Genomic DNA, 115343 nt, shown 5'->3' on the forward strand with positions numbered 1-115343 from the left:
CGGACAGGTCGATGAGGAGGAAGGTGAGGATGGAGGCCGCGAGCAGCAGCGGGATGGTGCCGAGCAGGCGGCGGACGGTGTAGGCGAGCATGGGGGTCCTCGGGGTGCGGCGCGGTCCTGGGCGAAGGGGTGATCCCCTCCGCCCAGGCTCGGGGGTCACTATTGGGCGACCAGGCCCCACTCGTGGTGCTGGTAGAGGGCGCGCAGGCTGGATGAGGGGTTGTCGCGGACGTTGACGTAGTCGTCGGTCACGAGGATGTAGACGGGCATGTTGAACAGCGGCAGGACGTAGGCGTCCTGGGCGACGATGCGGGCCGCTTCGTTGGCGTATTCGGCGGCTTCGTCGAGGGAGGAGGCGTTGCGGGCGCGTTCGACGAGTTCGTCGACTTCCTCGTTGTGGTAGCGGCCGAAGTTGCTGTCGCTAGTGCTGCTCCAGTACTGGCTGGGCGCGGTGGCGAAGGACGGGGTGCTGCTCCAGCCGTACTGCATGATGTCGTAGTCCTGAGCGGCGAGGGTGCCGCCGAGGTCGTCGGTGGGTTCGATGGTGACCTCGATGCCGATCTCCGCCAGGTAGGACTGGATGAGTTCTGTCGAGGTGTCGCGCACCGTGTTGCTGGTGGAGCGCAGCCGGAACGGGCCGACTTTCTCCCCGTCGCGGGTCAGGGTGTCGCCTTCGTAGGTGTATCCGGCGTCGAGGAGGATCTGGCGGGCGGCGTCGATGTCTCCGCTGCCTTGACCGGTCTCGGTGATGACGTCGGTGTGGTAGGGGCTGTCGTTGGAGAAGACGTGGTTGGTGCGGGGTTCTGCCTCGGGGTAGAGCTGGGCGATGGTGCGCTGCGTGATGTCTTCGACGTCGATGGCGGTGAAGATGGCGCGGCGGAGCTCAACGTCTTTGAGCCACTCGTTGTCGAGGTTGAAGTCGATGTGCTCCCAACTGGGCCCTTCGGTGATGCTCACGTTGAGGTTGGGGCGCTGCCGGGCTTGTTCCACGGTGTCTTGGCCGAAGGCGACGGGTGAGGTGCCGTGGGCTTCACCATTGTCGAGGGCGCTGATCCAGGTGCCTTCGTCGGTGAGGAAGCGGATGACGACGGTGTCGAGCGTGGGCTGGACTTCGCCGTACCACTGTGGGTTGGGTTCTTTGATGACCTGGGTTTTGAGGTCGCCTTCGACGAGGCGGTAGGGGCCGCCGGAGAAGGTGGGCATGGTGGTGTGCAGCCATTGGAAGTATTCGCCCACACCTTCGGGGGTGGTGATGTCGAATCCTTGCTCTTCGGCGATGTGGGCGGGGTAGATGCCTCCGGCGATGTTGTCTGCGCTGAACCGGTCCCGCCATTCGGGGTCGGCGACACCGTCGACGAGGGTCACGGTGACGGTGGAGCCGCCGTCGCTTCCTTCAACGCTGGCGATCTGGTTGTAGGTGTCGGAGCGCGGCTGGCATCCCTTGCAGTGGCCGGCTTCTTCGGTAGTGCTGAGTTTCCAGGTGATTTCGAAGTCGGCGGCGGTGATGGGGGTGCCGTCGTCCCAGACGGCTTCGGGGCGGATCTTGAACTGGTAGGTGAAGGGGTCTTCGTCGATGAGTTGGGGTTCCTCGGCAAGGAGGTCCAGGTTGGTGGTGAAGGTGGCGCCGTCAGGCTCCCAGTAGCCGGTGTTCGGCAGGATGCCGTGGAGCATTTGGAGGGTGTAGACGCTTCCCCCTTCTGGTGAGAGGGAGGCCCAGGCTCCGGGGAGGGAGTCGACGATCCAGGTGATGCTTCCGCCTTCAGCGCGTTCTCCGCTGTTGCACGTGTTGGGGTTGTCTGCACAGTCCGCGAAGGCATCCGTGTTTTCGCTGCCTTCGTGGGGTGCGCAGGCGGTGAATGCAAAGAGCGCCGCGATGAGCAGCGCGGCGCCTGCGGTTGGTCTACTTTTTTCACGCATGGCCTCTCCCCTGGGCTGTTCGTGTCCGTGGCAACGAACCCCGAAAAACCGAACAAGCTGGGAGTAATAAGACCATTACTCTCAATTAGTGCAAAGATTTATCTGAGTTTTGTGATGCAGTCGCAATCTTCCCTTTGCCCCGCCGCTAGCAGGACATTGTGACCGAAAGAATCGCAGCGTGGAAGGGTGTATCGCAAGGTGTGACTCTTCACCGGAGCTTCCTTGCGTCACACGAGAAAACAGCGTCACCTAAAGCGACATTCTTCACAAAAAATAAGAAAATGAATTTCTGCTTTATGTCAGAAATAACCACTTTGTCGCAGTATGGCAGACATATCGGAGTTCTACCGCTGGGGTTCCGCTGCGACTCCCCCATGCGCTCCTGCGGCGGGCTCACCGGCGCCGGTACACCGACAGCCGGAAGACCGCGGTCACCTCGACCGGTTCGGGCAGCCGGGCCAGGCGGGAGCGCACCGCCTCAGAGGTGGTGTGGCGGGCGTTCGGCGTCATCCCCACCAGGGTTGCTGCCTCGGCGTGGGAGAGCCGCAGAGGCAGCGTGAACTGCTCGTCGGCTTCCTGGGTGAAGCTGCGGTGCAACTGCGCGGCCAGCCGTTCCTCTTTGCGAGGGTCCACGGCGATCAGCTCCACGTGCGACCGCAGCTCAGCGAGGTGACGGCGGCCCGGGGTGACGACCAGCAGTGTTCCCCCGCGCTGCACGACCCGAGCAAACTCCGCCCCGTTCCGAGGTGCGAACACGTTGAGCAGCACTCCCACGGAGTCTGCCGCCAGCGGTAGGCCCCGCCACACGTCACAGCCCACCGCTCCCGCCCGAGGATGGGCGCGGGCGGCCCGCCGTAGCGCATATCGGGACACGTCCACGGCCAAGCCGTACGCCTTCGGCAGGGCATCCAGCACAGCGGCCAGGTGGTGTCCGGTACCCGCACCGATATCCGCTACCAGTCCCCCAGTCCACCGCTGCGCAGCGTGGTCGGCCAGTACCGCCGACAGCGGGGCGTAGTGCCCCGCGTCGAAGAATGCGCTGCGGGCCTGCACCATGTCCCGGTCGTCCCCCGTGGTCGCCGGGCGTCCCACGGTGAGGTTCACGTAGCCTTGGCGGGCAGCGTCGAAAGAGTGCCCCGTCCTGCAGGCCAGCGCAGTCCCCTGCTGCTGCATCCCGTTCCCGCAGTGCGGGCAGGCCAGCGCCGCCGCCACGGGATCGGGGATCCGCAGCCGTTGCCTCTCCCCCATGACCGTCCAGGCTACTGGCGCCTGGCCCTTCTAGCCTCCGAGCATCTCGCCTCGCGCACCATGGTCCGCGGCCAGCGCACTCCCGGCACCGGGTCCTCGCGGGCGGCCCTCCGCTCACGCTACCGGTGTGCTCAGGGCTGGCGCAGGTCAATAGGCTGGTGCCGCTTGCTGCTCAGCCTGGACGAAAGGTTGTGATCCTATGGCGTCCCGTCCCACCGTGCTGCTGCTCAACGGCCCCAACCTCAACCTGCTGGGTTTGCGCGACCCCGCCCAGTACGGCACCACCACGCTCGCCGAGATCGAAAAACGGGTCGTGTCGCTCGGTGCCGAGCTGGGAGTGGACGTGGTGTGCGCGCAGAGCAACCACGAAGGCGAGCTGATCGACCGCATCCATGCCGCCCGCGAGCTGGACGGCATCGTGTTCAACCCGGGCGCTTACGCCCACACCAGCGTTGCACTGCGCGACGCTATCGACGCGGTCCCCACCCCGTGTGTGGAAGTCCACATCTCCAACATCTACGCCCGGGAACCGTTCCGGCACACGTCGATGACCGCCCCGGTCGTCAACGGCATCATCGGCGGCTGCGGGGTGCACGGCTACGAACTGGCGCTGCGGCACATCGTCTGGCTGATCACCCAGGGCAGGTGAACCGGCCGCACACCCCCTCCCGACGCCACGGGTCGTTCACCTCTGGTTAAATTCTTCGACGGCAGAGAACCACTGTGTGTTCAGTCGGGGGATGAGGCAACCGTGTCGAGGGCAAAGCGCCGCGCAGGGACCGTAATCGCGCTGCTGGGCGCGTTGACACTGGTAGCCGGGTGCGGCAGCGACAACGCGGTACGCGGCGGCGCGCAGATCCCGGTGCCCGAAGACCTGGAGTGTTTCGACGGCGCCATTCGCGGCGCCGGCTCCAGTGCCCAGGAACTGGCCATGCAGGTGTGGATCTCCGCACTCCAGACCGCCTGCGACGATGCGCGGATCTACTACGACGCGATCGGCTCAGGCGGCGGACGGAACCAGTTCATCGACGGCGCGGTGGACTTCGCCGGGTCCGACGCGGCCATGGACGAAGGCGAACAGGAGGAGGCCCGCCAGCGCTGCGACTCCGACGTCATCCACCTGCCCGCCTACGTGGTACCGATCGCGGTGGCCTTCAACCTGGAGGGCATCGACTCGCTCAACCTGACCCCCGACACGCTTGCCCGCCTGTTCAGCGGCGACATCACCCGGTGGAACGACCCGGCGATCGCGGAGACCAACCCCGACGTCGACCTCCCCGACCTTCCCGTGGTCCCGGTCAGCCGTTCAGACGAGTCCGGCACTACGGAGAACTTCACGGCCTACCTGGCGGCTGCTGCTCCTGACGCATGGCCTCACGACCCTGACGGGCAGTGGCCCTTTCCCCCGGTGGAAGCCGGGCAGGGCAACAGCGGCGTGGCCCAGGCGATCCGTGGCGGTCAGGGCACGATCGGCTACCTGGAGGCGTCCCACGCTGAAGGCATGGCCACGGTCCGCGTGGGCTCGGGGGACAGCTTCGTCGCCCCGTCGCCGGAGTCTGCGGCACGGATCGTATCGGTCTCCCCGCGGCGGGACAGCACCACCCCGCACGACCACGCCATGGAGTTGGACTACTCCGCTACCGAAGCCGACGCCTACCCCATCGTGCTGGTCAGCTACGAGATCGCCTGCCTGTCGTACGCGGACGCCGCCACCGCGGAGGGAGTGCGCACCTTCCTGTCCTACCTGCTCAGCGCGGAAGGCCAGGAAGCAGCGTCTCAGGAATCCGGGTCGGCTCCGCTCGACGCGGAACTGCGCGCAGAGCTGCTGGAGTCCGTGGCGGCGATCGGCACCCACTGACCGCTCCCCTGCACTGCCAGGGCTGCGGACTGGTGCCAGGAGGGTGGGCCGCTGCGGCCGTGACTGGAGACCGAACGGGGGTATCGGTGATCGACACAGAGTTTGTCGACCATGTTGCTGACCGGCTGGCCGCCCTGCCCGGGGTGACCGCGGTGAGCCTGGGTGGCTCCCGGGCCGTGGGCACGCACCGCGCCGACAGCGACTGGGACCTGGCCATCTACTACCGGGACCGGTTCGACCCGCAAGACTTGCGGGACCTCGGCTGGCCCGGTGAAGTCTCGGAGATCGGCGGTTGGGGCGGCGGGGTGTTCAACGGGGGTGCGTGGCTGACCATCGACGGCCGCCGGGTGGACGTGCACTACCGGGACCTGGCCGTGGTGGAGCACCAGATCACCGAGGCGGAGCACGGCCGGTTCGAGGTTGAGCCGCTCTTGTTCCATCTCGCGGGGATCCCCACCTACCTGGTGGTGGCGGAGCTCGCGCTCAACCGGGTGCTGCGCGGCAGCCTGCCGCGGCCGGTGTTTCCGGAAGCGCTCCGCGCCAGTGCCCCGCCCCGCTGGTGGGGCACGGCGCGTATGACGTTGGACTATGCGCGCAGCAACCACGCACCCCGCGCCCAGGTTGCGCAGGTGGCCGCGGGAATCACGGTAGCTGCCTGCCAGGCCGCGCACGCGGTGCTCGCCGCCCGCGGCGAATGGGTCACCAACGAGAAAACCCTGCTGGACCGGGCGAACGTGCGCGGTATCGACGGGATTGTTGCCGGGCTGCGCGCTGATCCGCACGCACTGACCGAGGCAGTGGATGCGGCTCGCGCGCTGTTGACCGAGCGGGTCGACGCCGCTCTCAACCAGCGGCCTGGCCCAAGCCCGAGCCGTTAACCGTCCTGTCAGTGCGGTTCAGGCTGGGGCGGGCGCGGCTTCCAACGGAGGCGGGTCAGCGTGCGGGCTTCCCACAGCACGACCACGGCTCCCGCGGCGAGTGCGGTGAGCACCGCGCTGGTCGCATGCGCCGCCACCGTGTGATATGTCGGGGTGAGCGTGCCCCACAGGTTGATCAGCATGTGGCTGACCACGACCGCGGCGACACTTGCCCCCGTGTTGACGTAGACCCACGTCCATAGCACGCGTAGGGCGACCGTGGCGAGGAACTGCCAGGCCACCCAGTCGGGCGGGTGGACCTGGCTCCACGGCACGACATGCCAGGCCGCGCTGACGACACCGATGACAAGGGCTGTGGTCAGCGCACCGTGGCGGGCACGCAGCGCGTCGGTGGCGTACGCCGTCCAGCCCACTTCCTCGGCTGCAGCCGCGCCGAGGTAGACGCAGACCAAGGCGAGCACCCCGGGCAGGGTCGGCTGCGGCATACTGACCGGCTCCCCGGCAAAGCGCAGGAGGAGGTGGGTCAGCACGGGCCCCGCGGAGACCAGGGGTATCGCGGCATACCAGACCCACCGGCGCGGGCGGGGCGGGACCAGCAGCCGCCCCCACAGGGCACGGACCGCGGCGGACCTCCCCTCCTGCCAGGCCAGCAGGGTAGCGGCGATGGCCGGGCAGACGAACATGAGCGCGCTGACCGGCATCGCCATGGGAACCGCGTCGGGGCTCTCGACGAGAAACCCGAGGATCCAGAAGGGAACCGCGAACAGGAACGTCAGCAGGAAGAGGCGGAGCGGCGCCACCAGTGTCGGCGTGTCGGTCACGGCTACGGACTCCGTGGTTGCTGGTGCAGAAGGCCCCGGCGCTTTGTCGGGTGCTGTCCGGTTCGACGGGGCTGCGGGGACCGCGGTTCCCTGTGCTGCGGGCCTGGGAGGGCCGGGTGTGGTGGATGGAGTGCTCAGTGTTCCCGAGGACGGCGTCGGACAGCGTCCCGGCTCCGGTGCCACACGGCGGCGAGCCGGTTCCAGCCGTGGCGGAGCAGGGTCAGCGGCCGCGGGCGGCGGGCCCCGATCCCCCAGTCGTGGGGGACGGCGATCGCGGACAGGTCCACCGTGTCGGCTCTGCCCTGCATCCGGTAGCGGCCGTGGATCGCGGCTACTGCCGTGCTCAGGTCGTCTGGTTCGGCGGCGGTTCGGGCGAGGGCCCGGGTGCGCCACAGGGTGAGCTGCTGGGGCGTGTCGTGGACGAGTTCCACGACCCCGGCGTTCGCCCATTCAGCGCGGTCCACGAGCTGGGCCACGGTCCGCGGCGCCACCCCGCAGGTCACTGGCACGCGGAGCAGGTAGGGTGCGGGGAATCCGGTGCGGGGTGGGTGCGATGCGAACCGGACGCGGGGTTCGGCGAGATAGTGGGCTTGGATCAGGCGGGCTTCCACCCACCAGTCGGCCTCGGTGTCCCAGTCGGCGACGAGGACCACGTCCACCTCCACGCCTGTGCTGGCGAGGAGCCGGTCCACGCAGGCGCGCACGAGTTCGTAGGGGTGCTGGGCCGCGTCGACGACGGCGAGCACCATCGGCACCCGGTGTTCTCCACGACGCCGCGGCCGGTAGGCGGGGCGGGCGTAGGGCACGAGAGTGCTGAGTGCGTCGCTGCGCAGTCCGGGCACACGGGTGCGGGTGGCGGTGGCGCTGCCTACGTGCCAGGCGCGTGCCTCCCGGTCGGGGATGAAAATCGCCCCGTGCTGCCACAGCCGGTAGCCGAGTTCGGTGTCGTGGCCCAGGGTGAGCGCGGGGTTGACTCCGCCAGCGGATTCGTAGAGGGCGCGGCTCATGGTCACGCATGCGCCGACGAAGGCCTGGTAGCTCAGGCTGTCGGCGTCGCGGAGGTCGTTGGTGCGGGCGAGCAGCCGGGCGATGCGGGGATGGGGTGGGGCGTCGGGGAAGCGACGGCGGAGGGTGCGGGCCACGACAGGGTCGGCAGCGTCCACCGGGTCGGGATCGTGGTCGAGCGCGTAGCGGAGGTCGGCGAAGGACACCGCGTGGGAGTGCGTGTGCTGCCAGCGGACCAGGGTTTCGATGAGGGTGGCTTCGACTAACAGGTCGGGGTCGAGCCAGCACAGGACTTCCCCGCTGCTGATGCGGGATCCGTGGGCGCGGGCATGTCCAGGCCCCCAGCCGTCGGGCGGGGCGGGTTCGATCCGGCACCGGTGGGGCCGCCGGTCGGGAAGGCGCAGCCGGGGTGTGGAGTGGTCGTCGACGACCACGACTTCCATCAGGTGCGCGGGGTAGGTCTGGTGGGTGAGGCAGGCGAGGAGCCGGTCGAGCTGCCGCTGGTTGTTGCGGGCGGGGATGACGATGCTGACGGTGGGGCCGGGTGTCCAGGAGCCCACGGTGGGCGGGGTGAGGGTGCTCCAGTCGTTGCGGAATACTCGCGGATCAGTGGGTTCGGGCGGTGACACACCCTCGATTGACAACTCTGTGTAACTAAATAGATTCACACGGTCACTATAGGGGGCAAGCGGGCAGGGTTCTGGGAATGGCCTGCTCTGCAGCCGGGGGCGTCGCCGAGTCCGTCCTCCTCGGCGACGCCCCCATGACCGCACGGTCACCGTCGCGGCATTCCGACGCTATCCGCAACCAGAGACACTTTTCAGTTTCCCCCGCCGGCCACGGCTTTACTCTCCCACCAGGACCAACGCTTCGTGACTAAGATCACTTACCATAGTGATCTCGGTAACGAAAAATTGGTGCGGGGTGGCGGCACGGCTATTCCCCTTCCCGTGCACCGGTCCCTCCGGAAGAGAGCCGCGCACCAGCGGTGCCCGCCTCCTGTCTTGCGGCTCAGCCCCGCAGCAGGGCGCGGTGGGCCAGTTCACGGCAGACCACCGCGAAGTCCATTCCCGCGGCCTCCACAGCCAGCGGCAGCGTGGACGTGTCGGTCATTCCCGGAGAGACGTTGACCTCGAGGAAGTAGACGCGCCCAGTCTCATCGATGATGAGGTCGGTGCGGGAAACGTCCCGCAGCCCAAGGGCGCGGTGCGCGGTGACCGCCGCATCCGCGGCAGCGCGCGCCACCTCGTCGGAGAGCCGGGCCGGGCTGAAGAACTCGGTGCGTCCCGCGGTGTAGCGGGCCGCGTAGTCGTAGACACCTCCGTCCGGCACGATCTCCACGGCGGGCAGCGCCACCGGGCCGTCCCCCAGGTCAAGCACGCCAACCGCGACTTCGACCCCCGTCACCTGCTGTTCGATCAGCGCGGTGTCGCTGTAGGCAAAGCAGCTCACCAGGGCCGCGGGCAGCGCGGACGCTTCCGTGACGGCCGTCGCCCCGAACGCGGAACCGCCCTGGGCGGGTTTCACAAACAGCGGCAGCCCCAGCATCGCCACGATGCGCTCCAAGACCGCGTGGGCACCCAGGTCGTGGAAGAGCGACTTGGGGAGCGCCAGTCCACGCGGCACGGCAATCCCCTGCTCGGCGACGAGGGTCTTCGCGATCGGTTTAGCGTAGGTGGCCCGGCAGGCATCGGGACGGGCACCCACATAGGGGACCCCGGCCAGCTCCAGGACTTCGCGGATCGCCCCATCCTCCCCGGACGTGCCGTGGAGCACCGGGAACACCACCTGCGGCGGATCATCCGTCAGCAGATTGAGCAGCTCAGGACCGACATCGCAGGTCTGCACCTCCACGTCGAGACGGCGCAGCGCCTCAGCGACACGCCGACCGGAGCGCACCGACACCTCGTGTTCGGGTGACAACCCTCCGGCTAGCACGAGCACCCGGTTCAGGTCGGCCACGGTCCTGCCCTCTCTTCGTCCCTGTTCTGCTGTGGTCACGACTGCTCGGTCTCCTACGGCAGGTCAGGCGCTGGCGCCTCGCCGCCCCGCCCGGTGGAGGAGGGGACACCACCGAAGGTGTCACGCAGCTCGATCTCGCTCTCCAGGACACTCACCAGGCGGCGCACTCCCTCGCGGATCTGTTCGGGAGTGGGATAGCAGAACGACAACCGCATGTTGCGTTCTCCGCCGCCACCGTAGTAGAAGCCGGTTCCCGGAACGTAGGCGACCCGTTCGTTGACGGCGCGGGGCAGCATCGCCTTGGAATTGATCCCTTCGGGGAGGGTCGCCCACACGAAGAAGCCGCCGCTGGGCCGGGTCCACGAGCATTCCGGCGGCATGAGCGCGTCCAGGCTCGACAGCATGGCGTCGCGGCGGGCCCGGTACATTTCGTTGAACTCTTTGATCTGTTCCGGCCACGGCTGGGTGGCCAGGTAGCGGCCCACAATCGCCTGGTTGAAGTTGGAGTGGCTGAGCATCGCCGACTCGACGGCCAAGATGAGCTTGTCACGCACCGCTGCCGGAGCCAGCGCCCAGCCGATCCGGAACCCGGGGGACAGCGTCTTCGAAAAAGACCCCAGGTAGATGACGTTGCGTTCCGACTCGGCGCGGAGCGGACGCACCGGATCGCCTTCATACCGCAGCAGGCCGTACGGGTTGTCTTCGACGACCAGCAGGTTGAACCGCTCGCAGATCTCCAGGACGCGGTGGCGCCGCTCCGGGGCCAGGGTGACCCCGGCAGGGTTATTGAAGGTCGGCACCGTGTAGAAGAACTTGACCCGTTTTCCTTGACGGGTCAGGGCGGCGAGACGTTCCTCGAGCGCTTCGGGGATGACCCCGTCGTCGTCCATGGGGATGTGTTCGATGTGGGCCTGGTAGGCGGCGAAGGTGTTGATCGCGGTCACGTACGTGGGCCCCTCGGTCAGCACCACGTCGCCGGGGTCGACGAAGACTTTGGTGACGAGGTCCAGTGCCTGCTGGGAACCGACGGTGACGATCACGTCGTCCGGACTGGCGTCGATCTCCTCGAGGGCCATAACCTCGCAGATCTGCTGGCGCAGCACCGGGTCGCCTTGGGCTGAGCCGTACTGCAGGGCGGTGCGGCCCTGTTCGACGACGACCTGCTGAGCGAGTTCCCCGAGAGCGTCCAGCGGCAGGGCGCTGATGTTGGGCATTCCCCCGGCGAGGGAGACCACTTCGGGTCGGGAAGCGACGGCGAACAGTGCGCGGACTTCCGAGGCCACCATCCCTGCGGCGCGTGCCGCGTAAGCGTCGACGTAGGGGTCGATACGTGAACCCTGCGGGTTGGGTTGGGACTCTCGGGGATCAACGGACACGATCCACCTCCGCTTGTGAAGGACCCGTACGGACCGGAACCGCCGACAGGCGGGGCCGCGTACGCGGTCCATATCTGGAGGACGGCGGGCAAAGCGGTCATCCCCCTCTTTTTCCGCCGTCGACGCCCCGGTTAATGAGGCAAGTGTACGCACTTGTCAACCTCAGCACCCCCAATGGCCGCATCCGCAGCGGTGTAAACCTCCTCACGGCCGCTAAGTTGGGAGGCGCCCGCGGGCGAGCGGGCACGGCGCCCTACTCGGGGAACGTCGGCAGGAAAGCGGTAAGCCGCTGGGCGGAGACGCGCTCCGCCTGGCGCGTGGTTCGCGTCGTCCCGTGGACAGCCCAGCGGACCGGGGGACGCGTAGGGGGGACGGTTCCGGTCAGCGGGTGAAGCCCCGCAGCCGGTCAAGCTGGCGACGTTCACGCTTGGTGGGGCGTCCCGCACCGCGGGGGCGGCGGGCCACCGGAACGGCGAGCTCGGGCGGCACCACAGGAGTGTGGTCGATGTAGCAGCGGGTCGCGATCGGCGCACCCACGCGTTTTTCGATGATGTGGGTGACCTCGACGATCCGGGTGACTCCGTTGACGCGAGCCCGCACCCGGTCGCCTACCTTGACCGAGGTGGCGGGTTTAGCGGGCTTGTCGTTGACCCGAACGTGCCCGGCCCGGCATGCCTGGGCCGCGTCCGAGCGGGTCTTGGTGAGGCGTACCGCCCACAGCCACCGGTCCACGCGCGTAGCGGGGGGACCGGGCGGGAGCGGAGGAGCCGTTTTCTGCGGTTCTTCCGAACGGGCCGGTTCCTGCCTGGGATCGTGGTCGTGCACGGTCCCCAGGGTAGCGTCGGCTCCCTGGGTTTCGAAGGGGCCGGGGCGGCCCCGGTACGGTACGGCGCCGCCCCGAGTCAGGCACCGGTCAGCAGACGTTGTAGCTGCTGTTGATCCGGGTGATGTTGCGGAAGGTGATGTTGATACCGCAGGGGTTCTCCCGGATACCGGTGTTGGTCACCGTGAGGTTCTGGATGGTGACGTTGGCGGTGTTGGGGAACTCCGACCGCGCAGCGATACGGATCTCCCCGGAGTCGCGCACCGTTCCGGACTGTCCGGCCACGGTGACGTTGTAGCAGTTCTCGATGAGGATGGCGTTGTTTCCGGTGTTGGCCAAGTCGATCCGGTCGATGACCGCACCGCCGCTTTCGGAGACGCAGAAGACGCCGCGTCCGCCGCCGCGGGCCCGCACTTCACCCACGCGGATGTTGACGGGGTAGCTGTCGCCGATCCGTCCGTTGCGGTTGGCCATGCGGAACGCCGCGTACCCGGTGCCGGTTCCCGCGTTCTCCGCGTCCACCAGGCCCACGTTCGCGTTGATGGTGTCGTTGAGCAGCAGTCCGGAGTAGGCGACGTTGCGTGCCACGACAGTGCCGATCGTGATGCCGTCCACGCCGTAGGTTTCCACGCCGTGATTCCCCGTGCCCGACACGTAGACGTGGTCGATGCTGACGTTGCGGGTGCGGACACTCCGGTTGTCATGGTTGTCGATGCGCATGCCCAAGCCGCCGGAGAGCCGCAGGTCCACCTGGCCGAAGTGGACGTTGGACGCGTTGCGCACAAAGATGCCGAAGTAGGGGTTGCCGGTGACGCTGATGTTGGGGACCTCAACGTCGTGGGCGTTGCGGATCCGCACTGCCGCGTGGTTGGCTGACGGGCTGCCGGTCACGTTGATCGTGCCGCACACGTCCAGCACGGTGTAGCTGGGCAGGTCGAGCGAGCTTCCCGCGCTCATCGAACCGGAGCCGCGCACCACCACCCGCTCCTTGTGAGTGCGTCCGGGGGTGAGGCTGTTGACCGCTGCCCGCATCGCCTGGAGCATGTCGCTTCCGGTGTAGAGGGTGCTGCCGCCTTTGCGCGCGGTCCACGTGGTGCCGTTCTTCGTGACTTCGGCGTGGTAGGAGCCGCTACCGCAGGTGTCGGAGCCGCCGCCGTTGTCGGTGACTTTGATGAGCTGCCAGCGCTGGTTGGCGCCGTCGTGGTCGGTGTACTGGGAGATGCGGGCACCGTTGGCGGTGGACCATTCCCAGACCTCCAGGGCTTTGCCGCTGTTGCGGTTGATCAGCCGGATGTCGCCGCCCGCGGAGTCGACGACCCGGAACTGCTGGTTGTACCCGCCGTGGTGGTCGTACTGGCGGATTTCTGCGCCATCGGCGGTGGAGCGTTCCCACACGTCGACGGCTTTGCCGCTGTGCCGGTTGACCAGCGCATAGTAGCCGTCGCCGGCGGGGACGAACCGGAACTGCTGGTTGTACCCGCCCAGGTTGTCGTATTGGCGGATCTCGCCGCCGTTGGCGGTGGACCATTCCCACACGTCCATGGCTTTGCCGCTGTGCCGGTTGACCAGCACATAGTAGGCGCCGGTGTCGATCGTCGCTGCCATAGCCGGGCGGGCGACAACCGTGAGCAGCGCGGCGAGGAGCGCAACAACGCCGCCGCAGGTCATCACGAGTCGCACCGATGAGGGCCATTCTCTCCGGTGGACTAGGGAGGGGGTGAGGGACACGTGTACCTCCGTGGGGATCATGTCCGGCACTGCGCCGGACGGGAGGGGCCGCATGTGCGTCCCAAGTGACGCGCTCGCCGAAGCGAAAGCGTTGTCCGAATAGCTAAGGAAATATCACTGAGCGCGTCAATACCCCTACGTTCCGCAGCGGCGCCATTGTACCCCGGTGAGGCCCGCCCACCAGCGCAACCGGCGTTGCGGAAGCGATATGAAGAATGCGCCAGAGTGCACACCCCCATTCATAGAGTCATCCCATGTCTGTTTCCGTCCCTCGTGTACGGCGGTGGCTGCTCGGCATCCTCGCCGCCGTCCTCGCTGTCGCTCTCATCACTGCTGGACTCGCGGTCTGGACAGTGCGGCGTTCTTTCCCCCAGGTTTCCGGGGAACTGGAGCTTCCCGCGCTGAGTGCACCCGTCACCGTGTACCGCGACGAGTACGGCATCACCCACCTGTATGCCGACACCCCGGAGGACCTGTTCACCGCCCAGGGCTATGTCCATGCCCAGGACCGCTTCTGGTCCATGGACTTCAACCGCCACGTCACCGCGGGACGTCTTGCCGAACTGTTCGGTGCCGACCAGGTCCCCACCGACGCCTACCTGCGCACCATGGGCTGGCGCCGCGTTGCCGAAGCCGAATACGACCTCCTGGCGGAGGAGACCCGGCGCTACCTGGACGCCTACGCCGAAGGCGTCAACGCCTACCTCGAGGGAAAATCCGCCACCGAGGTAAGCTTGGAATACGCGGTGCTGGCGGCCACTAACAGCGAGTACGAGATTGAGCCGTGGAGCGCCGTCGACAGCCTGGCCTGGCTCAAAGCGATGGCGTGGGACCTTGCAGGCAACATGCACGACGAGATCGCCCGTGCCTCGCTGCTGGCTCGCGGCCTGCCCCGGGAACAGGTCGAGGAGCTCTACCCGGCCTACCCGGAGGAGCAGCACGCCCCCATCCTCGCCGGCGGCCGGGTCCGCGACGGAAAGTTCGTCCTCGACTCCGACGAGGCGGAGCAGCGCGACGAGGACGCTGCCGACATCCCCGCCACCGCTGCGGTGCGCGCGCTGGCCGGGCTGCAGGAACCGCTGGAAGCGATCCCGCGCACTTTCGGTCCTGCCTCCTCCGACCTGGGCTCCAACTCTTGGGTGGTGTCCGGCGAGCACACTGCCTCAGGGCTGCCGCTGCTCGCCAACGACCCCCACTTGGGCGCGGTGATGCCGTCCATCTGGTACCAGATGGGCTTGCACTGCACCACCGTCGACGAATCCTGTCCGTTCGACGTCACCGGGTTCACCTTTCCCGGCCTGACGGGGGTGGTCATCGGCGCGAACGACACGATCGCCTGGGGGTTCACCAACCTCGGCCCCGACGTGATCGACCTGTACCTGGAGAAGCTCGACGGAGACTCCGCGATCGTCGACGGCGCCCCCGAACCGTTGGAGACCCGCACCGAGACCATTCGGGTTGCGGGCGGCGACGATGTCGAGATCACCGTCCGGTCGTCCCGCCACGGTCCGCTGCTGTCCGACCCGGAGCTCGGCGCGCAACTACGCACGTTCGCCGCCAAGGCGCCGGTCACTCCCGAAGGGGAGCCTGCCGAGACCGCCCAGGACGGCGACTATGCGGTCGCCATCAGTTGGACCGCGCTCACCCCGGGGCGGACCGCAGACGCGATCTTCCTACTCAACCGGGCCCGCACGTTCGACGAGTTCCGGGAGGCGGCGCGCACTTTCGAGGTTCCCGCCCAGAACCTCATTTACGCGGATACTTCCGGGAACATCGGCTACCAGGCCCCGGGGAAGATCCCGGTGCGGGGGAAGGGTGACGGCCGCTGGCCGGCACCGGGGTGGGACTCCGACTACGACTGGAAGGAGTATCTGCCTTTCGAGGAGCTGCCCACCGTCGTCAACCCTGATTCGGGGTTCATTGTCACCGCCAACCAGGCGGTGGTGGACTCCGGGTACCCGCACCTGCTCACCACGGACTGGGACTACGGCTACCGTTCCCAGCGGGTCGTCACGCTGCTGGAAGCTGCGATCGCAGACGGCGGCCTGACCGTCGAGGACATGGTGGACATCCAGTTGGACAACGAGAACAGCGGGGCGCGGGCCCTCGTCCCCTACTTGGTAGAAGTGGACGTGGAGGGGGCTGCCGCGCAGGCCCAGGAGCTGCTCGCCGGCTGGGACTTCCAGCAGGACGCTGACTCGGCTGCCGCGGCGTTCTACAACGCCACCTACCGCCACCTGCTGCCGCTGGTCTTCGACGAACTGGGCGCCAACCCGAAGATCGAGGCGTCACAGGCCTGGCTGCTCTTGACTTCCCTCGTGGAGTCTCCCGAATCCGAGTGGTGGCGCGGCGAGGAGGTCTCCAGCCGGGATGAAGCGCTGCGCGTGGCGATGGAGCGGGCCGCCGCGGAGCTGACTGAGCTGCTCGGCGAGGACGTGGCTGCCTGGCGGTGGGGTGACCTGCACACGCTCACCGTCCGCAACGCGTCCTTCGGGGAATCCGGTATCGCCGCGGTGGAGTGGTTGTTCAACCGGGGCCCGGTCGCGACGGGCGGGGGTTCCAGTGTCGTCAACGCCACCGGCTGGGACCCGGCCCAGGGGTACGAGGTCACCACGGTGCCGTCGATGCGCATGGTGGTGGACTTGGCGGACGTGGACAACTCCCAGTGGATCAACCTGACCGGCAACTCGGGGCATGCGTTCCACCCCCACTATGCCGACCAGCTCGAGCTGTGGGCTGCGGGGACGATGCTTCCCATGCGGATGACCCGGAGCGCCGTGGAGGAGGCGGCTGAGCACACCCTCGTCTTGCGTCCCTGATCCACCATCGGTTGTGGCGAGGCGGGGTGCCGCGCGGAGCAGGCAGCGGCACCCCGCCCGGTACGGGCCGGGGTTCTACCCTGGTCGGAGGTCCGAGGACGGCCGGGAACCTACGGTTTGCGGGCCAGTCCTCCGGCGAGCAGGTGGTGGGTGGTGCTGTCGGTGGGGGTTTCGGCGTCCGGACGCCACTCGTTGGCGGCGACCACCCCCGGTTCGAGCACGTCCATTCCTTCGAAGAACCGCTCGATCTGCTCCTTGGTGCGGAACCAGCCGCTGCCCAGGCCACCTTCGAGCAGCGCCTGTTCGACTTCGCGGCAGACCGGGTCACCGGAGTCGTAGAAGTGGGTGATCAGCATGTAGCTGCCAGAGCTGATGCGGTCCCGAATCTTCCGGGACAGCGCCCACGGGTCGTCGGAGTCGTCGAAGTGATGCAGGATCGACGCCAGGAACACCGCGACCGGCTGGTCGAAGTCCAGCAGGGCACGCACTTCGGGGTTGTCGAAGATTCCGTCCGGGTGGCGCAGGTCTGCTTGGACAACAGTGGTGGTGACTTCGTCGGCGAGCAGGGCACGGCCGTGGGCGAGGACCACCGGGTCGTTGTCGATGTAGACGACGCGCACTTCCGGGTCGATCTCGTGCGCGATTTCGTGCACATTTCCGGCGGTGGGCAGGCCGGAGCCGATGTCGAGGAACTGGCGGACACCGGCACGGACCAATTCCCGGGTGGCACGGCGCAGCAGCATGCGGCTTTCCCGGCCCAATTGTTTGCCCTGGGGGAAGACCTTCTCCACGGCGGCCGCAGCGGCCCGGTCGGCGGGGAAGTTGTCCTTCCCGCCGAGGAAGTAGTCGTAGACGCGGGCGATGCTGGGGACTTCGGGGTTGATCTCAGCGGGGAGGTTGGTGGGATCGGGTGCCTGCGTTTTCATCCAGGATTCACTGGCCATGGAACCGCTCTTTCACCTGAGGGAACCGCTGGGTAACAAGGGTTGTCGAGATCATCAAACCACAGGAATGGCCAGGTAATGTCCGTGTTTCCCGAAATTGATCCCCGCCAGACAATAAAAGCGACAAATGCCCTGTTTTAGGACAATTTCTCGGGGTTAGTTCCGCGGTGATTCCAAGGCCGCGCGGACCCGTGCCAGCACTTCTTCGTGGGACGCCCCCGCTGGGTAGACCGCCACAAGCACCGCACGGTCCCCCCGCTCATCCGACCGCTGCTCACCGCTGCGGCGTAGTGCGGGCGCCATCATGTCCACGACGAACGCCAAGGCCTGGTCGAGCCGCTCCAGCGGCGAAGGCGACGTGACTTCCGGAGCGCGCAGCCACATCCGTAGCACATGGTTGTGCGCGGCAATTACTGCCGCAGCCACTACTTCCGCGGCGAGCACCCGCGACTCGTCACTGTGCCCGCCGGTCAGGTGCTGGGTGAAGAGCGACTGGTAGCGCGCCGTCATTGCGATTTCGCGGTCCCGTAGCGCAGGACGGGTCCGCACCAGGCGATAGCGGCGCACGGCCAGGTCGGGCTGGCTGGTGTAGGAGCGGAGCACCATGCGCGCCGCCGAGCACACGGCGCTCACTGGGTCTTCGGGCGAGGAGGCGAGATGGGTGCGCACCGCCTCCACCAGCTCTTCTTGGTCAGCGAAGAGCAGGTCGTCTTTAGACCCGAAGCGCCGAAACAGGGTGCTGCGGCTCACTCCGGCGGCGACCGCGACGTCGTCCATCGTGGTCGCTTCGAAGCCTTTCTCGTCGAATAGTCGCAGCGCCGCGGCAACAACCCCGCGGCCCTCCGTACGCCCCGCCATCACCTCTCCTCGCACTCGTTCGACCCCTGGGAACCGCCGCCCCATTCTGCCCGCATGACTACCTATCCCCCATACTGACACTTAGTTCCGTTTATTGACACTTAGTGTCATACTGGGGATGTTCGCGACGCTAGGAGACCCCATGAGTGACTTCGACCTCTACCGGCCCACCGAGGAGCACGAAGCCCTCCGCGAAGCCATCCGCTCCGTCGCTGAAGACAAGATCGCCCCGCACGCGGCCGACGTCGACGAGCAGTCCCGCTTCCCGCAGGAGGCCTACGAGGCGCTGCGCGCCAGCGACTTCCACGCTCCCCACGTCGCGGAGGAGTACGGCGGTGTTGGCGCAGACGCGCTGGCGACCTGCATCGTCATTGAGGAGATCGCCCGGGTGTGCGCCTCCTCTTCCCTCATCCCCGCGGTCAACAAGCTCGGCTCGATGCCGCTGATCCTCTCCGGATCTGACGAGGTGAAGCAGCGCTACCTGCCCGAACTGGCATCTGGCGAGGCGATGTTCTCCTACGGGCTCTCCGAGCGCGAGGCGGGATCCGACACCGCGAGCATGCGCACCCGTGCCGTCCGCGACGGCGACGACTGGATCCTCAACGGCCAGAAGTCGTGGATCACGAACGCCGGAATCTCCAAGTACTACACGGTGATGGCGGTCACCGACCCGGACGGGCCGCGCGGACGCAACATCAGCGCTTTCGTCGTCCACATCGACGATCCCGGGTTCTCTTTTGGAGAACCGGAACGCAAGCTCGGCATCAAAGGTTCGCCCACGCGCGAACTGATCTTCGACAATGTCCGTATCCCCGGCGACCGCCTGGTGGGCAAGGTCGGGGAAGGACTGCGTACCGCGCTGCGCACCCTCGACCACACCCGCGTCACCATTGGCGCCCAGGCTGTGGGCATCGCCCAGGGGGCGCTCGACTACGCCCTGGGCTATGTCAAGGAGCGCAAGCAGTTCGGCAAGGCCATCGCCGACTTCCAAGGCATCCAGTTCATGCTCGCCGACATGGCCATGAAGCTGGAAGCGGCCCGCCAGATGGTTTACGTCGCTGCCGCCAAGTCCGAGCGCGACGACGCCGACCTCTCCTTCTACGGTGCCGCCGCTAAATGCTTCGCCTCGGATGTGGCAATGGAGATCACCACTGACGCGGTGCAACTACTCGGCGGCTACGGCTACACCCGGGACTACCCGGTCGAGCGGATGATGCGCGACGCCAAGATCACCCAGATCTACGAGGGCACCAACCAGATCCAGCGGGTGGTCATGGCCCGGCAGCTCTTGAAGAAGTGAGCGAGCAGCGCTGGCGAGGCCAGTGCTGCTGACCGGAGGATCCGTTTGCGCCCCTCGGAGCCCAGCTCCGAGGGGCGTTTCCTTGGCACGGCCCGCCCGCGGTCCCCGGTCCCCGAGGCCGTCTCTTACCGATGGTCGAGCGTGCCTGGCTCTCGAGACGGTGAGCTGCCGCTGACCTTGCGGTGAGTTTTCCGATTATCAGCCGACATTGTCGGGGCGGATTATTCACAATAGAGAATTCCGTCCCTTTTTTATGTCGTGTGAGGTGCGCATGCCCAGCGGTGAGCGGTACTGGGTCCGCGGCTATCGGCGCAGAGACGGAAGCTATGTCCGAGGGCACTACCGCAGGTATCCACGGTCGCGTTCGACATCCGATCCGGGGAAGGCTGTCTTTGGGCCGTGGTTGTTCTGCTGATCCTTGTGGGGCTAGGGATTATGACGCTCGTCTAGCCCGCAAAACTCACCCCGGATGGAATGGTGATCGAAACCCCTTGGGGCGACCTACTCCTGTCAGCCTGCTCGACAAACGGTGGAGAGAACAGCAACATCCGCCCTTCGGAGCATTGTTTCCGAAGGGCTTTTCCGTTGCATCCTCGCAGCGACACCCTGCGGACCATCCGGTGCATGGGCAGCGTATTCACTGTTCAGGACGAGTGGTAGGAGAGATGCTCCTGTCGCACCGGGCTGCGCGTATGCTCTCCTCCCGTGCACTCCCCTGGCTCCAGCACAGTACGGCGACCGGGAGAGGAATCGCGATGACGCGGCTGCGCGAACCGCTTCTCTCACCGATGTGCTTCCCCCACCAGAACCACTCTCTTCTCTCCTGCAGAGCAGCCCGGAAATCTGCAGCAGAATCCTCATACTCTCCTTTCCCGCCGACCGAAATCCGTTATCACCAACTCCAGCAGTTCCACATTTCCATAAAAGGAAACCCATCACTAGTGATGTGGTATTGGCGCTGGCGAATAATCTTTTCCCCGGCTCTCTCCTGCAGCAGTGTTACAGGAAATCCAGAGATCTTGCTGGGCGAGCGGAAAATCCGGTTTTGCTCTCCTCTGCACTTCAGCGGTGTCGGTGCACTCCGGCGACGGAAACGCGGCTCTCTGTCAGAATTGCCCGGCGGCTGGGGGTGCTTCGCTGCCGGAAGCGTCGATGCTCCACGCTCGTCGACCCATGGGAAAGACTGGCTGTAGCACGGGACGAATGCGGGGCAGAAGTAGGGTCAGACCACCGTCCCGCATCTCTCGTGCGTCGTGCAGCCGCGAACTGGGCGCTCCGCTCCACATCCGCCCACTAAAGTGGCATAGGTCACACCACCCAAGAGACTTGAGTCCCTAGTTTTCTGGAATGATTCCAGAAAAGATATGTTGGGAAGAGGTGGGCGCCTCCCTCCGGGGAAGTGTCGGGTTGGCCCCGCACATTGGCCCAGCCGACTCTCGTCCGCTGAGGTGAGCCCCACCACGCGGGCACTGTCGCGCCACACCGGAACTTCCGGGCCGGCGCCGTCCCGATCTCTACCAGCCATATCCACGATCAAGGAGACCGACTTGACCGAGACCAACGAGGCACTGTCCACTGCGAGCAACGCCACGGGCTCCACGCTCGACTCTGGTGCGCCTGCGGCTAGCGACCGCAACTCGCTGAGCGTGGGCAGCAACGGCCCGCTGCTGCTGCACGACGTACGGCTCGTTGAGACGCTCGCCCACTTCAACCGTGAGCGGGTCCCCGAGCGCAACCCGCACGCCAAGGGCGCCGGTGCCTTCGGTGTCTTCGAAACCACGGAGGACGTCTCCCAGTACACCAAGGCTGCCCTGTTCCAGAAGGGTGCCCGTACCGAGATGCTCGCCCGGTTCTCCACGGTCGCTGGTGAGCAGGGCTCCCCGGACACCTGGCGGGACGTGCGCGGTTTCGCTCTGAAGTTCTACACCTCTGAGGGCAACTACGACCTGGTCGGCAACAACACGCCGATCTTCTTCGTCCGCGACCCGATGAAGTTCCCGCACTTCATCCGCTCCCAGAAGCGGATGCCGGACACGGGTCTGCGCGACAACAACATGCAGTGGGACTTCTGGACCCTCAACCCGGAGACCGCCCACCAGGTCACCTACCTCATGGGTGACCGCGGCCTGCCGCGGACCTGGCGCCACATGAACGGCTACGGTTCGCACACCTACATGTGGATCAACGCCAAGGGCGAGAAGTTCTGGGTCAAGTACCACTTCAAAACCGACCAGGGCATCGAGAACATGACCAACGAGGAAGCCGAGCGTCTCGCCGGTGTGGACGCCGACTTCCACCGTCGTGACCTGGTCGAGGCCATCGAACGCGGGGACTACCCGAGCTGGACCCTCTACGTGCAGGTCATGCCGTACGAGGACGCCAAGACCTACCGGTTCAACCCGTTCGACCTGACCAAGGTCTGGCCGCACAGCGACTACCCGCTCATCAAGGTCGGCAAGATGACCTTGAACCGCAACCCGGAGAACTTCTTCGCCGAGATCGAGCAGGCCGCGTTCGCGCCGTCGAACCTGGTCCCGGGTATCGGCGTCTCCCCGGACAAGATGCTGCTGGGCCGCGTCTTCGCCTACGCGGACGCCCACCGGGCCCGGATCGGCACCAACTACTTCCAGCTGCCGGTGAACAAGCCGCGGGTGAAGGTCAACTCCTACACCTTCGACGGGCACATGACCTACGAGCACTCCGGCAAGGCCCCGGTGTACGCGCCCAACTCCTACGGCCGTCCCTGGTCTGACCAGACCGGCCCGGTCGAGGACAGCTGGGAGGCCGACGGCGAGCTGGTGCGCAGCGCCTACGAGCTGCACGCTGAGGACGACGACTTCTCGCAGGCCGGCACCCTGGTCCGCGAGGTCTTCGACGACGCCCAGCGGGACCGGCTCGTGGAGACGGTCGCCGACCACCTGTCCAAGGGTGTCGTCGAGCCGGTGCTCTCCCGGGCCTTCCAGTACTGGAAGAACATCGACGAGACCATCGGCGAGCGGATCGAGAAGCGGTACCACGAGATCGCTCGGTGATACGCTGCTGACCAGGTGACCAGCACAGGTCAGTAGTTTCCGCGGTGGTGCGGGCCCCTCCCCCGTGCCACCGCTTTTCTTGTTCCGGCTCCAAGGGCTCTGTTTCCCGCGGAGCGGGCATGGTCTGCGGCTGCCCGGCAGGGTCACTCCCCCAGAGGGCTGGTGGGCGCTTTCCGTTTCGGCAGGATGCTGATCGTGCCCGACTCCTCCAAAATGGCGTAGTCGATCTGCTCCATCCGCGAAATCCCCTGGCTGCTGCGGGCGACTTCGAGGATCTCGCTTTCGTCGATGTGGTTCCTGGCCAACTGCTCGGCCAGCACCTTCCCCTGGGCGACGAGCACCACCGGCACACTCTGCGTCAGCCGGGCGAACCAGGGGAACCGCCACCTCAGAAAGTCGGCGGTGCGTCCCACGGCGACCAGGGTGAGGATCGCCAGGGCGGCGTTGGTGACCGAATAGTCGTTGCCGAGCAGTGCCTGCTGGGTGGCTTCGGAAATCACCAACAGCAGGAGCAGATCGAATGTGGTGAGCTGCGCCATGCTGCGTTTCCCGGCGAGCCGGAAGACCACCACCAGAATGACGTAGATCGCGACCGCACGCAGCACCGAGTCCACAAGCTTCTCCCTCTTACGGGTAGATGAACTGCCACCACCGCGCTGGCACCGCCCCTTCGACACCGATCCGCGCCCAGTGCAGTCCGGAGTGCTCGGTGCGGAGGTCGAAGGTGACTTTCACCGGTTCCCCCTCGTGGGGGGCAGTGAACCGGTAGACCACCCGGTCGGCTCTGCTGGCCACGGCAGCCGGCACCGGAGTGATACCTTGAACCGTGACCGCTTCCAGGAACTCGTGGGACAGCCCGAGTGCGACCTCCCCCTCCCGCACCGCCCGGGGAGCAATGACGACCTTCAGGGTGGTGGAGGTGGCGACCCGCACAAACCGCTCGTAGTCGACCTGCACGGTCTGGTCGCTGCTTCCGGCACTGGCCCGGCTCAGCGGCCCTCCCCCGAACACACCCAGCAGCGCGAGGGCGAACAGGAGTGCGGCCAGCACCCACGCAATCCGCTCCACCCGCCATTCGAACCGTTGGGACGCCTCGCTGCTGGAAATCACCTCCTGCTCGCTGTCCCCCATTCCTCCCCTTCCCGCGCAGCCAGGGCAGCCCGGTATCGGCCGCCCCTGCCCGCCGCGTTCGCGGCCGCCCCGCCCCACCAGCGTCGCAGCGCACCGCAGTGAGACCCCTGGCACGGCGCTATCCCGCACCTACCCGTTCCGCAAGGAAGTCCTCCCACGTCCTGCTGCCCGTGTCCGCTTCCGGTGCGGCAAGGTTGTCTCCCTGCCGGTAGGCACGGCCGATCTTCCCCGGGATCGGCACTGAGAGCAAAGGCCGGTGCGCGCCGCGTTCCCGCAAGTAGCTGCGGATAAGGTCGCCTGTCGCATACACTCGCGGCCCGGCCAGGTCCGGGACCCGCCCGGCAGGCCCGGCAGCAGCCAGGGCCACCAGCCGGGCAGCGACATCGCCTGCGTCGACAGGTTGCAGACGCAACCCACCGGGGACCGGCACGACCGGCAGCCTCGCGAGGTTGCGGACCGCATCCAACACCAGGTCGTGGAACTGGGCGGCGCGCAGCGTCGTCCACGGCACACCGGAAGCAGCCACGATCTGCTCGGCACGGTGCTTCGTCCGGTAGAACCTGAGCGGCACCCGGTCCACTCCAATGATCGAGATGAACACCAGGTGGCGTACCCCGTGGTGTGCAGCAGCCCGAACAAGGGCCTGGGTTGCCGTGTCGTCGCCCCGAGGCGCCCCGGCCAGGTGCAGCACCGTGTCGACCCCGGCTACGGCGGGCGCCACCCCGATGTCGCGGCGCAGGTCGCCGACGACGTATTCGACACCGTCTGCGTCCGGATGCGGGTGGCGGCTGAGCACCCGCACCTTGCGGCCGGACTCGCGCAGCAGCGGCACGACGTGCCGGCCGAGCGTTCCCGTGCCCCCGGTAACCAAAACAGGTGAAGTCATCGTTGTCTCCCCGTGGTCTTTGGGATCCGCTTCCCCCACTTGCGGGGAGCATGCGTTCCCGCACGGGACTCACCGTGCATCACTGGCAGGGCGGGACTGCGGTGCCACGGGCAGGGAAACGGCTCCCCGCTACGCGGGCGCGCCCGGTGGCCTGCTGTTTCCGGGCGCGCCCACCGTCGGCTGCCCGGGCCCGCTCATCCGGCCCGGGACTGTCCTCACCCGGCTGCTTCACCGAGGGGCGCGAATATCATCCCCGCAGGAAGCCGAGCAGTGCACTGTTGACTTCCTCGGCGTGGGTCCAGTTGATCGCGTGCGGCCCGCCATCCACCACCATGTACTCCACTTCGCCGAGCAGGTCGGGCAGCCGGTCCGAGGTAGCGCTGATCGGCAGGATGCGGTCGGCTGAGCCGTGCATGACGAGCACGGGAACGTCGATGCGCGGCAGGTCGGGGCGGAAGTCGGTGAGCCAGGCCTGCACGCAGGCGTAGGTGGCGTATGCGGAGGAGGAAGCGGCGACGTTGAAGCTGTTCTGCCATGCTTCTTTGCTGATCCGCTTCCCGCCGAAGACGTCGACGTTGTAGAAGTTGTCGAGGAAGTTCTTGAAGTAGGCGAACCGGTCGTCGAGGATCGCCTCTTCGATCTTCTTGAACACTTCGGCGTCCACGCCCTGGGGGTTGTCGCCGGTTTTGAGAAGGAACGGCTGGAGTGCGCCAAGCAGCACAGCCTTGCTGACCCGGTCAGAACCGTAGCGGCTCAGATAGCGGACCACCTCACCGGTTCCCATGGAGAAGCCGACGAGGATGACGTCGGAGAGGCTCAGGTGGTCGATGAGAGCTTTCAGGTCGGCGGCAAACGTGTCGTAGTCGTAGCCGGTCGTGGTGTGGGTTGACCGGCCGAAGCCGCGCCGATCGTAGGTGATGACCCGGTAGCCCGCTTCGAGCAGTGCCCGCTCCTGCTTCTCCCAGGAGTGGCCGTTGAGCGGGTATCCGTGAATGAGGATGACCGGTTGCCCGCTGCCGTGGTCTTCGTAGTAGACCCCAATAGCGGAAGAGTTCTCTGTTCCCACGGTGACAAAAGACATATCGGCTCGCCTTCTTCATTCATCAGACGGTCAAGGCAGTTGCACTCTGCTGGTCCGCCGTGGGGTAACTACCGGCCACATCCTTCCTTCAACTCTCCGACCGCGGATATTAGGAAGAATCGCCGTACTTTTGACGAAATCCCGGCGTGCCGCTCACCGGTTCTCTACTGAGAGCTCTGCTCCCTGGTGCCAGGGAGGGGGCATGCCTGTCCGGGACGGGCATGGCCGGCACGCAGCGGGCGGCGACTGCTGCGTGCCCGTCCGTGCTGCTCCTTACCTTGCGCTGCCCCAGGTTTTCCGCCCTGCAGGGTCTCGCATCGGTTGCGGTACAGTTCTCCGACTCTTTGTTTCGGCTGCTCGGAGGGCTCTTCAGACCCGCAGCACCCGGGTACCGGGGAGGCGGTTCCCGTCGCTGAAAGACATCGGCAAGCAGAGACGGGGACCTGGATACGTGGACCGGCTCCGTACGCACGGGCCGGCAGAGGGGAAGCCGCGCTGCCGCTCGCTGGCCCGGGCCCTGTCCGGGCCCGGGCACGGCACAGGTTTGGCCCCTTTCCTCCCTGGGACGCGGCGACGCTACTGGCCGGGGTGTGCGGTGAGGTTGAGGTGGGTTATCAGTCCTTGGTCGTTGAAGTCGGCCCTCACGTCGAATCCGGGTCCGGTGAGGATAAGACCGTTCCCGTCCGGGGTGGTCTGCTGCTGGAAGCCGCGCAGTGCGGCGTAGCTGGACAGGGCGCGCCTGTGGTTGGACAGGGGAAGATCGGCGAGCGCCTGCTGGATGACTCGCATGGTCCGCGCCGGCTCGGGGGCGGGGAGCATGAAATCGGGATGTTCCATGAGGAAAGCGACGCGGGTTCCTCCGCTGACCTCACCGGTGTAGAAGGTCCAGCATCCGCTCAGGGCTTTGGCGGCCTCAGCGAACAGGAACGCGACCTGGACCGGGTGCTCCGGGTTCTTCGGTAGCTCCGCAAAGGGGATTTCGGCGCGGGTCAGCTCGGGGATGCCGAGCCGTTCACCGTGGGCGCGCAGCTCGGCGGAGAGGCGGGTCAGCTCTTCGGGGAAACCGCTGGGGTTGGCCCACGCCCACAACCATGACCGGGGGCCGGGGGCAGCGGTGCCTAGCAGGTGGAACCGTTCACAGACCAGGGTCTTCTCCGGGCCAATGAATTCGAGCCGTGGTGCGCGCAGGTCAGCGTGCCAGTCGTGTTCGCCGAGCACGTCCACGAGGTGGAGCTGGTGTTCCAGGGAGAAGAGGGCGGCGTCGTCGATCAGGTCTGTCAGTGTCATCGGTGTGGGCATGCTGGGGATGTTAGGGGGAGGTGGTGACACTTTCCGCCTCCGCCGCTGAGGCCTGCTCCCCCATGGTTGACCGACCCGTCACCGTGTCCTGTCGACTGTCCTCGGAGACCGGTGACCGCAGCTCCTGCGGTCTGCCGTGAGCCGGCCTCAGCAGGATCCCCGCACTGCACCGGTCGGTTCTGGAGCTGTCCGGGGCTGAGGAACCGTGGGCCGCTGCGCAGCTTTCCTGCGCGTTTCCGGAGCGGGGGCCGACTGTTCAGGTTGGCACGGACTGGGTGAAGCAGTGGCGGCTGGGGGCGCGCCGCGGCAGCGGAGGCTTCAGCTCTTCCCGTAGGAATTCCTGAGCTCGGTGGGATGGCGGCACCGACGAGGACAGCCATCCCACCAGCGTGGGACCGCGGTTGGAGCACGGCGTTACCCCGCCCTGGCCGGGACGGGGCGTCACCGGTTCCCCGCCTGATCCTCGGCGAGGCAGGGATCACCGTCCCAGCGCACGACGGAGTAGACGCCCTCCGTCCAAGGGCCCAGCGTGCCCCACCGGTGGGACCACTGGTCGACCAGGTAGAGGCCGCGTCCGTGTTCCCGGGACGGGTCGTCGGGTGTGACGACGTGCGGAACCGAGTCCCACTGGCGCGGTGGGAGGGTGTGCACTTCGATCCGCACTCCGTGCTCGTTCACGTCCACTCGGACGGTGAAGGAGTTTCCGGGGTCGCCAGAGCGGGTGTGCCGGAGGGCGTTGGTGGCGAGTTCAGACACGATCAACGCGGCCCGGTCAAGCACGTCTGCAGCGGTAGTGATCCACGGGCACGAGCGGACCACCTCGACCACAAAGCGGCGGGCGGCAGCCACGCTGTCGGGGGTTCCAGGTAAGGCGATAGAGGTCATGCTCACCAGGCCGCAGCCTTTCCACAGAAACACAGAAATGGACATTTAGGGCAATAAATAATGAACGAATCCCGTGTTTCGTGGAAAGAACGAAGTGGAGGGTGGCGCATAGGCTCTCTCCTCGCCGCTACTCGGGTTCAGTAGGTAAGTACTAACGGAGTGGATGTGATCGCTCCGGGTACTGCCGCCTGGTCAGAGGCGGTTCAACACTCCAGCACCGAGCAACGGTTTTCCAGCCTTAGCGCTGTTCTTTGAATATTTATGAAGACCTAAACTGAATAGTTCTAGTCCGGTTCTAAGGAGTCATAGAACTGTGGTGAAACACCCTGCATGGTCCCGCTTCGGCGCCGAGGTCCGCCGGTTACGCGTCCAATCAGGGTATTCACAAGCCCAGCTCGCCAGAGCGATCCCGCTCAGCCAGAGCATGCTCAGTGGTATCGAACTAGGTCGCAAAGGAGCCAAAAGGGATCATGCGGAGGCACTGGACCGGGTTCTCAACACTGGTGGAAGGCTCGTCCGCCTTTGGGATTCCTTGAACTCTATCCCCGCTCACCCTTCGTGGTTTCAAAACGTCCTTGCCCTGGAACGCAAGGCGGTCGAAATCCGCGAGTATCAAATGGTCGTTTTGCCAGGTTTACTGCAAACCGAGGACTATGCACGATCTTTGATTCGCCCTGCTCAGCCATGGGCTAACGCCGAAAAAGTGGACGAGCTTGTTCACGCCCGCATGAGTAGACGTGAGATCCTGACTGCACCAGACCGACCGCTCTGCTGGTTTGTCGTGGATCAAGTCGTCATAGATCGTGTCACCGGTAGTCCAACGGTGATGAAAGAGCAATTGACATACCTTCTCAACCTGATCGAGGACCACACGATCAGGTTTCAAGTGTTCCCGCAAGAAATCCCCCTGCATCCTGGGCTGACAGGGCCGATCAGAATCATGTCCTTTGACGACCGCCCCACCATGGCCTATGTGGAACACACACTCGGTGGCCTGCTGACCGACCAACAGCAGGAGGTTCGCTACTGCTCAGCGATATTCTCAGCACTACAGTCCGAGGCGTTGTCTTCTCACGCCTCTGCGGACTACATCCGCAGAAGAAAGGACCAGCTATGAACTCTGACTACACGGATCTCAGCAAACTCCGGTGGCACAAATCCAGCTACAGCAGCGGCAATGGTGGCAATTGCATCGAGGTGGCAGAAACCCCCACAACTATCCTCGTCCGCGACACTCAACACCGTAACCTTGGATACCTCGTTTTCCCTCTCACCGAATGGACTCTTTTCCTCAGAAACCTCAAAAACGGTTTTTGTTAACCGTTTTCTGCCATATTTCCGGGGTCGCGATCAGTGTGTAGCCGTGGCCCCGGTCCTCAGACCCGGTTGGTACACCGGGCTCCCATCATGGGGTGGAGTGCCCTCGGGCAAGGCTTCGGACTCCCGGGCCTCATGGGGAAAGGACGTCACCCCTGGTCCCAGGCCGTCTCGGCATCGCGGTGCAGGCGCGACCTTATCGTCCGCCCACGTCTTAGCCCATCTGGTTGAGATGGTTCAGGGCGCGGGTGTTGCCGGTCTGGGCGGCCCGCTGCCACCAGTACTGAGCGCTGCCCATGTCGCCGCGGCCGTGCAGCAGGTTGCCGAGGTTGACCATCGCGTCGATGTCCCCCGCGTCGGCGGCCCGGCGATACCACTGCTCCGCACCGAACGTGTCATGCCGGTTCTCCAATAACACGCCGAGGTTGACCATCGCGTCGAGGTTCCCGGCTTCGGCGGCCCGGCGATACCACTGCTCCGCACCGAACGTGTCACCGCGCTGCTCCAGCAGATTGCCGAGCACTCCCATGGCGCGGATGTTTCCGGCTTCGGCGGCCCGGCGCCACCAGGTTTCGGCTTCTGCGGTGTCGCCTTTGCTGTAGAGCAGGTTGCCGAGAGTGTGCATGGAGGCGATGTGTCCGGCTTCCGCGGCCCGGCGATGCCAGAGTTCAGCCTCCGCACTCTCCCCCCGCTCCTTGAGCAGGTCCCCGAGGTTGACCATAGCGTCCACGTCGCCTACCTCAGCGGCACGCCGATACCACGATTCGGCTTCCACCAGGTTGCCGCGTTCCCGGGAGAGGAGGGCGAGGTTGAACATGGAGTCGAGATGTCCGGCTTCCGCGGCCTTCCGGTACCAGGACTCGGCTCCGGCGATGTCGCCTTGTTCACGGTGGCGCAGCCCGAGAGTGAACATCGTCTGCGGGTCGCCCTCCGCGGGCGGGTGGGCAGTGGGATGAGGCTGCGGGGCCGCAGGCATCCACTGGCTGGGTGCGGCATACCCGGTCGCATGAGAGGGCTGCGGCGGTACAGGTGCTGCCGTGGGCGGTGCCGTGGGGAGCGCCTGCGGGGCGATCTGCGGGCTAAAGAACGCTGGGGAACCGGACGCCTCGGGTGCGGCAGCCCGGTAGATGAGCTCCCCCAGTTCGTGGCTGTCGGGACGGGCGGCAGGGTCCTTGGCCATCATCCGGGCGACGAGGTCCGCGAGCTCCAAAGGCACGTCGGGCCGGAACTCGCGGATCGGCGGCGGATCCTGGGTGAGGTGCTGGGCAAGCAGGGCGGGCAGCGGACCGGTGAACGGGATTCTGCCGGTCAGCATGGTGTGCATGACACCGCCGAGCGCGTAGACGTCGCTGCGGGAGTCGACTTCTTCGCCTTTCCACTGCTCTGGGGGCATGAACGCGGGGGTGCCAAGCGCGGTACCGACCGCGGTGAGCTGGCTGGTGGCGTCCGCGATGTGGGCGATGCCGAAGTCGCAGACCTTGACATGGCCGGTGTCGAGGAGGAACAGGTTGCCGGGTTTGAGATCGCGGTGGACGACCCGGTGGGTGTGTGCGGCTCGCAGGGCGTCGGCGGCCTGCACTGCTACAGACACCACAAGGTCCAGCGGCATGCCTTGCGGATGGTCGGCGAGGACGGCGCCCAGGTCACGGCCGCGCAGCAGCTCCATGACGAGGAACAGTTGGCCTTCGTGGTGGCCGAAGTCGTGGACAGCGGTGATATTGGGGTGTTGGATGTTGGCGGAGATACGGGCCTCGCGCTGGAAGCGTCGAATGAGGACACCGTCGTTGTCCCCGCTAAGGATGAGCTTGACGGCAACCTCGCGTTCCAGGTGCGGGTCGAAGGCCCGCCAGACTTCCCCCATGCCGCCTCGGCCTAGCCGTTCTTCCAGCCGATACCGTCCTGCCAGCACCGCCTCGGACTGCACACGCAACTCCCTTGGACATCTGCCATTGTCTTCCTCATTCTTTACCGCAGTGGGCGGTGACTCTCGCCACCGTCCGGTAGCAGAACTCATTGCGCCTCTTCACACGGCTTCGGTGTGGTGGACGTCCGGGGCCGGTGCGCAGCGCAGGGCCGTGGACGCCTCCCGACGGTCGTTGGTTTCCCTTGCTTCTTGCGGGGGCGGTCCGCCGCGGCGCAGGGACGGTCCACCCAGCGGGGCAGACCAGATCCGATCTGGATAGCGACCAGGAAGAGTCCTTAATGTTTCGGGGTATGGGGTGGTGCTCCCGTCCGCGGAGCGGGAAGACGGTTCTGTCCCCTACCTCGCCCAGCACGGTATGCGTCCTCCGGGGCAGGCAGTCCAGTGTTGGGGCGGCGCCCTCTACAGCGGAAGGTGTGCGACGACTCTCGATAGTCCTTTCGTCGTAATTCCTGGTCGGTGCGGGTCCGGTCGCACCGAGGACGGGGTTTCGCTCCGCTCATGGTGGGAATCCCGTCCCCGGTGTTCCTCCGGTGTCCGGGACGTCCTGTCCTCGGGCACCGGCCAGGCGCTCGGATCCACACGAAAGGTGACGTACGTGTCGCAGCCCGGCCTCTTCAACGATCTGCTCCGATGGGAACAGCGCGGATGGGACGCCCTGTGCGCGGGCACGGGAGCGGACTTCTACACCTCGCTGATGACTGAAGACGGGGTGATGGTGCTCGCCAACGGGCTGGTGCTGGACCGTGCCGCCGTGGCTGTCTCCTTGAACGAGACCCCGCCGTGGAGCGGCTATGAGATCAGCGATGCGCGACTGGTCGCTGCCGGTGACGACAGTGCCATCCTCGTCTACACCGGGGCCGCATACCGTGCCGGAGAGCCGTCCGTGTTCCGTGCCCTCATGTCGAGTGTCTATGTCCGGCAGCAAGACCGCTGGCGGCTGGCCCTCTACCAACAGACTCCGCTTCCCGGCCCGGAGGTGAGGGGAGCCCGCACGTGACCCGCGGCCAGCGACGGCTCTCCTCAGGGTTCTCACCAGAGGCACGAGTTCGCGCGGGAGCACCCGGCACCGTTCGGCGGGCTGACTATTAAGGTCCCTTCGCGCGTGTAGTCGGCGCGGTCGCCCTCCCCGGACGGGGAGCGCTGAGCCCCGGTTGACGCCCGCCTCCGTCCCTCAAGGCGATGCACTCCTCGGCTGAACGGGTCACGACAGTGTCCGTTGAACCCCATCCGTTTCCGCACCCCGGGGTTCAGGGACGGTCCGGGTTGTCTTCTCTTCACATGTGCATCGAGGCGTCCACGGCGGGCAGGCCTTGTCCACTCTCGGGGGCTCGGGATGTGTTTCCGGCACGCAACCGGCCGCTGAAGAATTCGGACAGGTTCGGAGGCCTACTGGGATTTTGGGCCGTGAATAACGTCGACCACGTATTCGGCAATAGCCATGCACGACGTTGCTGCGGGCGATGGCGCGTTGCGGACCGCTGTAATACGCCCCATTTGATTGATGCGGAAATCGTCGACAAGGCTGCCGTCACGGTCGAGCGCCTGGGCGCGGACCCCGGCCCCGCCGCGGACCACGTCGCCAGGACCAATCTCCGGCACATACCGTTGCGCGGCCTTCATGTAGGCGCGTTGGGACACCGACCCGTACATCTCCTTCAGCCCGGTCACCCAGTGTTTGCGGGCCATCGCCCAGAACCCGGGCCAGGAGGCGATAGCGCCCAGGTCGGCCAGGTTGACCGTGGCGAGCCGGTAGCCTTCGCGGGCGAACGCAAGCACCGCGTTGGGGCCGACCTCTACTTCCCCGGAGACTCGGCGGGTGAAGTGTACGCCGAGGAACGGGTAGCGGGGATCCGGGACCGGGTAGATCAAACCGCGCACCATGTGCGCCTTCTCTGGTTTGACCAGCATGTACTCGCCTCGGAACGGGATGATCCGCGGTTCGGTCCCGTCGCCGGCGAGGCGCGCAACCCGGTCGGTGTGCAGTCCTGCGCAGATGATGAGGCGGTCCACGGTCACCGGCTGACCGCCGGCGACAACCTCGATCGAGTCGCTGACTTCCCGGATGCGGGTGACCGGCGCAGTGCAGCGGATCTCCCCGCCTGCCTCGGTGATGTCTTTCGCGAAAGACGCGCAGATGAGCGGATAGTCGGTGATGGCGGTGTGCGGCGAGTGCAGGGCGACCAGCCCGGTGGCGTGCGGTTCGATTGCGCGGATCTCCTCGGGCCCGATGCGGCGCAGCCCGGGCACCGCGTTGCTGTCGGCGCGGGCGTAGATGGCGTCGAGCCGCCGCACGTCTTCGGAGTTGACCGCGACCACGAGCTTGCCGCACTCCTCGTAGGGCAGGCCGCGGTCGGTGCAGTATTCGCGGAGCATCTCCCGACCGCGTGTGCACAGCCGGGCTTTCAGGCTGCCGGGCTTGTAGTAGAGTCCTGCGTGGACGACTCCGGAGTTGTGGCTGGTCTGGTGGGCAGCGATCCGGTCTTCTTTTTCCAGCACGACCACGCGCGTGCCTGGCCACCGGCGGATGATCTCCCGGCCGATCGCCAGCCCGATGATGCCGGCGCCGACGATGCCCACAACCTCGTCAGCCATTCCCGTCTCCCTGTTTCCTGTCCGGTAGGTGTGCGATCCAGGCTCAGCGCCGTTGTCGACCGCGACCTGACGGTAGTCGACCGCGTCGATGCAGTGGTGCGCAGCCCTGCGGTCGCGGGCGAAGACCACGGCGAACAGCCCGTAGCTGAGCCGGTGACAGCCGCTCCCGCCTGGGTGGGTGTCTCCCCGGCGCAGACTGCCTCCGCTGCAGCGGGGCGGGCACGAACGTGTGCTGCGCTGGCCAAGAACGGAGGCCCGGAACCGGAATCGGAGCAGGGAAAACCCCGGGTTCGGAGGGCGTGTCACTCCCCCCAATCCGGGATTATGGGATGTCGGATCCGAGGACCAGTCGGCCGACGGGGTGAAGCCGGGGTTTCCCCTCCAGCTCGCTGCCCCAGCACATGCGGGCAACGGTCTCCACGGGGACCAGCTTACGGCGCTGCTGCTCCTCGTTGAGCGTGGCCTTGCCAGGGCAGAGAAGCTCGCGCTCGGACTGACCGCCGCTGTCAGCGGTGTCCTTGATCCCTGCTGGGGTGGTCCTTGCGACGGACGATGCGGAGCACCTCTCCCTCGAGGACCAGACGGTCCAGGACGGGCCTCCCCGATGCCTGCGCGGCCTGCTCTCTTCTCCACCCGGGCGCAGCGAAGGAATCCGTGGGCATCCTTGGGCACGCGGTCGTTCTCCTCCGGGCCGCATGCCCAAGCTATCCCTGGACCCGCTCTGCGGAAGCGGTCCCCTGGGCCGCCTCGGCGGTGTCCAGGACGGCTGCTCTCCGTGCCCCTGCCCGGCGGGCGAGCAAGCCGTAGCGGGGTGCCAGCAGATAGGCGGCAGCGAAGAGCAGCGCCTGCACGAGGACGATCATGCCGCCGGGCGCCACATCCAGCAGGAAACTGGCGTAGACCCCCACCACCGAGGCAGCCACTGACGTGGCCACCGCGATGAGCATCATCCGTTCGAAGCGGTCCGTGAGCAGGTAGGCGGTCGCGCCCGGGATGATCAGCATGGCGACGACCATGATGATGCCGAGCACCTGGAGTGCGATGACCACGGTCACCGCCAGCAGCCCGAGCAGCAGTGCTTCCAGGCGGCGCGGCCGCAGCCCGATCACGTGCGCGTGGGCCGGGTCGAAAGCGTACAAGGTCAAGTCGCGGTGGGTGAACGCCACCACGGCCAGCGTGACGACGGTCATCACCACGATCTGCAGGATCTCGACGTCGCTGACGCCGAGCGGGTTACCGAAGAGGATGTGTCGCAGGTCGGTGTCGCTGGAGATGCGGGAGATGATGACCACGCCGAGCGCGAACATCGCGGTGAACACGATGCCGATCGCGGCGTCCTCTTTGACGCGGGACGTGCGGTTGACTGTGCCGATCAGCGCCACCGAGCCTACGCCGAAGACCAGTGCTCCCACCGCGAACGGCAGCCCGAGCAGGTAGGACAGCACTACGCCGGGCAGGACCGCATGCGAGATGGCGTCCCCCATCAGCGACCAGCCGATCAAGGTCACCCAGCAGGACAGCACCGCGCACACTGCGCCCGCGAGCACGCTAGCCAGGAGTGCCCGCTGCATGAACTCGAACGTGAAGGGGACGGTCAGCCAGTCGATGAGGGTCATGCGGGCTCCTCTAGTCCGAAAGCGCGGAGCATCAGCTCGGGTACGAGGACGCGGTCCGGGCTGCCGTGGGCCAGGACGCGCCGGTGCAGCAGGATGGCTTCGTCGCACAGCTCCCCCACTCCGGCCAGGTCGTGGGTGGAGACCAGCAGGGTGGCTCCTTCGTCGCGCATCTCCCGCAGCACGCGAACGATGGTGCGTTCTGAGGGCTTGTCTACGCCCGCGAACGGCTCGTCCAGCAGGAACACGGTGGCGCCTTGGGCGATGCCGCGGGCGATGAACGCGCGTTTCCGCTGGCCGCCGGAGAGGGCTCCGATCTGCCGGTGGGCCAGGTCGGTGAGTCCGGTGCGTTCGAGGGCTTCGGCTACCGCGTCACGGTCGGACTTGCGGGGTCGGCGGGTAAGGCCCATGTGACCGTAGCGTCCCATCATCACCACGTCGATCACCCGCACTGGGAAGGCCCAGTCCACCTGTTCGGACTGGGGGACGTAGCCCAGCAGGCCGTTTTTGCGGGCCTGGGCGGGCGGTAGGCCGTGGATCCGCACGTGTCCGCTCTGCGGGGTGACGAGTTCCGCGATGGTTTTCAGCAGGGTGGACTTGCCGGAGCCGTTGGCGCCGAGCAGGCCGCACACGACGCCGCGTCCAATCTCCACGGTGACGTTGTCGAGTGCCAGGACGTCGCCGTAGCGGACGGTGACCTCGCGGACTTCGAGTGCGGGCGGGGTGGTCACGAGCGGCCTCCCTGTCCGGTGAGTCCGGCGACGATGGCTTCCGCGTCGTGGCGCAGCAGGTCCAGGTAGGTGGGGACTGGGCCGTTTGCGTCGGAGAGCGAATCCACGTACAAGGGTTCGCCGAGGACGGCACCGGTCTCGCGGGCGACCTGGCGCTGGGCGCTGTCGTTGACGGTACTTTCACAGAAGACCGCGGGGACGTTGTGCTCACGGACGAACTCCACCACGGAGGCGATCTGCTGGGGGGTGCCTTCCCCTTCAGCGTTCATCGGCCACAGGTACTTCTCGGTTAGCCCTGTGTCGCGTGCCAGGTAGGAGAATGCGCCCTCGCAGGTGACCAGGACCCGCTGTTCTTCGGGCACTGTGGCGAGTTCAGCACGGAGGAACTCGCCGATCTCGGTGATCTCAGCCTGGTAGGCCTCGGCGTTGGCCGCATAGTCGGCGGCATGGTCCGGGTCGAGTTCGCTGAGCGCATCCCGGATGTTGTCGACGTAGACGAGGGCTTCGTCCGGGGACATCCACGCGTGCGGGTTGGGGTGGCCCGCATAGTCCCCGGAGGCGACAGGGATGGTCTCGACTCCCTCGGTGACCACGCGGGTGGGGACGTCGAGCGGGTCGGTGAACTGCTCAAACCACAGTTCCAGGTTCATGCCGTTGGCGAGGAGGAGGTCAGCGGCCTGGGCACGGACCAGGTCGCTGGGGGTGGGCTCATATTCGTGGATCTCCGCACCGACCCGGGTGATGGATTCCACGCGGGCGTGCTCCCCGGCGACGTTGCGCGCCATGTCAGCGAGGACGGTGAAGGTGGTGAGCACGACAGGCCGGTCGTCGTCGAGCTGTGTGGCTGGTGAGGTGCCGCACGCAGCAAGTGCTGCGAGGACAATACCGAGCACACCGGTTTTTAAGGTACGACAATCTTTAAAGTTCGCCACGCCTAACTTTTACCACTATGCCGGCCCGCCAACCATGTCCGGGCCGGTGAGATGTGCGGGATTCGACTACGCAGCGTTAGTGGTCTGTCGCGATCCAGAGCGCTTCGGCGACCCCCGTGCCGATGGACCGCTCTTCAACCCCTTCGTCGGTGTGCAAACGCACGACGAGAGGGCCGCCGAAAGGTTGACGTTCCACAAGCTCGATCCGCATGCCGATGCCGATGTGCTGGCTGGCCAGGTAGCGCAGCAGCGCCGGGTCGGAGTCGTTGACACGGACGATCGTCCCCCCGCTTCCCGGGTCCACGTGGGCCAGCAGGCGGGTCTCCTGTGTCGGAACGCGGCCGTCGCTGGTCGGAATGGGGTCGCCGTGCGGGTCGACCGTGGGATGGCCCAGGCGTTCGGCGATACGTTCCACAAAACGGTCCGAGACGACGTGTTCGAGGACCTCCGCCTCGTCGTGGACCTCGTCCCAGGAGTACCCGAGTTCCTCCACGAGGTAGAGCTCGATCAGTCGGTGACGGCGCAGTACGGCCAAGGCGACCTTGTCTCCCGTGGGGGTCAGTCGCACGTCGCCGTAGCGCTGGTGGTCGACCAGCCCCAGTTCACCGAGTTTGCGCAGCATGCCGGAGACCGAGGAGTTGGACACGGCGAGCCGCTCGGCGACCCGGGAAATGGTGACTGGGCCACTTCCGCGTTCCTGAAGGTCGTAGATGACCTTGACGTAGTCCTCGACCGACGTTGACGGCCGGTTCGCAACAGGCGCCATAGAGCCACGCTATCGCGTTCCCCGCAAAAAGTCGGGGCCTCCGGGCAAGGGCGGCCGCGAAGAGGGGACGCCCTTCACTCGCTGAGCCGGTTCGGGGAGTTTTTCTTCTCGCGGTCCGCCCGCGACGGGGACATGATCTGCGGTTTCGGTCCGCCAAAACAGGCAGATTTCCTTTCGTTACGTCATTTATAGGACACAATCTGTTGACATAGCCCGTGATACGTATCACGATTCTGGTACAACCCCTAGCTGGGAGCGCTCCCAACTCCTTTCCGCATCCATCCCCATCCCGGGGGCGTTCCAGGCGGGGGAGACCATTCCGGATCGTCCCTCGGACGTTCCGGGCCGGCCGCCGCGGCCAGCCCCCACAGGTCGCGGCGGTCCTAGCCGTAACGTCTCTCAAGGAGTTCCACGGTGAGAATGAGAAGCCGGCTCGCTGCTTTTGGCGCACTCGCTGGCTTGACTGCAACCCTCGCCGCCGTCACACCGGCCGAGGATGCTTACGCGCACGGCGCGATGACCTACCCCCCGACGCGTAGCTACATCTGCTACGTCAACGGCATCGAGGGGGGCCAGGGCGGCAACATCGCGCCCACCAACCCCGCTTGCCAGAACCTGCTTGCGGAGAACGGCAACTACCCGTTCTACAACTGGTTCGGCAACCTCATCAGCGACGCTGGTGGCCGGCACCGCGAGATCATCCCGGACGGCCAGCTCTGCGGCCCCCACCCGCAGTTCAGCGGCCTGAACCTGGTCAGCGAGCACTGGCCCACCACCACGCTGGTGGCCGGAAGCACCATCACCTTCCAGTACAACGCCTGGGCACCGCACCCCGGCACCTGGTACCTGTACGTCACCAAGGATGGCTGGGATCCCAACTCCCCGCTGGGTTGGGACGACCTGGAGCCTGTTCCCTTCCACACGGTCACCGACCCGCCGATCCGTCCTGGTGGCCCCGAGGGACCGGAGTACTACTGGGACGCCACGCTGCCTAACAAGTCGGGCCGCCACATCATCTACTCGATCTGGCAGCGCTCCGACAGCCCGGAGGCCTTCTACGACTGCACCGACGTGGTGTTCGTCGGCGGCGGCGACGACGGCGGTTCGGGCGGTCCTCAGCCGGACACTGAGGCGCCCACTGCTCCCGGCACCCCGGTGGCTGGTTCCCTGAACGGCACCTCCGCCCAGATCAGCTGGCCTGCTGCAACCGACAACGTCGGTGTCGCCGAGTACCGGGTGTACAACGCGGCCAACGACGAGCTGCTGGCCACGACTCGCACCACCAGCGTCACCCTCACCGGGCTGACGCCGAACACCGACTACTCGATCTACGTCGTGGCGCGCGACGCGGCGGGCAACACCTCGAGCCCGTCGGCGACGCTGACCTTCAACTCGGGTGACGCTCCCGCGCTCGCCTGCGAGATCGAGTACAGCACACCCAACACCTGGTACGGCGGATTCACCGCCCAGGTGCGGATCTACAACGGCAGCCACGAGTCCATCGACGGCTGGGAACTGACGTGGGACTTCACCAACGGTGAGACCATCAACCAGGCGTGGAACGCCACTGCCCAGCAGTCCGGAACCACCGTGACGGTCACCAACGTCTCGTGGAACAGCACCATTCCGCACCACGGCTCGGTGGAGTTCGGCTTCAACGCCAACTCCACGCGGGAGCCGGGAGTGCCGGAGAACTTCAAGCTCAACGGCAGCCTCTGCTCCGTGGCCTAACGGTTCTCCCTCCCTCAACTCGGTGACGACGAGTCCCTCCCCTCCGTCACCGGCCCGAGCCCGCTCCGCCACTGGCGGGGCGGGCTCTTCACGCTTCGAGGGCACGCAGCGGCACCGCCGCTTTGAGCAGCATCTCGGCGTACTCGCGCTCCGGCACCGACTCGAGTACGACAGCCCCGCCTGCTCCCACGGTCACCTGCCCGTCATGGCAGACAGCGGTGCGGATCACCACGCTCAGATCGGCGGTCCCTGAGAAGGACAGGTAGCCCAACGCTCCCGAATACACCCCTCGCGCGCTCGTCTCCAGCCGGTCCACGATCTCCATGGTGCGTTTCTTAGGCGCCCCCGTCATCGACCCGGGCGGAAAGCACGCCGCCACCGCGTCCACCGCGGACCGGTCTGCGCGCAGCCGTCCGCGGATCGTGGAGATCAACTGGTGCACCGTGGCGTAGGACTCGGTGTACAAGAACGCGGGCACCTCCACGCTTCCGATCTCGCAGACCCGTCCCAGGTCGTTGCGGAGCAAGTCCACGATCATCAGGTTCTCCGCCCGGGTTTTCGGGTCGCCGCGCAAGGCGTCCCGGGCGCGCGCATCGCGGACCGGGTCGTCGTGGCGCGGTGCGGTCCCCTTGATCGGGCGGCTCTCCACCCAGCCGTCCGGGGTGACCCGCAGAAAACGCTCCGGGGAGGCGCTATACACGGCGGTCTCCCCCGCGTGGAGCAGGGCCGCGTACGGGGCCGGGTTAGCGCGGCGCAGCCTCAAGTAGAAGGCTGTGCCGTCACCGGGTGCTGGCAATCGTGCCCGGGTAGTCAGGCAGATTTCGTAGCTCTCCCCCGCGGCCAGCTCCTCCAGGCACCGTTTGACGTCGGCCACGTAGTCGTCCGGGGAACGCTCCAGGAACGGGGTCGGATCCACTCCCCTGCCGGTCTGCTGCAAGGCTGACGGGGATCGCAGTCCGCTGAGTGAGCGCGCCATGGCGTCCAGCCAGGCTTCGTCGCCGTCCACGGCGACCAGGTAGGTGCGGTCCGCTGCGTGGTCGACCGCGATGAAGCGGTCGCAGCGCAGCCATACCGCGTCAGGGGTGGCGGCGCGGTGCACGGCCGTGCCGCCGCAGTCGGCTTTGAGTTCGTAGCCGAAGTAGCCGACATAGCCGCCCAAGAAGTCGAAAGGCAGGTCGGGACGGCCGTAGGGGGCGGAAGCGGTGCGGGTCGCGAGCGCGTCGAAGATCGTGCCGGGCTCGGTGTGCGTCGTGCCGTCGGCAGAGCGCACGGCTACCGTGCCGTCGCCTACCCGGTAGGTGAGCACTTCGCTCTGAGGGCTGTCGAGACCGCCGAGAAACGAGAACCGTGCGGTCCCGCCGGTCAGGCTGCTGTCCAGCCAGAAGGCGTAGTCGCGTCCGGCATAGCAGGTGAGGAACGCTGCTTCGGTGTCCACGGCACGCGGCATGACCCGGAACCGCAGGGTTTTCCGCACCTCGTGGAGAGCCCGCGGCGCTGCCCCGGTGGGCGGTACCCCCTGCTGTCCTGGTCGCACCGGGGTCGTGTGGAGTGCGGGCCGCGGGCTTCCGCTCTGCTGCGCGGTAGCTCCGGGACGTCCAGCAACCACCCGGCGGTGGGCCCGGGCCAGGCGAACGAAGTTGGCGACCAGAGTGGGGCCGTGGTCGCTGGCCACGGATTCGGGGTGGAACTGGACGCCCCAGCGTGGCAGGACGCGGTGGCGCAACGCCATGACCACCCCGTCCTCGGCCCAGGCGGTAGCTTCCACATCCTCCGGCAGCGGCGAGGCCACGCACAGCGAGTGGTAGCGCACGGCGGTGAAGTCCTGGGGAATTCCCGCGAAAAGAGCGGAATTGTCGTGGCGTACCCGGCTGAGATGCCCGTGGCGGGGCCGGGGGGCCGAGACCACCGCGGCACCGGCGTGGTGGGCGATGGCTTGGTGGCCCAGGCACACGCCGAGGATCGGCAGGTGCGGTTCGTCCAACACGCGCCGCGTGTGCCCCACGTCGCTGGCCCGCTGGGGTCGGCCAGGGCCGGGAGAGATCACGGCGGCGTCGAAGTCAGCGGGGTCCAAGCACTTCCAGCGCGGATCGTCGTTGGTGACGACCAGCGGTTCCTCGCCTAGGGTGCGCGCAAGCAGATGGACGAGGTTGTAGGTGTAGGAGTCGTGGTTGTCCACGAGCAGCACCCGCATGCCGATCCTCCCTTCCCTGCCGCACCGCGTTTCAGGGTACGCCTGTCAGCGCCGCGCCGATCATGGCGCAGGCTGGCGGCAGCAGGCTGGGGACAAGGGCTGCGCGCCTTCCCCGGGCTGATCCGCTGGTCTGCGACGGCGGGAAGGCGCAGGTCTTCGCATACCAGGCAGGACTAGTGCTGCGGCCCGGACTCCCGGTGCTGCTGTGGCCTGGAGACCCGCCGGTGTCTGTACCGTTAGGGGAAATCGTGGTGAGGAGGTGGCCCGGTGGGCAGGGACCGCATGCAGATCGGCGAAGTAGCCGAACGTACCGGACTGTCGTTGCGGACGATCCGCTACTACGGCGAGGTCGGGCTTGTCGTGCCGTCTGCGCGCTCCAAGGGGGGCTTCCGCCTCTACACCGAATCCGATGTGGCACGGCTGCTGCTGATCAAGCAGATGAAACCCTTGGGGTTCAGCTTGGAGCAGACCCGCGACTTGTTGGGTGTTCTTGACCGGCTCGACTCCCCAGGGCTCGACGACGCGGAGCGCGCCGCGCTGACCGACCAGCTTGACCGGTTCGAAACGGCTGTCGCGGCCCGCTGTGCTGCGCTGCGGGAGCAACTGGCCTTGGCCGAAGAGTTCGGTGCCCGGCTGCGCGCCCGGCGCGGCGCAGCCGTCCCCCGTGCCCGGGCGTGAAGACGCGAGCAACCGGTCCGGAACCGGGTTTCCGCAGCGTGCTGGCCTATCCGCGCCTCCCTGTCATAGCTACTCTCACGGAAGGGTAGAGTTCCTGGCCGGGAACCGGCCCGCTTCCGACGCGTACTCACCGGTTCCCGCGGCGGTGTGGACCTTCGGTGTTCGCGCCGCCGCATTCCGCTGCCCCGGCCGGGGCAGACCTCCCTGCTGTGGTCACTGTCCGGCGAGTTCGTCCATCGACTCCAGTGTCCGGCCTTTGGTTTCCCGCACGAACCGGAGCACGAACCCGAAGGACAGCAGCGCGAACGCCGTGTACACCAGGTAGGTGCCGGGAAGGCTCCAGTCACGCAGCGACGGGAAGGTGACGGTCACCAGCCAGTTGGTGATCCACTGGGTGGCGGTGGCCACGGCCATGGCTGCAGCGCGAATCCGCAGCGGGAACATCTCGCCGAGCAGCACCCAGGTGACCACTCCCCAAGAGAGCGCGAAGAACAGGACGAACGTGCTGGCGGAGACCAGGGCGGTCAAGGCCCACGCCGTTGACAGCACCACGTCGTCTCCTTCCCCTCGGGCGTGGCTGAACGCGAATGCGGTGAAGGCCAGCGCCACCGTCATCCCCGCCGATCCGGCCAGCAGCAAGGGTTTGCGTCCCACCCGGTCTACCAGGCCGATCGCGATCAGGGTGCCGACGATGTTCACGATGGACGTGAACAGGCTCAGCAGCAGCGAGTCGGTTTCCGCGATACCCACCGACTGCCACAGCACCGCCGAATAGTAGAAGATCACGTTGATGCCGACGAGCTGCTGGAACGCGGACAGGGCCATGCCCACCCACACGATGGCCAGCAGCCCGTAGCGGCCGCGCAGGTCGCGCAGGCGGGGGCGGCGTTCCCGGCCGAGCACCCGGCGGATCTCCGCCACACGGCCGTCCACGTCACCGCCTTCGACTTCAGCGAGGACGCGGCGTGCGCGGGCATCGCGGCCGATGCGGACGAGGTGGCGGGGCGACTCGGGAATGACCAGGGTCAGTACAAAGTACGTGGCGGCAGGCAGCACTTCGATGCCGAGCATCCACTGCCAGGCCTGCAGCGGGCCGAGCCGGTGGAGGGCGCTGCCACCCACCGCGGCGGCCAGCCCGTAGTTGACCAGTTGGGAGGTGGCGATCCCGAGGACGATGGCGAGCTGTTGCAGCGAGGCGAGGCGGCCGCGGAACGCGGGCGGGGACACTTCGGCGATATAGGTCGGGGCGATCACCGAGGCGATACCGATCGCCACGCCGCCGACCACGCGCCACCAGGCCAGGTCCCAGACGGTGAAGGGGAGCGCGGATCCGACCGCGCTGGCCGCGAACAGCACAGCCGCGAGCTGCATGACCCGGATCCGACCGATCCGGTCGGCCAGGGCACCCGCGATCGCCGCCCCCACCGCGGAACCGATCAGGGCAGCGGCCACCGTGAACCCGATGACAGTGGAGCCGACCCGAAAGGTGTCCTGGATCGCGCTCACCGCACCGTTGATGACGGCACTGTCGTACCCGAACAGGAATCCGCCCATCGCCGCGGCTGCCGCAATCATCACCACGTGGGCGATGTTCACTTCACCGCTGCTGGGGGCCTCTCCCGTTGTAGACACGTCACTCCTCGCCCGGTTTTCCCCATGGCCTGACCTTGACCACGAGCACGGCCCGCCATGCGGTTCTGTTCCTCTAGCCGAGACCGCGGGTTTTACACCCTGTCTCGGGGCAGGCGTGTCTGGGGCGGAGGCGCGCGGTTCGGACAGCCGCTGCCCGAGCGGCGTTCTTCGTTTCGGTAGCCGGGGGCCTGGCTGGTGGATTAGCGGTCTTAAGCCCGGTTAGCGGCATCGGAAGACGACTGCTGTCCGGGAGAGGAGTTCGGGTGACTCGCTTCGGATACTTTCTCGCCTGTGAAGAGCACGGGCCTCGGGAACTGGTCCGCCAGGCCCGGCTGGCAGAGGAAGCGGGCTTCTCGGCCCTGTGGATTTCCGACCACTTCCATCCGTGGCTGGACGAGCAGGGGCACAGCCCGTTCGTGTGGTCGGTCATCGGAGCGCTCAGCGAAGCCACCGACTTGCCGGTGACCACCGCGGTCACCTGTCCCATCATGCGCCTCCACCCGGTCGTCACAGCGCAGGCTGCGGCGACCGCTGCTTGCCAGTTGCGCGGCGGTTTCACGCTGGGGGTGGGCACCGGCGAGGCGCTCAACGAGCATGTGGTCGCCCAACGCTGGCCTCCGGCCGCGGAACGGCGGGAGATGCTGGCCGAGGCGGTGGAGCTGATGCGGCGGCTGTGGCAGGGCCGTCTCACCACGCACCGGGGCCGGCACTACCAGGTCGACACGGCGCGCTTGTACACCCTTCCCGACCAGCCGCCTCCCGTGTTCGTCTCCGCGTTCGGCCCGTACGCTGCCCGGCTTGCCGGACGTATCGGGGACGGGCTGATCACCATGGGGGTGAGTCTGCCTCTGATCGAGGAGTTCCGGGAGCACGGCGGGGCGGCCAAACCGATCCAGGCGGGGGTCAAGGTCTCCTGGGCGCCGGACCGGAAGCAGGCCGTGGAGCATGCCCGCCGGCGGTGGCCGAACGACTTCCTGCCGGGGCAGGCCAGCCAGCTGCTTCCGCTCCCCCAGCACTTTGCCGCCCTGGCTGAACTGGTCACGGCCGAGCAGGTTGCGGCCCAACTGCCGTGCGGCTCCGACCCCGACGAGTACCTCACTTTGTTGTCGGAGTACGTGGAGGCGGGGATCGACGAGGTCTATATCGGCAACGTCGGGCCGGATCCCGACGGGTTCTTCGAGTTTTTCGCCACGCAGTTGAAGCCTGTGCTCTCCTCGAGCCCTGAGTGAGGGCTCCCGGGTGTTTCGGACGTTCTTTCGAGAGCGCGGAAGCACTACCCCATCGTTCCGGATCGTCCCGATCACACCGGTGCTGCGACGGTCAGTGACGGTCATTTCACCGCGTTTCCGAAGCGCGCACTGGGGATCGGGGTAGCCTGCTGAATGTGGGAGTGATCGTAGAAGCCACAAGCTGGGACGACCCTGTAGGCGTGCGGCTGCGCCAAGAGCAGGAAGCGGAGATCATCCAGCGGTACGGCGGTGATCTGGAGCAGTGTCCCAAACCGTCCGCGGAGGACGTGGACGTGTTCCTGATCGCCCGCGACGCTGAAACGTCTGTGTCGGTGGGTTGTGGCGGACTGCGCCGGTTGGACGAGGTGACGTACGAGATCAAACGCATGTATGTCACCCCTGCGTGGCGGGGACGCCGTATCGGCGAGGTGCTCCTGCGGGCTTTGGAGGAGGCCGCGATCAGCAGAGGGGCACAGCGGATGCGTCTGGAGGCCGGTACTCGGCAGCCTGAGGCGCTGCGGTTGTACGAGCGGTGCGGCTATCAGCGGATTGAGCCGTTTGGGCACTACGCGAACTGCGCGGAGAGCATTTGCTTTGAGCGGATCCTGGTGCCTTCCGCGGCATAACCGCGCGTGGTTGGGCGTTTCTGTCCTCTGTCTCTTCCTGGCCATGGCGGGGATGGTCCACGGCGGGGCAGGTTCCTGGCTGCCTGGGTTGGGCCCCGCGGCCGGTCTGCCCCGGCCGCTCTAGGGCCAGGCGGTGTGCGTTTCTGTCGGCTATGCGGCTCGGCGAGGGCTTCCCCGGTACGGCATCCACGTGAGGACAGGAAGGGCGGGGTGTGCCGCAGCAGTCCCGGTGGTGCCGGGTGCGCGGTTTCCGGGACAGGGCAGCCTTGGGCACCGGGATTCCTGGCGTGCAGCGGCGCCGGCGCGCTGTTCGGGCGAGGAGGGCCCGTCCGCTCCCGCTGTTCCGGCAGGTCTTTGCGCGCGCGGCCTACGGTATCCGGCACTGTCCGGAGCCTGATCAGGCATGAAAACTCCCCAGCGTCTCAATTATTGAGATATTTGTTTCTCATAGCGAGACGCAAGGGTAGGTTCGCGGTATGACCGCGCATGTCTGGGACGCCGAACTGTACGATGCACGCCACTCGTTTGTCGCCGCGCATGGCACCGCGCTCCTCGACCTGCTCAACGCGGCCCCCGGGGAACGCGTCCTGGACGCCGGGTGCGGCACCGGAGACCATGTGGCCCAGCTCGCGGCCGCCGGGGTGGATGTCCTCGGCGTAGACATCAGCCCGGAGATGGTGGCGCGGGCGGCCGCGCGTTTCCCCGGCATCCCCGTCACCGTGGCCGACCTGCGCGCCCTGCCGTTCCGGGAGGAGTTCGACGCGGTACTGAGCAACGCCGTCCTCCACTGGGTGCCCGAAGCCGACCAGGCTGCCGCCTCCCTGCGTGCCGTGCTGCGCCCCGGCGGACGCCTGGTCGCCGAACTCGGCGGCGCAGGCAACATCGCTACGCTCACCACCGCCATCCACGAGCTGCGCGCCGAGTGGGGCCTACCGCAGGCCGCCTCACCCTGGTACTTCCCCACGGTCGCCCAGTACGCGCGCGTCCTGGAGAACGCCGGATTCGAAGTCCGCGCCGCATGGCTGTTCGACCGGCCCACCCCGCTTACCGGTGCGGACGGCCTGGGCTCGTGGGTGCGCATGTTCGCCACGTCCCTGCTGGCCGGGGTCACCGACACCGACGCGTTTCTCACCGCACTGGAACAGCGGCTGCGTCCCGCCCTCTACCAGGACGGCTCCTGGTGGGCGGACTACCGGAGGCTGCGGGTGGTGGCGGTGGTGCCGTCCCGTTGAGACCGTCCGCGCTCGGGCCAGGTCACGGGGTGTCGGCGTAGGGGTAGACGACACCGAGACGCTGGCGCACCTCGTCCATGATGCGCATGATCCGCAAACTTTCCGCCCACGGCATCAGCGGACTCTCCTGCTCGCCTGCGGCGATGCAACGAGCCACTTCCTCAGCCTCATGCTCATACCCGTTGGCGCGGTGCGGGAAGGCGTACGCTTCCGGTTCGCTGCCGTCCCGGTAGAGGACGAAGTCGGTGGGGCACCACCAGCGCTCCACTTCGATCCGGCCGCGGGTGCCGATGAGGGCGACCCGGTTGGGGAGCGGCGCCTCCAGTGAGCAAGCGAGCAGTCCGGTCACCCCGTCGCGGTTCTCCACCAGCACCGTGCTCTGGGCGTCCACCTTCCCCTGGGGGTCGAGGCGGCCGCTCACCCCTACAACGGTGAGGTCTCCCAAGAAGTGGGAGGCCAGCGCAATCGGATAAACCCCCAAATCCAGGAGGGCCCCGCCGCCCAGTTCGGGGTTCCACAGGCGGCTGGCCGGATCGTAGGGGACGGCGTTGCCGAAGTTGGCGATGAGCATCCGCAGTTCACCGATGGCCCCGGCGGCGAGGAGGTCGCTGATCTTCCGGCTGGCCGGGGCGAAACGGGTCCACATGGCTTCCATGAGGAAGCGCCCGTGGCTGCGGGCCGCGCCGATCATTTCGGTGACCTGCCGGGCATTCATAGCCAGCGGTTTTTCGCACAGGACGTGCTTGCCTGCGGCGAGGCAGGCCAGTGTGCCCGCATGGTGGGCTGAGTGGGGTGTGGCGATGTAGACGACGTCGACGTCAGGGTCCTCAGCCAGCGCAGTGACGCCCACGTGCCGGTTGGGGATGCCCCAGGTGTCGGCGAAGCGCTCGGCTGCGGCCGCGCTTCGCGAACCGACCGCGGTGACCCGGGCCCCGTGGACGGCGCGCAGCCCTTCAAGGAAAGCGGTGGCGATCCACCCGGTGCCGAGCACGCCCCACCGCAGCACACCCCTGTCTGTCGTCATGCGCCCACTTTACTGAATCGGTTCAGGAGCGGGGTAGGCCGCAGCGGTCACCCTTCGAGCAGCCCGGGATGCCCGTCTTCGACGACAAAAGACGCCCGGGTGGAGACGGGAGCCCCGGGTGAGGTCACGTACGGCACCACGCGGAAGTCGGTCTGCCACAGCTCGGGGGTCACGAAGCACCGCGCATAGCCGCGCTGCTCGTTGACGAACCGCAGGTGCGGGTTGGCCGCGAGCAGAGCCTGCCCTTGTTCCCCCAGGTCCTGCCCGTCCTGGCTGCTACTGATCGAGGTGCCGACGAATTCCGTGCCCACGGTCGCAGAATCCGGGTCGGCGTAGTCGGCTTTGAGTTCGGCCGCGTAGTTCTGGTGCCGGTCTCCCGTCACCACCACCAGGTTGCGTACCCCGCGTGCCGCAGCCTCGGCCAGCACCAGGTCGCGCTCTGCGACATAGCCGTCCCAGGAGTCCAACCACACCCGGGTCGCAGGCCCCGGATCGAGGTCGCTCTGCGTCATCGGCACTTGGTTGCCCAGCACGTGCCAGCGGGCGGGCGAGGTCTCGAACCCGTGCAGCAACCACTCGCGCTGCTCCGTGCCGAGCAGGCTGCGGCCGGGGTTGAGCCGTGCAGAGCAGGTGGCGGACTTTCCGTCGTGGCAGGCGTGGGCGTCGCGGTACTGGCGGGTGTCGAGGATCGTGAAATCCGCCAACTGGCCCCACGAGATCCGGCGGTGCAGTCCCATGGCAGGCCCGACGGGGAGGGCGGAGCGGCGCAGCGGCAGGTTCTCGTAGTACGCCTGAAATGCGGCCGCGCGGCGGGCCAGCTCGGCCTCACCGGTGTGGGCCCCGGCCCAGTTGTTCTTAACTTCGTGGTCGTCGAGCACGGCGATCCACGGGAAGCGAGCGTGCGCCGCCTGCAGGTCGGGGTCGCTCTTGTACAGGCCGTAGCGCACCCGGTACTGCTCGAGAGTCTCCGTCTCGGTGGCCAGGTAGTCGGGGATCTCGACCTGGCGGATGGCTCCGCTTACCGGGTACTCGTAGAGGTAGTCGCCCAAGTGCACGACGAGGTCCAGGTCTTCTTCGGCCAGGTGGCGGTAGGCGGTGTAGTAGCCGTCGTCCCACTTCTGGCAGGAGACGAAGGCGAACCGGAGCAGAGCCGGCTCGGTTCGGGGGTCGGGTGCGGTGCGGGTGCGCCCTACCGGGCTGATCTCCCCCAGGGCTTGGAACCGGTAGAAGTATTCGCGGTCCGGTTCCAAACCGGTGATCTCGGGGTGGACGGAGTGGGCGAGTTCGGGGGAGGCGACGGCTTCTCCCTCGTGGACCACGCGGCTGAAGCGCTCGTCTGTTGCAACCTGGTAGCGGACCGTAACCTCCTCGTCGCCCATGCCGCCCCGGCCGTCGGGGGCGAGCGGGTCGGGGGCCAGGCGGGTCCACAGGACGACCCCGTCGGGGTGCGGGTCCCCGGAGGCGACCCCAAGGGTGAAAGGGTAGGAGCTGGCGGAGGCGGAGCGGTGGGACGGGGCGGGAAACAGACCGGTCCCCAGGGCTACGGCGGCCGCAGAGGCAGCACCGATGCCCAGGAAGCGGCGTCGGGACGGCGGGACTGCAGAGAGCGTGCGACGCACCATGAAAACCCCATTACAAAAAGTGACAACCACTACTCTCTGCGCATACTCCATGTGCCGAACGTCAGGAACGTGCAGGGCAATCGGCCGAACAAGGAAAATTTGGTGACCTTTGGCTACTAGTTGGCGCCAGTCCGCCACCGCCGGCATCTTTTCCAAACCGGTTAAGTCCCCTCTAGGATCACCAGCTATGGAGACTCGACGACTCGGTAGGACCGGCAGGAATGTCGGCGTGGTGGGGTTCGGTGCCTGGCAGATCGGTGACGCGTGGGGGGAAGTCAGCGAAACCGACGCCATGGGCGCGCTGCACGCCGCAGTGGAATCCGGGATCACCTTCTTCGACACCGCCGACGTGTACGGGGACGGCCGCAGCGAACGCCTCGTCGGCCGCCTGCTACGGGAATACGACGGGCTGACCGTAGCCACGAAAATGGGGCGGAGGGTGCCCCAGTCCCCCGAGGTCTACAACCTGGAGAACTTCCGTGCGTGGAACGACCGCTCCCGCGCCAACCTCGGAGTGGACACCATCGACCTCGTCCAACTGCACTGTCCGCCGTCAGAGGTCTACGCCGACGACGCGGTCTTCGACGCACTGGACACCATGGTCGAAGAGCAGCGGATCGCCGCCTACGGGGTCAGCGTGGAAACCTGCGAGCAGGCGCTCACCGCCATCCGGCGCCCCAATGTGGCCACCGTCCAGATCATCCTCAACGCCTTCCGCCTCAAACCGCTGGAAGAAGTGCTCCCCGCCGCCCGCGAAGCCGGGGTCGGGATCATCGCCCGCGTCCCGCTCGCCAGCGGCCTGCTGTCCGGGAAGTTCACCGCGGACACCACCTTCGCCGCGAACGACCACCGCTCCTTCAACCGCAATGGTGAAGCGTTCGACGTGGGAGAGACCTTCTCCGGGGTGGACTACGCCACCGGCCTGGCCGCGGTGGAACGGCTCCGTCCTCTGGTCCCTGAAGGGGCGACCATGGCCCAATTCGCCCTGCGGTGGATCCTCGACCAGCCGGGGGTCAGCGTGGTCATCCCAGGGGCCCGCAACGCTGACCAAGCGCGTAGCAACGCTGCCGCGGCCTCTCTGGCCCCGCTCCCGGAAACCGTCCACGCCCGTGTCCGCGCGGTCTACGACGAGCTGATCCGCCCCCAAGTCCACCACCGCTGGTAGCCCGGACGCCCGCCGGCTCTGCGTCCCGGCTACAACAGGTCTTCGGGGCGCGCGGGCCCGATCGGGAAGGGGTGGTCCTCTTCCGGTTCGAGTGACACTGACGGCACCGGGGACGGCGACGGTCCCGGGGACGACGAGTCGCGCGGCGACGGCTCAACAGAGGGACTCACCGCCGGGGACGGCGAGCCGCGCGGCGACGGCTGGACAGGTGACGGGCTCACCTCCGGTGCCGGGGACGGCGGTGCCTCCGGAGGCGGCGCATACACTTCGCGGCTCATCGAGGCCATGAGGAAGTAGAGCACAAGCAGCAGCGCGGCAAGCAGCGCGATCAGCGCCACCACCCCGGCCACCAGGCCAGGGTTGGAACCGGGGTCCGCGCCCGCGCCGCGCAGCGCCCGAAGCCGCGTCGGCCACGGCCAGCGCGCCGTTGCCGGCGCGGCAGCGGACGCCCAGTAAGGCACGTACGTGGGCCCGCTGCCCCGCCGCGGCTCAGGTGCTGCCACCGCGTCCAGAAACACGTTCGCGGCGTCAGGCCGGGAAGCAGCCACAGCCACCCACACCACCGGACCGGAGAGGGTGGAGGCCAGCACCCGGGGACGCTCCGCAAGCCCGGCGCCGTCGACCACCGCGGCCCGGAACCGGTCCAGCACGGCCGGGTCACTGGCGGCACCCGAGCTCAGCACCGCGACGCTCACCGGCTCCCCCGCGGCGCCGCGCGCCGCATAAACCACGCCTTCTGGGCGGTGTACTCTACGCTCCTGGATCCGGTAAGCCCCCACCTGACGCGGATCAGCATCCCGCAGAGCCTCGTGCGCCACCTCCGCGCCGTCCTCTCCCATCCACTGCCGTCGCAACGGGTAGTCTCCCCGTTGCACACCTTTCCGCAGTCCAACGTACCCGCGCCCCGCGCGGAACCCAGCCCATCTCTGGGAGGCCACTGCCGATGTCGTCGACCGCTGAGGAGCCTACCGAGGCCACCACCCTGCTGCGCAGGGTGCTGCAGGAGGTATCCACCGTTATCGTCGGCCAGCAGGCCATGGTGGAACGCACCCTCATCAGCCTCGTCGCCGGGGGCCACTGCCTGCTCGAAGGGGTTCCGGGGGTCGCCAAGACCCTCGCCGTCTCCACCCTCGCCTCTGTGGTCGGCGGGACCTTCAACCGGATCCAGTTCACGCCCGACCTGGTGCCGTCCGACATCATCGGCACCCGCATCTACCGGCCGTCCACTGAAGCGTTCGACGTCGAACTAGGGCCGGTCTTCGCGAACTTCGTGCTGGCCGACGAGATCAACCGTGCCCCCGCCAAAGTGCAGTCGGCGCTCCTGGAAGTCATGTCGGAAAAACAGGTGTCCCTGGCGGGCACCACCTATCCGGTGCCGGACCCGTTCATCGTCATCGCCACCCAGAACCCCATCGAATCAGAGGGGGTCTACCCGCTCCCGGAAGCGCAGCGCGACCGCTTCCTGTTGCGGGTGCGGGTGGACCATCCGCGCGCCCACGAAGAGTTCGAGATCCTGCGCCGGATGAGCACCACCCCTCCGCGGCCCACCCAGGTCCTCAACCTGAGCGACCTGCTCCGGCTCCGCGAACAGGCCCAACAGGTGCAAGTGGACCAGCTCGTCGCCGACTACGTGGTGCGCCTCGTCATGGCGACCCGGGAGCCCGCCGCCTACGGCCTGGCCCCGCTCCAGCATGTCATCGAAGTCGGCGCCAGCCCGCGGGCCACCCTCGGCCTGGTCGCCGCTTCGCGGGTGCTTGCGCTGCTGCGCGGCCGCGCCTACGTCCTCCCCGAAGACGTCCAAGCGCTGGTCCACGACATCGTCGACCACCGGCTGGTCCTCACCTTTGACGCGCTCGCCGACGGGGTCACCGCCGCCTCCGTGGTCGACCAGATCCTCGCCGCAGTCCCCCCGCCCCGCGTCATCTGGGACGACGTCCCCGAGTCCGCCCCGGCGCGGCCATGACTCCTGACGCACGCCAGCGGGAAGCGCTGCGCCGTCTCACCCTCACCGTGACCCGGCGGCTGCACGGGCTGCTACACGGCGAACACCTCGGGCTGCACGCGGGCCCCGGCAGCGAGCCGGGGGACGCACGGCTCTACCAGCCCGGACAGGACGATGTGCGGCGGATGGACTGGGCGGTCACCGCACGCACCACCCACCCGCACGTCCGGGACTTGGTCGCCGACCGGGAGCTGCACACGTGGACCTTGCTGGACTTGTCAGCCAGCATGGACTTCGGCACCGCGCAGGCCAGGAAACGCGACATCGCCATCGGTGCCCTGGCCGCGATCACCCTGCTCACCCGGCGGGTCGGCGACCAGTGCGGCGTCCACCTGCTGAGCGGGGGACGGGTCGCGCGGTGGCAGGCCCGGCCCGGCATGTCGGTCGACCAGATCGTGGCGGGCGCGCTCGGCCAGCTCAAACAGGCTCCTCCGCTCCGTCCGGGGGAGCCTCCCCTCCGCTTGGCGGACGCGCTCGCAGACCTGTCGCGCACCCGCCGCCGCCACGGGCTGCGGGTGATCGTCTCCGATTTCCTGGACACCCCGCCCGGCGGGGTCCCCGACTGGCAGACCCCGCTGCGCCGGATGAGCGCCAACTGTCAAACCATTGCCATAGAAGTCGTGGATCCCCTGGAACTGGACCTGCCCGCCATAGGATTGGTCGCGATGACCGATCCGGAGACCGGCCGCACTCGCCACATCCATTTGACGGAGAAGGTGCGCCAGCGCTACGCCCACGCCGCCGCTGAACAGCGTTCTGCTATCGCCGCGGCGCTGCGCGCGTCGGGCGCGGCCCACCTGCGGCTGCGCACCGACCGCGACTGGGTCCGCGACATCGCCCAGTTCGTCGTCGCCCAGCGCCGTACCGCCCACCGGCTGGCCCGGCACACCGTGCCCCGACCCGCCATTCCGACAAGGACCGCACCGTGACCTTCCTGGCTCCCATCCACCTGTGGTGGCTGCTGGCCGCGGCAGTCCTCCTCGTCGCCTACCTGCTGATGCAGCGCAGGCGCACCGAGTACGCGCTGCGTTTCTCCAACCTCGCCCTGCTCGAGCATGTCGTGCCGCAGGCGTCGGCGTGGCGGCGCCACGTCCCAGCCGCGCTGTTTCTGCTCACCATCATCGTCTTGATCCTGGCGCTGGCCCGGCCAGCCATGGACGTCCAAGTTCCTCGGGAGCGCGCTACCATCCTCGTCGCTATCGACGTCTCCCCGTCGATGGCGGCTACCGACGTCGCCCCGGACCGGCTCACCTCAGCCAAAGAGTCCGCGCAAAGCTTCATCGAATCCTTGCCGCCGCGGTTCAACGTAGGTTTGGTGGCCTTCTCCTCGGTCGCTACCGTTGTCGCATCCCCCACCCAAGACCACCAGGCGGTCGCCGACTCCATCGCGAACCTGACGATCTCGTCGGGCACCGCGATCGGCGAAGGAGTGTTCGCCTCCCTGCAGGCCATCCGCTCCTTCGACGAGAAGGCCACCGATGATCCGCCGCCCGCAGCGATCGTGCTGCTCTCCGATGGGGAGAACACCAGCGGTCGCCCGGTGGCCGCCGCCGCTGACGAGGCGCGGGCTGCGGGGGTGCCCGTGTCGACGATTGCGTTCGGCACCGGAGTGTCGATCATCGAGATCGAGGGCCACTACGTGCCCGCCAACATCGACAAGGAGACCTTGAAGGAACTCGCTATGACCACGGGTGGCCGTTTCTACGAGGCCGAGTCCACCGGCGAGCTCAAAGACGTCTACGCTGATATCGGCTCTTCCTTGGGCACTGAGACCGTGCACAAGGAGATCGTTGTTCCTTTCGTCGTCGTAGCCTTAGTCCTCGCCACTGCGACCGCGGTGCTCTCGCTGGCATGGTCGCAGCGTCTGCCCTGATTTTTGAGAGCCGATTCTCCGTCAGCCCGAAATAACCGCTACCGTGATCCCGTTTCCACCACCCGCATGTCACGGAAACGGAAACCCGAGAATAATGCCTTACCACCCCACGACGACTCCCCCTGCCGCCATCCTGTTCAGCGTGGACGACACCCTGGTGGACGACTACAACGCTGTCTCTCAAGGGGTGCGCGTCCTCATGGAGCGCCTTGGCCACCCCAGCTTCTCGGCTGCTCGCGTCCTCTGGGACGTTCAGGGCATCCTGTCCACGAGCGCCTACCGTGCTGGGCGGATCCCCTTGGCGGAGAAGCGGCGGCAGCTCGTCCGCGCGTTAGCTACCCAGGCAGGGCACTCCCACATCTCCGACCAGCACTGTGATGAGCTGTACCAGCGCTACTTAGACGCGCACCGCGCTGCCTGGCGGACCTTCGACGATGTCGCCCCTACCCTCACCCAGTTGGCACAGCGCAACATCCGCCTCGGGGTGATCACCAATGGCGACCAGAACCGGCAGCACGACAAGCTCTCCACGCTCAACCTCGCCCACCACTTCGGGGCGGTCGTGTGCGCCGAGGCGGCAGGGACCAGCAAACCCGACCCGCGGATCTTCCTGCTGGCCTGCCAACAGCTCGGGGTAGCCCCCCACCAGACGTGGTATGTGGGCGACCAGATGTATGAGGATGCGATCGGGGCGCTCAACGCGGGCCTCTACCCGGTGCTGTGCGACCGGCACCGTCTGCTCCCTGCCACCGAGATCACCACGATCCACACGTTGACGGAGCTGTCCGCGCTGACCACGGGCACGCGTTCTCCCGGAGCAAGCCTGCTGTGAGTACTCCCGGTCCTCAGCCTGTGCGCCGGACCACCGCCCATCTGTTACCGACCACCGCTGACGGGGGCGTGCACGCCCCCACTGCCACGCTGGTGTCGGTACGCCTCGATTTCGGCGACGATCCGGCGGCCCGGTTGCGCGAAGCGGCGCGGCTTCCTGCCGCTGCACCGCTGACCGCGGTCGACGTCCGCACCGAGACGGTCACCGTCCAGCACGGTGACCACGTGCTCGACATGCACATCGACCGGATCTACTACGCCACTCCCACCACGTCCCCGGCAACCCACTCCCTCGCGGAAGCCCTGGCCCTGCCCAGTCGGCCCACCCCCGAGGAACTGGTCCCCGAGGAGGTCCTTCCCGCTACGGCGCTCCGCCGTTTCGCGGTCTACGGACTGGTCACCGACCCGGCGGCGCGGCTCCTCCTGTCCCGGATCGCTCCCGGCTATCCCGGGGAAGGCACCTGGCACCTGCCGGGTGGCGGAGTCGCCCACGGGGAGGACATCCGTACCGCCTTGATCCGTGAGATCGCTGAGGAGAGCAGCCAGGAAGCCCAGCCGGGACGGCTGCTCGCGGTCACCCACCACTATCGCAACCACCCGGACGGCCCCTACACCGACATCTACTCCCTGTGGGTGTTCTTCCACGCGCACGTCGACGACCCAGGCCCGGTCCGGGTAGCAGAGACGGACGGCTCCACTATCGAGGCGTCCTGGTTCTCCCCGGAACAGTTGCCGCACCTGCGTCTCTCCGTGCCGGCGCGGCGCGGCCTGGCTTTCCTCGTGGAGTCCTCTCCAGCTGGGCGATAACGAAAGCGCCTCCCGTTTCGGGAGGCGCGTGGTCCCCTCACCAGAAGCTGCTGCGGCGCGGTCAGGCCCGTGCCGTCCTCCTCCGCCACCAGCGCCGCGCCACGAACACTGCGACGCCCGCACCGACCGCAGCCAGCGCGTACAGCACGGCTTTAGGCGGCAGGCACAGCGCCAGCACGATACAGCCCACGAGTCCCACTACGGGGAGTGCCAGCCACGGCCGGTGCTCGGTGGGGCCGAGCCGCAGGGCTGACGCGTTCGTCACCGCGTAGTACACCAGGTTTCCGAACGCTGCCACGCCGGCCGCGGCCCACAGGTCGAGGTCGGCGACGATGACGGCCGCGGAGGCGGCTCCTGCCGCGAACAGTGCCCGCTCTGGAACGCCAAGCGGGCGGCTTCCCCCGCCCAGCCAGCGGGGCACGTGCCTGTCAGCGGCGAGCACGGCCACGCTGTGCGCTGCAGCAAGCAGCGCCGGGCCGAGGACGCTCGCGCACGCCAGCGCCGCGCCCGCAGCAACCACGGACGCGGCGACGTCACTGGCAGCGCTGCGGAGCACCACATCCACCAGAGGGACCGTGGAACGCGCTAGCTCTCTCGGCCCCAGCACAGCCAGGGCGGTGACCGCTACCGCGCTGTAAACGCCCAGGGCGACGCCTAGCGCCCAGCCGAGCTGCTGCTCTGAGCCGCCTAGCCGCGGAGAGGTGATGGGGCGCCAGCCGGTGAACGCGAAGAACAGCAGCCCTGCCGCGGACAGGACCGCGGCCAGTCCGTGCCACCGCAGCGCCGCGGCAATCCGCGCAGTGTCGGCGGCGCCTCCGCCCCAGGCGAGCACCACCACCCCGGCGAGGATCGCGACCACGACCGCGCACGCGGCCGCCGCAGTTCGGGGGGAGGGGCGGAGCCCGCTCCAGGCGAGCACTGCCACTGCGGCCAGTACCGCCAGCGCGCCCGCCCTAGGGTGGCTGGGCCAGACGTGGACGCCGAAAGTCAGCGCGACCGCGCTGCAGGCGGCTACTGCGCCCACAGCGGACGCCCATCCGGCGAGGACTCCCCAGCCTTCGCCGAGTCGGCGCTGACCGTACACGTAGGCGCCGCCCCGCCCGGGATGGTGGAGGGACAACCGGGTCTCGGAAACGGCGCTGCAGTAGGCCACCGTTGCTGCGATCAGCAGTGCCAGCGGCAGCCACACACCGGTTGCGCGGGCCGCGGGGGCCACGACCGCGAACACCCCGGCGCCTACCATCGCGCTGAGGCCGGCGCCGACAATACGTATGCCGTGCAGCCCTCGCTGGGCCGCGGCGGGTCCAGAAAACAGTGAGGTTCCCACGTCGTGAGTGTGCCGCATCTGCGGCACCCCCGTGTGCCGTCGTGCCGTTCCCCACCTGGCAGACGGCTGGTGCTTGTGCCGGGCGCCCCGCATGCTGCCACGCGGAGCACCCGCTACGGTGAGCCCGTCCGAACGACCGTGAGCTATTCCACACCCGCGCGCAGGGTCTTGCCGCCGTCCAAAGTGATGACCTGTCCGGTCACCCAGGAAGCGTCCGAGGACGCCAGGTAGGCGACGGCTGCCGCGATGTCATCGGGTTCACCCAGCCGTCCCAGCGGGTATCCGGCCGCGACTTTCTCTTCGTTCTCCGCGTACAGCGCTTCGGCGAAACGGGTTTTGACGACGGCGGGTGCGACCGCGTTGACCCGGATCCGTCGGTGCGCCAGTTCGTAGGCCAACTGCTGGGTGAGGTTGATCAGTGCCGCCTTGCTGGCGCCGTAGATGCCGATCCCGGGCGAGGGGTGCTGGCCGGCGAGGGAGGCCACGTTGACGATCGCCCCGCCGTGCTCCCCCATCCACGCGTTGTAGACCTCGCGCACCCAGCCCACCGCGGCGATCACGTTGACCTCGAAGATCTTGGCCATGGCTGCCTCGTCGACCTTGAGGATCGAGTCGAAGACAGGGTTGATGCCGGTGTTGTTGACGAGGACGTCGACACGGCCAAACGTGTCCAGGGTGCGTTGGACGACTTCGGCGCGGTGGGCCTGGTCGTGGGCCCGTCCTGCGATGCCCAGCGCGTGTTCGGGGCCGCCGAGCTGGGTGACGGCTTCGGCGAGGGCTTCCGCACCCCGCGCGGTGACCACCACCCGGCCTCCTTCGTCGACGATGCGGCGTGCCACGGCGAATCCGATGCCTCGGCTGGCGCCCGTCACCACCGCGACTTTGCCTTCGAAACGTTTCACGGCACAACTCCTTGCCACAACGGGGCGGAACAGACGCCACCACGATACCGACCAGTAGGTCTGTCCTGGTGGGGTGCCTGCGGATCCCGGCCGCCCCTGCTACCCTCACCCGACGTGGCCTCGCACTACTTCGACTCTGATCCGACCGCGCCCAGCCGCACCGCCACCGTGACCCTGCTCCTCCCCGACCTGCACCTGCGGCTCGCCACCGACCGGGGCGTCTTCTCCCCCGACCGGATCGACCTTGGCACACGGATCCTGCTCGAGACCGTTCCCCCACCTCCCGACCACGGCACTCTGCTCGACCTCGGCTGCGGCTACGGCCCCATTGCGCTGGCCATGGCACTGCGCGCCCCGAAAGCCACCGTCGTGGGGATCGACACCAACCAGCGCGCCCTCGCGCTGGCACGCCGCAATGCGGAAGCCAACGCTGTCCCCAACGTCTCCTTCCACCGCGCGCCCGGCCCCGAGGACCCCGTGGACCCGCTCCTGCGCGGCCCGTTCGCCGCCCTGTGGTCCAACCCGCCCATCCGCATCGGCAAACAGGCCCTGCACACCCTGCTGACCACGTGGCTGGACCGCCTCGCCGACGGCGCGTACGCCCACTCTGTCGTGCACAAGCACCTCGGCGCCGACTCGCTACACCGCTGGCTGGACGCCTCCGGCTACCCCACGGACCGAGTCGCTTCCCGCGCCGGTTATAGAATCCTGCGCACCATGCGCCGACCCTGACCCGCCGCTAGACTCGGCTTTCGGAATCGACACCACACGAGGACGCACTCCAGGTGAGCACACAGCTCCGCCCTACTGACGTCAAACGGCTCAATCGCCACTGGCGCAGGCACACCCACAACCGCATCAGCCTCATCGTCGAATCGGTCACCCAGCCGTTCAACCTCGGCTCGATCCTGCGCACCGCCGCGACGTTCGGCGTCGACACCCTCTGGTTGACGGGAAACGCCGTCACCCCAGAGCACCGTCAGGTCCACAAGACCGCACTGGGTACGCAGACCAAGGTGCGTTGGGAGAAGACCGCGACGAGCGCCGAGGCCGTTGCTGCGGCCCGCGCCGCTGGCTACCGTGTGGTGGCTCTCGAACTCGCCCACGGCGCGGTCCCCTTGCACCGTGCTCCCCTCACCGGGGACGTGTGCCTGGCTGTGGGAGCTGAGGACCACGGCTGTTCCCCGGCACTGCTCGCTGCGGTGGACGCCGTCACCTACATCCCGCAGACCGGACGCGTCGGCTCCCTTAATGTCGCGGTTGCCACCGCGATTGCCATCGCCGAAGCCCGCCGCCGCGAATGGGAGACCCTTCCCGACGGCGACGACGGCACCGAGTGAGCCGGGCCGGGAATATCCACCCCATCTCGTGGGATTCAACCCCACGACAGAGGGGAACTTTCTCAGCCCTGGCACTCGTATCCAACTGGTAACAGGTTCACCGTCTAAAGAGAGAGGCAATGGACCCGTCCCGAAGTAGCAGCAGCGTCACGAGACGCTGCTGCTCCGACTCTGACGACCCCCACTCAGCCGGTCGCGCACTGACCGAACTCCCCTACGACTCCGAGGCGGTATGTGCGCGATGAACGTCGGCGTCACAATTCTCCTCGGAGTCTTGGTGGTCTTCCTGATCACCGCGGTCACCGGCTACTTCGTCGCCCAGGAGTTCGGCTTTGTCGCCGTTGACCGTTCTCGGCTCAAAGCCCGAGCTGCCGCCGGGGACACGCAGGCCCGGCGCGTCCTCGACATCACTTCCCGCACCTCGTTCATGCTCTCGGGTGCCCAGCTCGGTATCACCGTCACCGGTCTCCTCGTCGGCTACGTCGCCGAACCCATGATCGGGGCGGGGATCGGCGAACTCCTCGGCGGTATCGGAATTCCCTCCGGTACCGGAGTGGCTATCGGCACCGTCGCGGCGCTGCTGTTCTCCACCGTCGTCCAGATGGTGTTCGGCGAGCTGTTCCCCAAGAACCTCGCGATTGCCCGCCCGGAGCCCGTTGCCCGCAGACTGGCCCTATCGACCAGCATCTACCTGCGTCTCTTCGGGTGGCTCATCTGGCTGTTCGACCGGGCATCCATGCTGCTGCTCAAAGCGGTGCGCATCACACCGGTGGAAGACGTCCAGCACGCCGCCACCCCGCGCGACCTGGAACGCATCGTGGAGGAGTCCCGCGACAGCGGCGACCTGCCCGCGGAGCTGTCCACCCTGCTGGACCGCTCCCTGGACTTCCACGAGCGGACCGCGGAACACGCGATGATCCCGCGCCCGCAGGTCACCTTCGTGGAGGCCGACGACCCGGTCAGCCGGGTCGTGGAACTCATCACCACTACCGGCCACTCGCGCTTCCCGGTACTCACCGGGGTGGAGACCGTCACCGGGGTGGTGTGCCTCCGCGACATCCTCGGTTTAGATCCTGCCACGTGGGAGACCACCCGGGTCGCGGATGTCGCCCGCACCGCTGTCCTCGTCCCCACTTCCCTTCCGCTGCCGACCCTTGTGGCGCGGCTGCACGAGGCGAACGAGCAGTTCGCCTGCGTGGTCGACGAGTACGGGGGCTTGGCCGGGGTGGTCACGACCGAAGACATCGCGGAAGAACTCGTCGGGGAGATCGCCGACGAGCACGACCCGGAAGACGAGTCGCAGGCCCGGGTCATCGAAGACGGCAACTGGCTGCTTCCCGGTGCGCTCCACATCGACGAAGTGGAGCGGCTCCTCGGCCACGACCTTCCCGCGGGCGACTACGAGACCCTCGGTGGTCTCGTGATCACCCGGCTCCGTCGCCTGCCCCGTCCCGCAGACCGGGTCACCGTGACCCTGCCCCGGCACCCGGGGGCTGACGACGACGAGCCCGACTGGGTCGTCAACCTGGTCGTGGAGGCAGTGGACCGCCACGTTCCAGAAACTATCCGTCTCGAACTGCGGGAGAGCCCGCAGAGCAGCTGGACGGGGGTGACCGCATGAGCGGGCTGAACCCGGTGGTGGCCCTCGTGCTGTCGGTACTCATCATCGGGCTGTCGGCGTTCTTCGTGGCTATCGAGTTCGCTCTGGTGGCTGCGCGCCGCTACCGGCTGGAAGAAGCCGCGGAGACCAGCCTGTCAGCGCGGGCCGCGCTGCGCAGCGCCCGCGACCTGTCTCTGCTGCTCGCCGGGTCCCAGTTGGGGATCACCCTGTGCACCCTGGCGTTGGGTGCGATCACCAAGCCGGCCGTCCACCACCTCATCGAACCCTTGTTTGACGGTCGGCTGCCCGAAGCAGTCTCCTCCACGGTCTCCTTCGTGGTGGCCTTGGTGATCGTCACCTTCTTCCACCTCGTCATCGGGGAGATGGCCCCCAAGTCCTGGGCGATCTCCCACCCGGAGCGGTCGGCGATCCTGTTGGCCATCCCTATGCGGGTGTTCATGTGGTTCACCCGGCCCGCCCTGGTCGCGCTCAACGGCATGGCCAACTGGTGCCTGCGCCGCCTGGGGGTGGAGGCCGTCGACGAAGTCGCCTCCGGCCACAGCCCGGAGGACCTGCGGGAACTGGTGGAGCACTCCGCTAAGGCGGGAGCGTTGGATCCGGAGCGGCGCGCGCAATTGGCGACCGCTTTGGAGGTCAACTCCCGGCCGCTGCGGGAGATCATCACCCCGAAGGAGGAGTTCGCGCAGGTCGGCCCGGATGACGACATCGCGGAGATCCACCGGGTAGTGCGGGAGAGCCGGCATCTGCGTCTCCTGGTCGGCGAGGACGAGCCTTTCGGGGTGCTGCACGTCCGCGACACGTTCACGTGCCCGCCCGGCACCACCGCCGCCGAGCTCATGCGGCCAGTCCTGACCTTGGACGCCACCACCCCCATCTACGCGGCGCTGAGCATCATGCGGGAAAGCCGCACCCACTTGGCGCTGGTGGAAGAGGAGGAGGAGCTCATCGGCCTGGTGACCATGCAGGACATGCTGGACCGGCTCCTGCTGGCAGGCACTCCCGAGCCCGCGGGACGCTAACCGGCAGCATCCGTCCTTCGCGGGGCCGCCCCAGTGGCGGCCCCGTTGCCATGCAGGCCTGATTGGAGCGCCCTGCTGGGGGTATCCGTCTCCGCGGAGTTTCCGCTGCGGCGAGGAGTGAAGCTATGGCAGTCCCTACTGTCACCCTCAACAACGGGGTCACCATGCCCCAACTAGGGTTCGGCACCTGGCAGGTAGGCTACGACGCGGTCGCTGCGGCGCTGGCGGCCGGGTACCGCTGCTTCGACACTGCCGAGATGTACCGCAATGAGACTGCGGTCGCCGCGGCGCTCGCTGACTCCGGGCTGGACCGCTCGGACGTGTTCATCACCACCAAACTGTGGAACAACCACCACGGATTCCAACCGGCCTTGGACGCGTTCCACGCCAGCCGCCGCAGGCTCGGCCTCGACGTCATCGACCTGTACCTCATCCACTGGCCCAACGCGTCCGATGCAGTCAACGTGGAAACGTGGCGGGCCCTTGAGCAGTTGTACGCGGAAGGCGTGGTACGCGCGATCGGCGTGTCGAACTTCTCCCCCGCCCAGCTCGCCGTCCTCCTTGAGGCCTGCGACGTGGTGCCAGCGGTCAACCAGATCGAGCTCAACCCGTCCCGGCCGCGCCTCGAAGAGCGCGTCTACCATGCCCGACACGGCATCGCCACCCAAGCGTGGGCACCGTTGGCGAAAGGGGGAGCCCTGCTCACCCACCCGGTGATCACTGAGATCGCGGAAGCCCATCAGAAGACCCCGGCCCAAGTGGTGCTGCGCTGGCACCTGCAGCACGGCATCCTGGTCATCCCCCGCTCTGCCACGCCGGAGCGGATCCGCAGCAATTTTGCTGTAACCGACTTCTCCCTCGCCCCGCAGGAGATGGCTGCCGTGGATGCCCTGGGCGCGTGACACGCCCGGTCTGGCAGCGGGCCGTGCGGCCCGGTCAGGCGGGGGCGGTCTGCTGGCTGCCGCGGCGTGAGCAGACCGCAGTCGGAAGGCCGTGCCCTGCGGGGCGGTCAACCCGGATAGGTCACGGTGTGCGTTTCGCTCATCTCCATGAGGCCTTCGATGCCTTTCTGCAGGCCGATGCCGCTCTGCCGGAATCCGCCGGACGGGGCGCGGTCGTCCTCGGCGAGCACTCCGGCACCGTTGATCCAGGTGGTTCCCGTGCGGAGGCGGGCGGCGACTTCGCCGGCACGGTCCAGGTCTGTGCTCCACACCGAGGAGCACAGCCCGGCCCGGTCCTGGTTTACTGCCGCGACCACCCGGTCCACGTCGTCATAGGGCAGGATCGGCAGGACCGGCCCGGACTGGGCTTCGACCACGATGCTCTCGTCCAGGGGCGGGTCGAGGACCAGGGCGGGGCGCAGGAAGTAGCCTCCGCTCTGCTGGGTCTCTTCGCCGATTTCCCCGAATTCCCGCACTTCGCAGCCGATGGCGCGGGCACGGTCGCTAAGGTCGCGGGCGTGGTCGCGATCCCGGGCGTTGATGAGCGGCCCCATGGTGGTGTCCGGGTGCAGCCCGTGTCCGATCCGGTGGTTGGCGAGCTGCGCGGAGAGGGCTTCGACCAGTTCCTGGTAGCGGGAGCGGTGGACGTAGAGGCGTTTCACTCCCCGGTGCAGTTGGCCCGCGATCATGAAGGCGCCGACGGCGATCCGTTCGATGGTGACCGCGTCAAGGGCGACGTCGTCGAGCAGGATCGCGGGGTTGTTTCCGCCGAGTTGCAGCGTCACCCGGGTGATGGTGTCGGCTGCGACCCGCAGGATGGTCCGGCCCGCCTCCGGACTGCCGGTGAAGACGATCCGCCGTACCCGGGGGTCCCGGATGGTCGGGGAGACGGCTTCGTCGCTTCCGGTGACAACGTTGAGGACTCCGGCGGGGAGCCGTTCGGCAAGCAGTTGGAGGGTGCGGACGACGGTCAGCGGAGCGGTCGGCGAGGGGGTGACGATCACGGTGTTCCCCGCGACGAGGGCGTGCGGGAGACTGGTGGCGAGGACCGCCAGCGCCCAGGTGGGGGGAAGGATGATCGTCACCGCGCCCAGCGGCATCACTGAGATTTCGGAGCGGACCTGGTCCGGGGCGAGCCCTTCCCTCAGGGGAGCGTTGAACGGGGCCTCTCCTTGTCTGGGCTGAGGCAGGAGGCGGCGGACTTGCCGTAGTTCTCCGGCGATCCCGGCGGCTGTGATGCACCGCTGTTCGAACACGGAAAGCTCAAGCTGTGCTTCGGTCCGGGTGAGTCCGCTTTCCCGGACGAGGAGGTCGCTCCGCGCCTCGGCGCTGTCGTGCAGGTCCCGCAAGGCTTCGAGGAGAAGTTCGGCGCGCTGCTCCGGTTCCTGAGCGCTCCAGCGTGTCCATGCAGTGTCGGCGGCGTCCACGGCCCGGCGGGCCTGTTCCGGGGTGGCTACCGCGGCGTAGCCGACGACCTGGTGGGGTGCGGCCGGGTCGAAGACCGGAAACCACTCGTCAGCGCCTTCGATCTCTCCGTCGATGAGCAGCCCAGTCCGGGTCTCCTGCCAACTCCCCATGGTCTGAGTCATCCCTGGTGCCCCCTGTGCCTGACGGTCGTGTCGTGCCGCGTCGCTACCCGGCCTTCTGGGCCGCAAACCACCGCTTGGCCTGGGCCGACGGCGGGCTTCGGGCTAGGTGGCGACCGTGTTGAACAGCAGTCCCAGCAGGTAGGTGGCGGCAGCGGCTCCCACGCCGATGGTGAGCTGCCGCAGGGCGCGCCGCAGCGGCGACGATCCGGAGAGCACGCCGACGACCGCTCCGACAGCGAGCAGCGCGATTCCAGTGACCGTGCAGGCCACCGCTACCGCGGCCAGGCCCGACATGCCGGCGAGGAACGGCAGCACGGGCAGAGCTGCACCCACGGCGAAGAACACGAAGCTGGACGCGGCCGCGCTCATCCCGGTGCCGACCACTTCGGGGTCGGTGGTTCCGGGCAGTTCCGGGGGCGGTCCGGTTCTGCTGAGGCGCAGCATCGTCGTGGCGCGGTGCTGCGCTTCGTCCGCGGGGACGCCGCGGGCCCGGTAGACGAGAGCGAGTTCGTTGTCCTCGGCGTCGAGTCGGGGGATGGATTCTCGGGCCGCCTCGTCGGGGACGGATGCGGCAAGCAGTTCCCGTTGCGAGCTGACTGAGACGTATTCGCCCGCAGCCATGGACAGCGCCCCGGCAAGCAGCCCGGCCAGCCCGGTGAGCAGCACAGTATCGGCGGTGGCGCCGCCGCCGACGACGCCGAGCACCAGGGCGATGTTGCTGACCAGGCCATCGTTGATCCCGAATACTGCGGCGCGCAGTCTGCCGGAGAGCCGGGACCGGCTTCGGACAGCGAGTCCGCGCACCACCTCCGCGTGGATGCGTTCGTCGGCCACGATCCGCTCGGGCACGTCGGGCGCTTCATAGGGGATGCGGTGCTCGGCTCGTTGCAGGAGTGCCAGGGCGAGCACCCAGCCGAGATAGCGGGCGAGGAAAGCCAGGGCCCGCATGCGCCACGAACCGCGCCGCGGTTTGCCCACCCGGTCGCCGAGAAGACGCTCCCAGTAGGCGACGTGGCGCGCTTCGGCTTCGGCCAGGGCGAGAAGGATCTCCCGTTCTTCTCCGTCGCGGCGGTACGCCAGCTCCCGGTAGGCGCGGGCTTCTTCCCGTTCGTCGGCGAGCATGCGCCGCCATCGGCGCAGGGTGGCGGGCGACGGGTCGGAAGACGCGGTGTGCTGCTGGTCCATGCAGATTCCTCTGCCCTCCTCCTGGTCAGCTATACCGCCGGCCGGGGCACGGGTGCCTTCCCCGCCCATATTCACACTATTCCTACTTATTTAGTTGACTTTAGGGAGAGGGGAGCATTAGCGTCATTACCGCCGGTAGTCACCGCAGGCATCCCGGCACTGTCCCCTCCCGACCCTGACGAAGAGAGCAGCCATGCACACCAGACGCGACTTCCTGCGGTACACCACGGCCGTCGGAGCAGCCCTCCCCCTGCTGGCCGCGTGCGGCCCTTCGCGCGGCTCAGACGGCACCGGGGAGGCCACTGTCCTGCGCTACCAGGGCACTACGGGGTCCGTCACCCTCCCCGAACTCGCTGCCGACCTCGGCTACCTCGACGGCATCGACCTGGAATGGCTCAGCGACACCACCAGCGGCCCCCAGTCCATCCAGGCCGCCGCCACCGGCGACACCGACTACGGGGGAGCCTTCAACGGGGCGATCCTCAAACTCGTCGCCGCCGGGTCCCCGGTCACCGCCGTCATCGCCTACTACGGCTCCGACGAGGAGACGTACAGCGGCTACTACGTGCTCGAGGACAGTCCCCTCACCCAGCCGCGCGACCTGATCGGCGCCACCGTCTCCATGAACACCCTCGGTGCCCATCACGAGTTCGTGGTCCGCGAATGGCTGTCCCGCAACGGACTGACCGAGGAGGAGATCGCCCAGGTCGAACTGACCGTCGTCCCCCCGGTCAACGCCGAGCAGTCGCTCCGCAGCGGCCAAGTGGACGTCGCCACCCTCAGCGGCATCCATCGGGAAAAAGCCTTGGAGCGCGGCGGACTGCGCCCCCTGTTCACCGATACCGACCTCTATGCGTTCAGCTACGGCAGCCTCGTGCTCCGCAACGACTTCATCGAACGCCACCCCACCACCACCCGCGCGTTCGTCGAAGGGGTGGCCCGCGCCATCCGCTGGGCCCAGACCAGGCCCCGCGAGGAGGTTGTCGACCGGTTCGTCTCCATCATCGAACGCCGCGGCCGCAACGAAGACACCGAGACCATCCAGTACTGGAAGAGCGACGGCGTCGCAGGCCCCGGCGGGGTGATCGCCGACAAGGAGTTCTCGGTCTGGCACGACTGGCTGGTGCGCAACGGGGAGCTCGCTGAGGGCCGCATCTCCCTCTCCGAGGTGTACACCAACGAGTTCAACCCCTATGCCAACGGCACCTACCCGCCCGACTCCGGGCCTGACGGCGAACCGATCGCCGCCACCGCCGGCGGCGGAACCACGGGAGAAGGCCAATGACCCCGAAACTGCGCCTCGACCGGGTCCGGCACGAGTTCCCCGCCCGGAGTGCCGGGCGCGGGCGCCGCTCCACCGGCCGGGTGACCGCGCTGGAAGACGTCACCCTGGACATCCGCGCCGGGGAGTTCCTGGTGCTCGTCGGCCCCAGCGGCTGCGGCAAGTCCACCCTGCTGGACCTGCTCGGCGGCCTAGCCCGCCCCACCTCCGGGCAGATCCTGCTGGACGGCGTCCCCGTTACCGGACCCGGCCTGGATCGGGGCCTGGTCTTCCAGCAGTACGCGCTGCTGCCCTGGCGCACTGCCCAAGGCAACGTCGAATTCGGCCTGGAAGCCCGTGGGGTCGGTCGCCGCCAGCGCGCCCAGCTCGCCCGCGACTACCTGGAACTGGTCGGGCTCGCCGGATTCGCGGAGCGCTACCCGCATGAGCTGTCCGGCGGCATGCGGCAGCGCGTCGCTATCGCCCGCAGCCTCGCTTTCGACCCTGACGTGCTCCTCATGGACGAGCCGTTCGCCGCGCTGGACGCCCAGACCCGCGAAACGCTCCAAGACGAACTGCTGCGGATCTGGGAGCGCACCGGCAAAACCATTCTCTTCGTCACCCACAGCATCGACGAAGCGGTCTACCTGGGCCAGCGGGTGGCTGTGATGACCTCGCGACCCGGGCGGATCAAGACCGTGCTCGACATCGACCTCGACCGCAGCGTCGCAGAGGACCCGCGCTCCGACCCGGCCTTCCGGCGGTACCGGCACGCCGTCTGGGCGGAGCTGCGCGGCGAGGTGACCGCTGCCCAGCAACTCGAACGGACCGTCCCCTCGTGGAAGGACCGCCCTCATGACTGACACGCTCGCTCCCCCCGCCCCCGCCGCCCACCCGCGCGGCCAGGACCGGCCCGCATCACCACCCACCGGGCAGTTCGCCCGGCTGGCCGCGCTGGGGGCGAGACGCTGCGCTGCCCCCACCGCCTTCCTGCTGCTGTGGGAGCTGGCCCCACGGCTTGGCCTGGTGGACCGCGTCTTCCTGCCGCCGCTGAGCGAAGTGCTCGGCACTCTCCTCGTCCTGGTCCGCAATGGCCAGATGGGAGAGCATGTGGCCGCGAGTCTGGGCCGGGGCCTGACCGGATTCCTCATCGCCGTGGCCACGGCGATCCCGCTCGGCATTCTGGTGGCCTGGTACCGGCCAGTCTGCGACCTGCTCGCCCCGCTGCTGGAAGTGTTCCGCAACACCGCGGCACTGGCCCTCCTCCCGGTCTTCGTGCTCCTCTTCGGGATTGGCGAGACGTCCAAGATCGCGCTGGTGGTCTACGCGTGCACCTTCCCGATCCTGCTGAACACCATCACAGGGGTACGCACCGTGGACCCGCTGCTGGTCAAGGCCGCGGTCTCCCTCGGCTTTTCACCGGTGAGCGTGTTCACCAAAGTGGTCCTGCCCGCCGCAGTCCCCTCCGTGTTCACGGGGATCCGCATGGCGGGCACCTCCTCGATCCTCGTCCTGGTGGCCGCAGAAATGGTGGGGGCCCGCTCCGGGCTCGGCTACCTCGTCCAAGCCTCCCAGCTCAACTTCCAGATCACCCACATGTACGCGGGGATCATCGCGATCGCCGCGGTAGGCCTGCTCCTCAACCAGCTCCTGGTGTCCCTGGAACGGCGCTTCTCTCGCTGGCGCCTCGACCATGTCTAACCCATCCACACGAACAGGAGAAGTCATGCCCCAGGCTGAACGGCAGATGCACCTCAACGCTTTCCTTATGGGCGTCGGCCACCACGAGGCCGCGTGGCGGCACCCCCGTACGGAGGCGTCCCGTATCTTCGACGCCGCGCACTTTCAGGAGCTGGCGCGTATCGCCGAGCGCGGCAAGCTCGACGCGGTCTTCTTCGCCGACACCCTGGCGGTCGGGCACCGCCTCGAGCACAACGTCACCACGGTTTTCGAACCGATCACCCTGCTGGCCGCGATCGCCGCGGTGACCGAGCGGATCGGTCTCATCGCCACCGCGTCCACGGGGTACAACCACCCGTTCACCCTGGCCCGGGCGTTCGCGTCGCTCGACCACATCAGCGACGGCCGGGCCGGGTGGAACATTGTCACCTCCGGTGGTGCCGACGAGGCAGCGAACTTCGGCCTCGACCAGATCCCCGAGCACGGGGAGCGCTATGCGCGCGCCCACGAATTCCTCGAGGCCGCAGTCCGGCTGTGGGACAGCTGGGAAGACGACGCGATCGTGCTGGACGAGGCGAGCGGAACTTTCGCCGTCCCCTCCCGGGTCCACCGCGTCGACCACACCGGGCATCGGTTCACCATCCGGGGGCCGCTCAACAGCCCGCGGCCTCCGCAGGGCCGCCCGGTGCTGGTTCAGGCAGGCTCCTCCGAGGACGGCATCGCCTTCGCGGCCCGTTGGGCGGAGGCCGTGTTCACCGCGCAGCAGACCTTGGAGGAAGGCCAGCGGTTCTACGCCGCCCTCAAGGGCCGGCTCGCTGCCCACGGCCGTTCCCCCGATGAGCTCAAGGTCCTGCCGGGAATCGTGCCGTTCATCGCCGATACCGAGGCCGAGGCCAAAGCGTTGGAGCAAGAGTTCACGGAGCTCATCTCCCCTGCCTACGCGCTGCGGCAGCTATCGCAGATGCTGGGGGTGGATCTGACCGAGCACTCCCTGGATGCCCCGCTGCCGCCGCTTCCGCCGGTGCACGAAATCCGCGGCAACCAGAGTCGATTCCAACTGGTAGCAGACTTGGCCCAGCGCGAGTCGCTCACCGTGCGGCAGCTCATCGCCCGGCTCGGCGGAGGGCGCGGCCACCGCACGTTCGCGGGCACCCCTGAGCAGGTGGCCGACGAACTGGAGACGTGGTTCACGCAGGGAGCAGCCGACGGGTTCAACGTCATGCCTCCCTACCTGCCCGGAGGCCTGGAGGATTTCGTCGACACGGTGGTGCCCATCCTGCAGGAGCGCGGACTGTTCCGCACGGACTACACGGGACGGACCCTGCGGGAGCACTACGGGCTGCAACGGCCTGCCGGAGTCTTCACCCGTTCCTCCGGCGCACAGGTCGCGGTCTAATCCTTCCCTTCGCGGCCTGCCGCATTGCTGTTGCGGCAGGCCGCTCCCTGAGCGGGCGCGCAGCCGGGCATGGCCGCGGTTCGTACGGAAAACAGGTTCCTCCAACCCATAAAACCGACTAAATTAGTCGAGAATCATTTCGCCTCCCGACCCGAAAGGTCCGTCCCATGCGTGCCCTGGTCCTCCTGGCACTAGCGGGCTTCCTCGCCCAACTCGTCGACGGCAGTCTCGGCATGGCCTACGGCGTCACCTCCACCACCCTGCTCCTGCTCATCGGTACTAATCCGGCTGCCGCCTCGGCTACGGTCCACCTGGCGGAGATCGGCACCACGCTCGCGTCAGGTATCGCCCACTGGCGGCTCGGTAACGTTGACTGGAAAGTGGTGGGCCGGATCGCTGTGCCGGGGGCGATCGGGGCTTTCGCTGGGGCGACCTTCTTGAGCAGCCTGTCCACGGAGACCGCCAAGCCGGTGATGTCGGCGATCCTGCTGGTCCTCGGGGTGTACATCCTCATCCGCTTTACCGCCTGGGGGGTGTCCACCCGCGACCTCAACAAGCCTGTACGCCGGCGCTTCCTCGTCCCGCTGGGCCTGTTCGGCGGATTTGTCGACGCGACCGGAGGCGGCGGCTGGGGTCCGGTGGGCACGCCCGCCCTGCTCGCCAGCGGGCGTATCGAGCCCCGCAAAGTCATCGGCTCCATCGACACCAGCGAGTTCCTCGTCGCCCTCGCTGCCAGCGCCGGATTCCTCGTCGGACTCGGCTCTGCCGGAGTGAACCTGGGCTGGGCGGTGGCGCTGCTCATCGGCGGTGTCGTCGCGGCTCCCATCGCCGCGTGGATCGTCCGGGTCTTCCCGCCGCGAGTCCTGGGGTCCGCGGTCGGCGGGCTGATCCTACTCACCAACACCCGCACCATTCTCAATAGCGACTGGGTCGCTGTCTCCGGTCCGACCCAGACCGCGATATACGCGATCATCTGGCTGGTCTGGCTCGGCGCAGTCGCCTGGTCGGTCCGCGCCCACCTGGCCGACCAGCGTGCCGCGGCCGTCATAGAGACGCCGCCGGTCCCCCGCCCCGCGCCGGTGGAAGACTGACGCCCACTCGCTGGCGGGGGACCCTGCCGGAGCGGTGCCCCGCGAGCTGTTTCCCTCAGGTCAGGACGGTTCCTGGCCTTCGTCTTTCTGCTGGGCTCGTTCCTGCTGGCCCACCAGGGGTTCCCGCGTGGGATGCAGCCGGTGGCCGTGGTGCAGGTCGAAGGCGGGCCGCTCAGAACGGATCCGCGGCAGCGACGTAAAGTTGTGCCGCGGCGGCGGGCAGGAGGTCGCCCACTCCAAGGAGGCGCCGTAGCCCCACGGGTCGTCTCCGTGGACCTTCTCGCCGTGGCGGGCCGTCCACCAGACGTTGTAGAGGAAGATGAGTGTGGACGCGCCCAGGATGAACGCGGACACCGACGAGATCTGGTTGAGCAGGGTGAACCCGTCCGACGGCAGGTAGTCCGCGTAGCGGCGCGGCATGCCTTCCGCACCCAGCCAGTGCTGTACCAAAAACGTGCCCTGGAAACTGAGGAACAGAACCCAGAAGTGCCACTTGCCCAGCGTCTCGTTGAGCTTCCTGCCGGTGAACTTCGGCCACCAGAAGTAGAAGCCCGCGAACATCGCGAACACCACGGTGCCGAACACCGTGTAGTGGAAGTGGGCCACCACGAAGTACGAGTCGGTGACGTGGAAGTCCATGGGCGGGGAGGCCAGGATCACCCCGGTGAGGCCGCCGAGCAGGAAGGTGGCGAGGAAACCGATAGCGAACAGCATCGGCGCTTCGAAGGTGAGCTGGCCGCGCCACATGGTGCCGATCCAGTTGAAGAACTTCACGCCGGTCGGCACCGCGATGAGGAAGGTCATGAAGGAGAAGAACGGCAGCAGCACCGCGCCGGTGGGGAACATGTGGTGCGCCCACACGGTCATCGACAGCCCGGTGATCGCCGCGGTCGCCCCCACCATGCCCTTGTAGCCGAAGAGCGGCTTGCGGCTGAACACGGGGATGACCTCGGTGACGATGCCGAAGAACGGCAGCGCGATGATGTACACCTCCGGGTGGCCGAAGAACCACAGCAGGTGCTGGTACATGACCGGGCCGCCCACCGCGGGGTTGAACACCTGCGCCCCCACGATCCGGTCCGCGGCCAACCCGACCAGCGCCCCGGTGAACACGGGGAAGGACAGCAGCACCAGGATCCCGGTGAACAGCACGTTCCAGGTGAAGAGCGGCAGGCGGAACATGGTCATGCCGGGGGCGCGCATGCACAGGATCGTGGTGATGAAGTTCACCGACCCCAGGATGGTGCCCAGACCGGCGACGATCAGGCCGAGCGCCCACAGGTCACCCCCGATGCCCGGGGACCGCACCGCGTCCGCTAGCGGCACGTAGGAGAACCAGCCGAAGCTCGCCGCACCTCCGGGGGTGACGAATCCGAGGAGGACGGTGAGGCCGCCGAACAAGAACAGCCAGTAGCTGAACATGTTCAGCCGCGGGAACGCCACATCGGGGGCGCCAATCTGCAGCGGCACGACGAGGTTGGCGAACCCGGCGAACATGGGTGTGGCGAACAGCAGCAGCATGGCGCCGCCGTGCACCGTGAACAACTGGTTGTAGGTCTCGTTGTTCATCAACTGCAGGCCGGGGAACAACAGTTCGGCCCGGATCAGCATCGCCATGATGCCGGCCGCCAGGAAGAAGAAGAACGCGGTGGCGACATACAGATAGCCGATGACCTTGTGGTCGGTGGCGGACAGCCATGAGGCGAGGACCGCCCCTTTGGGCCGTTTCCGGGGTGCCGCGGTGGTCGGTTGCACCACGTCTGAGGCAGTCATGGTCGTCACTCACCCTTTCTCTGCATCATTGCGGTCCCGGAACAGGGATTGCGGCGCATACGGCCGTGCGGGCTCGCCTTGAAGGAGCACCCAGCGGACTCGACTGCCGGTTGGTGGGCGGCGTTGTGGGACGCGGGAGCATCGCCCGGTGCGGGACCGTTGCGGTCCGAAATCGGGTGCGCTGCTCCCGGCTGCTTCGTGGACTGGGTGGCTGGGGCACTGTCACTGGAGACGGCCCACGCTCGGCGAAACGCAGCGGAGTCCGCGGGAAAGCGGACGCTGCAGGGCTGGGCGAGCCGAGCCGGCTGTCCTGGGCTGGCAGGGGTTCCCTGCTGGAGGCCGGGGTGGGCCGCCTGTCCATGGCGGCCTGTCCGCGCTCGGGCCTGCATCCGCTGCAGCCCGGGCCGGGGCGGACGAAGCTGCGGTCTCCGTCGCAGCACGACCTGGTCACGTGTCTGCTCCTGCCGTCGTCGAGCAGTTCGGTGACGGTGTCGATGCCCTCCATGCTTCGCCGTTCCGCCAGCGTCCCCGACGCGATCTGGGTCATGGCGTCCGGACTATCCCCGGCGTGGGCGGCCAAACCCTTGGCACGCCACCAAATTCAGCGGCATCGACCCGCCTGCCACGCCTCAGCGTGCCCGGTCAGTGTCCACCGGCAGCGGAGGCGCTGCCTGCCATGACCAGGTTTCGACCGTGTCTTTCCCTGCCGCCCGAAACCTTGACCTCAACTTTGGTTGAGGTTTTAGGCTGCCGCGCGTCGGTCACGGCGTGGTTTCCTCGCCCGCCCCCGTTCCTGTTTCTGGCTGAAAGGTCGGTGCCCGTTCCATGAGCATGGAGATGACGGCGTGGCACGCGCTGTACCACACCACCCAGGCCCCTGAGGAGCGGCGCCCGCTGTCCTTGGCCACCCTGCGGAGGATCGGGGGATTCGCCCGCCCGCACGCGGCGCTGCTGGGCTCTTTTCTGGTGTGCAGCGTGCTTGGCTCGGTGCTGGCGGTGGCGACCCCGGTGGTCGCAGGCCAGGCAGTCGACGGCATCGTCGGGGGTGCCCCCATCGGCGTTGTCGGGGGATGGGCGCTGCTCATCGCCGGTATCGCCCTGGCCGAGGCGGGGGTGGGGCTGGTCGCGCGGTGGCTGTCGGCGCGGATCGGTGAAGGGCTCATCCTGCGGTTGCGGACCGCAGTCTTCGACCACGTACAGCGCATGCCGATCGCTTTCTTCACCCGCACCCACACGGGTGCTCTGGTCAGCCGGTTGAACAACGACGTCATCGGCGCACAGCGGGCGTTCAGCGACACCCTGTCCGGTGTGGTGGGCAACGTGGTGACGCTGGCGTTGACCCTGGTAGTGATGGTGGGGCTGTCGTGGCAGGTCACGGTGGCGGCACTGGTCCTGCTGCCCGTGTTCGTGCTGCCCGCGCGCCGCGTGGGTTTCCGCCTTGCCCGGCTGGAGCGGGAGGCGGCCGAACACAATTCGGCGATGAGCACGCGGATGGCCGAACGCTTCTCCGCTCCCGGGGCAGCCCTGGTCAAGCTGTTCGGGGACCCAGGGCGGGAGTCGGCGGAGTTTGCTGCCCGAGCCACGCGCGTCCACGACATCGGAGTGCGCCAAGCCATGCTGGAGCACGTGTTCTTCACCGCGCTGACCCTCGTCTCCGCGCTGGCGTTGGCGCTGGTCTACGGGCTGGGTGGCTTTTTTGCGCTGCGCGGCCACCTGGATGCCGGGGCGGTGGTGGCGCTCGCCCTCCTGCTGACCCGCTTGTACGCTCCGCTGACGGCCCTGGCGCATGCGCGAGTGGAGATGATGGGGGCGCTTGTCAGCTTTGAGCGGGTTTTCGAGGTCCTGGACCTGGAACCGCTCATTCAAGAGCGTGCGGCTGCCCGAACGGTGCCGGAGGGGCCGGTGTCCGTGGAGTTTGACCGGGTACGGTTTGCCTATCCGGCCCCGGACGAGGTTTCGCTGGCCTCCTTGGAGGAGGTGGCGCAGCTGGAGGCGCGCGGCGGAGCGGACGTGCTGCACGGTGTGTCGTTCCGTGTGGAACCGGGGCAGCTGGTAGCCCTGGTCGGGTCCTCGGGGGCGGGAAAATCGACGATTGCGCACCTGTTGGCTCGGTTCTACGACGTGGACGAGGGCGCGGTCCGGCTGTCCGGGGTCGATGTGCGGGACCTGTCGTTTGCGTCCCTGCGTGCCACCGTGGGCATGGTGCCCCAAGACGGGCACCTGTTCCACGACACCATCCGCGCTAACCTGCTGCTGGCTCGGCCGCAGGCGAGTGAGGAGGAGCTGTGGGAGGCGCTACGTCGGGCACGGGCTGCTGACCTTGTCGCGGCGCTGCCCGACGGTCTCGACACGGTGGTGGGTGAGCGTGGTTACCGCTTTTCCGGCGGGGAACGCCAACGGCTCGCCCTTGCCCGGCTGCTGCTGGCTCGGCCCCGCGTAGTGATCTTGGACGAAGCCACCGCGCACCTGGACGCCGACTCGGAAGCACAGGTCCAGGAGGCGCTCGCCGAAGCACTGGCGGGACGCACCGCGCTGGTGATCGCCCACCGGTTGGCCACGGTCCAGACCGCTGACCTCATCGTGGTGGTGGAGGACGGGCGGATCGTGGAACGAGGCACCCACGTCGAACTGCTCGCCGCGCGCGGCCGCTACGCGCAGCTCTACTGGACCCAGTTCGCGCAGCCCGCAGGGGGGCAGGCCGCCGACGGCTCGTATGCGTGAGGTTTCTCTCCCGCAGGCCGTGGCTACAACGCCTCAGCTCGCCCTAGGGTGGCTTCCGAAAGCCGTATCCCCGCAGTTCAGGTGCGTTCTTTCCTGGCGGCACCGTTGTGCACCCCGACAGCCGAGGCTGGCGGACACCACCGGGCACCCCACCCCCACAAAGATGTGATCTGCACCTCGGTCAAGCGTGACTCAAATCTTCCAATGAGCATTGTCATGGTTTACGCTCAAACATTACAACGCTCATTGTTTCAATGGTCATCGACGAGAGGTAGTGCTATGGGCTCCACGGCAACGCCCGCAGCGCCCCACGTGCGGATCGCGATCATCGGATCGGGATTCGGCGGGATCGGACTGGGCGTCCGCCTCCGCCAGGCGGGCCAGACCGACTTCGTCATCTTGGAACGCGCCGGCGACGTCGGTGGAACCTGGCGCGACAACACCTATCCCGGATGCGCCTGCGACGTTCCCTCCCACCTGTACTCGTTCTCTTTCGCCCCCAACCCGCACTGGCCGCGCAGCTTCTCCGGCCAGCCGCACATTCGCGCCTACCTGGAGGACGTGACCGACCGGTTCGGCCTGCGTCCCCACATCCGGACCGGCCACGAGGTCGTGGAAGCCCGCTGGGACCCTGCCCAGCTGCGCTGGACCGTCCGCACCACCGCCACCACCTACACCTGCGACATCCTGGTGAGCGCTGCCGGGGCGCTCGCCGACCCCGTCATCCCCGACATCCCCGGCCTGGACGGCTTCCCTGGACAGGTGTTCCACTCCAGCCGCTGGAACCACGACCACGACCTTGCCGGCGAACGCGTCGCGGTGATCGGCACCGGAGCCTCAGCCATCCAGATCATCCCCGCCATCCAGCCCCTGGTGCAGCGGCTCGTCGTCTTCCAGCGCACCCCCGCCTGGGTGATGCCGCGCGCCGACCGTCCCATCACCCGCCTGGAGCAGTGGCTGTTCCGCACCATTCCCGCCACCCAGAAACTCGCCCGGGCAGGCGTCTACCTCACCCGCGAATCCATGGTCGGCGCCTTCGTGCGCTACCCCGCCCTGCTTCAAGCCGCCACCGTCGTCGCCCGTGCCCACCTGCGCCGCGCTGTCCGCGACCCGGAACTCCGCGCGAAACTCACCCCCGACTACGTCATGGGGTGCAAACGCATCCTGCTGTCCAACGACTACTACCCGGCGCTGAGCCGCCCCAACGTGGACGTAGTCGCCTCCGGTCTGCAGGAAGTGCGGGGCAGCACCCTGGTCGCCGCCGACGGCACCACCCACGACGTGGACACCGTCGTCTTCGCCACCGGTTTCCACGTCACCGACATGCCGATCGCCAACCGTATCTACGACGGCGCGGGACGATCGCTCGCCGACCACTGGCGGGACGGCATGAGCGCCCTGCGCGGCACCACGGTCACCGGATTCCCCAACTTCTTCCTCATCGTGGGCCCCAACACCGGGCTGGGCCACAGCTCGATGATCTACATGATCGAATCCCAGCTGAACTACATCCTGAGCGCCCTGCGCCACCTCGACTCGACCGGAAGCGCAGCGCTCGAACCTCGCCGCTCCGCCCAAGACGCATGGAATGCCCGGCTCCAGCAGCGGATGCGGCGCACTGTGTGGGCCCGGGGCGGCTGCGCGAGCTGGTACCTCGATGCCCGCGGCTGCAACACCACCCTGTGGCCCGGCTCCACCCTCAGCTTCCGCGCCGCCACCCGCCGGATCGACCCCGCCGAATACCACCTGTTCCCGGCCCGCACCCCCACTGCACCGTCCGCCCCGACCGCACCGGAGGTAGTGTGAGACTCCCCGACACACTCCGCCCGCCCCGCCCCACCCGCGTCCTACGTGTGCGCTCCGCCGACGGCACCATGCTGCACGCTGAAGTCCACGGCCCCGAGGACGCCCCCACCGTGGTGTTCAGCCACGGCTGGACCTGCTCCACCCTGGTGTGGCTCCCCATCCTGCGTGTCCTCGGCGACAGCATCCGCGCCGTCCTCTACGACCAGCGCGGGCACGGGCGCAGCGAAACTCCGCGCCGCAGCGGCTACAGCACCACGGCTCTTGCCGACGACCTGTGCGCAGTGCTGCATGCCACAGTCCCCCGCGGCACCCGGGTCGCCGTCGTCGGCCACAGCATGGGAGGCATGACCCTCATGGCCGCAGCGGACCGGCCCGAATTCCGCTCCCGGGTGGCGGCTGCGCTGCTCGCCAGCACCGGCAGCCACGAGCTGGTCCCCGGCGCCCACGTGGTCGGCGGCCCGTCTCTCTTGCGCTCCGCCTTCCACCGGATGCTGCTCACCGCTCCGCTGCCGCTCGGGCCGATCACCCCGCTGACCCGCGCCGGGCTGCGCTACGTCACCATGTCCCCCGGCTCCTCCCCGGAGATGGTGGACCTGTGCGTCCGCATGGTCCACGCCTGCCGGGCGCTGCCGCGCGCCCGCTGGGGGGCGGTCCTCCGCGACCTCGACCTGTCCGCTGCCGTGCCCCGCCTCGACATCCCCACCCGTGTCCTCGTGGGGACCGCCGACCGGCTCACCCCGCCTTTCCACGCCCGCCGACTCGCCGAGGCCCTCCCCGCCTGCGAGAAGCTCACCCTGCTGCCCGGCCTCGGCCACATGACCCCGCTCGAAGCCCCCGAGCAGGTCAGCGCGGAACTGCAGGAGCTGCTGCGCAGCCACGTCGCCCCGGCTGCCGCCACCGACAGCGCAGCCCCGCCCCTCGAGGAGGCTCAGTGACGAAGCACCGTTTCCCCGACGGCACAGTCGCGGTGGTCACCGGCGCGGCCCGCGGTGTGGGCGCGCTCCTCGCCCGCCGGCTCGCCGCCTGCGGCGCACGCGTAGCCCTCGTCGGCCTGGAACCGGAGGAGCTCGCCACCACCGCGGCAGCATGCGGCCCCGAGTCCAGTTTCTGGGAGGTCGACGTCACCGACCGGGCAGCGCTCGCCGCAGCCGCCCGGGAGATCGAAGACCGGTACGGACGCATCGACATCGTGGTCGCCAACGCGGGGATCGCCGTGGGCGGGCCGTTTCTCGACTCCGACCCTGTCTTCTTCGACCGGGTCATCGAAGTCAACCTGCTGGGGAGTGTGGCGACTGCGCGCGCTTTCCTCCCCGCACTCCTGCGTCACCGCGGCTACCTGCTGCAGATCGCTTCCCTGGCGGCCCTGACCCCCGCTCCCATGATGTCCGCCTACTGCGCCAGCAAATCCGGAGTGGAGGCGTTCGCCCAGGCGGTGCGCATCGAAGTCGCGCACCGCGGCGTGGACGTGGGGGTCGCCTACCTCAGTTGGACGGACACCGACATGGTGCGTGGCGCCGACGCCGACACGGCCCTGCGGGAACTGCGCAGCCGCCTGCCGTGGCCGCTCAACCGCACCTATCCGCTGCCGCGCACCGTCGACGCCCTCGTCGCCGGGATCGTGCGCCGCGCTCCCCGCGTCTACGGGCAGCGGTGGCTGCCCGCTATGCAACTGGTGCGCGGCATCCTGCCGCCGCTCCTGACCCGGTTGGGCTCCCGGGAGGTGGCCCGCTTGGAGCCGAAGCTCAACGCCACCCGCAACCAGCGCCTCCGCCCGGTCGGCAAGGGCGGTGCCGCTGACGTAGCAGCACAGCACAACAGGAACGCTTCACCCTCCTAGAGGGCTGCGTGCGCCGACCCGGGTGGGGCCCATGTGACATAGTCCACCACCCGGGTCGGCGCGTCTCTATACCCCACCCCCGATGTGCGTTTCTGAGTAATGTATGAGAGTTTTCTGAACATACTCTGAGAGGATCTTGTTCTCCGAGTACGTTCTGCTACGCGACGCGGAGACCGTCTCAGGTACTGGCCCCTGCTTCCGACCGACGCTTGGAGCGATACCTCGTGTCAGTGGATGCCCCCGCCGTGCCTCCACGTGCACGCCCCTCCCGTCCGATGCCCCGGCGCTTCCTGCCCGAGGTGCAAGGGCTGCGCGCGGTAGCCGTACTCTTAGTACTCGTCTACCACCTCAACGCCGCCGTCCTCCCTGGCGGCTACGTCGGAGTCGACGTCTTCTTCGTCATCTCCGGTTTCCTCATCACCTCCCTCCTGCTACGTGAGGTCCACGACCACGGCAGGATCTCGGTCAGCCAGTTCTACATCCGCCGGGTCCGCCGCATCCTGCCCGCGGCCACCCTCGTGCTCCTGGCCACCGGGATCGCCACGGTCCTCCTGCTTCCCGTCACCCGTCTGGAGCAGGCCGCGCTGGAACTCGCTGCCAGCGCCGCCTACATCGAAAACTTCGTGCTGGCCGCGCAGACCGTGGACTACCTGGCTGCGGAGGAAGCGCCCAGCCCGGTCCAGCACTTCTGGTCCCTGGCGGTGGAAGAGCAGTTCTACCTGGTGTGGCCGCTCCTGTTCGTGGGCTGGGCAGCGCTGCGCTCCCGCCTCTCCGAACAGCGCCGTGAACTCGTCCTGGGCGGCGCCATCACCGTGATCATCACCGCCTCCCTGATCTGCTCGGTGGTGATGACACAGACCGACCCCACCTCCGCCTACTTCGTCCCCTTCACCCGGATGTGGGAGCTGGCCGCAGGCGGCCTGCTAGCAGTCGTCCTCGCCCGGTGGAACCTGCCTGACCGGCTGCGCGACCCCGTGGGATGGGCCGGCCTGGTCGCCATCGGCGTGGCCGCGGTCTACTACAACGAGCACACCGCGTTCCCCGGGTACGCCGCTGCCCTGCCGGTCCTGGGCGCGGCCGCGGTGATCGCCGCGGGGGAAGGCAGGAGCCGCTACAGCGCCGGGCAGCTGCTGAGCACCCGCCCCGCCCGGTTCATCGGCGACATCTCCTATGCCCTCTACCTGTGGCACTGGCCGCTCATTGTGATTGCTTTGGGCATGTTCAACGAGACAGAGCTGTCCTTCGGGACCGCCGTCGCCCTGGGTGCCCTCTCCATCCTCCTCGCCTGGCTGACGAAGATCACGGTGGAGGACCCGATCCGCATGCGCGGCCTCCTCAGCACCGGACGCACCGCACTGGCGTTCGCACTGTCCGGGATCATCGTGGTGTCCGGGACCGCGTGGGGCATCAACTCCCACGTCCAGCAGATCCGCTCCGTCGAATTCAACCCGGAGGTCCACCTCGGGCCGCAGGCCCTGGACGAGGAGGACCGGCCTGAGGAGCTCACCGCCCCGCCCTACCCCTCGGTGCTGACCGCCGAAGACGACCTGCCCGACCTGTACGAGGACGGCTGCCAGTCCTCGGAGGAGGACACCTTTCCCTCCCCGTGCGTCTACGGTCCTGACGACGCTGAGACCACGGTGGCGCTGGTGGGCGACTCGCACGCCGCCCACTGGTCCCCGGCACTGCAGGAGATCGCTGAGGACCGCGACTGGCAGCTGTACACGTTCACCAAGTCTTCGTGTGCGTTCACCGCGACCCTGCTCGTCCGCCCCGGGGAGGAGACCCCCTACACCCAGTGCCAGTTGTGGACCGAGAACGTCCTCTCCGAACTGCACAAACTCGATCCGGACTTCGTGATCACCAGTTCGCGGGCCAAGGCGACCCCCTACGGCATGGACGGCGATGAGGAGGAAGCCCGGCGCGCGGTGGCCGAAGGCATGTCCGCGCTGTGGCAGCTTCTGGACGAGGCGGGCATCACCGTGGTGGCCCTGCGCGACACTCCCACCACCCGCAGCCGGATCGTGGAGTGCATCGACCTGCACAGTCCGGACGTCGAAGCCTGCGTCCGGGAGCGGGACAGCGCGCTCAACGGCGAGGACCCGCAGGTCATTGCGGCTGAGGAGGGCGACGTGGACACGCCGATCGTGGACTTGAGCGACCGCTTCTGCCTGGACGACATCTGCCCGGCGGTGATCGGCAACGTCCTCGTCTACCGGGACAGCCACCACATCACGGCCACCTATTCGCGCCTGCTCTCCGACGACCTGGCTGAACGGCTCGAAGAGGTGCTCTGAGCGCGTCCGGCCCTCGGCGGAGGGCAGGGCCCCGCCCGGACACGTGCGGGCCCGCCGCGTGGGAGGAACGCGGCGGGCCCGCTCATGGGGAGGGAGTGAGGAGGGAGTGGCTTAAGAGGCCTTGGTGGCGTCTTCCACTTCCTTGATGAAGCGGTCCGCGGCCTCCGCCGGGGTGAGCCGGCCGAACATCAGGTCGTCGTTGATGCGCTTGATGATGTCGACCACCTGGCCAGCGCCGATGGGCGGCGGCGGGTTGCCGTCGACGATCGTGCCTTCGATCTCGGCGAGGAACTCGGCGCTGCGGCGGTCCGCTTCAGGCAGCGCGTCCACGATCGACTCGCGGACCTCCACGTTGGCGGGCAGGCCCCGGTCGGCAAGCAGGATCGCGGCGGCCTCCTCGCTGTTGAGCAGGAAGTCGACGAACTTGGCGGCCTCCTCCGGGTGCTCGGTGCCCGCGGAAATGGAGTAGTACATGGCCGGCTTGAAGTACATGCCGGTGCGTTCGTGCTCGGTCTCCCCGGGGTAGCGGAGCAGTTCGATCTCCCGGCCCGAGGAAGCGCTGATCGCGCCGAGCTGGTTGGTCCAGAAGTGCGCCATGGCGCCCTTGTTGGTGGCGAGGACCGACTGGTCGGGGCCGCCAGCCTCAATCTCTACGCTCTCGGACGCGCCCGGCTGCGCTCCGCTCTCCAGAAGATCGACCGTGTACTGGAACCACTTCTCCAGGGTCTTCTTGGAGAAGCCGAGCTTGCCGTCCTCGGTGTAGAGGGACTCGCCGTGCTGGCGGGCGAAGATCGCGAACCCGGTCTCGTTGTAGCCCATGGCCTGGGTGCCGACGATCTCGCCGTTGCTCTTCTCGCTGATCTCCGCGGCAATCTTGACGTAGTCGTCCCACGTCCACGTGTCGTCGTCCGGCATGTCCACGCCGGCGTCGGCGAACGCCTGCGGGTCAGCGAGGATCGCATAGGCGTTGACGCCGGTCGCCACCCCGTAGGTGGCGCCGTCGAGGTCGCCGCTCTCCGCGACCAGCGGGTCGATCTTGGACAGGTCCAGGCCGTCCAACTGGGACAGGTCGAGCAGTGCACCCCGCTCCGCATACTCGCGCAGGTAGCGCTCTTCCTGGGTGATGATGTCGGGGGCGTCTCCCGCCGCGGTCGTGGTGGCGAGCTTGTCCCAATAGGATGCCCAGTCGGTGTACTCGCCGACGATCTTGATCCCGGGGTTCTGCTCCTCGAACAGTTCGATGACCTCCTGGGTCATCGCATGGCGTTCATCCGACCCCCACCAGGAAAACCGGAGTTCGACAACACCGTCCGCGCTGTCGCCACCCTGGCCGCCGCAGCCGCTCACGACCATGGTGAGCGCGGTGAGGGCTGCGGCCAGAGGGAGGGTCCGGGAGCGGAGGCGGACTGAGGGGCGTCCGCTGGGGGATTCTGCTCTCATCGTCACTGTTCCCTTCACTTATTTGATCCCGGTGGTGGCGATGCCTCTGACGAGATACCGCTGACCTGCGAGGAAGAAGCCGAAGACCGGACCGAGGGCGACGATCGACATCGCGAACAGCGGGCCCCAGGAGGTCTGGCTCGTGGAGTCCACGAACGTGCGCAGCGCCACGGGGACGGTGTACATGTTCGGGTCGGTGAGGAAGATCAACTGGCTGAAGAAGTCGTTCCACGTCCAGATGAAGGTGAAGATCGCCGTGGTCGCCAGGGCCGGCATGGACAACGGCAGGATCACCTGCAGGAAGATCCGCACATGCCCGCACCCGTCGATGCGTGCCGCCTCGTCGAGGTCCCGGGGCAGGCCGCGGATGAACTGGACCATGAGGAAGACGAAGAAGCCGTCGGTCGCCAGCAGTTTGGGGACGATCAGCGGGTAGAACGTGTTGATCCAGTCCAGCTTGGCGAACAGGATGTACTGCGGGACGATCACGACGTGGATCGGCAGCATGATCGTCATCAGCATGATGGCGAAGAACAGCTTCTTGCCGAAGAACTCCAGCCTGGCGAAGGCGTAGGCGGCCATGGAGCAGCCGAGGAGGTTGCCGATGATCGCCCCGGCCACCACGATCGCCGAGTTGAGCAGGTAGTGGTGGAAGGGATGCTGGAGTGCGGTCCAGCCTTCGGTGTAGTTCCCCGGCATGAAGGTGCTGGGAATCAGACTGGGGTCGCGGAAGATCTCCTCGGTCGGTTTGAACGAGCTGGAGAGCATCCACAGCAGGGGGTAGAGCATCACTACGCCGAAGGCGACCAGCCCTGCGTGGATGAGGAGGAGGCGGCGGATCCGCTCGTTGCGCGCCTTCTTCTGTCCCGTGGCAGTCGCGGTTGTCTTAGTCACCATAGAAGACCCAGTACTTGGAGGCGATGAAGTTCACTGCGGTGAACCCGCCGATGATCATCAGCAGCAGCCAGGCCATCGCCGAGGCGTAGCCCATGTCGAAGGCGCCGAAGCCCTTCTGGTACAGGTAGAGTGTGTAGAAGAGGGTGGAGTCGCTCGGTCCCCCCGTGCCGCCGCTGACGATGAACGCCTGGGTGAACGTCTGGAAGGCGTTGATCATCTGCAGCACAAGATTGAAGAAGATGATCGGGGTGAGCAGGGGGATCGTGATGGTGAAGAACCGGCGCACGGGCCCGGCTCCGTCCACGGCAGCGGCTTCGTAGTACATGGTGGGGATCTGCCGCAGGCCGGCGAGGAAGATCACCATGGGCGCGCCGAACGTCCACACGTTCAGGACCACGAGGGTGCCCAGCGCGTAGTCGGGGTGGGAGACCCATCCTTCCCCTTGGATTCCGAAGAACCCGAGAATCTGGTTGATCAGGCCGTTGGCGCCGAAGATCTGCCGCCACAGGATCGCGATGGCGACGCTGCCGCCGAGCAGGGACGGCAGGTAGTACACCGAGCGGTAGATCGACAGGCCACGCACTCCCCGGTCCAGCACGAGCGCCAGGGCCAGGGCCAGGGCGAGCTGGAGCGGCACCGAGACGAAGACGTAGATGAAGGTGACCTTCATCGAGGTGTGCAGCCGCTCGTCGTCGAGCATCCTCCGGTAGTTGTCCAGACCGACCCAGGAGGGCTCGCCGATGAGGCTGTAGTCGGTGAAGGAGAAGTACAGCGAGGCGAGGATCGGCCCGAGCGTGATGCAGAAGAGCCCGATGAACCAGGGTAGGAGGAAGCCGTAGGCCGTGAGCGTCTCGCGGAGTTTGCGGGGAGCCCAACGGCGCGGCTTCGGCTGCGGAGGTGTGGCTGGTGCGGCGGAGGGAGGTGACCCGGACGTGACGGGACGCCGCTGCAGCAGCGCGCTCATGGCGCCTCACCGTCCAGGTAACCCGCCCCCGGCACGGCGGTAGATCCGGTGACCAGGTCTGGGTTCATAACGTGGAACCGCCCATCTACTGGCTGAACGTGCTCTGGGACGAACGTGCAGAAAACCACTCTGGGATTATCCTGCAGCGAGCTTGGTAAGCGCTATCCATAAGGTATGGTGTTCAGTTTCTAGCACCGGGTGACGAGGGTGTCAACGATTTGACCAACAGAAAAACTCCTCTTTTCCTCGGATGTTCAGCAAAATCCCTGATCGGACGCGTGTGCAGCGGTGAGAAACCATCTCAGCACACTCCGTGCCCCGCATCCCCGCGCCAGCCCTTTTCGACCTCCCGGTCGAGGTAAGCGGTATCCCTACCTGGAAAACCGAGAACCATCGTGAAGAGGGGGTTTCCCGCAAGAATCCGGGGTTCTGCCGCACTTCTCCCACCTCCCTCTGCACAGAGTCATGGAAAGCGTTTACCATATGGAGCGTGAACGAACACACACCACAGCCAGGAGTCGAACCCTCTCCCGCACCACGCCGCTACGCGATCGTGGGCACCGGGTCACGCGCCCGGATGTACACCCGTGCCCTGGTCACCACCCATGCCGACCGCGGCCGTCTTGTCGCCCTATGCGACCCCAACCGCACCCGGATGGCCGTGCATAACGAAATCGTCACGCAGGCAGGATACGACCCGGTCCCCACCTACCACCCCGACGACTTCACCCGGATGCTCGACGCTGAGGCGGTCGACGAGGTGATCGTGTGCACCGTGGACCGGCTGCACGCCGACTACATCGTGGCCGCCCTGGACGCGGGCCGCGACGTCATCACGGAAAAACCGATGACCGCCGACCTTGAGGGCTGCCGCCGCATCTACGCCGCCCAGGAGCGCACCGGCGGTCGGGTCACCGTCGGCTTCAACTACCGCTACAACCCGGTCCACCGCCAACTGCACACCCTGCTGCGCTCCGGCGTTATCGGAGAGATCGGCTCTGTCCACTTCGAATGGCTGCTCGACCTGCGCCACGGGGCCGACTACTTCCGCCGCTGGCACCGGGACAAGCACAACTCCGGCGGCCTGCTGGTGCACAAGGCCAGCCACCACTTCGACCTCGTCAACTGGTGGATCGGCTCCCGTCCCACCGAAGTCTTCGCCTGGGGCGACCTGTTCTTCTACGGGCCGGAGAACGGCCGCCGCCACGGGGTAGCCGCCGACTACGAGCGCGCCCACAACAGCCCCGCGGCCGAAAACGACCCGTTCGCCCTCCACCTGCGCGACAGTGCGGACCTCACCAAGCTCTACCTGGACGCTGAGCACGAGGACGGCTACCGGCGCGACCTCAACGTCTTCGGCCCCGGCATCACCATCGAAGACGACATGTCGGTGCTGGTGCGCTACGCCTCGGGAGTCAAGCTCACCTACCACCTGGTGGCCTACGCCCCCTGGGAGGGCTACCGACTCGCGATCACCGGCAGCCGGGGCCGCCTCGAGCTTGACGTCACCGAATCCCCGTGGACCTCGCCGCACCAGGACGAGACCACACCGGTACGGGGCATGCCCGCCCCCAAGGAGAACACCACTGCCACCTTGACCCTGCGCCCCCACTGGGAGCCGCCGCAGAACATCCCCGTCGCGGTCGGCGAAGGCTCGCACGGCGGCGGCGACATCCGCATGCTCGACTCGCTGTTCGGCGGCGGAGACGACGGTATCCGTCCCGACCACAACGACGGCGCCTATGCCCTGCTCACCGGGCTTGCCGCCAACAAGTCGATGGAGACGGGCGCCCCCGTGGTGGTGGACACGCTCCTGCACGACTAGCCCGCACCCGAGAGTCCCGCGCCGCTGTCCCCTCCTGAGGCGCGGGATCCCTGCGCCCCCGGTGGAAGTGGCCGCCGCCGGGGGCGCCTCGCCTGTCGGCCGCTCATTTCATCCGGGACAGCGCCTCCAGGGCTGCCCGGCGAGGTGCCGAGCAGCCCTGGGCACTGCGCAGCGCCCCTTTAGTGCTCCGGCAGCACCAGGCGGCCGTTCACCCGGCGCGGCACCGGGTGTTCCGGGTGGTCCCGCAGTTCGTCGGGAAGCAGCCGCTGCGGAGCGTTCTGCCAGGTCACCGGCTTCAGGAAGCGGCGCATCGCGGTCATGCCCACCGAAGTGTGCAGCGCGTTAGTCGTCGCAGGCCACACCCCGCCGTGGGTCATCGCCCAGCTCACCGCCACTCCCGTGGGGTAGCCGTTGTAGACCAGGCGGCCGGCCATAGCGCGCAGTACCGGCGCCACCTCGTCGGCGAACTCCTCGTCGTCTTCGGCGATGAGGGTGGCGGTGAGCGAGTCCGGCACCTTCGCCAGGGCCGCGCGCAGGTCGTCGAGACCGCGGTAGGTGACGAGCACGGTCACGGGGCCGAAGCACTCCTCGGTGGCGGCGACGGTGAGCTCTTCGGCGCTCGTCTCCAGCAGCCGCACCGGCACGCTCCAGCCGGCGGAGTCGGCGGGGGCGCCTTCGGCACGGCGGCGCACCGCGGGGTCGTCGGCGGTCTGCTCCCAGCGGGCCAGGTAGTCTCGCTGGATCGCGGCGTTGAGCAGCACCACGGGCTGCCGCTCGGCTACGGCCGCGGCAATAGCCTCGCCCACCTGTTTTCCTGCCGCATCGTCGGGGAGGAAGACCAGCCCCGGCTTCGTGCAGAACTGGCCCGCGCCCAGGGTGAAGGAGCCCACAATTCCTTCGGCGATCTCCTGTGCCCGGGCGGCAGCCGCTGCCGGGGTGACGACGAGCGGGTTGATACTGCCGAGCTCGCCGTAGAAGGGGATGGGGTCGGGGCGAGAGGAGGCGAGGTCGAAGAGGAACCGCCCGCCGCGGAGCGATCCGGTGAAGCCCACGGCCCGGATCACGGGATGACGTACCAGGGCGGCCCCGGCCTGCTGCCCGTAGACGATGCCGAGGACACCGTCGGGGGCCCCGGCCTCCCGCAGGGCGCGGACCATGATGTCGTAGCAGAGCTTCGACGTCGCCGGGTGGGAGGAATGTGCTTTCACCACCACCGGGCAGCCCGCGGCGAGCGCCGAGGCGGTGTCCCCACCGGGCACGGAGAAGGCGAGCGGGAAGTTGCTGGCGCCGAAGACCGCGACCGGGCCGAGGGGCACGAGCATACGCCGCAGGTCGGGGCGGGGCCCCATGGGGGTGTCCGCTGCGTGGTCGATCGTGGCTTCCAGGTAGGAGCCTTCTTCGAGGGCGGCGGCGAACTGCTCGAACTGGAAGCAGGTGCGGGTGAGTTCACCATTGAGGCGGGTTTCGCCCAGCGCGGTCTCCCGGTCGGCGACCATGACGATGGCCGCGCGCTCCGCCTCCAAGGCCTGGGCTACAGCGCGCAGCAGCGCGGCCCGCTCAGCGCGGGACATGGCGGCTAGGACGGGGGCGGCCTGCGCGGCGGCCCGGCACAGCGCATCCACCTCGGCGTCGCCGGTGGTGGCGGCCACGGTCTCCACGGGCGTGCCGGTGCGTGGGTCGATGCTGACGACGTCTGCCATGGGCGGTTGCACGTCCTCTCGTTGACATGGCATTCCGGCGCCGCCTACATTGGGCAAGCGCTTTCCATTGACGATAGCAGCCAAGGGAGTCGATGTCGTGAACACCGTCACCGCCACACACCCCAGGCCGATTCCCCTTCGCGGACCTCGGGTGATGCCGCGATGACCCCCACCCTCCCCATCCCGGTCGTCCTCGCCGGCGTGCACGGGCACGGCCGCTCCCACCTGCGCACCCTGCAGCGCCTCAGCGAACAAGGGATTGTCAGGCTGGTGGGGGTGTGCGACCCCCGTCCGGTACCCCCCTCCCTGTTGGACGGCTTCGGGTCGGTGACCTACTCCCCCGACCTCTCCGACGTGCTGCGCACCACCGGCGCCGCGATCACCATCCTCGTCACCCCCATCCACACCCACCTGCCGCTCGCCCGGACCGCCCTCGAACACGGCTCCCACCTGCTGGTGGAGAAACCCCCCACCGCCACGCTGGCCGAGTTCGAGGAGCTGTGCACGGCCGTGGCCCTCTCCGGCCTGGCCTGCCAGGTGGGTTTCCAAAGCCTCGGCTCTTCCGCTGTGGCAGCCGTGCGCAGTCTCATCGCCGACGGGGCAATCGGCGCCGTGCGCGGCATCGGCGGGGCGGGCACCTGGATCCGCACCTCGGCCTACTACGAGCGCGCCGCGTGGGCGGGCCGCCGCCGACTGGACGGCCGCGACGTGGTCGACGGGGCCCTCACCAACCCCTTCGCGCACGCCATCATCACCGCCCTGGCCGTCGCCGACGCTGAGGGGGCCGTGTCCGGCCCCATCGAACTGGAGCTCTTCCACGCCCACGCCATCGAAAGCGACGACACGTCGTGCGTGCGGTTCCGCTCCTCCACCGGCGTGCCAATCTCGATCGCGGTCACCCTGTGCGCCGCCGAACATCGCCCGCCCCAGCTCGTAGTACACGGGGAGACGGGGAGGATCATCTTCGAATACACCCTGGACCGCGTCACTCTCGACCGGGACAGCGCCGACCCCGTCACCACGGTGTATCCCCGCACCGGCCTCATGGAGAACCTGGTAGCCCACATCACCCGGGAAGTGCCGCTCCTCGTCCCGCCCGAGGCCACGCGCGGCTTCATGACCGTCCTGGAAGCGGTCCGGTGTGCGCCCGACCCGCGTCCCATCCCCGAGTCGGCCCAGCAGGTGTCGGTCACCGCGGAAGGAACCCGCCGCATAGTGTCCGGCATCGACGAGCTTGTCCACCGCAGCGCTTCCCACATCGCCCTGTTCTCCGAACTCGACGCCCCCTGGGCATCGATGACCGAGGTGGCCCCGTGACCAATCCGACCCCAGCTCCAGCAACCCTCTCGGTGTGCGGCACCGTCGTCGCCCGCTACTGCGACGGCTCCGACGTCGCCCCCACCCTCTCCCCTCGCCCCTACCTGCACCCTGTCACCACCCTCGGCCAGACCACCGTCACCGAGGTCTACCCCGACGACCACCGGCACCACCTGGGGGTCAGCATCGCGGTCGCCGACGTGTCCGGAGTGAGTTTCTGGGGTGGCCGCACCTTCACCCGGGACCGCGGCTCCGTCATGCTCGACAACCACGGCCGCCAGCACCACGTGTCCTGGATCACAGTCGATGACGCACACCTCGTGGAACTGGTGTCGTGGACTGCGCCGGACGGCACAGAACTACTGCGGGAGGAACGCTCCTGGACCGCGCGTCCGATAAGCCCCGACGCGTGGGCTCTCGACGTCGCCACCCGGCTGTGCAACACCAGCGGACGGGACCTGAGCATTGGCAGCCCGGCGACCAACGGGCGTCCCCGGGCCGGCTACGGCGGCTTCTTCTGGCGGGCTCCGATCGCCGCAGAACCGCCGCGGGTCTTCGGCCCCGGCCTCGACACCGAAGACCAGTTGCACGGCTCCCGCGCCGCCTGGCTGGCGCTGGTCGGCCGTTCCCCGCAAGGACGCGCCTGGACCTTGGTGTTCACCCAGGACGGCCCGGAACGCGACCCGTGGTTCCTGCGGGCCGCGGAATACCCCGGCGTCGGCACAGCCCTCGCCTGGTCCCGCAGGCTCCCCGTCCCCGCGGGGAGCACCCTGGAACGGCAGGTGACCACGGTCATCGCCGACGGCTGCCCCGACCCGGCTGCGCTCGCCGACGCGGCCCGGAAGCGTCCATGACCTTCGGTAGAAAGGCGGTATCCATGCGTGTCCTGGTCACCGGCGGCTCGGGACGGCTCGGCCGCAGTGTGGTCGCGGTGCTCGCCGACCGCGGTCACGAGGTCACCTCCGTCGACCTTGTGGACGGCCCGTGCCCTGACGGGGTCCGCGGCGTGGTCGCGGACCTGCTCGACGACGACGCCCGCGCCCGCGTATTCGCGGAAGCCCGTCCGGAAGGCGTGGTCCACCTGGCGGGCATCGCGGTCCCGTTCGCCCGCCCCGACCTGGAAATCCTCGACATCAACACCCGGCTGGCCTGGGCGGTGCTCACCGACGCGGTCGCCTGCGGGGCGCGCTGCGCAGTAGCCGCGTCCAGTCCCACTGTTTTCGGGTACAACACTCCCTCTTGGCGCCCCCGTTACCTACCCTTAGATGAGGAACACCCGGTGGCGCCGTGGCACGCCTACGGGTTGAGCAAGCTCATCATCGAAGAGACAGTGCGTGCGGTGGCCCGCACCAGCGGCGACTGCGTGGTGGCGACGGTACGGCCCGGATACGTGATCGCCCCGGAAGAGTGGGAGGGCGCTCCCACCCAGCAGGGGCACACCGTAGCTGAACGGCTGGCCAATCCGGAACTGGCAGCGGTCTCGCTGTTCAACTACATCGACGCCCGCGATGCAGGCGAACTGTTCGCACTGATCCTCGAACATCCGGAGCGGGTGGCTAACGGACAGGTCTTCCACGCCATCGCCGAGGACCCGCTGGCCACTCGTCCGTTGCGGGAACTACTGCCGCAGTTCCATCCCACCACTGCGGGACTGGCCGAGACGCTGGCCGACAGTCAGGCAGCTTTCAGTTCAACCGCTGCCTTCAAGGCCCTAGGCTGGCGTGCTAGGAGGCAGTGGCGTACTGAACTTCGGGAGAACGTCCAGGGCGGAGGCGGTGGTGCGGGCTCCTGAGCCGCCACCGCCGCCCCACGAGCAGAAAGGAAAGAGTTTTCCTGGTGGCACGCAGGGGAAAGGGCGACGGGGTGGGATCCGGGTACGTGACACTGGAGCAGGTCGCTAAACACGCCGGGGTCTCCCTGGCAACCGCGTCGCGCGTGATCAACGGAAGTACCCGGCAGGTCGGTGAGAAACTCCGGGAGCGCGTCACCGCGAGCGCCCGCGAGCTGGGTTACCTGGCCAACGCGTCAGCACAGACACTGGCCCGCAACACCAGCTCGCTGGTGGGGCTCATCGTGCACGACATCGCCGACCCGTACTTCTCCAGCATCGCCGCTGGAGTCACCCGCCACGCTGAGGGTGAGGGTCTCGTCGTGGTGCTGGGCACGACCGGACGCGCTCCGCAACGCGAGGTGCAGCTGCTCTCGACCTTGCGCGCGCACCGCGCCCGCGCGGTGGTCCTGGTGGGTAGCCGCACGATCGACGAGGAGAGCACCCGCAAACTCGCTGACGAGATCCGCATCTTTACCCGGCAGGGCGGGCGGGTCGCCTGCGTTTCCCAGGAGGGCCTGCCCGCGGACACGGTGGTGCCCGACAACCGCAACGGCGCTGCCGCGCTGGCCCGCCACCTCATCGAGCTGGGGCACCGCAAGTTCGCGATCTTGGCTGGCCCCACCGACCTGTGCGCTGCCCGCGACCGGCTGGACGGGTTCCACTCGGCCCTGTCGAGCGCGGGGATCGAGCTCGCCTACCACAACGTGGTGCACGGCGCGTTCACCCGGGACGGGGGGTATGAGTCGACCAAACGGCTGATGGCCACGGGCACCGACGCGACCTGCCTGTTCGCGGTCAACGACGTGATGGCCACCGGTGCGATGGCGGCTTTGCGGGATCTGGGGCTGCGAGTGCCGGAGGACCTGTCCGTGGCAGGTTTCGACGACATCCCCACCCTCCGCGACCTCACCCCGGCGCTGACCACGGTGCGTCTGCCCTTGGAGAAGATGGGCGAAGAGGCGGCCCGGCTGGCCCTGGACGGGGAGACGCCTGACGAGCCGCGGGTGATCCCCGTGCAAGGCGAGGTCATCGCCCGGGAGAGCACAGCACCGCCCACCCGGAGCTGACTGCTGTCCACCATCTCTGGCTTTGCCTGCTTCCAGCCGCAGGCCCCGCGGGGCCTGCGGCTGTCGTCGTCTTGGCCGTGTCGTGCACAGCGGTGGATGCCCTCTCGCTATCCCCCGCCAGAAAATTCGCTGTCCGACGACAACCCCTGCCCCTCGGCGTTTTCCGTTACTTTCCCTGTTCAGATGCGAAAAACCGCACGCAGCGGACTTGACGTGCGCCACATCGCACGCCAGTCTGTTAACTGTCAACGGTTAACCGAAAGGAAACGATGCCGGAGATCTCGCCCATTAGACCGCAGGCTCTAGGGGATCAGGTCGCCAGTGAACTACGGCGCCTCATCATCACTGGCCGCTACGCTCCAGGCACCCCTCTCGTGGAAAGCCACCTGGCTGCGCAGTTCGACCTGAGCCGCGGACCAATCCGCGACGCCCTCAAGATCCTGGCGGCCGAAGGGCTCATCGATACCAACCGCCGCAGCGCCACAGTTGTGGGGCTCAGCGGGGCCGACATCGACGAACTGTTCTCTTTGCGGGAGGCGATGGAACGGTTGGCACTCCGCATCGCGCTGGACCGGGACCGGGCCAGCCTGGTCGCCGGACTCAACCGTGCACTGCATGCCATGCGCCGCGCCGCAGAGGAGCACGACCCTACCGCCTTCACAGCGGCCGACCTTCGTTTTCACTCGGTCTTCTACGACGTCGCCGAACACCGCAGGCTCGGCGACGTCTGGGCTCAATACCGGCCCACGATCGAAATGCTGCTGTTGGCATCCAATGAGCGCTACACGGACCTCACCCCCTCAGTCAGGGCGCACGAACTGCTCGCCCGCCTCATAGAGGAGGGAAACCCCGAGGCCGTGTTCGCAGAACTACATGAGCACCTGGACAACGCCAGGCGCCGGCTCCGTCAGCCTTACACAGCCCAGGAGACCACTTCAGCACAGGAGTAGCAGTCCCCCGCGTTGAGAGCGCCCCCACAAGGGGCCAGCCAGTGAATACCTCCGATCATCGGATCTCCGGATCAGCAAACACTGTTAACGAAAGTGACTCGTCACATCAAAGGAGGCGGCATGCGCCCCACCATCATCCGCACCGCGAGCGGTGTGCTCACCTTGGCCGCCCTCGTGACCGTCGCGGGCTGCGCCGACCGCGGAGCGACTGTTGAGGACGCCGCGGACTACCCCAGCAAAGACGTCACCCTCATCGTCCCCTACCAGGCTGGCGGCGCTTCTGACCTGGCTGCCCGCACGCTCGCCAACCAGATGGAGCAGCACCTGGGGACCAACATCATCGTGGAGAACCGCACCGGAGGCGCCGGTTCAGTGGGCTTGCAGCACCTGGCCGAGGCCCACGCCGACGGCTACACCATCGGCTACCTGCCGGTGGAGACCGTCATGCTGGGATTCCAGGGATACGACATCGACCCCGCCAACTATGATCTGATCGGTCAGATGGTGTCGGTCCCCGCGACTATCGCCGTCCCCGCCGACAGCCCGTACCAGACCCTCGACGACCTGCTCAAGGCCGCTGAGGAAGCCCCAGGAACCATTACCGTCTCCAACTCCGGGGCGGGCTCCATTTGGGAAGCCACGACCACGGCCCTGGGTGAGGCCACCGGCACCGAATTCAAACCGGTTCCCTTCGACGGTGGTGCGCCTGCCGTGACCGCTGCCATCGGCGGCGAGGTCGACGCCGTCATCGCCGGAATCTCGGAAACCACACCTGCCCACGCTGAAGGCCAGCTCCGCGTCCTCGCTGTCTTCGACGAGGAGCCGTCGCCCAGCCTGGAAGGCGTGCCCACCGCGATCGAGGAAGGCGTGGACCTCACCATGGGCGGCTGGGGCGGCATCGGCGCGCCCGCCGGACTCCCCGAAGAGATCAAGCAGACCTTGGAAGAGGCGTTCACAGCCGCTGCCTCTTCTGAGGAATTCACCAAGGTCATCACGGACTCCGGCAACATCCCGGTCAATGTTCCCGCGGACGAGTTCGCCTCATTCGTGGAAAGCGAGGCGCAGAACTTCAAGGCCCTCCTGAGCGACCAGGACTGATCGGCATGGCCGCTTCGCCTCCCCACGGCAGTGGCGGGCCGTCCCCTGTGGCGGCCCGCCCCGCCTCACCAGTACGTGAACTGATTCCGGCGCTCGCTGGGATCGCTGTAGCCGCCGGTGCCCTGGCACTGGCAGCAGAGATTCCGGAAAAAGCGGGGCTGACCAGTTTCAGTCCGCGCTGGTGGCCGGAAGGACTTGCGTTCCTCCTGCTGGGGCTCAGCGTCCTTCACGCCGTCCTGGCCTTGACGCGACCCGCAGCTGCAGCAGAGCGTCCTGCAGCAGCCCACCGCACTGGGGTGCTCCGGCTGACCGCGATGCTGCTGTCGATCCTCGGCTACGGCGTCCTCTGGTACTACGTGGACTTTCGAGTCTCCACGACCGTACTGCTCATTGCGCTGGTCTACCTGGGCGGTGGCCGGGGCTGGAAGGCGCTACTCGTCTTCCCCGCGATCGTCACCGCCACCCTCTACCTGCTGTTCGGCGTCCTGTTGAAAGTCCCGATCTGATGCGCCCACCACAGCGTGACCGTGTGCTCCGCCCCTGCGGCGGAGCTCCATCCGCCCCTCCCACTCACCCACCGAGAGGAGGCAAGGGCCTGCCTCCGCGCCCGTTACCGGAGCAGACGGCCCTGATGATCCGATGAGTCCTCTCGTTGCAGGCTTCAGCTCGCTGCTGGACCCCACCGTCCTGTCGTGCATCGCCCTAGGAGCGGTCCTAGGCATGCTGGTCGGTGCTTTTCCCGGTATCACCGCGACCATGGCTGTCGCGTTGGCCAGCGGCTTCACCCTGACTTTGGATCCTCTGCCGGGTCTGGCGGTGCTGCTGACCATCTACGTGTCCTCCAACTTCGGCGACCGGGTCCCCGCGATCCTGGTCAACACCCCGGGAACACCCGCCTCCATCGCCACGACCTTCGACGGCTATGCGATGGCTCAACAGGGCAAGGCCGGCCTGGCATTGACCTCGTCAGCGTTCGCCTCGGCGGTCGGCACGTTCGCCGGCCTCCTCCTGCTGATGTTTGCGGCCATCCCCTTGTCACGACTGGCCCTGCAATTCGGCCCTGCCGAGATGTTCGCCCTGGTCGTCTTCGGTTTGACGATGATGATCGGGGTTTCAGGGGGCCGAGTCGTCAAAGGGCTCATGGCCGGTGCCTTCGGGCTCCTCCTCGGTGCGGTCGGCCGTGACCCGATCACCGGCGACCTCCGATTCACCTTCGGCCTCGTAGAACTGTCCGACGGGGTTCCCTTCATCGCCGCCATCATCGGCCTGTTCGGTATCGCCGAAGTCTTCGACCAGATCATCACCCACCGCTCCGGAAGCAGCGCAGCACCGATCACCCAGTTCGGTAAGTGGTTCCCCACTCGCGCGGACTGGCGCACCATGCTCAAACCGCTGGCTGTGGGCAGCGGAGTGGGTGGTGTGGTCGGCGTAGTTCCCGCCACCGGCGGCGACATCGCCGGGATTCTCGCCTGGGATCAGGCACGGCGCGTCTCCGCCCACCCGGAGAAGTTCGGCAAAGGATCCCTCGAAGGCCTCACCGCTGCCGACACCGCCTCCAACGCCACCTTGGGCGGGTCTACCACCACCTCGCTGGCTCTCGGTATCCCCGGTGACTCGGTGATGGCTGTGATGATCGGCTCCATGATCGTCTGGGGCATCCAGCCCGGGCCGTCACTCTTCACCAGGAACCCTGAACTGGTCTACAGCATCGCGGGGATCATGATCGTGGCCACGCTGCTGGCCCTCGGACTGAGCTTGCTCCGCATGCGCAGCGTCGCCAAACTGCTCGACCTGCCGCGCCACTTTCTGTGGACGATCATCCTGATCTTCTGCATGGTCGGCACCTACGCCGTCAACAACAGTATTTTCGACGTCGGCGTGATGCTGCTCTTCGGCCTCGTCGGCCTGTTCATGCGGCGTTTCTCCATCCCGGCCGGCCCGGTCGTGCTCGGCCTCCTGCTCGGCAAGCTTGCCGAGAGCAATCTGCGCCGCGCCTTGGAGATCGGCGGGGTGTCCAACATCCTGACCAGCCCGATCGCCGTGGCAATTCTGGCGGTAAGCCTGCTGGCTCTGGTGCTGCCCGCGCTGCGCGCCATGCGGCAGCGCCGCCGCACCACCCCCGCGACCCCCGTCGCTGAGTGACCTTCCTGCCCCACGTCGAGGAGACCGCGCATGTTCGAGGCGCAACTCATTACTGCTCTGCCCACTCCCTTCACCGCTGATGAACGGCTTGACACCAGCGGACTGGCCACCCTGACCACATGGATCCGCGACAGCGGAGTCGACGGTGTCTTCGCCGCAGGCACCACCGGCGAATTCACCGCTTTGGACGACGATGAACGCCTGGAAGTGCTGCGGGTCGCGCTAGAGGTGTTCGGCCCCGACCGCACCTACGCCCATGTAGGCGCGGCCACCTCCCGGCAGGCCGAACGGCTCGCCCGAGCCGCGGTGGCCGGCGGAGCCCGCAAACTCGCCGCCATCACCCCGTTCTACCTGCCCGCTCCCGAAGACGCGGTCCTGCGCTACTTCGAACGGATCGTTGCTGCAGCGGGGGACGCTCACGTGTTCGCTTACCTGTTCCAGGCGCGTTCCACCACCCCCGCGACTCCGCCTCTCCTGCGTCGGCTTGCCGACGTCGGCGTGCGCGGAGTCAAGATCAGCGGGGAAAGCGACGCGACCGTCGCGGCGTTCCTCGCCGAGGCTCCTCACGGCTTCACGTTCTTCTCCGGAAACGACCTGTCCTATGCCGAACTCGTCCGCTCCGGTGGCACGGGGGTCGTCTCCGGAGTCTCCTCGGTGTTCCCCAAACCGTTCATCGCCTTGCGCGATGCCCTGCGCACCGGCGACGCCGCACGGGCGGCCAGCGCGCAGCCACTGGTGGAACGGGCGGTCGCCGCGGTCAAAGCAGGCAACATCGCCCACCTCAAAGCGGCACTAGCCCTGCAGGGCCTTCCCGCAGGACCGCCCCGGGTCAGTTGCGAGTCCGTCTCCGACGCCGACCTCGCAGAACTGCGGGCAACGATCGCCGTTGCGGCCTGAACTGGCCGCACCCCACCCATCCACCCGGTGTGGCGGACCCCGTTGTCCGTTGTGCTGTCCCACGAAGAAGCGAGTGAGCGACGTGGCATTGAAAAAGATCATCAACAACCCCGACGACTTCGTCGACGAGTTGACCGAGTCACTGCTCCTGGCCCACCCCGACCGGCTGCGCGCGGCTTCCCCAAACCGGCGCGCTCTCGTCCGCGCGGACGCGCCCGTGCCAGGGAAAGTCGGGATCGTGACCGGCGGCGGCTCGGGTCACCTGCCCCTTTTTCTCGGCTATGTCGGCCAAGGGCTGGCGACCGGTGTCGCAATCGGCAACGTCTTCTCTTCTCCCTCCGCCGAACAGATCGCCGCAGCCACCCGCGCCTCCCACGGCGGGAAAGGCGTGCTCTACCTGTACGGCAACTATGGGGGTGACATCTACAACTTCGACTTGGCCGCTGACATCGTCGCCGCCGAAGGAATCCGCACAGCGACCGTGCTGGGCACTGACGACATCATGTCGGCGCCGAAAGGCAAGGAGGCGACGCGGCGCGGGGTGGCCGGGCTGTTCTTCGCCTACAAGACCGCGGGTGCGGCTGCCGAACGCGGCGATGACCTGGACCGTGTCCGGGCCATCGCGCAACGCACAGTCGACGCCACCCGGACTATGGGGGTGGGGCTCTCACCGACGATCCTGCCCGCAGCGGGGGAGCCCACCTTCACCCTGGCCGACGGTGAGATGGAGATCGGTATCGGCATCCACGGCGAGCCGGGCAGCTACCGGGGCCCGTTGGAGACCGCGGACGAAATCACCGACCGGTTTCTCACCGAAATTCTTGCTGAACTGGACCCCGCCCCGAACCAGCGGGTCGCGGTCTTGGTCAACGGGCTGGGGGCTACTCCGCTCGAGGAGCTCTACCTCATCTACCGGCGGGCCCACCAGATCCTCACCGAACGCGGAGTGATCATCCACCGCCGCTACATTGGCGAGTTCGCCACCAGCCTGGAGATGGCGGGAGCGTCCCTGTCGCTGCTGCTGCTCGACGACGAGCTGGCGGAACTCCTGGATGCGCCTGCCGCTTCCCCGTTCTTCTCTCAAGGACAGACCGCGCCCGTAGAGCCGGTCGAGTCCGCCACCGATGTTCCTGGTGCCCAAGCGACCGCGGCAACCGACACGCAGGTACGGCGCACCGGGCGGGCCAGCACCCTGCGCACCCTGCTCCTCGATGTCCTGGCTGACCTGCCCAGGCACGCTGAAGAACTCCGTGCCCTGGACGCCCGCCTCGGCGACGGTGACCTGGGAATCACCGTGTCCGCCGGTGCGGACGCGGTCCGCGAGGCACTGCTGGCTTTGCCGGAGGATGTCCACCCGGCCGACCTGCTGCGGGCCGCAGGGGTGGCGTTCGCTTCTGCTAACCCCTCCACTTTTGCCGCGCTGGTCGGCGCCGGACTCTTGGGGGCTGCGGCCGAAGCTGAAGACCTCACCGAACTCACCCTGGCACACGCCATGCCGATCACCACGGCTATGGCCCGGCGCGTCCAGGAACGCGGCGGCGCCCAGCGCGGCGACAAGACCTTCCTGGATGTGCTGTGGGCGGTCGTCGACGCGCTGCCTGCCGCGTCTGATGCGCGGACAGCCGCCGCAGCCGCGGCCAACGCTGCGGAACGCACGGTCTCTGAGACCCGGAACCTGGTTTCGGCTCGGGGTCGGGCTGCTTGGGTGGGCCAGCGCAGCGCCGGAGAACTCGATCCCGGGTCGGTGGCAGTGCTGCGTTTCCTGGAGGATCTGCGCGACCGGATCAACTGAGATCCTGCCGGTCTGCTGCTTCGCTTGATCGCGCAGCGGCCCCTTTCTTCTCTGCTCCGGTCGCCGTGGCCCGGCACGGGTTGTGCTCTCCTTCACACGGGCGGGAGGAGAGCACAACCCAGGGCGGTACAGGTCACCCGATGGGGGCCAGGTCGGCCGCGAACTCCAGTCCGTGGCCCGGGCCGGTCTGCGCGGTCGCCCACCCCGCGCTGATCTCCACACCGCTCGGGCGGGCCAACGCTCCCAGCGCCGCGAACGAGGCGCGGTCGATGTCTTCGACCATGGCCACCCTCGGGAGGCACAACGCTAGTTGGGTGGAGAGTTCCGGCAGCAGGTGGGGGGCTACCGGCACGCTGTGCCGGGCGGCCAGCTCCGCGATCCGGAGAAACGGGGTGATACCGCCCACTCGCACCGCGTTGGGCTGGGCGATGTCACACACCCCCAGTTGCAGCGCGGTTTCGAATTCGGCGATCGTGCGCAGGTTCTCCCCGATCGCCAGCGGAATCCGGGTGTGTGCCCGCAGCCGCGCATGCGCTGCCAGGTCATCGGCGGGCAGCGGCTCTTCCACGAAGTACGGGTCGAACCGTTCCATGGCGGCGAGGGCCCGGATCGCTGTCGGCAGGTCCCAGCGCTGGTTGGCGTCGATCATGAGGAGCCGGTCCGGTCCGATCAGCTCCCGGACGGCTGCGACCCGTTCCACATCGCGTTCCAGCTCGGGCGAGCCCACTTTGATCTTGACCGCGCGGTGGCCGGCGGCAAGCCAGCCTCGCACCTGCTCCAGCAGCTCGTCCAGGGAGTAGTCGAGGTTGACTCCGCTCCCGTAGGCGGCCACCCGGTCGCGCCGCCTCCCGATCAGGTCCACCAGGCTTGCCCCGGCGGCCCGTGCGGTGAGGTCCCACAGCGCGATGTCTACCGCGGCGATCGCCATGAGGGTGAGCCCGCTGGTTCCGGCTTCCCGCAAGTGCCAGCGCAGCTCCTCCCAGCGGGCGTACGGATTCGCATCGCGGCCCAGCAGCACAGCCGGGCAGTCGTTGCGGAGCAGGGCCAGCACCGCCCCCGCCCCGATCAGCGGAGTCCAGGCGAACCCGGTACCGGTCTGTCCGGTGTCGGTGGCCACTCGGACCACGACCACGTCGTTGCGGTCCACCCCGCCGTCCCAGGCCCGGTGCAGCGGCAGCCGGTACGCCTCAGCGGTGATCTCGGTGATCCGCATAGGGTCACTGCTCCTTGAGCAATGCCAGGCCGGTGTCGATGATCGTGCGCAGTTCCGCGAGGTGCTCTTCACTCGGGTCGACGAACGGCGGCCGCACCCCGCCCACGTCCGCGCCACGCAGCCGCGCCCCCGCCTTGATCAAGGAGACCGCGTATCCGGGGACGCGGTCCCGCAACCGCACCAACGGGTCGTAGAAGTCGCGGAGCAGGCGGTCGGCGAGTTCCTCGCCCGCGTGGGCGGCCCGGTAGAACGCGGTGGCAACCTCGGGCACGAACGCGAACGCCGCCGAAGAGTACAGCGGCACCCCGATCCCCTGGTAGGCGTGGAAGGTCAGTTCGGCGGTGGGCAGGCCGTTGAAGAAAACAAAGTTGTCGCCGCGCCGCTGCCGGACGGTCAGCACGATCTGGCGCATGGTGCCCACGTCGCCCACCCCGTCTTTGAACCCCACCACTGTGGGGATCTCCGCGAGCTCGGCCGCGCTGTCCGGGGTGAACACCATGGTGCCCCGCTGGTAGACGATGACCGGAATGTCCACGGCGGAGGTTACTGCGCGCACGTATTCCACCAGGCCGCGCTGGGGGGCGTGCACCAGGTAGGGCGGGAGCAGCAGGACCCCGTCCGCGCCCAGTTCCCGGGCCGCGGTGGCCTGCTCGATCGCGGTGCTCACACTGCCCCCGGCGCCCGCGATCACGGGGACCCGTCCCGCGGTCACCGCGACGGCGCGGCGCACGACGCGGGCGTGCTCCTCAGCGGACAGGGCGTGGATCTCACCCGTGCCGCAGGCCGCGAAAACGCCGCCCGCCCCATGGTCGAGTCCAGAAGCCACGTGCTGTTCGAACGCGGCCTCGTTGACGTCTCCCCGCTCGTCGAAGGGGGTCAGCGGGAAGAACAGGATTCCGTTGAAGTCCATGTGGGCTCCTTGGTTGGTGGTCCGGGAAAGATTTCCCGGACCACGGGGGTGGGTTGGCTCAGATGACGTACTGCACGTGTCGGCGGGCCACGGTGGCGATCACGGCGTCGCCGTCGGCCTCCCACACGTCAGCGTTGAAGATTTCGACTTCGATGTCGCCGGTGTATCCGGCGGCGTCCACGGCGCGGCGCAGTCCACCCACGTCGGCGTAGCCGTCACCGACCATGCCGCGGCCGAGCAGGGCGTCCGCGGGGATCGGCAGCACCCAGTCACACGCCTGGTAGATGGCGATCCGTTCCCCGGCCCGAGCGATCTGCTCGTAGACCTGGGGGTCCCACCACACGTGGTAGGAGTCCACCACCACGCCCACCGCTGCGCTGGGGAAGTTCTCGGCGATGTCCAGGGCCTGGCCGAGCGTGGAGAGCACGGCTCGGTCGGCGCAGAACATGGGGTGCAACGGCTCCAAGCCGAGACGCACCCCTCGTTCCAGGGCGTAGGGGACCAGTTCGGCGAGGCCGTCTACCACGCGGGCCCGCGCCCCCGCCAGGTCGCGGTCGCCATCGGGGAGCCCGCCCACCACCATGACCAGGCAGGGGGCGCCGAGTTCTGCTGCTTCGTCGATGGCGCGCCGGTTGTCGTCCAGGGCTGCCTTGCGGTCGGGGCCGGTGAGGAATCCGGCACGGCAGTAGGAGGAGACGCGCAGCCCGGAGTTGCGGAGCAGCCGGGCGGCGGCGGCCAGTCCCATGTCCGCGACGGGTTCCCGCCACGGCCCGATCGCGGGGATTCCGGCGCGCTGGCAGCCGGCGACGGCTTCGGCCAGGGTCCACCGTTTGACCGTGGCCTGGTTGAGGGAGAGGCGGGCCAGCCGCGGGTCACCGGGCTGGGGGGTGGGGATAGCCGCGGGCTTTCCGGACGGAACGTCGATGGCGGTGTCGGTCACTGGTCCACCCCGTAGACGGTGAGGAGGGTCCGCATCCGGGACACTGCGGTTTCCGGGTCGGTGAGCACCCCTGCGGCGTCGGCGAGGCGGAACGCGGTCGCCAAGTGCGGCAGGTCGCGGGCGCTCTGCAGGCCACCCACCATGGAAAACCCTTTCTGGTGTCCGTTGAGCCAGGCCACGAAGGTGATGCCGGTCTTGTAGTAGTAGGTCGGTGCGGCAAAGAGGTGCCGGGACAGCGGCACGGTGGGCGCCAGGAGGGCGCGGTAGCGGTCGGTGTCGCCGTCGTCGAGGGCGCGCAGGGCCTCGGCAGCGGCCGGGGCGATCGCCGCGAAGATGCCGAGCAGGGCATGGGAGTGGCCGTCGGCATCCCCCAGGATGAGGTCGGGGTAGTTGAAGTCGTCGCCGGTGTAGAGCCGCACCCCGTCAGGAAGCAGGGTGCGCAGCCGCACCTCCAAGGTGTCGTCGAGCAGGGACACTTTGATGCCGTCGACCCGGTCGGCGTGGTCGGCGATGAGCGCGGCCACGGCGTCGATTGCTTCAGCGGGGTCGGTGTACCCCCAGTAGCCGTCAAGGGCCGGGTCGAAGACCGCGCCCAGCCAGTGCAGGATGACGGGCCGGTCCACGTCGGCGAGGAGCTGCCCGTACACCTTGGCGTAGTCGTCGGGGCTCTGCGCGGTGGCGGCGAGTGCGCGGCTGGCCATGATCACGGGGGTGGCTCCCGCGTCCTGGACCACCGCCAACTGTTCCCGATACGCCTTGATAACGCTTTCCAAAGTGGCCTGGCTGGGCTCGAGGTGGTCGGTTCCCACCCCGCAGACCAGGGGCGCGTTCCGCGCGGTGGCTTCAGCCGCGCTCCGCCGGATCAGTTCGGCGGTGGCGGCCCAGTCCAACCCCATCCCGCGCTGGGCGGTGTCCATCGCGTCGGCGACCCCCAGGCCCTGGTCCCACAGGTAGTGCCGGAAGGCGAGGGTGGCGTCCCAGTCGAGCTGGGCGGGCTGCCCAGGCCCGTTGCTGCCCAGCGGGTCGGCGACGACGTGCGCGGCAGCGTAGGCGACACGCGACCGGGCCGGGGTGGTGCGGGTCGGGGTGACGGGAGTGCCGAGGACGGTGTACGTCTCCAGCTCCCCGGTGGGAGTGGGCAGCCGCAAGGTCAGCGAGGTCACGGCAGCGAGACCTCCTCCAACTCCACGGTGCGACCGGTCTTGGCGGACTGCAGCCCCGCTTCGGCGAGTTGGAGGCCGCGCACGCCCGAGAGCAGGTCGTGGGGGAAAGGCACATCCGTGTACAGGTGGGTGAGGAACAGCTCCCACTGGGCACGGAAACCGTTGGGGAAGTCGCCGTTGTCAGGAACGACCTCCCACTGGTCGCGGTAGCCGCCCGGGTCCACCGCGTCGGGGTCCCACACGGCCTTGGGTGTGACGGAGCGGTGCTGCACCTTGCAGTGCCGCAGTCCCGCAACCGCGCTGCCGTGGGTGCCGTCCACCTGGAACTCCACCAGTTCATCCCGGTTGACCCGCACCGACCAGGAGGAGTTGATCTGCGCGACGATTCCGCCTTCCAGTTCGAACACCGCATAAGCGGCGTCGTCGGCAGTGGCCTGGTAGCGCTGCCCGTTTTCGTCCCAGCGTTCAGGGATGTGGGTGGCGATGCGCGTGGTCACGGTGCGCACCGGGGCGAAGAGCTGCTCCAGGATGTAGTGCCAGTGCGGGAACATGTCCAGCACGATGCCGCCGCCGTCTTCGGCCCGGTAGTTCCAACTGGGGCGCTGCGCGGGCTGCCAGTCGCCTTCGAACACCCAGTAGCCGAACTCGCCGCGGATGGACAGGATGCGGCCGAAGAACCCGCTGTCGATGAGGCGGCGGAGCTTGAGCAGGCCGGGGAGGAAGAGCTTGTCCTGGACGACGCCGTTCTTCACGCCGGCGTCGCGGGCCAGCTTGGCCAGTTCGATGGCGGCACTGAAGTTGTCGGCGATCGGCTTTTCGACGTAGACGTGCTTGCCCGCGTTGATGGCGCTCCGAACCGCGGCTTCGCGGGCGTGCGTGATCTGCGCGTCGAAGTACACCGAGATCGAGTCGTCAGAGAGGACCGTGTCGAGGTCGGTGCTCCACCGCTCAATGCCGTGCCGCTCAGCGATGGCGCGCAGCTTCTGTGCGGACCGCCCCACGAGCACCGGTTCCGGGATGATGCGGGAGCCGTCGGGTAGCTCCACCCCGCCGTCCTTGCGGATGGCCAGGACCGACCTGGTCAGATGCTGGCGGTATCCCATGCGTCCGGTGACGCCGTTCATGGCGATACCGAGCACGCGATCACCCATATGTCGTCCCACCTTTCTCATGAAAGCGCTTTCCAAAGTATGCCAAACCCGCGCCGAACGCCAGTGCCCAGGCGAATCCTGCTGCGCTGCCACAGGAGAAAGATCCTCGCCCCGACCTGACTGTACGGTGATTTCTCACTCTCCGTACCGGAGAGGTAGACGATCGGCTACTTTTTTACCCGTTCGACGGCCTCTTCGTCCCCTCCCCACCGTTCCAGGGAAACCGGTTTCACCCCCGACTCGGCGGTTCTCCCGGACTTCACGCCGGGTAGTGCCAAGGGCTTACGCCGCTGTCTCCTGAAGGCCGGGCTGCCGTGCTCCTGTCCGTGTCGGCACGGGGAGGGGAAGCTCCCCCGGCGGGAGCACACGCTCTTCCCTGGTGCTATCCGAACTGTCTCGGGGGATTCTCCGGGATTCTCCGGTCAGCCCACCGGCAGATCGTCTCGGGAAAGGTTTTTCCCTCGCATTTGCGCGCTCCGCTTCTCCGACATATTTCTGTTCTCCCAGTCCTTGGGCCTCGGTTGCTCCCGGAGGTTTTCGCAGAGCTTTCCCATGGCGTGCGGCCGAACGCCTCGGACAAGGGAATACCCGTCTCGGCAAGAGAACCGCGCTTCCCCTTTCCAACGGCGCGCAAAAGGACGACGGTCCCTCAGTCTTCCCTGCTGTGACGATGGGGATGCATGCCCGGAGCGGCGGAAGAGGGCTTGCTCGACCCCATCCGGAATACGCAACTCCGCCGCACTCGATACCACCAGGGGAGCCTTTGCTGCCTTTCCAGCAAAGGCTCCGAACTCATTTAGAAAATCGTAGGGGACACATTATGTCCGCAATTCTGTTCGGAGAGTCGGGCAATACGCGGGGCAGCGCCGCGTCTACCGTCTGTTTTCCAGCGGCGTTCTTTCTTCGCCCGGGTTTTCCTCGCCGCGTTGCCCGGAGCGGAACCCAGGGGACGTACCGCTCCCCCACTTCTGTGTGCTCAGAGGCCGGAGCGTGGTGTCCGGCCCGAGCCGGAGCCGAACAGAACAGCTCAGCTCAATTCGGCCACCACGCGCACCGGCGCGCCGTCCGCTGCCAAGCGCAGCGGCAGCGCGTACACCCGGAAGTCCCGTCCCGCCACGCGCTCCAGGCCGGTCAGGTTCTCCAAGATGAGCACGTCCCCGCGCAACAGCGTCTGGTGGACCGCGAACGGTTCATAGTCGACGCTGCACATGTCCACTCCCACCATGGACACTCGGCATTCCACCAGGTATTCGGCGATGTCCAGGGGAAGCGGCGGATAGTCGGTGAAGTAGGACGGTTCATAGTAGCGGTCGGCCATACCGGTGTGGAACACGACGATGTCGCCCGCGGCGATCCCCGCCTGCTGGACTGTGTCCAGCGCGAACCCGCCGCGCGCGTCGATGTAGCGTCCCCGGCCAACGAAGCGCTCCACGGGGTAGCGGTCCAGGTGGGCTCCGTCGGCCACCATGTGGCTGGGCGCGTCGACGTGAGTGCCCGCGTGCGTACCTAGGGAGACGCGGTGGCAGCGGTAGCCGGCACTGTCGATGTCGGTCACAGGGTCAACCCGGACCTCCGGGTCGCCGGGATAGACCGGGGTCTGCGCGGTGACGGGCACGGACAAGTCCACGAACACGGCTCAGCCCCGGTTTGCTGACACGCGGTGGAAGCGGCGGTGCAGCTCCCGGACCTGCTCGGCAAGTTCCGGCACAGGACCTTCGACCGTGACTCCGGGGACGACCTCGCGAATCGGCAAGGCCCGCACCGGAGGAGCGGGAACCCCGAGCTCAGCGAGCCACTCCATGAGCTGCGCTGAGGAGCTGGCGTAGACGATGCGGCCCAGGCCCACCCAGCCGTGCGCGGCCGCGCACATCGGGCAGTGCTCGCCCGAGGTGTACACGGTGGCCTCAGCCCGTTCGTTGGGGGTGAGGTTCCGGACCGCCCACCGCGCTAGCGCGAACTCGGGGTGGCGGGTGCGGTCCCCTGACGCCACCCGGTTGTGGTCTTCGGCGAGCACCGTGCCGTCGCCCGCGACCAGTACCGAGCCGAACGGTTCATCCCCTGCTTCCAGGGCCTGGGCCGCGAGTTCCACGCAGCGGCGCAGGTGCCGCACGTCAGTCTCGTCAACCATCGGTCCTCCTTCCCACCGCTATGCCCCATCGTCACCGGGGCGCCGGAAGCGACCTTAGCTGCTGGGGTGCGCACTGTCGGGATAGCGGTGGCTTCGCCGTTCAGGAACGCTGCAGGGCGCGGCCCGATCCCGATCAACGGCAGCCACACCTTCAGGCTTGTTGCTACCGGTAATGCGCTCATCACCCCCAGCACCACCATCTGTCGCGGCGCCTCGTCGCTGACCTGCACGCCTGACGGCCCGCCCGGGAGTGTGCCCAGGGCAGGCCCACACTTCTCCCGGGCCTCTCCGCCAGGTGGCGCAGCCCTGGCCTGCTGCTAGCCCTGGCCGAGGAGCGGGCGCAAGTCAGCCGGATCGGTGATACGGCGCAGCGCGGTCAGCCCGGCCGGCTCTGCGGGAGCGAACACCCGCACCACCCAGTCCGTGTCGAGCACCGCGGCCGCCACCCAGGACTGCGCCGTCTGCAGCACGGTGAAAGAGCGCGGCGTCCCGTCCACGGTGAGCGTGCGCTGCGACCAGGCCGCGTCCGGCGCGGGCGCGGGTGCCGCCCAATCGGCTGCGCCCACCGTGCAACGCTGCATCAGGTCGCGTTCCGCGCAGAACGCGCGCAGCCACCGCTCCTCTGGAGGCGTGTCGGCGGCCCAGCCGCGGACCGTGATCTCCACGTCCAGGTGGGCGTCGACCGAACGCCACCCGAAGTCCACGACCACCTTGTCCGGCAGGGTGCTCCCCGATGGCACCGTGGCAGAACTCACCCGCCCCCGCTCAGTCCAGCCGACCGGAGCGAAAAGCGGAACAGCGGAGACCAGTGCGGCCACTGAAACAGGCGTGCCATTCATCGTCGACAGCTCAGCCTTCTCTCGTATCAGGCCAGGGCCGGTAGCGCAGCGGATGGTCCTCAGGAACCTCCACCACACAGATCCGCAGTCCATCCGGGTCGGCGATCCACATTTCGATCAGCCCCCACGGCTCACGCCGAGGCTCCCGGAGGATCGTGGCGCCACGCGCCGCCAGCTCCGCGTGCGCGGCAGCGGCGTCGGGCACTTGCAGCCACAGTTGCACAGCCTCCGGGTCCGGGGGACGGTCACATCCCCCGGACAGCTCCAGGAAGCCACCGCCGAGGAAGAACACCGTCCCCCGCTGCGTGTCCGTGTCGAACTCGCGGTAGATCGCCAGCCCGAGAACGTCCCGGTAGAACACGCGGCTGCGTTCCAAGTCGGTGGGGCGCAGCAGGATACGGCTGCTGAGGACGTGCACCATACCCCGATGCTACGGGGACGTCCCCGTTTCCCAGCGGAGGACAGGCGGCTATTCGAAACGCATCGACTCGGCGTTCTCCGCGCGGCGGGCAAACACCTGGTCCCTCATCTCCTCCATGGCTTTCAGGACCTTCTTGCGTTCCCGCTTCGACAACCGGTCGATGTAGAGGCGTCCCAGCGTGTGGTCGGTCTCATGCTGGAGGCAGCGCGCAAAATAGCCGGAGCCTTCCACGGTCACCGGGTTGCCGTCACGGTCGAAACCGGTGACCCTCGCGTACGGGGCGCGGGCAAGTTCGGCGTGCGGGCCAGGCACCGACAGGCAGCCCTCGTTCTCCACCACTAGCCCTTCCTCTTCAGCCCCCCACGTCTCCAGCACCGGGTTGATCACGTGTCCCACGTGACGCACCCCGTCGTCGTCAGGGCAGTCGTAGACGAACACACGCAAGTCCACCCCCACCTGGTTGGCGGCCAACCCCACGCCTTCGGCGACGTACATGGTGCGGAACATGTCGTCGATGAGCGTGTGCAACTCGGGGGTGCCGAACTCCGTGACGTCGGCGTTGCGGCGGTGCAGGACGTCCTCACCGACGACGGTGACCCGCAGCACCTTGCCGCGGGCGGCTTCAGGCGCCCACGTGGGGTAGGAGTCCACTGGCTTGCCTTGGACTCGGACCCGGGTGTCGATGGAGCTTTCGGACACGTGCTGCTCAGACATCGCTTGACTCGTCTTTCCAGATGATCGGGCGGCCGCCGCACCGGGCTAGGAGACGGGTGGCCGTACCCCGGACGTCGTAGCGCCAACAGTTCGGGCATGGTACCGGTGACCGCACCCCGGTGTTCCTGACGATAACGGACACTCGGGAGTGGGATGTCCCCGTCCAGGGATGGTGCTGCGCACGTCGCGAGACGAACCGTGCCCAGGAAGCCGGTCCCGGCACTGTTCCCACTATGCTCGGGAGCCTTCCCCGCCATGCCCTGCTTTCGCCGCCGCGCACAGTCACGGCCGTGCCGGGGTGCGGCCCCTACGGCGAGCGATCCGCAGGATCCGCGGTGAGCAGCCAGTCCACGAGCTCCACCACTCCCCTACCGTTGGGGTGGGCGGTGACCCGGTCGCTGGCCTGCTTCACTGCTTCCAACGCGTTGGCGACCGCCACCCCGTGCCCGCACATGCGCAGCATGGTGCAGTCGTTCTCCGCGTCCCCTACCGCGACCGCGGCCCGCGGGGAATGCCCTAGGCGACGCAGGGCAGCGGCCACCCCTGACGCCTTGTCCACCCCGCGGGGGAGCACCATGACGGCGCCCTTGTTGTGGATCACCTGCAAGGCCAGGCCCAGCTCTCGGATGCTGTCGTCGACAGCACGGTCGTGCGGGTCACGAGTAGCGACAATCACCTCGCCGACGGCGAGCGGGTCCACGCCGCGGGCGCGCAGCCGGGCCAAGAACTCGGCGGGAGGCGGCGCAGCCAGCGGCCAGTGGACAGGACGCCTGGGATCGTAGAGCACCCCGCCGTTTTCCGCGACGACCAGGTCGAACAGCGCCACGTCGGGGAAGACGCTGCACAGGTCGTCGAAACGGCGGCCGGTCGCCAGAACGAGACGGCGGCCTGACGCGGCCAGCCGCGCCAAGGCGGCCACGACCGCGGCGTCAACCTTGCCTTCTGAGGCGAGTGTGGCGTCATAGTCGCAGGCCAATACGTGGTACTGCATACCCGTCTCCATCGGATCGGGAATATTTCGCCGCGTCCCGCCCAGCCCTCGAATGCGGGGAAGCGGAGTGTGGCGCGTGGTCTTATCGGACGCGCACCGCCGCGGTGGCGGCCCTCACAGCCCGCGGTTTCCCCTGCGACGACGCTGTTTCGGGAACGTGCCGCACGTCACGCCCCCATAACCGGATTTCGGTGGATTATCCCTGCCGCCCCGTGTTGTTGTCAGGCGCGTATCCCCGCGAGGTTCTAGTCTGACCTCGGTCGGGACTTCTGGTTCTCGTGCGAACCGCCTCCGTGTGAGGGCACGACGGAGGGGACACCCCAGGTGTTCCGAGTGCGGCCCCAGCGGATTCTCCTGCGCCCCGTCTGGCGCACCGTCTTCCTGTCTCGTCCCTTCGACGTGTTTCCGGAGTCTGCCGTTGTCTCTGACCGCTCTGCGTTCTCGCACGCCTGTGATCTCCGCCGTGCTCCGGGCGCCCGCTCCTCGGCGTCCGACCTCTGCGCCCCGGCCGCAGCAGCGGCCCCAGCGTTCCGCGGCGCTGCTGGTCTTCGTGCTGAGCCTGCTGACCGCCACGAGCGCGCTGGCCACTGACCTGTACCTGCCTGCCTTCCCGGAAATCGCCGCTGACCTGGGGGCGACCGAGTCCCAGGTGCAGTTGACCCTCACCGCGATCATGGTGGGTCTGGCCGTGGGACAGCTCGTGCTCGGCCCGCTCAGCGACCGCTGGGGGCGTCGGCTTCCTCTCCTGATCGGCGCGGCGGTGTTCACCCTGTCTTCGCTCGCCAGCGCGGTAGCCCCCTCCACGGAGGTGCTGAGCGCCCTGCGGCTGCTGCAAGGCTTCTCCGCCGCGGCCGGCGCGGTGATCTCCCGCGCCGTGGTCCGGGACATTTTCCACGGAGAGGACAGTGCCCGCTTCTTCTCCCGACTGTCTCTGCTGACCGGAGTGGCGCCGATGGTTGCCCCGATGCTGGGCGGCCAGCTCCTGCTGGCCGGCTCCTGGCGGCTGCTGTTCGTGGTGCTCGCCCTGATCGGCGTGGCGAACCTGGTCCTGGTGTATGTGGCGTTGCCCGAGACCCTGCCCCGCACTCCGGCTGCCGGCCGCGGCACCCAGCGCGGCTCGGTTCTGGGTGCGCTGCTGCGGCTGCAGCTCGACCCGCGGTTCATGGGGCCGACCCTGGTGATGTCGCTGAGCTTCGCGATGACCTTCACCTACATTTCCGCGTTCTCCTTCGTCTCCGAAAGCGAATTCGGCACCACCCCGCAGCAGTTCAGCCTGATCTTCGGGGTCAACTCGCTGGGCATGGTGCTGGGCAACCAGGTCAACACCATGCTGATCAACCGGATGGACGGCCCGCGCCGGCTGTTGGCCGGGCTGCTCGGCGCTCTCGCCTCGGTCGCTGTCCTGGTGGGTCTGGCGATCTCCGAGCAGGCGAACGTGGTCGTCGTAACCGCCGCACTGTTCACGATGATGTTCTTCACCGGGCTGATCTCGCCCAACGCTACGACGCTGGCGATCGCCAGCCAGCCCTCCTCGGTGGCGGGCACCGGTTCCGCCCTGCTGGGCGCGTTGCAGTTCGCGATCGGCGGCGGCCTGGCCGCGACCACCGGCATGGGGGAAGGCGGCGAGGCGAGCCTGCTGTCGATGTCCGTGGTGATGCTAGTGACCGCGGCCGCGGCCGGCGCGGTCTTCGCCGGGTGGGCGTTCCTGGCCCGCCGGGTTCCCGCGCCGCGCACCGCCTGATTCCAGGCTGGAAGGTTGGTGGTTAAAGGGCCGCTCCGTGCAGAGGAGCGGCCCTTGTCCTGTCACGACTGCTTAGACGCACTGGCTGGGCCAAGGCGTCGGCTCCCCGCGGGATTCGCCGGTGCGTACCCTCGCAGGATCATCGGCAGCCCTGGAGTGTCCAAGGTGGGCCGCGGCTAGGTATCCCGGCCGACAGCAAAGGTCTCGTATGGCGTGCCGCGAGCCGTGCAGGAAGCCGGAGTCGCTGCTCGGCGCGTACTTACGCGCTCTGTTGTTGCGCCACAGGGGCGGCATTCCGGCTTGTTGCTGTTTTCAGGGATTGGGATGCTTGTCTCTTGCGTCTCATCGAAACGGAAATGGCAAGCTGGCGGGGCGAAGGTGCGGGTATGCGGCGACGTTCACTCTGGTCGTTTCTCATAGCAGGGTTTTTCGCGCTGGTGGCCGTGGCTCCACAACTGCTGGCCGCCTACCAGGTCACTGTGCCCTGGGCAGTGACTGTGGCTACCGTGATCGCCGCATTGGCCGCACTAGCGCTGGGGGCATGGCAGCACCGCTACGAGCAGGACGCTACACGCCGTGACGAGCAAGATCGTGCCCTCAGCGAGGGCTGTCTGACCTTACCTTCGGGCAGGCTCCCCAAAGTCCGGGATTTCAGTAACCCCCGAGACTGGGGGGTGCACCCTGCTGCCACTAGCGGTGCAACCGCGTCGATACCGCCTTTCGTGCCCCGTGACGTTGACGAAGAGCTCCGCACCCACCTTGCCACGAGTACGTTTGTGCTAGTGGTGGGGGACTCCACCGCAGGCAAAACCCGGTGCGCTTTCGAAGCAGTCCAAGCCGTACTTCCTCACCACACTCTCATCATCCCCACCACTGTCTCAGGGATTGCCGCTGCTTTGCGGGCCGCTGAGCAGCACCCCAAGTGCGTGCTGTGGCTCAACGACATCAACACCTGGTTTTCTGCCCCCGAGCTGACCCGGGAAGCTGTCTCTCGGCTGCTCGCCCCCGCTCGCCGTGGGCACCGCGTCGTAGTGGCCACTCTGCGTGCCGCTGAAGAGAATCAGTGGCGCACTATTCCCGAGGACAGCGCGGTCGCAGACACTCATCGCAAGGTCCACGACCTGCTGAGCCGCGCCCACCGTATTTTCCTGCCCCGCCTGTTCACCCCCGCTGAGCGGGAACGCGCCCGGAACTATGCCCGCGATCAGCGGATCGCCGACGCTTTGCAGCAGGCCGATGAATACGGGATCGCTGAGTACCTGGCCAACGGCCCCCAACTGCTGGCGGAATGGGAGAGCGCGTGGAGTGCGAACACCGATCCCCAGGCGCCCAGCCACCCTCGCGGCGCCGCTCTCATTGCAGCCGCTGTCGACCTACGCCGCGCCGGCTATGCTTCCGTGCTCCCCCGGCGTCTCATCGAGGAGGTGCACGGCCACTACCTTGACCAGCAGGGCGGCCACCGGCTCAACCCCGAGGCCCTGGACGACGCCTGGCAGTGGGCCACCCGCCCACGCCGTGGCACCACCCGTCTTCTCACTCCCCACGATCCTGACCACGTCGACGTGTTCGACTATCTGGTCGACTCCGTCCAACGCCGCACCCGGGCAGGTGATCACGTGCCCGAACACGTCATCACCACCGCTCTGACCTACGCCGCCGCGACCGACGCCCACTCCATCGGTATTACCGCCAAAGCCGACGGCCGCTACCGACTAGCCGAACACGCCCACCGCCAGGCCTACACCACACGCGCTGACGAGCACGGCCCCACCCATCCCGACACCCTGGATAGCCGCAACAACCTCGCCCTGGCCCTGCACGACCTGGGACGTTTGGAAGAAGCCGAGACCGAGTACCGTGCCGTCCTCGACGCCCACCGCCGCATCCTCGGCGACAACCACCACCGCACCCTCGCCATCCGCAGCAACCTCGCTTCACTCCTGCAAGCCCTAGGACACTTCGAGAAAGCCGAGGCCGAATACCACGCTGTGCTCGACGCCCACCGCCGCATCCTCGGCGACAACCACCCCCACACTCTCACCATCCGCAGCAACCTCGCTTCACTCCTGCAAGCCCTAGGACACTTCGAGAAAGCCGAGGCCGAATACCACGCTGTGCTCGACGCCCACCGCCGCATCCTCGGCGACAACCACCCCCACACTCTCACCATCCGCAGCAACCTCGCTTCACTCCTGCAAGCCCTAGGACACTTCGAGAAAGCCGAGGCCGAACACCGCGCTGTGCTCGACATCCGCCGCCGCATCCTCGGCGACAACCACCCCCACACTCTCACCATCCGCAGCAACCTCGCTTCACTCCTGCAGGGTCAAGGACGCTTGGTAGAGGCCGCGGCCGAATACCACGCTGTGCTCGACGCCTACCGCCGCATCCTCGGCGACAACCACCCCGACACGCTCGCCATCCGGGGAAGCCTGGCCTCAGTCCTGCAGGCCCTGGGGCATCTCGAGAAAGCCGAGGCCGAATACCACGCTGTGCTCGACGCCTACCGCCGCATCCTCGGCGACAACCACCCCGACACGCTCGCCATCCGGGGAAGCCTGGCCTCAGTCCTGCAGGCCCTGGGGCATCTCGAGAAAGCCGAGGCCGAACACCGCGCTGTGCTCGACGCCTACCGCCGCATCCTCGGCGACAACCACCCCCACACCCTGATCAGCCGCAACAACCTCGCTTCACTCCTGCAGGATCAAGGACGCTTGGTAGAGGCCGCGGCCGAACACTGCGACGTTCTCGCCATCCGCCGCCGCGTCCTCGGCGACAACCACCCCCACACCCTGATCAGCTTGGAAAATGTCGCTTCAGTCCTGCAGGCCCTGAGGCTCTCAGTCGAAGAACTCCGCGGCGACGACAGTGACCGCAACGCTCCAGAGTGCCGCGGTTGAGCACCATCCTCCGCGGAGAGGCATCCCCGACGGTGAGGTATCTCAGAATCTCTGTCTGGAATGTGGGTCCACGTTCGGGCTGAGCGTGCGCTGACACGAGTGCTCACAACCGGCTTGAACCAGGATGGACGATTCTGGTGCCCCGTCCCTCAGGAAA

At 67.8% G+C, this 115343-nt stretch carries 96 protein-coding genes (1 of these 96 only partly in view); 48 read left to right on the forward strand and 48 right to left on the reverse strand.

What is annotated here, in order from left to right:
• The 3 genes from TFU_RS08045 to TFU_RS08055 form a co-directional block, all read right to left on the reverse strand.
• Positions 1-91, reverse strand: the start of a protein-coding gene (locus tag TFU_RS08045) for an ABC transporter permease (RefSeq protein ID WP_011292058.1). The gene continues 920 nt to the left of window position 1, outside the view; the window shows 91 of its 1011 coding nt (coding positions 1-91); it begins with the start codon at positions 89-91; the stop codon falls past the left edge of the window.
• Positions 92-159: 68 nt separating this feature from the next.
• Positions 160-1917, reverse strand: a complete 1758-nt coding sequence (locus TFU_RS08050) for an ABC transporter family substrate-binding protein (RefSeq protein WP_011292059.1) — start codon at positions 1915-1917, stop codon at positions 160-162.
• 393 nt (positions 1918-2310) lie between these two features.
• Positions 2311-3165 carry a putative RNA methyltransferase gene (locus TFU_RS08055; protein ID WP_041428040.1) on the reverse strand — a complete coding sequence of 285 codons (855 nt, stop codon included), beginning with the start codon at positions 3163-3165 and terminating at the stop codon, positions 2311-2313.
• A 199-nt stretch (positions 3166-3364) separates the two neighbouring features.
• On the opposite strand from TFU_RS08055, the gene aroQ reads away from it, so the two are divergent.
• The 3 genes from aroQ to TFU_RS08070 all read left to right on the forward strand — a co-directional run bounded on the left by aroQ (position 3365) and on the right by TFU_RS08070 (position 5901).
• A complete protein-coding gene (aroQ, locus tag TFU_RS08060) occupies positions 3365-3814 on the forward strand; it encodes a type II 3-dehydroquinate dehydratase (protein ID WP_011292061.1) in 450 nt (149 codons plus the stop codon).
• Between the two features lie 102 nt (positions 3815-3916).
• Complete coding sequence (gene pstS / locus TFU_RS08065) at positions 3917-5023, forward strand: phosphate ABC transporter substrate-binding protein PstS (RefSeq protein WP_011292062.1); 1107 nt, start codon at positions 3917-3919, stop codon at positions 5021-5023.
• 86 nt (positions 5024-5109) lie between these two features.
• A complete protein-coding gene (locus TFU_RS08070) occupies positions 5110-5901 on the forward strand; it encodes a nucleotidyltransferase domain-containing protein (protein WP_155983543.1) in 792 nt (263 codons plus the stop codon).
• Between the two features lie 8 nt (positions 5902-5909).
• On the opposite strand, the gene TFU_RS08075 is transcribed toward TFU_RS08070, so the two are convergent.
• The 6 genes from TFU_RS08075 to TFU_RS08100 all read right to left on the reverse strand — a co-directional run bounded on the left by TFU_RS08075 (position 5910) and on the right by TFU_RS08100 (position 13616).
• A complete protein-coding gene (locus TFU_RS08075; protein WP_011292064.1) occupies positions 5910-6722 on the reverse strand; it encodes a CPBP family intramembrane glutamic endopeptidase in 813 nt (270 codons plus the stop codon).
• Between the two features lie 134 nt (positions 6723-6856).
• Positions 6857-8356, reverse strand: coding sequence for a glycosyltransferase (locus TFU_RS08080; protein WP_159055960.1), 1500 nt, complete (start codon positions 8354-8356; stop codon positions 6857-6859).
• Positions 8357-8738: 382 nt separating this feature from the next.
• Entirely contained in the window at positions 8739-9689 is a 951-nt protein-coding gene (locus tag TFU_RS08085; protein WP_041428044.1) for a D-alanine--D-alanine ligase family protein, read from the reverse strand.
• A 53-nt stretch (positions 9690-9742) separates the two neighbouring features.
• Positions 9743-11065 (reverse strand): PLP-dependent aminotransferase family protein, encoded by a 1323-nt coding sequence (locus tag TFU_RS08090; RefSeq protein ID WP_011292067.1) that lies wholly within the window; start codon positions 11063-11065, stop codon positions 9743-9745.
• 381 nt (positions 11066-11446) lie between these two features.
• On the reverse strand, positions 11447-11797 hold the full coding sequence (locus tag TFU_RS08095) for an RNA-binding S4 domain-containing protein (RefSeq protein ID WP_255266141.1): 351 nt from the start codon (positions 11795-11797) through the stop codon (positions 11447-11449).
• Positions 11798-11978: 181 nt separating this feature from the next.
• A complete protein-coding gene (locus tag TFU_RS08100) occupies positions 11979-13616 on the reverse strand; it encodes an RICIN domain-containing protein (RefSeq protein ID WP_234351649.1) in 1638 nt (545 codons plus the stop codon).
• 254 nt (positions 13617-13870) lie between these two features.
• Between TFU_RS08100 and TFU_RS08105 the strand changes: the two genes are divergently transcribed.
• A complete protein-coding gene (locus tag TFU_RS08105) occupies positions 13871-16435 on the forward strand; it encodes a penicillin acylase family protein (RefSeq protein ID WP_011292070.1) in 2565 nt (854 codons plus the stop codon).
• A 110-nt stretch (positions 16436-16545) separates the two neighbouring features.
• Here the strand turns inward: TFU_RS08105 and TFU_RS08110 are convergent, their stop codons facing one another.
• Positions 16546-17379: an SAM-dependent methyltransferase gene (locus TFU_RS08110; RefSeq protein WP_011292071.1), complete on the reverse strand. Its 834-nt coding sequence runs from the start codon at positions 17377-17379 to the stop codon at positions 16546-16548.
• 156 nt (positions 17380-17535) lie between these two features.
• Positions 17536-18237: a TetR/AcrR family transcriptional regulator gene (locus tag TFU_RS08115; RefSeq protein WP_011292072.1), complete on the reverse strand. Its 702-nt coding sequence runs from the start codon at positions 18235-18237 to the stop codon at positions 17536-17538.
• A gap of 142 nt (positions 18238-18379) precedes the next feature.
• Here TFU_RS08115 and TFU_RS08120 point away from each other — a divergent pair, with 142 nt between their 5' ends.
• Together TFU_RS08120 and TFU_RS08125 are read left to right on the forward strand one after the other, a co-directional pair.
• The gene (locus TFU_RS08120; protein WP_011292073.1) at positions 18380-19537 is read left to right on the forward strand and encodes an acyl-CoA dehydrogenase family protein; all 1158 of its coding nucleotides are present in this window, start codon (positions 18380-18382) and stop codon (positions 19535-19537) included.
• Positions 19538-21084: 1547 nt separating this feature from the next.
• Positions 21085-22569 (forward strand): catalase, encoded by a 1485-nt coding sequence (locus TFU_RS08125; protein WP_016188751.1) that lies wholly within the window; start codon positions 21085-21087, stop codon positions 22567-22569.
• A 143-nt stretch (positions 22570-22712) separates the two neighbouring features.
• On the opposite strand, the gene TFU_RS08130 is transcribed toward TFU_RS08125, so the two are convergent.
• The 6 genes from TFU_RS08130 to TFU_RS08155 all read right to left on the reverse strand — a co-directional run bounded on the left by TFU_RS08130 (position 22713) and on the right by TFU_RS08155 (position 27851).
• The gene (locus TFU_RS08130; protein ID WP_011292076.1) at positions 22713-23183 is read right to left on the reverse strand and encodes a DUF421 domain-containing protein; all 471 of its coding nucleotides are present in this window, start codon (positions 23181-23183) and stop codon (positions 22713-22715) included.
• Between the two features lie 13 nt (positions 23184-23196).
• Positions 23197-23700: a hypothetical protein gene (locus TFU_RS08135; RefSeq protein WP_011292077.1), complete on the reverse strand. Its 504-nt coding sequence runs from the start codon at positions 23698-23700 to the stop codon at positions 23197-23199.
• A 118-nt stretch (positions 23701-23818) separates the two neighbouring features.
• The gene (locus tag TFU_RS08140) at positions 23819-24586 is read right to left on the reverse strand and encodes an SDR family oxidoreductase (protein WP_011292078.1); all 768 of its coding nucleotides are present in this window, start codon (positions 24584-24586) and stop codon (positions 23819-23821) included.
• 247 nt (positions 24587-24833) lie between these two features.
• Entirely contained in the window at positions 24834-25667 is an 834-nt protein-coding gene (locus TFU_RS08145) for an alpha/beta fold hydrolase (protein ID WP_011292079.1), read from the reverse strand.
• A gap of 576 nt (positions 25668-26243) precedes the next feature.
• Positions 26244-26954 carry a DUF6882 domain-containing protein gene (locus tag TFU_RS08150; RefSeq protein WP_016188752.1) on the reverse strand — a complete coding sequence of 237 codons (711 nt, stop codon included), beginning with the start codon at positions 26952-26954 and terminating at the stop codon, positions 26244-26246.
• Between the two features lie 453 nt (positions 26955-27407).
• Positions 27408-27851, reverse strand: coding sequence for an ATP-binding protein (locus TFU_RS08155; protein WP_227481039.1), 444 nt, complete (start codon positions 27849-27851; stop codon positions 27408-27410).
• 313 nt (positions 27852-28164) lie between these two features.
• Between TFU_RS08155 and TFU_RS15815 the strand changes: the two genes are divergently transcribed.
• Positions 28165-28968, forward strand: a complete 804-nt coding sequence (locus tag TFU_RS15815; RefSeq protein ID WP_011292082.1) for a helix-turn-helix domain-containing protein — start codon at positions 28165-28167, stop codon at positions 28966-28968.
• Positions 28965-29171, forward strand: a complete 207-nt coding sequence (locus TFU_RS15820) for a DUF397 domain-containing protein (RefSeq protein WP_011292083.1) — start codon at positions 28965-28967, stop codon at positions 29169-29171. The genes TFU_RS15815 and TFU_RS15820 overlap by 4 nt, the downstream gene beginning before the upstream one ends.
• Before the next feature lie 211 nt (positions 29172-29382).
• On the opposite strand, the gene TFU_RS08165 is transcribed toward TFU_RS15820, so the two are convergent.
• On the reverse strand, positions 29383-31092 hold the full coding sequence (locus TFU_RS08165; RefSeq protein WP_016188756.1) for a serine/threonine-protein kinase: 1710 nt from the start codon (positions 31090-31092) through the stop codon (positions 29383-29385).
• A gap of 595 nt (positions 31093-31687) precedes the next feature.
• On the opposite strand from TFU_RS08165, the gene TFU_RS16325 reads away from it, so the two are divergent.
• A complete protein-coding gene (locus TFU_RS16325; RefSeq protein ID WP_016188757.1) occupies positions 31688-32089 on the forward strand; it encodes a nuclear transport factor 2 family protein in 402 nt (133 codons plus the stop codon).
• 389 nt (positions 32090-32478) lie between these two features.
• Here TFU_RS16325 and lhgO read toward each other — a convergent pair whose 3' ends face one another.
• From lhgO to TFU_RS08195, 5 genes are all read right to left on the reverse strand, one after another.
• Positions 32479-33684 (reverse strand): L-2-hydroxyglutarate oxidase, encoded by a 1206-nt coding sequence (lhgO, locus tag TFU_RS08175; RefSeq protein ID WP_038043772.1) that lies wholly within the window; start codon positions 33682-33684, stop codon positions 32479-32481.
• Positions 33685-34388: 704 nt separating this feature from the next.
• Complete coding sequence (locus tag TFU_RS08180; RefSeq protein WP_011292087.1) at positions 34389-35300, reverse strand: metal ABC transporter permease; 912 nt, start codon at positions 35298-35300, stop codon at positions 34389-34391.
• Positions 35297-36028: a metal ABC transporter ATP-binding protein gene (locus TFU_RS08185; RefSeq protein ID WP_011292088.1), complete on the reverse strand. Its 732-nt coding sequence runs from the start codon at positions 36026-36028 to the stop codon at positions 35297-35299. Before TFU_RS08185 ends, TFU_RS08180 begins: the two co-directional genes overlap by 4 nt.
• Complete coding sequence (locus tag TFU_RS08190) at positions 36025-36921, reverse strand: metal ABC transporter substrate-binding protein (RefSeq protein ID WP_016188759.1); 897 nt, start codon at positions 36919-36921, stop codon at positions 36025-36027. Before TFU_RS08190 ends, TFU_RS08185 begins: the two co-directional genes overlap by 4 nt.
• Positions 36922-37036: 115 nt before the next feature.
• Positions 37037-37726 (reverse strand): metal-dependent transcriptional regulator, encoded by a 690-nt coding sequence (locus TFU_RS08195; RefSeq protein WP_011292090.1) that lies wholly within the window; start codon positions 37724-37726, stop codon positions 37037-37039.
• A gap of 420 nt (positions 37727-38146) precedes the next feature.
• Between TFU_RS08195 and TFU_RS08200 the strand changes: the two genes are divergently transcribed.
• Complete coding sequence (locus TFU_RS08200; RefSeq protein WP_061783670.1) at positions 38147-39457, forward strand: lytic polysaccharide monooxygenase; 1311 nt, start codon at positions 38147-38149, stop codon at positions 39455-39457.
• A gap of 88 nt (positions 39458-39545) precedes the next feature.
• On the opposite strand, the gene pabB is transcribed toward TFU_RS08200, so the two are convergent.
• The gene (pabB, locus tag TFU_RS08205) at positions 39546-41648 is read right to left on the reverse strand and encodes an aminodeoxychorismate synthase component I (protein WP_011292092.1); all 2103 of its coding nucleotides are present in this window, start codon (positions 41646-41648) and stop codon (positions 39546-39548) included.
• A 282-nt stretch (positions 41649-41930) separates the two neighbouring features.
• On the opposite strand from pabB, the gene TFU_RS08210 reads away from it, so the two are divergent.
• Complete coding sequence (locus TFU_RS08210) at positions 41931-42326, forward strand: MerR family transcriptional regulator (protein WP_016188762.1); 396 nt, start codon at positions 41931-41933, stop codon at positions 42324-42326.
• Positions 42327-42539: 213 nt separating this feature from the next.
• Here the strand turns inward: TFU_RS08210 and TFU_RS08215 are convergent, their stop codons facing one another.
• Positions 42540-43958, reverse strand: a complete 1419-nt coding sequence (locus tag TFU_RS08215; protein ID WP_011292094.1) for a sugar porter family MFS transporter — start codon at positions 43956-43958, stop codon at positions 42540-42542.
• A gap of 263 nt (positions 43959-44221) precedes the next feature.
• Here TFU_RS08215 and TFU_RS08220 point away from each other — a divergent pair, with 263 nt between their 5' ends.
• The 3 genes from TFU_RS08220 (at position 44222) to TFU_RS08230 (ending at position 47045) form a co-directional block, all read left to right on the forward strand.
• A complete protein-coding gene (locus tag TFU_RS08220; RefSeq protein ID WP_011292095.1) occupies positions 44222-45187 on the forward strand; it encodes an LLM class F420-dependent oxidoreductase in 966 nt (321 codons plus the stop codon).
• A gap of 155 nt (positions 45188-45342) precedes the next feature.
• Entirely contained in the window at positions 45343-45813 is a 471-nt protein-coding gene (locus TFU_RS08225) for a GNAT family N-acetyltransferase (RefSeq protein WP_011292096.1), read from the forward strand.
• 476 nt (positions 45814-46289) lie between these two features.
• The gene (locus TFU_RS08230; protein WP_011292097.1) at positions 46290-47045 is read left to right on the forward strand and encodes a class I SAM-dependent methyltransferase; all 756 of its coding nucleotides are present in this window, start codon (positions 46290-46292) and stop codon (positions 47043-47045) included.
• Positions 47046-47067: 22 nt separating this feature from the next.
• Here TFU_RS08230 and TFU_RS08235 read toward each other — a convergent pair whose 3' ends face one another.
• Positions 47068-48069, reverse strand: a complete 1002-nt coding sequence (locus tag TFU_RS08235; protein ID WP_011292098.1) for a Gfo/Idh/MocA family protein — start codon at positions 48067-48069, stop codon at positions 47068-47070.
• A gap of 47 nt (positions 48070-48116) precedes the next feature.
• Entirely contained in the window at positions 48117-49691 is a 1575-nt protein-coding gene (locus TFU_RS08240) for an alkaline phosphatase D family protein (protein WP_011292099.1), read from the reverse strand.
• A gap of 187 nt (positions 49692-49878) precedes the next feature.
• On the opposite strand from TFU_RS08240, the gene TFU_RS08245 reads away from it, so the two are divergent.
• Entirely contained in the window at positions 49879-50856 is a 978-nt protein-coding gene (locus TFU_RS08245; RefSeq protein WP_011292100.1) for an aldo/keto reductase, read from the forward strand.
• 29 nt (positions 50857-50885) lie between these two features.
• Here TFU_RS08245 and TFU_RS08250 read toward each other — a convergent pair whose 3' ends face one another.
• On the reverse strand, positions 50886-51710 hold the full coding sequence (locus tag TFU_RS08250; protein ID WP_011292101.1) for a hypothetical protein: 825 nt from the start codon (positions 51708-51710) through the stop codon (positions 50886-50888).
• Positions 51711-51799: 89 nt separating this feature from the next.
• On the opposite strand from TFU_RS08250, the gene TFU_RS08255 reads away from it, so the two are divergent.
• From TFU_RS08255 to TFU_RS08275, 5 genes are all read left to right on the forward strand, one after another.
• A complete protein-coding gene (locus TFU_RS08255) occupies positions 51800-52819 on the forward strand; it encodes an AAA family ATPase (RefSeq protein WP_011292102.1) in 1020 nt (339 codons plus the stop codon).
• Positions 52816-53787 (forward strand): DUF58 domain-containing protein, encoded by a 972-nt coding sequence (locus TFU_RS08260; RefSeq protein WP_011292103.1) that lies wholly within the window; start codon positions 52816-52818, stop codon positions 53785-53787. Before TFU_RS08255 ends, TFU_RS08260 begins: the two co-directional genes overlap by 4 nt.
• The gene (locus tag TFU_RS08265) at positions 53784-54731 is read left to right on the forward strand and encodes a VWA domain-containing protein (RefSeq protein WP_011292104.1); all 948 of its coding nucleotides are present in this window, start codon (positions 53784-53786) and stop codon (positions 54729-54731) included. Before TFU_RS08260 ends, TFU_RS08265 begins: the two co-directional genes overlap by 4 nt.
• Before the next feature lie 94 nt (positions 54732-54825).
• The gene (locus TFU_RS08270) at positions 54826-55563 is read left to right on the forward strand and encodes an HAD family hydrolase (RefSeq protein WP_011292105.1); all 738 of its coding nucleotides are present in this window, start codon (positions 54826-54828) and stop codon (positions 55561-55563) included.
• Positions 55560-56369: an NUDIX hydrolase gene (locus tag TFU_RS08275; RefSeq protein ID WP_011292106.1), complete on the forward strand. Its 810-nt coding sequence runs from the start codon at positions 55560-55562 to the stop codon at positions 56367-56369. The genes TFU_RS08270 and TFU_RS08275 overlap by 4 nt, the downstream gene beginning before the upstream one ends.
• Before the next feature lie 61 nt (positions 56370-56430).
• Here the strand turns inward: TFU_RS08275 and TFU_RS08280 are convergent, their stop codons facing one another.
• Positions 56431-57714, reverse strand: a complete 1284-nt coding sequence (locus TFU_RS08280; protein ID WP_011292107.1) for an APC family permease — start codon at positions 57712-57714, stop codon at positions 56431-56433.
• Between the two features lie 125 nt (positions 57715-57839).
• Positions 57840-58598, reverse strand: coding sequence for an SDR family oxidoreductase (locus TFU_RS08285; RefSeq protein ID WP_011292108.1), 759 nt, complete (start codon positions 58596-58598; stop codon positions 57840-57842).
• A gap of 114 nt (positions 58599-58712) precedes the next feature.
• Between TFU_RS08285 and TFU_RS08290 the strand changes: the two genes are divergently transcribed.
• From TFU_RS08290 to TFU_RS08310, 5 genes are all read left to right on the forward strand, one after another.
• Positions 58713-59330: a class I SAM-dependent methyltransferase gene (locus tag TFU_RS08290; protein ID WP_011292109.1), complete on the forward strand. Its 618-nt coding sequence runs from the start codon at positions 58713-58715 to the stop codon at positions 59328-59330.
• A 53-nt stretch (positions 59331-59383) separates the two neighbouring features.
• Entirely contained in the window at positions 59384-59938 is a 555-nt protein-coding gene (locus TFU_RS08295) for a TrmH family RNA methyltransferase (RefSeq protein WP_011292110.1), read from the forward strand.
• 241 nt (positions 59939-60179) lie between these two features.
• The gene (locus TFU_RS08300; protein WP_041428230.1) at positions 60180-61559 is read left to right on the forward strand and encodes a hemolysin family protein; all 1380 of its coding nucleotides are present in this window, start codon (positions 60180-60182) and stop codon (positions 61557-61559) included.
• Positions 61556-62578 carry a hemolysin family protein gene (locus TFU_RS08305; RefSeq protein WP_011292112.1) on the forward strand — a complete coding sequence of 341 codons (1023 nt, stop codon included), beginning with the start codon at positions 61556-61558 and terminating at the stop codon, positions 62576-62578. Before TFU_RS08300 ends, TFU_RS08305 begins: the two co-directional genes overlap by 4 nt.
• Positions 62579-62703: 125 nt before the next feature.
• Positions 62704-63480, forward strand: coding sequence for an aldo/keto reductase (locus tag TFU_RS08310; protein ID WP_011292113.1), 777 nt, complete (start codon positions 62704-62706; stop codon positions 63478-63480).
• Between the two features lie 107 nt (positions 63481-63587).
• On the opposite strand, the gene TFU_RS08315 is transcribed toward TFU_RS08310, so the two are convergent.
• A complete protein-coding gene (locus tag TFU_RS08315) occupies positions 63588-65108 on the reverse strand; it encodes an aldehyde dehydrogenase family protein (RefSeq protein WP_011292114.1) in 1521 nt (506 codons plus the stop codon).
• A gap of 102 nt (positions 65109-65210) precedes the next feature.
• Complete coding sequence (locus TFU_RS08320) at positions 65211-66293, reverse strand: VIT1/CCC1 transporter family protein (RefSeq protein ID WP_016188774.1); 1083 nt, start codon at positions 66291-66293, stop codon at positions 65211-65213.
• Positions 66294-66486: 193 nt separating this feature from the next.
• Here TFU_RS08320 and TFU_RS08325 point away from each other — a divergent pair, with 193 nt between their 5' ends.
• The 5 genes from TFU_RS08325 (at position 66487) to TFU_RS08345 (ending at position 71721) form a co-directional block, all read left to right on the forward strand.
• A complete protein-coding gene (locus TFU_RS08325; protein WP_011292116.1) occupies positions 66487-67578 on the forward strand; it encodes an ABC transporter substrate-binding protein in 1092 nt (363 codons plus the stop codon).
• The gene (locus TFU_RS08330) at positions 67575-68417 is read left to right on the forward strand and encodes an ABC transporter ATP-binding protein (protein ID WP_011292117.1); all 843 of its coding nucleotides are present in this window, start codon (positions 67575-67577) and stop codon (positions 68415-68417) included. The genes TFU_RS08325 and TFU_RS08330 overlap by 4 nt, the downstream gene beginning before the upstream one ends.
• Positions 68410-69255, forward strand: coding sequence for an ABC transporter permease (locus tag TFU_RS08335; RefSeq protein WP_011292118.1), 846 nt, complete (start codon positions 68410-68412; stop codon positions 69253-69255). The genes TFU_RS08330 and TFU_RS08335 overlap by 8 nt, the downstream gene beginning before the upstream one ends.
• 25 nt (positions 69256-69280) lie before the next feature.
• Entirely contained in the window at positions 69281-70630 is a 1350-nt protein-coding gene (locus TFU_RS08340; RefSeq protein WP_011292119.1) for an LLM class flavin-dependent oxidoreductase, read from the forward strand.
• A gap of 167 nt (positions 70631-70797) precedes the next feature.
• Positions 70798-71721 carry a sulfite exporter TauE/SafE family protein gene (locus tag TFU_RS08345; protein WP_011292120.1) on the forward strand — a complete coding sequence of 308 codons (924 nt, stop codon included), beginning with the start codon at positions 70798-70800 and terminating at the stop codon, positions 71719-71721.
• A gap of 60 nt (positions 71722-71781) precedes the next feature.
• On the opposite strand, the gene ctaD is transcribed toward TFU_RS08345, so the two are convergent.
• Positions 71782-73494 carry an aa3-type cytochrome oxidase subunit I gene (gene ctaD / locus TFU_RS08350; protein WP_011292121.1) on the reverse strand — a complete coding sequence of 571 codons (1713 nt, stop codon included), beginning with the start codon at positions 73492-73494 and terminating at the stop codon, positions 71782-71784.
• Between the two features lie 825 nt (positions 73495-74319).
• Between ctaD and TFU_RS08355 the strand changes: the two genes are divergently transcribed.
• The 5 genes from TFU_RS08355 (at position 74320) to TFU_RS08375 (ending at position 82155) form a co-directional block, all read left to right on the forward strand.
• A complete protein-coding gene (locus TFU_RS08355; RefSeq protein WP_011292123.1) occupies positions 74320-76215 on the forward strand; it encodes an ABC transporter ATP-binding protein in 1896 nt (631 codons plus the stop codon).
• Positions 76216-76494: 279 nt separating this feature from the next.
• Positions 76495-78021: a flavin-containing monooxygenase gene (locus TFU_RS08360; protein ID WP_011292124.1), complete on the forward strand. Its 1527-nt coding sequence runs from the start codon at positions 76495-76497 to the stop codon at positions 78019-78021.
• On the forward strand, positions 78018-78956 hold the full coding sequence (locus tag TFU_RS08365; RefSeq protein ID WP_011292125.1) for an alpha/beta fold hydrolase: 939 nt from the start codon (positions 78018-78020) through the stop codon (positions 78954-78956). The genes TFU_RS08360 and TFU_RS08365 overlap by 4 nt, the downstream gene beginning before the upstream one ends.
• Positions 78953-79858 carry an SDR family oxidoreductase gene (locus TFU_RS08370; protein WP_011292126.1) on the forward strand — a complete coding sequence of 302 codons (906 nt, stop codon included), beginning with the start codon at positions 78953-78955 and terminating at the stop codon, positions 79856-79858. The genes TFU_RS08365 and TFU_RS08370 overlap by 4 nt, the downstream gene beginning before the upstream one ends.
• 275 nt (positions 79859-80133) lie before the next feature.
• Entirely contained in the window at positions 80134-82155 is a 2022-nt protein-coding gene (locus TFU_RS08375; protein WP_016188779.1) for an acyltransferase family protein, read from the forward strand.
• Positions 82156-82266: 111 nt separating this feature from the next.
• On the opposite strand, the gene TFU_RS08380 is transcribed toward TFU_RS08375, so the two are convergent.
• From TFU_RS08380 to TFU_RS08390, 3 genes are read right to left on the reverse strand one after another with little or no spacing between them, the layout of a single operon-like run.
• The gene (locus TFU_RS08380) at positions 82267-83595 is read right to left on the reverse strand and encodes an ABC transporter substrate-binding protein (RefSeq protein WP_011292128.1); all 1329 of its coding nucleotides are present in this window, start codon (positions 83593-83595) and stop codon (positions 82267-82269) included.
• Between the two features lie 18 nt (positions 83596-83613).
• Positions 83614-84492, reverse strand: coding sequence for a carbohydrate ABC transporter permease (locus tag TFU_RS08385; RefSeq protein ID WP_011292129.1), 879 nt, complete (start codon positions 84490-84492; stop codon positions 83614-83616).
• Positions 84482-85456, reverse strand: a complete 975-nt coding sequence (locus TFU_RS08390) for a carbohydrate ABC transporter permease (RefSeq protein ID WP_011292130.1) — start codon at positions 85454-85456, stop codon at positions 84482-84484. Before TFU_RS08390 ends, TFU_RS08385 begins: the two co-directional genes overlap by 11 nt.
• A 490-nt stretch (positions 85457-85946) precedes the next feature.
• Here TFU_RS08390 and TFU_RS08395 point away from each other — a divergent pair, with 490 nt between their 5' ends.
• On the forward strand, positions 85947-87281 hold the full coding sequence (locus TFU_RS08395) for a Gfo/Idh/MocA family protein (protein WP_011292131.1): 1335 nt from the start codon (positions 85947-85949) through the stop codon (positions 87279-87281).
• Between the two features lie 179 nt (positions 87282-87460).
• On the opposite strand, the gene TFU_RS08400 is transcribed toward TFU_RS08395, so the two are convergent.
• A complete protein-coding gene (locus tag TFU_RS08400; RefSeq protein ID WP_041428059.1) occupies positions 87461-88981 on the reverse strand; it encodes an aldehyde dehydrogenase (NADP(+)) in 1521 nt (506 codons plus the stop codon).
• 162 nt (positions 88982-89143) lie between these two features.
• Between TFU_RS08400 and TFU_RS08405 the strand changes: the two genes are divergently transcribed.
• From TFU_RS08405 to TFU_RS08450, 10 genes are all read left to right on the forward strand, one after another.
• Positions 89144-90298, forward strand: coding sequence for a Gfo/Idh/MocA family protein (locus TFU_RS08405; protein WP_011292133.1), 1155 nt, complete (start codon positions 89144-89146; stop codon positions 90296-90298).
• Positions 90295-91152 carry a PmoA family protein gene (locus TFU_RS08410; RefSeq protein WP_011292134.1) on the forward strand — a complete coding sequence of 286 codons (858 nt, stop codon included), beginning with the start codon at positions 90295-90297 and terminating at the stop codon, positions 91150-91152. Before TFU_RS08405 ends, TFU_RS08410 begins: the two co-directional genes overlap by 4 nt.
• Positions 91153-91175: 23 nt before the next feature.
• Positions 91176-92090, forward strand: a complete 915-nt coding sequence (locus TFU_RS08415) for an NAD-dependent epimerase/dehydratase family protein (protein WP_016188785.1) — start codon at positions 91176-91178, stop codon at positions 92088-92090.
• Between the two features lie 71 nt (positions 92091-92161).
• The gene (locus TFU_RS08420; RefSeq protein WP_011292136.1) at positions 92162-93196 is read left to right on the forward strand and encodes a LacI family DNA-binding transcriptional regulator; all 1035 of its coding nucleotides are present in this window, start codon (positions 92162-92164) and stop codon (positions 93194-93196) included.
• A gap of 269 nt (positions 93197-93465) precedes the next feature.
• Positions 93466-94146: a GntR family transcriptional regulator gene (locus tag TFU_RS08425; RefSeq protein WP_011292137.1), complete on the forward strand. Its 681-nt coding sequence runs from the start codon at positions 93466-93468 to the stop codon at positions 94144-94146.
• 120 nt (positions 94147-94266) lie between these two features.
• Positions 94267-95244, forward strand: coding sequence for a tripartite tricarboxylate transporter substrate binding protein (locus TFU_RS08430; RefSeq protein WP_011292138.1), 978 nt, complete (start codon positions 94267-94269; stop codon positions 95242-95244).
• A 5-nt stretch (positions 95245-95249) separates the two neighbouring features.
• Positions 95250-95750 carry a tripartite tricarboxylate transporter TctB family protein gene (locus tag TFU_RS08435; RefSeq protein ID WP_011292139.1) on the forward strand — a complete coding sequence of 167 codons (501 nt, stop codon included), beginning with the start codon at positions 95250-95252 and terminating at the stop codon, positions 95748-95750.
• A 133-nt stretch (positions 95751-95883) separates the two neighbouring features.
• A complete protein-coding gene (locus tag TFU_RS08440) occupies positions 95884-97386 on the forward strand; it encodes a tripartite tricarboxylate transporter permease (RefSeq protein WP_011292140.1) in 1503 nt (500 codons plus the stop codon).
• A 30-nt stretch (positions 97387-97416) separates the two neighbouring features.
• On the forward strand, positions 97417-98283 hold the full coding sequence (locus TFU_RS08445; RefSeq protein ID WP_011292141.1) for a dihydrodipicolinate synthase family protein: 867 nt from the start codon (positions 97417-97419) through the stop codon (positions 98281-98283).
• Positions 98284-98356: 73 nt separating this feature from the next.
• The gene (locus TFU_RS08450; protein WP_370491904.1) at positions 98357-100075 is read left to right on the forward strand and encodes a dihydroxyacetone kinase family protein; all 1719 of its coding nucleotides are present in this window, start codon (positions 98357-98359) and stop codon (positions 100073-100075) included.
• Between the two features lie 133 nt (positions 100076-100208).
• Here the strand turns inward: TFU_RS08450 and TFU_RS08455 are convergent, their stop codons facing one another.
• From TFU_RS08455 to TFU_RS08505, 11 genes are all read right to left on the reverse strand, one after another.
• Positions 100209-101288, reverse strand: coding sequence for a mandelate racemase/muconate lactonizing enzyme family protein (locus tag TFU_RS08455; protein WP_011292143.1), 1080 nt, complete (start codon positions 101286-101288; stop codon positions 100209-100211).
• Between the two features lie 4 nt (positions 101289-101292).
• A complete protein-coding gene (locus TFU_RS08460) occupies positions 101293-102198 on the reverse strand; it encodes a 5-dehydro-4-deoxyglucarate dehydratase (RefSeq protein ID WP_011292144.1) in 906 nt (301 codons plus the stop codon).
• A 58-nt stretch (positions 102199-102256) separates the two neighbouring features.
• Positions 102257-103138: a sugar phosphate isomerase/epimerase family protein gene (locus TFU_RS08465; RefSeq protein WP_011292145.1), complete on the reverse strand. Its 882-nt coding sequence runs from the start codon at positions 103136-103138 to the stop codon at positions 102257-102259.
• Entirely contained in the window at positions 103135-104301 is a 1167-nt protein-coding gene (locus TFU_RS08470) for a dihydrodipicolinate synthase family protein (RefSeq protein WP_011292146.1), read from the reverse strand. The genes TFU_RS08465 and TFU_RS08470 overlap by 4 nt, the downstream gene beginning before the upstream one ends.
• Positions 104298-105452, reverse strand: a complete 1155-nt coding sequence (locus tag TFU_RS08475; protein ID WP_011292147.1) for a Gfo/Idh/MocA family protein — start codon at positions 105450-105452, stop codon at positions 104298-104300. Before TFU_RS08475 ends, TFU_RS08470 begins: the two co-directional genes overlap by 4 nt.
• Positions 105453-106479: 1027 nt before the next feature.
• Positions 106480-107067, reverse strand: coding sequence for a cyclase family protein (locus tag TFU_RS08480; protein WP_196794324.1), 588 nt, complete (start codon positions 107065-107067; stop codon positions 106480-106482).
• 21 nt (positions 107068-107088) lie between these two features.
• Positions 107089-107580 carry a nucleoside deaminase gene (locus TFU_RS08485; protein ID WP_011292149.1) on the reverse strand — a complete coding sequence of 164 codons (492 nt, stop codon included), beginning with the start codon at positions 107578-107580 and terminating at the stop codon, positions 107089-107091.
• Between the two features lie 317 nt (positions 107581-107897).
• Positions 107898-108335, reverse strand: a complete 438-nt coding sequence (locus TFU_RS08490) for a hypothetical protein (protein WP_234351614.1) — start codon at positions 108333-108335, stop codon at positions 107898-107900.
• Between the two features lie 94 nt (positions 108336-108429).
• A complete protein-coding gene (locus tag TFU_RS08495; RefSeq protein WP_041428065.1) occupies positions 108430-108840 on the reverse strand; it encodes a VOC family protein in 411 nt (136 codons plus the stop codon).
• A gap of 48 nt (positions 108841-108888) precedes the next feature.
• Complete coding sequence (gene def / locus TFU_RS08500; protein ID WP_011292152.1) at positions 108889-109554, reverse strand: peptide deformylase; 666 nt, start codon at positions 109552-109554, stop codon at positions 108889-108891.
• A 307-nt stretch (positions 109555-109861) separates the two neighbouring features.
• Positions 109862-110545: an HAD family hydrolase gene (locus TFU_RS08505; protein ID WP_011292153.1), complete on the reverse strand. Its 684-nt coding sequence runs from the start codon at positions 110543-110545 to the stop codon at positions 109862-109864.
• A 418-nt stretch (positions 110546-110963) separates the two neighbouring features.
• Here TFU_RS08505 and TFU_RS08510 point away from each other — a divergent pair, with 418 nt between their 5' ends.
• Both TFU_RS08510 and TFU_RS08515 read left to right on the forward strand, forming a co-directional pair.
• Positions 110964-112286 (forward strand): multidrug effflux MFS transporter, encoded by a 1323-nt coding sequence (locus TFU_RS08510; protein WP_011292154.1) that lies wholly within the window; start codon positions 110964-110966, stop codon positions 112284-112286.
• Positions 112287-112672: 386 nt separating this feature from the next.
• Complete coding sequence (locus TFU_RS08515; protein ID WP_011292155.1) at positions 112673-115186, forward strand: tetratricopeptide repeat protein; 2514 nt, start codon at positions 112673-112675, stop codon at positions 115184-115186.
• Positions 115187-115343 lie beyond the last annotated feature (157 nt).

Source organism: Thermobifida fusca YX (assembly GCF_000012405.1).
Taxonomy (GTDB): Bacteria; Actinomycetota; Actinomycetes; order Streptosporangiales; family Streptosporangiaceae; genus Thermobifida; species Thermobifida fusca.

What these genes read in the sequence shown, in the direction of transcription:
- TFU_RS08340 (WP_011292119.1), top strand. Translation starts at nt 69,281, where the DNA reads ATGCCCCAGGCTGAACGGCAGATGCACCTCAACGCTTTCCTTATGGGC.
- TFU_RS08140 (WP_011292078.1), bottom strand. Translation starts at nt 24,586, where the DNA reads ATGACTTCACCTGTTTTGGTTACCGGGGGCACGGGAACGCTCGGCCGG.
- TFU_RS08180 (WP_011292087.1), bottom strand. Translation starts at nt 35,300, where the DNA reads ATGACCCTCATCGACTGGCTGACCGTCCCCTTCACGTTCGAGTTCATG.
- TFU_RS08355 (WP_011292123.1), top strand. Translation starts at nt 74,320, where the DNA reads ATGAGCATGGAGATGACGGCGTGGCACGCGCTGTACCACACCACCCAG.
- TFU_RS08050 (WP_011292059.1), bottom strand. Translation starts at nt 1,917, where the DNA reads ATGCGTGAAAAAAGTAGACCAACCGCAGGCGCCGCGCTGCTCATCGCG.
- TFU_RS08145 (WP_011292079.1), bottom strand. Translation starts at nt 25,667, where the DNA reads ATGTCTTTTGTCACCGTGGGAACAGAGAACTCTTCCGCTATTGGGGTC.
- TFU_RS08325 (WP_011292116.1), top strand. Translation starts at nt 66,487, where the DNA reads ATGCACACCAGACGCGACTTCCTGCGGTACACCACGGCCGTCGGAGCA.
- TFU_RS08455 (WP_011292143.1), bottom strand. Translation starts at nt 101,288, where the DNA reads ATGCGGATCACCGAGATCACCGCTGAGGCGTACCGGCTGCCGCTGCAC.
- TFU_RS08305 (WP_011292112.1), top strand. Translation starts at nt 61,556, where the DNA reads ATGAGCGGGCTGAACCCGGTGGTGGCCCTCGTGCTGTCGGTACTCATC.
- TFU_RS08360 (WP_011292124.1), top strand. Translation starts at nt 76,495, where the DNA reads ATGGGCTCCACGGCAACGCCCGCAGCGCCCCACGTGCGGATCGCGATC.
- TFU_RS08270 (WP_011292105.1), top strand. Translation starts at nt 54,826, where the DNA reads ATGCCTTACCACCCCACGACGACTCCCCCTGCCGCCATCCTGTTCAGC.
- TFU_RS08200 (WP_061783670.1), top strand. Translation starts at nt 38,147, where the DNA reads ATGAGAAGCCGGCTCGCTGCTTTTGGCGCACTCGCTGGCTTGACTGCA.
- TFU_RS08415 (WP_016188785.1), top strand. Translation starts at nt 91,176, where the DNA reads ATGCGTGTCCTGGTCACCGGCGGCTCGGGACGGCTCGGCCGCAGTGTG.
- TFU_RS08115 (WP_011292072.1), bottom strand. Translation starts at nt 18,237, where the DNA reads ATGGCGGGGCGTACGGAGGGCCGCGGGGTTGTTGCCGCGGCGCTGCGA.
- TFU_RS08235 (WP_011292098.1), bottom strand. Translation starts at nt 48,069, where the DNA reads ATGACGACAGACAGGGGTGTGCTGCGGTGGGGCGTGCTCGGCACCGGG.
- TFU_RS08475 (WP_011292147.1), bottom strand. Translation starts at nt 105,452, where the DNA reads ATGGGTGATCGCGTGCTCGGTATCGCCATGAACGGCGTCACCGGACGC.
- def (WP_011292152.1), bottom strand. Translation starts at nt 109,554, where the DNA reads ATGTCTGAGCAGCACGTGTCCGAAAGCTCCATCGACACCCGGGTCCGA.
- TFU_RS08150 (WP_016188752.1), bottom strand. Translation starts at nt 26,954, where the DNA reads ATGACACTGACAGACCTGATCGACGACGCCGCCCTCTTCTCCCTGGAA.
- TFU_RS08440 (WP_011292140.1), top strand. Translation starts at nt 95,884, where the DNA reads ATGAGTCCTCTCGTTGCAGGCTTCAGCTCGCTGCTGGACCCCACCGTC.
- TFU_RS08255 (WP_011292102.1), top strand. Translation starts at nt 51,800, where the DNA reads ATGTCGTCGACCGCTGAGGAGCCTACCGAGGCCACCACCCTGCTGCGC.
- lhgO (WP_038043772.1), bottom strand. Translation starts at nt 33,684, where the DNA reads ATGGCTGACGAGGTTGTGGGCATCGTCGGCGCCGGCATCATCGGGCTG.
- TFU_RS08315 (WP_011292114.1), bottom strand. Translation starts at nt 65,108, where the DNA reads ATGACTCAGACCATGGGGAGTTGGCAGGAGACCCGGACTGGGCTGCTC.
- TFU_RS08135 (WP_011292077.1), bottom strand. Translation starts at nt 23,700, where the DNA reads ATGGGGGACAGCGAGCAGGAGGTGATTTCCAGCAGCGAGGCGTCCCAA.
- TFU_RS08330 (WP_011292117.1), top strand. Translation starts at nt 67,575, where the DNA reads ATGACCCCGAAACTGCGCCTCGACCGGGTCCGGCACGAGTTCCCCGCC.
- TFU_RS08110 (WP_011292071.1), bottom strand. Translation starts at nt 17,379, where the DNA reads ATGGCCAGTGAATCCTGGATGAAAACGCAGGCACCCGATCCCACCAAC.
- TFU_RS08320 (WP_016188774.1), bottom strand. Translation starts at nt 66,293, where the DNA reads ATGGACCAGCAGCACACCGCGTCTTCCGACCCGTCGCCCGCCACCCTG.
- TFU_RS08230 (WP_011292097.1), top strand. Translation starts at nt 46,290, where the DNA reads ATGACCGCGCATGTCTGGGACGCCGAACTGTACGATGCACGCCACTCG.
- TFU_RS08405 (WP_011292133.1), top strand. Translation starts at nt 89,144, where the DNA reads ATGACCCCCACCCTCCCCATCCCGGTCGTCCTCGCCGGCGTGCACGGG.
- TFU_RS08505 (WP_011292153.1), bottom strand. Translation starts at nt 110,545, where the DNA reads ATGCAGTACCACGTATTGGCCTGCGACTATGACGCCACACTCGCCTCA.
- TFU_RS08515 (WP_011292155.1), top strand. Translation starts at nt 112,673, where the DNA reads ATGCGGCGACGTTCACTCTGGTCGTTTCTCATAGCAGGGTTTTTCGCG.
- pabB (WP_011292092.1), bottom strand. Translation starts at nt 41,648, where the DNA reads ATGCGGGTGCTGCTCGTGGACAACCACGACTCCTACACCTACAACCTC.
- TFU_RS08300 (WP_041428230.1), top strand. Translation starts at nt 60,180, where the DNA reads ATGAACGTCGGCGTCACAATTCTCCTCGGAGTCTTGGTGGTCTTCCTG.
- TFU_RS08400 (WP_041428059.1), bottom strand. Translation starts at nt 88,981, where the DNA reads ATGGCAGACGTCGTCAGCATCGACCCACGCACCGGCACGCCCGTGGAG.
- TFU_RS08380 (WP_011292128.1), bottom strand. Translation starts at nt 83,595, where the DNA reads ATGAGAGCAGAATCCCCCAGCGGACGCCCCTCAGTCCGCCTCCGCTCC.
- aroQ (WP_011292061.1), top strand. Translation starts at nt 3,365, where the DNA reads ATGGCGTCCCGTCCCACCGTGCTGCTGCTCAACGGCCCCAACCTCAAC.
- TFU_RS08195 (WP_011292090.1), bottom strand. Translation starts at nt 37,726, where the DNA reads ATGGCGCCTGTTGCGAACCGGCCGTCAACGTCGGTCGAGGACTACGTC.
- TFU_RS08495 (WP_041428065.1), bottom strand. Translation starts at nt 108,840, where the DNA reads ATGGTGCACGTCCTCAGCAGCCGTATCCTGCTGCGCCCCACCGACTTG.
- TFU_RS08460 (WP_011292144.1), bottom strand. Translation starts at nt 102,198, where the DNA reads ATGGACTTCAACGGAATCCTGTTCTTCCCGCTGACCCCCTTCGACGAG.
- TFU_RS08435 (WP_011292139.1), top strand. Translation starts at nt 95,250, where the DNA reads ATGGCCGCTTCGCCTCCCCACGGCAGTGGCGGGCCGTCCCCTGTGGCG.
- TFU_RS08445 (WP_011292141.1), top strand. Translation starts at nt 97,417, where the DNA reads ATGTTCGAGGCGCAACTCATTACTGCTCTGCCCACTCCCTTCACCGCT.
- TFU_RS08430 (WP_011292138.1), top strand. Translation starts at nt 94,267, where the DNA reads ATGCGCCCCACCATCATCCGCACCGCGAGCGGTGTGCTCACCTTGGCC.
- TFU_RS08155 (WP_227481039.1), bottom strand. Translation starts at nt 27,851, where the DNA reads ATGACCTCTATCGCCTTACCTGGAACCCCCGACAGCGTGGCTGCCGCC.
- TFU_RS08390 (WP_011292130.1), bottom strand. Translation starts at nt 85,456, where the DNA reads ATGAGCGCGCTGCTGCAGCGGCGTCCCGTCACGTCCGGGTCACCTCCC.
- TFU_RS08425 (WP_011292137.1), top strand. Translation starts at nt 93,466, where the DNA reads ATGCCGGAGATCTCGCCCATTAGACCGCAGGCTCTAGGGGATCAGGTC.
- TFU_RS08345 (WP_011292120.1), top strand. Translation starts at nt 70,798, where the DNA reads ATGCGTGCCCTGGTCCTCCTGGCACTAGCGGGCTTCCTCGCCCAACTC.
- TFU_RS08210 (WP_016188762.1), top strand. Translation starts at nt 41,931, where the DNA reads ATGCAGATCGGCGAAGTAGCCGAACGTACCGGACTGTCGTTGCGGACG.
- TFU_RS08055 (WP_041428040.1), bottom strand. Translation starts at nt 3,165, where the DNA reads ATGGGGGAGAGGCAACGGCTGCGGATCCCCGATCCCGTGGCGGCGGCG.
- TFU_RS08105 (WP_011292070.1), top strand. Translation starts at nt 13,871, where the DNA reads ATGTCTGTTTCCGTCCCTCGTGTACGGCGGTGGCTGCTCGGCATCCTC.
- TFU_RS08260 (WP_011292103.1), top strand. Translation starts at nt 52,816, where the DNA reads ATGACTCCTGACGCACGCCAGCGGGAAGCGCTGCGCCGTCTCACCCTC.
- TFU_RS08240 (WP_011292099.1), bottom strand. Translation starts at nt 49,691, where the DNA reads ATGGTGCGTCGCACGCTCTCTGCAGTCCCGCCGTCCCGACGCCGCTTC.
- TFU_RS15820 (WP_011292083.1), top strand. Translation starts at nt 28,965, where the DNA reads ATGAACTCTGACTACACGGATCTCAGCAAACTCCGGTGGCACAAATCC.
- TFU_RS08385 (WP_011292129.1), bottom strand. Translation starts at nt 84,492, where the DNA reads ATGGTGACTAAGACAACCGCGACTGCCACGGGACAGAAGAAGGCGCGC.
- TFU_RS08245 (WP_011292100.1), top strand. Translation starts at nt 49,879, where the DNA reads ATGGAGACTCGACGACTCGGTAGGACCGGCAGGAATGTCGGCGTGGTG.
- TFU_RS08335 (WP_011292118.1), top strand. Translation starts at nt 68,410, where the DNA reads ATGACTGACACGCTCGCTCCCCCCGCCCCCGCCGCCCACCCGCGCGGC.
- TFU_RS08120 (WP_011292073.1), top strand. Translation starts at nt 18,380, where the DNA reads ATGAGTGACTTCGACCTCTACCGGCCCACCGAGGAGCACGAAGCCCTC.
- TFU_RS08310 (WP_011292113.1), top strand. Translation starts at nt 62,704, where the DNA reads ATGGCAGTCCCTACTGTCACCCTCAACAACGGGGTCACCATGCCCCAA.
- ctaD (WP_011292121.1), bottom strand. Translation starts at nt 73,494, where the DNA reads ATGACTGCCTCAGACGTGGTGCAACCGACCACCGCGGCACCCCGGAAA.
- TFU_RS08485 (WP_011292149.1), bottom strand. Translation starts at nt 107,580, where the DNA reads ATGGTTGACGAGACTGACGTGCGGCACCTGCGCCGCTGCGTGGAACTC.
- TFU_RS08280 (WP_011292107.1), bottom strand. Translation starts at nt 57,714, where the DNA reads ATGCGGCACACTCACGACGTGGGAACCTCACTGTTTTCTGGACCCGCC.
- TFU_RS08375 (WP_016188779.1), top strand. Translation starts at nt 80,134, where the DNA reads ATGCCCCGGCGCTTCCTGCCCGAGGTGCAAGGGCTGCGCGCGGTAGCC.